At 69.7% G+C, this 111,490-nt stretch carries 109 protein-coding genes, 1 tRNA gene and 8 pseudogenes (2 of these 118 only partly in view); 63 read left to right on the top strand and 55 right to left on the bottom strand.

Translation table 11 applies throughout. The features are described 5' to 3' along the window. The 5 genes and pseudogenes from OG905_RS23930 to OG905_RS23910 form a co-directional block, all read left to right on the top strand. On the top strand, positions 1-240 hold the 3' portion of the coding sequence (locus OG905_RS23930; protein ID WP_328676925.1) for a winged helix-turn-helix transcriptional regulator. Its footprint begins 141 nt before the window's first position; only the last 240 of its 381 coding nucleotides appear in the window; its start codon lies beyond the left edge, outside the window; its stop codon occupies positions 238-240. A gap of 137 nt (positions 241-377) precedes the next feature. Continuing rightward, on the top strand, positions 378-635 hold the full coding sequence (locus OG905_RS23925) for a hypothetical protein (RefSeq protein ID WP_328676923.1): 258 nt from the start codon (positions 378-380) through the stop codon (positions 633-635). Between the two features lie 268 nt (positions 636-903). Then, positions 904-2,549 (top strand): annotated as a pseudogene (locus OG905_RS23920) (penicillin-binding transpeptidase domain-containing protein). 92 nt (positions 2,550-2,641) lie between these two features. Beyond that, positions 2,642-3,130, top strand: coding sequence for a YbaK/EbsC family protein (locus OG905_RS23915; RefSeq protein WP_328676921.1), 489 nt, complete (start codon positions 2,642-2,644; stop codon positions 3,128-3,130). Continuing rightward, a complete protein-coding gene (locus tag OG905_RS23910; RefSeq protein WP_328676920.1) occupies positions 3,127-3,978 on the top strand; it encodes a DMT family transporter in 852 nt (283 codons plus the stop codon). Before OG905_RS23915 ends, OG905_RS23910 begins: the two co-directional genes overlap by 4 nt. Positions 3,979-4,212: 234 nt before the next feature. On the opposite strand, the gene OG905_RS23905 is transcribed toward OG905_RS23910, so the two are convergent. Further along, positions 4,213-4,635 carry a hypothetical protein gene (locus OG905_RS23905; RefSeq protein WP_328676919.1) on the bottom strand — a complete coding sequence of 141 codons (423 nt, stop codon included), beginning with the start codon at positions 4,633-4,635 and terminating at the stop codon, positions 4,213-4,215. 465 nt (positions 4,636-5,100) lie between these two features. Here OG905_RS23905 and OG905_RS23900 point away from each other — a divergent pair. The 3 genes and pseudogenes from OG905_RS23900 to OG905_RS23890 all read left to right on the top strand — a co-directional run. After that, positions 5,101-5,229: pseudogene (locus tag OG905_RS23900) on the top strand (EamA family transporter); the annotation flags it as partial. A gap of 43 nt (positions 5,230-5,272) precedes the next feature. Further along, positions 5,273-6,049, top strand: a complete 777-nt coding sequence (locus tag OG905_RS23895) for a DUF817 domain-containing protein (protein ID WP_328676918.1) — start codon at positions 5,273-5,275, stop codon at positions 6,047-6,049. A gap of 47 nt (positions 6,050-6,096) precedes the next feature. After that, positions 6,097-6,531 carry a VOC family protein gene (locus tag OG905_RS23890; protein ID WP_328676917.1) on the top strand — a complete coding sequence of 145 codons (435 nt, stop codon included), beginning with the start codon at positions 6,097-6,099 and terminating at the stop codon, positions 6,529-6,531. Positions 6,532-6,612: 81 nt separating this feature from the next. On the opposite strand, the gene OG905_RS23885 is transcribed toward OG905_RS23890, so the two are convergent. From OG905_RS23885 to OG905_RS23865, 5 genes are all read right to left on the bottom strand, one after another. Further along, entirely contained in the window at positions 6,613-7,392 is a 780-nt protein-coding gene (locus OG905_RS23885; RefSeq protein ID WP_328676916.1) for an SDR family NAD(P)-dependent oxidoreductase, read from the bottom strand. Continuing rightward, the gene (locus OG905_RS23880; protein WP_328682556.1) at positions 7,389-8,555 is read right to left on the bottom strand and encodes a serine hydrolase domain-containing protein; all 1,167 of its coding nucleotides are present in this window, start codon (positions 8,553-8,555) and stop codon (positions 7,389-7,391) included. Before OG905_RS23880 ends, OG905_RS23885 begins: the two co-directional genes overlap by 4 nt. Before the next feature lie 115 nt (positions 8,556-8,670). Continuing rightward, complete coding sequence (locus OG905_RS23875; protein ID WP_328676914.1) at positions 8,671-9,417, bottom strand: energy-coupling factor ABC transporter ATP-binding protein; 747 nt, start codon at positions 9,415-9,417, stop codon at positions 8,671-8,673. Continuing rightward, a complete protein-coding gene (gene cbiQ / locus OG905_RS23870; protein WP_328676911.1) occupies positions 9,414-10,175 on the bottom strand; it encodes a cobalt ECF transporter T component CbiQ in 762 nt (253 codons plus the stop codon). Before cbiQ ends, OG905_RS23875 begins: the two co-directional genes overlap by 4 nt. A gap of 1 nt (position 10,176) precedes the next feature. Then, the gene (locus OG905_RS23865) at positions 10,177-11,259 is read right to left on the bottom strand and encodes an energy-coupling factor ABC transporter permease (RefSeq protein WP_328676909.1); all 1,083 of its coding nucleotides are present in this window, start codon (positions 11,257-11,259) and stop codon (positions 10,177-10,179) included. Between the two features lie 156 nt (positions 11,260-11,415). On the opposite strand from OG905_RS23865, the gene OG905_RS23860 reads away from it, so the two are divergent. After that, a complete protein-coding gene (locus OG905_RS23860) occupies positions 11,416-11,763 on the top strand; it encodes an SsgA family sporulation/cell division regulator (protein ID WP_266475655.1) in 348 nt (115 codons plus the stop codon). 280 nt (positions 11,764-12,043) lie between these two features. Here the strand turns inward: OG905_RS23860 and OG905_RS23855 are convergent, their stop codons facing one another. After that, complete coding sequence (locus OG905_RS23855) at positions 12,044-14,209, bottom strand: MMPL family transporter (RefSeq protein ID WP_328676906.1); 2,166 nt, start codon at positions 14,207-14,209, stop codon at positions 12,044-12,046. 106 nt (positions 14,210-14,315) lie between these two features. Continuing rightward, a complete protein-coding gene (locus OG905_RS23850; RefSeq protein WP_328676905.1) occupies positions 14,316-14,891 on the bottom strand; it encodes a TetR/AcrR family transcriptional regulator in 576 nt (191 codons plus the stop codon). Between the two features lie 190 nt (positions 14,892-15,081). On the opposite strand from OG905_RS23850, the gene OG905_RS23845 reads away from it, so the two are divergent. Continuing rightward, entirely contained in the window at positions 15,082-18,375 is a 3,294-nt protein-coding gene (locus OG905_RS23845; RefSeq protein WP_328676904.1) for a S41 family peptidase, read from the top strand. A gap of 42 nt (positions 18,376-18,417) precedes the next feature. Here the strand turns inward: OG905_RS23845 and OG905_RS23840 are convergent, their stop codons facing one another. Beyond that, positions 18,418-19,032: a MerR family transcriptional regulator gene (locus OG905_RS23840; protein WP_328682554.1), complete on the bottom strand. Its 615-nt coding sequence runs from the start codon at positions 19,030-19,032 to the stop codon at positions 18,418-18,420. Between the two features lie 156 nt (positions 19,033-19,188). On the opposite strand from OG905_RS23840, the gene OG905_RS23835 reads away from it, so the two are divergent. The 4 genes from OG905_RS23835 (at position 19,189) to OG905_RS23820 (ending at position 22,893) form a co-directional block, all read left to right on the top strand. Then, a complete protein-coding gene (locus OG905_RS23835) occupies positions 19,189-20,703 on the top strand; it encodes a flavin-containing monooxygenase (protein ID WP_328676903.1) in 1,515 nt (504 codons plus the stop codon). Next, positions 20,700-21,584 (top strand): alpha/beta fold hydrolase, encoded by an 885-nt coding sequence (locus OG905_RS23830; RefSeq protein ID WP_328676902.1) that lies wholly within the window; start codon positions 20,700-20,702, stop codon positions 21,582-21,584. Before OG905_RS23835 ends, OG905_RS23830 begins: the two co-directional genes overlap by 4 nt. Beyond that, a complete protein-coding gene (locus OG905_RS23825) occupies positions 21,581-22,462 on the top strand; it encodes an SDR family oxidoreductase (protein WP_328676901.1) in 882 nt (293 codons plus the stop codon). Before OG905_RS23830 ends, OG905_RS23825 begins: the two co-directional genes overlap by 4 nt. A gap of 236 nt (positions 22,463-22,698) precedes the next feature. After that, on the top strand, positions 22,699-22,893 hold the full coding sequence (locus OG905_RS23820) for a hypothetical protein (protein WP_328676900.1): 195 nt from the start codon (positions 22,699-22,701) through the stop codon (positions 22,891-22,893). 74 nt (positions 22,894-22,967) lie between these two features. Here OG905_RS23820 and OG905_RS23815 read toward each other — a convergent pair whose 3' ends face one another. Further along, positions 22,968-23,759: an exodeoxyribonuclease III gene (locus tag OG905_RS23815; RefSeq protein WP_328676899.1), complete on the bottom strand. Its 792-nt coding sequence runs from the start codon at positions 23,757-23,759 to the stop codon at positions 22,968-22,970. A gap of 65 nt (positions 23,760-23,824) precedes the next feature. Here OG905_RS23815 and OG905_RS23810 point away from each other — a divergent pair, with 65 nt between their 5' ends. Both OG905_RS23810 and OG905_RS23805 read left to right on the top strand, forming a co-directional pair. Then, positions 23,825-24,313, top strand: a complete 489-nt coding sequence (locus OG905_RS23810; RefSeq protein WP_328676898.1) for a GNAT family N-acetyltransferase — start codon at positions 23,825-23,827, stop codon at positions 24,311-24,313. A gap of 116 nt (positions 24,314-24,429) precedes the next feature. Next, a complete protein-coding gene (locus OG905_RS23805; RefSeq protein ID WP_328676897.1) occupies positions 24,430-25,398 on the top strand; it encodes a trypsin-like serine peptidase in 969 nt (322 codons plus the stop codon). A 23-nt stretch (positions 25,399-25,421) separates the two neighbouring features. Here OG905_RS23805 and OG905_RS23800 read toward each other — a convergent pair whose 3' ends face one another. The 8 genes from OG905_RS23800 to galU all read right to left on the bottom strand — a co-directional run bounded on the left by OG905_RS23800 (position 25,422) and on the right by galU (position 33,170). After that, positions 25,422-27,710 (bottom strand): MMPL family transporter, encoded by a 2,289-nt coding sequence (locus OG905_RS23800; protein ID WP_443043975.1) that lies wholly within the window; start codon positions 27,708-27,710, stop codon positions 25,422-25,424. A gap of 131 nt (positions 27,711-27,841) precedes the next feature. Then, a tRNA-Ala gene (locus tag OG905_RS23795) sits at positions 27,842-27,915 on the bottom strand. Between the two features lie 80 nt (positions 27,916-27,995). Beyond that, entirely contained in the window at positions 27,996-29,090 is a 1,095-nt protein-coding gene (sepX, locus tag OG905_RS23790) for a divisome protein SepX/GlpR (protein ID WP_328676894.1), read from the bottom strand. 136 nt (positions 29,091-29,226) lie between these two features. Further along, positions 29,227-29,838, bottom strand: a complete 612-nt coding sequence (locus tag OG905_RS23785) for a GNAT family N-acetyltransferase (RefSeq protein ID WP_328676892.1) — start codon at positions 29,836-29,838, stop codon at positions 29,227-29,229. A gap of 17 nt (positions 29,839-29,855) precedes the next feature. Continuing rightward, positions 29,856-30,413: a MogA/MoaB family molybdenum cofactor biosynthesis protein gene (locus tag OG905_RS23780; protein WP_328676891.1), complete on the bottom strand. Its 558-nt coding sequence runs from the start codon at positions 30,411-30,413 to the stop codon at positions 29,856-29,858. Further along, positions 30,410-30,889, bottom strand: a complete 480-nt coding sequence (moaC, locus tag OG905_RS23775; RefSeq protein WP_328676889.1) for a cyclic pyranopterin monophosphate synthase MoaC — start codon at positions 30,887-30,889, stop codon at positions 30,410-30,412. Before moaC ends, OG905_RS23780 begins: the two co-directional genes overlap by 4 nt. Positions 30,890-30,961: 72 nt before the next feature. Next, positions 30,962-32,263 (bottom strand): molybdotransferase-like divisome protein Glp, encoded by a 1,302-nt coding sequence (gene glp / locus OG905_RS23770; protein WP_328676887.1) that lies wholly within the window; start codon positions 32,261-32,263, stop codon positions 30,962-30,964. 4 nt (positions 32,264-32,267) lie between these two features. Then, positions 32,268-33,170 carry a UTP--glucose-1-phosphate uridylyltransferase GalU gene (galU, locus tag OG905_RS23765; RefSeq protein ID WP_328676885.1) on the bottom strand — a complete coding sequence of 301 codons (903 nt, stop codon included), beginning with the start codon at positions 33,168-33,170 and terminating at the stop codon, positions 32,268-32,270. Positions 33,171-33,264: 94 nt separating this feature from the next. On the opposite strand from galU, the gene OG905_RS23760 reads away from it, so the two are divergent. Continuing rightward, positions 33,265-33,882, top strand: a complete 618-nt coding sequence (locus OG905_RS23760) for a 5-formyltetrahydrofolate cyclo-ligase (protein WP_328676883.1) — start codon at positions 33,265-33,267, stop codon at positions 33,880-33,882. Positions 33,883-33,885: 3 nt separating this feature from the next. On the opposite strand, the gene OG905_RS23755 is transcribed toward OG905_RS23760, so the two are convergent. Next, positions 33,886-36,615 carry a penicillin acylase family protein gene (locus OG905_RS23755; protein ID WP_328676881.1) on the bottom strand — a complete coding sequence of 910 codons (2,730 nt, stop codon included), beginning with the start codon at positions 36,613-36,615 and terminating at the stop codon, positions 33,886-33,888. Positions 36,616-36,828: 213 nt separating this feature from the next. Here OG905_RS23755 and OG905_RS23750 point away from each other — a divergent pair, with 213 nt between their 5' ends. The 6 genes from OG905_RS23750 to mscL all read left to right on the top strand — a co-directional run bounded on the left by OG905_RS23750 (position 36,829) and on the right by mscL (position 42,546). After that, positions 36,829-38,340, top strand: coding sequence for a potassium/proton antiporter (locus OG905_RS23750; RefSeq protein WP_328682551.1), 1,512 nt, complete (start codon positions 36,829-36,831; stop codon positions 38,338-38,340). A 262-nt stretch (positions 38,341-38,602) separates the two neighbouring features. Then, positions 38,603-39,901: an MFS transporter gene (locus tag OG905_RS23745; protein WP_328676880.1), complete on the top strand. Its 1,299-nt coding sequence runs from the start codon at positions 38,603-38,605 to the stop codon at positions 39,899-39,901. Between the two features lie 69 nt (positions 39,902-39,970). Continuing rightward, positions 39,971-40,312, top strand: coding sequence for an FmdB family zinc ribbon protein (locus tag OG905_RS23740; protein WP_328676878.1), 342 nt, complete (start codon positions 39,971-39,973; stop codon positions 40,310-40,312). A 110-nt stretch (positions 40,313-40,422) separates the two neighbouring features. Next, the gene (locus OG905_RS23735; RefSeq protein ID WP_328676877.1) at positions 40,423-41,286 is read left to right on the top strand and encodes an S-methyl-5'-thioadenosine phosphorylase; all 864 of its coding nucleotides are present in this window, start codon (positions 40,423-40,425) and stop codon (positions 41,284-41,286) included. Positions 41,287-41,523: 237 nt separating this feature from the next. Then, on the top strand, positions 41,524-42,012 hold the full coding sequence (locus OG905_RS23730; protein WP_443043974.1) for a hypothetical protein: 489 nt from the start codon (positions 41,524-41,526) through the stop codon (positions 42,010-42,012). An 84-nt stretch (positions 42,013-42,096) separates the two neighbouring features. After that, positions 42,097-42,546 (top strand): large conductance mechanosensitive channel protein MscL, encoded by a 450-nt coding sequence (gene mscL, locus OG905_RS23725; RefSeq protein WP_328676873.1) that lies wholly within the window; start codon positions 42,097-42,099, stop codon positions 42,544-42,546. A gap of 226 nt (positions 42,547-42,772) precedes the next feature. On the opposite strand, the gene OG905_RS23720 is transcribed toward mscL, so the two are convergent. Further along, positions 42,773-42,979, bottom strand: coding sequence for a hypothetical protein (locus OG905_RS23720; protein WP_328676870.1), 207 nt, complete (start codon positions 42,977-42,979; stop codon positions 42,773-42,775). A 162-nt stretch (positions 42,980-43,141) separates the two neighbouring features. Between OG905_RS23720 and OG905_RS23715 the strand changes: the two genes are divergently transcribed. The 3 genes from OG905_RS23715 (at position 43,142) to OG905_RS23705 (ending at position 46,413) form a co-directional block, all read left to right on the top strand. Then, entirely contained in the window at positions 43,142-44,347 is a 1,206-nt protein-coding gene (locus OG905_RS23715) for a low temperature requirement protein A (RefSeq protein ID WP_328676868.1), read from the top strand. Between the two features lie 68 nt (positions 44,348-44,415). Then, positions 44,416-45,495, top strand: a complete 1,080-nt coding sequence (locus OG905_RS23710; RefSeq protein WP_328676866.1) for a P1 family peptidase — start codon at positions 44,416-44,418, stop codon at positions 45,493-45,495. Between the two features lie 144 nt (positions 45,496-45,639). Further along, positions 45,640-46,413, top strand: a complete 774-nt coding sequence (locus OG905_RS23705; RefSeq protein ID WP_328676864.1) for a DUF6227 family protein — start codon at positions 45,640-45,642, stop codon at positions 46,411-46,413. Between the two features lie 46 nt (positions 46,414-46,459). On the opposite strand, the pseudogene OG905_RS23700 reads toward OG905_RS23705, so the two are convergent. Beyond that, positions 46,460-46,564 (bottom strand): annotated as a pseudogene (locus OG905_RS23700) (D-beta-D-heptose 1-phosphate adenosyltransferase); the annotation flags it as partial. 124 nt (positions 46,565-46,688) lie between these two features. After that, entirely contained in the window at positions 46,689-48,197 is a 1,509-nt protein-coding gene (locus OG905_RS23695; protein WP_328676863.1) for an MFS transporter, read from the bottom strand. A 62-nt stretch (positions 48,198-48,259) separates the two neighbouring features. Here OG905_RS23695 and OG905_RS23690 point away from each other — a divergent pair, with 62 nt between their 5' ends. Beyond that, a complete protein-coding gene (locus OG905_RS23690; protein WP_328676862.1) occupies positions 48,260-49,222 on the top strand; it encodes a helix-turn-helix transcriptional regulator in 963 nt (320 codons plus the stop codon). 81 nt (positions 49,223-49,303) lie between these two features. Here OG905_RS23690 and OG905_RS23685 read toward each other — a convergent pair whose 3' ends face one another. Next, a complete protein-coding gene (locus OG905_RS23685) occupies positions 49,304-50,302 on the bottom strand; it encodes a sigma-70 family RNA polymerase sigma factor (RefSeq protein WP_328676861.1) in 999 nt (332 codons plus the stop codon). A 147-nt stretch (positions 50,303-50,449) separates the two neighbouring features. Here OG905_RS23685 and OG905_RS23680 point away from each other — a divergent pair, with 147 nt between their 5' ends. Further along, positions 50,450-50,977 (top strand): GNAT family N-acetyltransferase, encoded by a 528-nt coding sequence (locus OG905_RS23680; protein WP_328676860.1) that lies wholly within the window; start codon positions 50,450-50,452, stop codon positions 50,975-50,977. Between the two features lie 39 nt (positions 50,978-51,016). On the opposite strand, the gene OG905_RS23675 is transcribed toward OG905_RS23680, so the two are convergent. Continuing rightward, positions 51,017-51,799: a dioxygenase family protein gene (locus OG905_RS23675; RefSeq protein WP_328676859.1), complete on the bottom strand. Its 783-nt coding sequence runs from the start codon at positions 51,797-51,799 to the stop codon at positions 51,017-51,019. Between the two features lie 106 nt (positions 51,800-51,905). Here OG905_RS23675 and OG905_RS23670 point away from each other — a divergent pair, with 106 nt between their 5' ends. Continuing rightward, positions 51,906-52,430 carry a MarR family winged helix-turn-helix transcriptional regulator gene (locus OG905_RS23670; RefSeq protein WP_443043973.1) on the top strand — a complete coding sequence of 175 codons (525 nt, stop codon included), beginning with the start codon at positions 51,906-51,908 and terminating at the stop codon, positions 52,428-52,430. 172 nt (positions 52,431-52,602) lie between these two features. On the opposite strand, the gene OG905_RS23665 is transcribed toward OG905_RS23670, so the two are convergent. Both OG905_RS23665 and OG905_RS23660 read right to left on the bottom strand, forming a co-directional pair. Continuing rightward, entirely contained in the window at positions 52,603-54,129 is a 1,527-nt protein-coding gene (locus OG905_RS23665) for an MFS transporter (RefSeq protein ID WP_328676855.1), read from the bottom strand. A gap of 95 nt (positions 54,130-54,224) precedes the next feature. Continuing rightward, the gene (locus OG905_RS23660) at positions 54,225-54,872 is read right to left on the bottom strand and encodes a TetR/AcrR family transcriptional regulator (protein WP_328676851.1); all 648 of its coding nucleotides are present in this window, start codon (positions 54,870-54,872) and stop codon (positions 54,225-54,227) included. A gap of 260 nt (positions 54,873-55,132) precedes the next feature. Here OG905_RS23660 and OG905_RS23655 point away from each other — a divergent pair, with 260 nt between their 5' ends. Continuing rightward, a complete protein-coding gene (locus OG905_RS23655; protein WP_328676850.1) occupies positions 55,133-56,476 on the top strand; it encodes a M6 family metalloprotease domain-containing protein in 1,344 nt (447 codons plus the stop codon). A gap of 172 nt (positions 56,477-56,648) precedes the next feature. Here OG905_RS23655 and OG905_RS23650 read toward each other — a convergent pair whose 3' ends face one another. Together OG905_RS23650 and OG905_RS23645 are read right to left on the bottom strand one after the other, a co-directional pair. Next, positions 56,649-58,313 carry a class I adenylate-forming enzyme family protein gene (locus OG905_RS23650; protein ID WP_328676847.1) on the bottom strand — a complete coding sequence of 555 codons (1,665 nt, stop codon included), beginning with the start codon at positions 58,311-58,313 and terminating at the stop codon, positions 56,649-56,651. Between the two features lie 126 nt (positions 58,314-58,439). Next, complete coding sequence (locus tag OG905_RS23645; RefSeq protein WP_328676844.1) at positions 58,440-58,934, bottom strand: MarR family winged helix-turn-helix transcriptional regulator; 495 nt, start codon at positions 58,932-58,934, stop codon at positions 58,440-58,442. A 189-nt stretch (positions 58,935-59,123) separates the two neighbouring features. Between OG905_RS23645 and OG905_RS23640 the strand changes: the two genes are divergently transcribed. Continuing rightward, a complete protein-coding gene (locus tag OG905_RS23640) occupies positions 59,124-60,092 on the top strand; it encodes an alpha/beta hydrolase (RefSeq protein ID WP_328676842.1) in 969 nt (322 codons plus the stop codon). Between the two features lie 42 nt (positions 60,093-60,134). Further along, a complete protein-coding gene (locus OG905_RS23635; RefSeq protein WP_328676841.1) occupies positions 60,135-60,995 on the top strand; it encodes an alpha/beta fold hydrolase in 861 nt (286 codons plus the stop codon). Between the two features lie 79 nt (positions 60,996-61,074). Here OG905_RS23635 and OG905_RS23630 read toward each other — a convergent pair whose 3' ends face one another. From OG905_RS23630 to OG905_RS23615, 4 genes are all read right to left on the bottom strand, one after another. Next, on the bottom strand, positions 61,075-61,494 hold the full coding sequence (locus OG905_RS23630; RefSeq protein WP_328676839.1) for an SRPBCC family protein: 420 nt from the start codon (positions 61,492-61,494) through the stop codon (positions 61,075-61,077). Further along, positions 61,491-62,870, bottom strand: coding sequence for a carotenoid oxygenase family protein (locus tag OG905_RS23625; protein ID WP_328676837.1), 1,380 nt, complete (start codon positions 62,868-62,870; stop codon positions 61,491-61,493). The genes OG905_RS23630 and OG905_RS23625 overlap by 4 nt, the downstream gene beginning before the upstream one ends. Further along, the gene (locus OG905_RS23620; protein WP_328676835.1) at positions 62,867-64,183 is read right to left on the bottom strand and encodes an MFS transporter; all 1,317 of its coding nucleotides are present in this window, start codon (positions 64,181-64,183) and stop codon (positions 62,867-62,869) included. Before OG905_RS23620 ends, OG905_RS23625 begins: the two co-directional genes overlap by 4 nt. Before the next feature lie 83 nt (positions 64,184-64,266). Continuing rightward, positions 64,267-64,833: a TetR/AcrR family transcriptional regulator gene (locus OG905_RS23615; RefSeq protein WP_328676833.1), complete on the bottom strand. Its 567-nt coding sequence runs from the start codon at positions 64,831-64,833 to the stop codon at positions 64,267-64,269. A 417-nt stretch (positions 64,834-65,250) separates the two neighbouring features. On the opposite strand from OG905_RS23615, the pseudogene OG905_RS39195 reads away from it, so the two are divergent. From OG905_RS39195 to OG905_RS23595, 5 genes and pseudogenes are all read left to right on the top strand, one after another. Next, positions 65,251-65,629 (top strand): annotated as a pseudogene (locus OG905_RS39195) (transposase); the annotation flags it as partial. Positions 65,630-65,665: 36 nt separating this feature from the next. Next, positions 65,666-65,824: a hypothetical protein gene (locus tag OG905_RS23610; RefSeq protein WP_328676831.1), complete on the top strand. Its 159-nt coding sequence runs from the start codon at positions 65,666-65,668 to the stop codon at positions 65,822-65,824. Positions 65,825-66,070: 246 nt separating this feature from the next. Next, positions 66,071-66,742 carry a DedA family protein gene (locus OG905_RS23605; RefSeq protein WP_328676829.1) on the top strand — a complete coding sequence of 224 codons (672 nt, stop codon included), beginning with the start codon at positions 66,071-66,073 and terminating at the stop codon, positions 66,740-66,742. Next, positions 66,739-67,344 carry a phosphatase PAP2 family protein gene (locus OG905_RS23600; protein WP_328676827.1) on the top strand — a complete coding sequence of 202 codons (606 nt, stop codon included), beginning with the start codon at positions 66,739-66,741 and terminating at the stop codon, positions 67,342-67,344. The genes OG905_RS23605 and OG905_RS23600 overlap by 4 nt, the downstream gene beginning before the upstream one ends. Further along, positions 67,341-67,997: a phosphatase PAP2 family protein gene (locus tag OG905_RS23595; protein ID WP_328676825.1), complete on the top strand. Its 657-nt coding sequence runs from the start codon at positions 67,341-67,343 to the stop codon at positions 67,995-67,997. Before OG905_RS23600 ends, OG905_RS23595 begins: the two co-directional genes overlap by 4 nt. A gap of 59 nt (positions 67,998-68,056) precedes the next feature. Here the strand turns inward: OG905_RS23595 and OG905_RS23590 are convergent. Continuing rightward, positions 68,057-68,580, bottom strand: a pseudogene (locus OG905_RS23590) (hypothetical protein); the annotation flags it as partial. Positions 68,581-68,821: 241 nt separating this feature from the next. Beyond that, a complete protein-coding gene (locus OG905_RS23585) occupies positions 68,822-69,895 on the bottom strand; it encodes a COG4705 family protein (protein ID WP_328676823.1) in 1,074 nt (357 codons plus the stop codon). Here OG905_RS23585 and OG905_RS39190 point away from each other — a divergent pair. Then, positions 69,865-70,373, top strand: a pseudogene (locus OG905_RS39190) (ATP-binding protein). The gene OG905_RS23585 and the pseudogene OG905_RS39190 sit on opposite strands and share 31 nt — an antisense overlap. 137 nt (positions 70,374-70,510) lie before the next feature. Here the strand turns inward: OG905_RS39190 and OG905_RS23580 are convergent. From OG905_RS23580 to OG905_RS23565, 4 genes and pseudogenes are all read right to left on the bottom strand, one after another. Continuing rightward, the gene (locus tag OG905_RS23580; protein ID WP_328676822.1) at positions 70,511-70,735 is read right to left on the bottom strand and encodes a hypothetical protein; all 225 of its coding nucleotides are present in this window, start codon (positions 70,733-70,735) and stop codon (positions 70,511-70,513) included. Between the two features lie 75 nt (positions 70,736-70,810). Further along, positions 70,811-71,743 carry a M48 family metalloprotease gene (locus OG905_RS23575; RefSeq protein ID WP_328676820.1) on the bottom strand — a complete coding sequence of 311 codons (933 nt, stop codon included), beginning with the start codon at positions 71,741-71,743 and terminating at the stop codon, positions 70,811-70,813. Beyond that, positions 71,740-72,111 carry a BlaI/MecI/CopY family transcriptional regulator gene (locus tag OG905_RS23570; RefSeq protein ID WP_328676818.1) on the bottom strand — a complete coding sequence of 124 codons (372 nt, stop codon included), beginning with the start codon at positions 72,109-72,111 and terminating at the stop codon, positions 71,740-71,742. Before OG905_RS23570 ends, OG905_RS23575 begins: the two co-directional genes overlap by 4 nt. Positions 72,112-72,295: 184 nt before the next feature. After that, positions 72,296-72,376, bottom strand: a pseudogene (locus OG905_RS23565) (short-chain fatty acyl-CoA regulator family protein); the annotation flags it as partial. Between the two features lie 171 nt (positions 72,377-72,547). Between OG905_RS23565 and OG905_RS23560 the strand changes: the two are divergent. Both OG905_RS23560 and OG905_RS23555 read left to right on the top strand, forming a co-directional pair. Next, positions 72,548-73,227 (top strand): annotated as a pseudogene (locus OG905_RS23560) (DUF6445 family protein). Between the two features lie 82 nt (positions 73,228-73,309). Continuing rightward, on the top strand, positions 73,310-73,765 hold the full coding sequence (locus OG905_RS23555) for a hypothetical protein (RefSeq protein WP_328676816.1): 456 nt from the start codon (positions 73,310-73,312) through the stop codon (positions 73,763-73,765). A gap of 905 nt (positions 73,766-74,670) precedes the next feature. Here the strand turns inward: OG905_RS23555 and OG905_RS23550 are convergent. After that, positions 74,671-74,907 carry a hypothetical protein gene (locus tag OG905_RS23550; protein WP_328676814.1) on the bottom strand — a complete coding sequence of 79 codons (237 nt, stop codon included), beginning with the start codon at positions 74,905-74,907 and terminating at the stop codon, positions 74,671-74,673. Between the two features lie 525 nt (positions 74,908-75,432). On the opposite strand from OG905_RS23550, the gene OG905_RS23545 reads away from it, so the two are divergent. From OG905_RS23545 to OG905_RS23520, 6 genes are all read left to right on the top strand, one after another. Beyond that, positions 75,433-76,374: a metal ABC transporter solute-binding protein, Zn/Mn family gene (locus OG905_RS23545; protein WP_328676812.1), complete on the top strand. Its 942-nt coding sequence runs from the start codon at positions 75,433-75,435 to the stop codon at positions 76,372-76,374. Positions 76,375-76,460: 86 nt separating this feature from the next. Continuing rightward, positions 76,461-77,276 (top strand): metal ABC transporter ATP-binding protein, encoded by an 816-nt coding sequence (locus tag OG905_RS23540; protein ID WP_328682550.1) that lies wholly within the window; start codon positions 76,461-76,463, stop codon positions 77,274-77,276. Continuing rightward, positions 77,273-78,154, top strand: a complete 882-nt coding sequence (locus OG905_RS23535; protein ID WP_328676810.1) for a metal ABC transporter permease — start codon at positions 77,273-77,275, stop codon at positions 78,152-78,154. The genes OG905_RS23540 and OG905_RS23535 overlap by 4 nt, the downstream gene beginning before the upstream one ends. 7 nt (positions 78,155-78,161) lie before the next feature. After that, the gene (locus OG905_RS23530) at positions 78,162-78,806 is read left to right on the top strand and encodes a GTP-binding protein (protein WP_328676809.1); all 645 of its coding nucleotides are present in this window, start codon (positions 78,162-78,164) and stop codon (positions 78,804-78,806) included. Next, positions 78,736-80,382 (top strand): YibE/F family protein, encoded by a 1,647-nt coding sequence (locus OG905_RS23525; RefSeq protein ID WP_328676808.1) that lies wholly within the window; start codon positions 78,736-78,738, stop codon positions 80,380-80,382. The genes OG905_RS23530 and OG905_RS23525 overlap by 71 nt, the downstream gene beginning before the upstream one ends. A 564-nt stretch (positions 80,383-80,946) precedes the next feature. Beyond that, a complete protein-coding gene (locus OG905_RS23520; protein WP_328676807.1) occupies positions 80,947-82,521 on the top strand; it encodes a S8 family peptidase in 1,575 nt (524 codons plus the stop codon). A gap of 3 nt (positions 82,522-82,524) precedes the next feature. Here the strand turns inward: OG905_RS23520 and OG905_RS23515 are convergent, their stop codons facing one another. Next, positions 82,525-82,722 (bottom strand): hypothetical protein, encoded by a 198-nt coding sequence (locus tag OG905_RS23515; protein ID WP_328676805.1) that lies wholly within the window; start codon positions 82,720-82,722, stop codon positions 82,525-82,527. 250 nt (positions 82,723-82,972) lie between these two features. Here OG905_RS23515 and OG905_RS23510 point away from each other — a divergent pair, with 250 nt between their 5' ends. The 3 genes from OG905_RS23510 to OG905_RS23500 all read left to right on the top strand — a co-directional run bounded on the left by OG905_RS23510 (position 82,973) and on the right by OG905_RS23500 (position 85,580). Next, positions 82,973-83,644, top strand: coding sequence for a DUF6445 family protein (locus tag OG905_RS23510; RefSeq protein ID WP_328676803.1), 672 nt, complete (start codon positions 82,973-82,975; stop codon positions 83,642-83,644). Positions 83,645-83,838: 194 nt separating this feature from the next. Continuing rightward, a complete protein-coding gene (locus OG905_RS23505; RefSeq protein WP_328676802.1) occupies positions 83,839-84,849 on the top strand; it encodes a permease in 1,011 nt (336 codons plus the stop codon). Further along, the gene (locus tag OG905_RS23500; protein WP_328676800.1) at positions 84,846-85,580 is read left to right on the top strand and encodes a TIGR03943 family putative permease subunit; all 735 of its coding nucleotides are present in this window, start codon (positions 84,846-84,848) and stop codon (positions 85,578-85,580) included. Before OG905_RS23505 ends, OG905_RS23500 begins: the two co-directional genes overlap by 4 nt. 5 nt (positions 85,581-85,585) lie before the next feature. Here OG905_RS23500 and OG905_RS23495 read toward each other — a convergent pair whose 3' ends face one another. Genes OG905_RS23495 through OG905_RS23450 form a run of 10 tightly spaced genes read right to left on the bottom strand, consistent with a single transcriptional unit; the run spans position 85,586 to position 96,814 of the window. Next, complete coding sequence (locus OG905_RS23495) at positions 85,586-87,127, bottom strand: ABC transporter ATP-binding protein (protein WP_328676798.1); 1,542 nt, start codon at positions 87,125-87,127, stop codon at positions 85,586-85,588. Then, positions 87,124-87,909: an ABC transporter permease gene (locus OG905_RS23490; protein ID WP_328676796.1), complete on the bottom strand. Its 786-nt coding sequence runs from the start codon at positions 87,907-87,909 to the stop codon at positions 87,124-87,126. The genes OG905_RS23495 and OG905_RS23490 overlap by 4 nt, the downstream gene beginning before the upstream one ends. Further along, positions 87,906-88,859 carry an ABC transporter permease gene (locus OG905_RS23485; protein ID WP_328676793.1) on the bottom strand — a complete coding sequence of 318 codons (954 nt, stop codon included), beginning with the start codon at positions 88,857-88,859 and terminating at the stop codon, positions 87,906-87,908. Before OG905_RS23485 ends, OG905_RS23490 begins: the two co-directional genes overlap by 4 nt. After that, positions 88,856-90,448, bottom strand: a complete 1,593-nt coding sequence (locus tag OG905_RS23480) for an ABC transporter substrate-binding protein (RefSeq protein WP_328676791.1) — start codon at positions 90,446-90,448, stop codon at positions 88,856-88,858. The genes OG905_RS23485 and OG905_RS23480 overlap by 4 nt, the downstream gene beginning before the upstream one ends. A gap of 57 nt (positions 90,449-90,505) precedes the next feature. Beyond that, positions 90,506-91,297 (bottom strand): class I SAM-dependent DNA methyltransferase, encoded by a 792-nt coding sequence (locus tag OG905_RS23475; protein WP_328676788.1) that lies wholly within the window; start codon positions 91,295-91,297, stop codon positions 90,506-90,508. A gap of 10 nt (positions 91,298-91,307) precedes the next feature. Further along, a complete protein-coding gene (locus OG905_RS23470) occupies positions 91,308-92,567 on the bottom strand; it encodes an MFS transporter (RefSeq protein ID WP_328676787.1) in 1,260 nt (419 codons plus the stop codon). Next, the gene (locus OG905_RS23465) at positions 92,564-93,625 is read right to left on the bottom strand and encodes a dipeptide epimerase (RefSeq protein WP_328676785.1); all 1,062 of its coding nucleotides are present in this window, start codon (positions 93,623-93,625) and stop codon (positions 92,564-92,566) included. Before OG905_RS23465 ends, OG905_RS23470 begins: the two co-directional genes overlap by 4 nt. Continuing rightward, on the bottom strand, positions 93,622-94,713 hold the full coding sequence (locus OG905_RS23460) for a PLP-dependent cysteine synthase family protein (RefSeq protein WP_328676784.1): 1,092 nt from the start codon (positions 94,711-94,713) through the stop codon (positions 93,622-93,624). Before OG905_RS23460 ends, OG905_RS23465 begins: the two co-directional genes overlap by 4 nt. Continuing rightward, complete coding sequence (locus tag OG905_RS23455) at positions 94,710-95,561, bottom strand: Rossmann-like domain-containing protein (protein ID WP_328676782.1); 852 nt, start codon at positions 95,559-95,561, stop codon at positions 94,710-94,712. The genes OG905_RS23460 and OG905_RS23455 overlap by 4 nt, the downstream gene beginning before the upstream one ends. Further along, positions 95,558-96,814 (bottom strand): ATP-grasp domain-containing protein, encoded by a 1,257-nt coding sequence (locus OG905_RS23450; RefSeq protein ID WP_328676780.1) that lies wholly within the window; start codon positions 96,812-96,814, stop codon positions 95,558-95,560. Before OG905_RS23450 ends, OG905_RS23455 begins: the two co-directional genes overlap by 4 nt. Positions 96,815-96,958: 144 nt before the next feature. Between OG905_RS23450 and OG905_RS23445 the strand changes: the two genes are divergently transcribed. From OG905_RS23445 to OG905_RS23415, 7 genes are all read left to right on the top strand, one after another. Continuing rightward, positions 96,959-98,467, top strand: coding sequence for an alpha/beta hydrolase (locus tag OG905_RS23445; protein ID WP_328676778.1), 1,509 nt, complete (start codon positions 96,959-96,961; stop codon positions 98,465-98,467). Positions 98,468-98,492: 25 nt separating this feature from the next. After that, positions 98,493-99,149: a GNAT family N-acetyltransferase gene (locus tag OG905_RS23440; RefSeq protein WP_328676776.1), complete on the top strand. Its 657-nt coding sequence runs from the start codon at positions 98,493-98,495 to the stop codon at positions 99,147-99,149. A 48-nt stretch (positions 99,150-99,197) separates the two neighbouring features. Further along, on the top strand, positions 99,198-99,878 hold the full coding sequence (locus tag OG905_RS23435) for a DUF6445 family protein (RefSeq protein ID WP_328676773.1): 681 nt from the start codon (positions 99,198-99,200) through the stop codon (positions 99,876-99,878). A gap of 140 nt (positions 99,879-100,018) precedes the next feature. Beyond that, the gene (gene rpmF / locus OG905_RS23430) at positions 100,019-100,189 is read left to right on the top strand and encodes a 50S ribosomal protein L32 (RefSeq protein ID WP_328676772.1); all 171 of its coding nucleotides are present in this window, start codon (positions 100,019-100,021) and stop codon (positions 100,187-100,189) included. Between the two features lie 5 nt (positions 100,190-100,194). After that, entirely contained in the window at positions 100,195-101,364 is a 1,170-nt protein-coding gene (locus OG905_RS23425; RefSeq protein ID WP_328676769.1) for a GTP-binding protein, read from the top strand. A gap of 200 nt (positions 101,365-101,564) precedes the next feature. Then, positions 101,565-102,608: a permease gene (locus tag OG905_RS23420; protein ID WP_328676768.1), complete on the top strand. Its 1,044-nt coding sequence runs from the start codon at positions 101,565-101,567 to the stop codon at positions 102,606-102,608. Beyond that, positions 102,605-103,363 carry a TIGR03943 family putative permease subunit gene (locus tag OG905_RS23415; RefSeq protein WP_328676767.1) on the top strand — a complete coding sequence of 253 codons (759 nt, stop codon included), beginning with the start codon at positions 102,605-102,607 and terminating at the stop codon, positions 103,361-103,363. Before OG905_RS23420 ends, OG905_RS23415 begins: the two co-directional genes overlap by 4 nt. Positions 103,364-103,390: 27 nt before the next feature. Here the strand turns inward: OG905_RS23415 and OG905_RS23410 are convergent, their stop codons facing one another. The 4 genes from OG905_RS23410 to rpmB all read right to left on the bottom strand — a co-directional run bounded on the left by OG905_RS23410 (position 103,391) and on the right by rpmB (position 105,244). Then, positions 103,391-104,098 (bottom strand): cation transporter, encoded by a 708-nt coding sequence (locus OG905_RS23410; RefSeq protein WP_328676766.1) that lies wholly within the window; start codon positions 104,096-104,098, stop codon positions 103,391-103,393. Then, positions 104,098-104,433: an ArsR/SmtB family transcription factor gene (locus OG905_RS23405; RefSeq protein ID WP_328676765.1), complete on the bottom strand. Its 336-nt coding sequence runs from the start codon at positions 104,431-104,433 to the stop codon at positions 104,098-104,100. The genes OG905_RS23410 and OG905_RS23405 overlap by 1 nt, the downstream gene beginning before the upstream one ends. 269 nt (positions 104,434-104,702) lie before the next feature. Beyond that, complete coding sequence (rpsN, locus tag OG905_RS23400) at positions 104,703-105,008, bottom strand: 30S ribosomal protein S14 (RefSeq protein ID WP_328676764.1); 306 nt, start codon at positions 105,006-105,008, stop codon at positions 104,703-104,705. Continuing rightward, the gene (rpmB, locus tag OG905_RS23395) at positions 105,008-105,244 is read right to left on the bottom strand and encodes a 50S ribosomal protein L28 (RefSeq protein ID WP_328676762.1); all 237 of its coding nucleotides are present in this window, start codon (positions 105,242-105,244) and stop codon (positions 105,008-105,010) included. Before rpmB ends, rpsN begins: the two co-directional genes overlap by 1 nt. A gap of 69 nt (positions 105,245-105,313) precedes the next feature. Here rpmB and rpmG point away from each other — a divergent pair, with 69 nt between their 5' ends. From rpmG to rpsR, 4 genes are read left to right on the top strand one after another with little or no spacing between them, the layout of a single operon-like run. Further along, entirely contained in the window at positions 105,314-105,478 is a 165-nt protein-coding gene (rpmG, locus tag OG905_RS23390; RefSeq protein ID WP_266992509.1) for a 50S ribosomal protein L33, read from the top strand. Positions 105,479-105,507: 29 nt separating this feature from the next. Continuing rightward, positions 105,508-105,762: a type B 50S ribosomal protein L31 gene (locus OG905_RS23385; RefSeq protein WP_328676754.1), complete on the top strand. Its 255-nt coding sequence runs from the start codon at positions 105,508-105,510 to the stop codon at positions 105,760-105,762. Further along, positions 105,762-106,916 (top strand): CobW family GTP-binding protein, encoded by a 1,155-nt coding sequence (locus tag OG905_RS23380; protein ID WP_328676752.1) that lies wholly within the window; start codon positions 105,762-105,764, stop codon positions 106,914-106,916. Before OG905_RS23385 ends, OG905_RS23380 begins: the two co-directional genes overlap by 1 nt. Positions 106,917-106,964: 48 nt before the next feature. Beyond that, entirely contained in the window at positions 106,965-107,213 is a 249-nt protein-coding gene (gene rpsR, locus OG905_RS23375; protein WP_328676750.1) for a 30S ribosomal protein S18, read from the top strand. 979 nt (positions 107,214-108,192) lie between these two features. Here rpsR and OG905_RS23370 read toward each other — a convergent pair. Then, positions 108,193-108,516: a helix-turn-helix domain-containing protein gene (locus OG905_RS23370; RefSeq protein WP_328676748.1), complete on the bottom strand. Its 324-nt coding sequence runs from the start codon at positions 108,514-108,516 to the stop codon at positions 108,193-108,195. 518 nt (positions 108,517-109,034) lie between these two features. Here OG905_RS23370 and OG905_RS23365 point away from each other — a divergent pair. The 3 genes from OG905_RS23365 to OG905_RS23355 form a co-directional block, all read left to right on the top strand. Next, positions 109,035-109,604, top strand: a complete 570-nt coding sequence (locus OG905_RS23365) for a hypothetical protein (RefSeq protein ID WP_328676745.1) — start codon at positions 109,035-109,037, stop codon at positions 109,602-109,604. 265 nt (positions 109,605-109,869) lie between these two features. Next, complete coding sequence (locus tag OG905_RS23360; RefSeq protein ID WP_328676743.1) at positions 109,870-110,556, top strand: hypothetical protein; 687 nt, start codon at positions 109,870-109,872, stop codon at positions 110,554-110,556. Positions 110,557-110,758: 202 nt separating this feature from the next. Next, positions 110,759-111,490 carry the 5' portion of a hypothetical protein gene (locus OG905_RS23355; protein ID WP_328676741.1) on the top strand. Its footprint extends 207 nt past the window's final position, so 732 of the gene's 939 nt are visible here — the first part of the coding sequence; it begins with the start codon at positions 110,759-110,761; the stop codon falls past the right edge of the window.

The following is a 111,490-nucleotide window of genomic DNA, read 5'->3' as shown; positions in this document are numbered from 1 at the left end:
TTCAGCGAGTTGCGAAACGAGATCGAGGGCGTCAGCCACAAGATGCTCACCCAGAACCTGCGCATGCTGGAGCGCAACGGTCTGATCGAGCGGACGGTGCACCCGGTCGTGCCGCCGCGGGTCGAGTACACCCTCACCGAGCCGGGCCAGGCCCTGCGGGTGACGATCAACGGACTGTGCGACTGGACTCACCAGTACCTCGGCCACATCGAGGCCTCCCGCCACCGCTTCGACGCCTGACGGCTCAGCTGCGTCACCTCGCCGCATGGTCGGCACAAGCAACCCTTCCGGGTGTGCGGCGGTCCTACCAGGCGTCGCGCTCAGAGGGCAACCTCTGCCGATTCGTACTGGTAAGCCGACCGGAAAGGGCGCACTCCATGGAGCTCGATCCCACCTTCTGCCTGGACGTTCCCGAGGGTTTCGACGACTCGGACGCCGAGACCGGGGTGCATCCCATTGCCAGGAAGCTGTTCCCCGCCACAACTGCCGCGGAAGCCTTCAAGAAGGCCCATGAGTGGGTGCGGGAACAGAACATCCGCCTGTCAGACGTGTCGTGGGATTTCTTCCACGACGAGGACGAGCCCTACTGCCTGAGCATCTATTTCGTCTTCGAGCTGGATCCCGAAGACACCTGACGGCATCGCCTTCGGCAACCCGCTCGGGCCGGACACGGGCTGGTGGGACACCCTCCGTCGGCTCCACGATGCCGTACTGGCCGCCTACCGGGCGTGCGGCTACCGCAAGGTCGGCGAGGCCAGGCCGGGGAAGGCGCGGACCTCCACGACGCGATGCTGCTCGAACTGCCGACCGCCCGGACCTGAGCGTCGCGGTCCGATAACGGCCAACCCTGCTGTCACTCCTGTCCCGTAGAGTGCATGGACTCCTGGGGAGGGGACTGCAGCTATGCGCAGTGGAGCGAAAGTCGCCGTCGTCGGCGGCGCATTCCTGGTGGTCGCCAGTGGCGTGGGCTATGGCGGCTACAACCTGTACAACGGGCTGACCGGCCACGGCGGTGGCGGGACCGACACCAAGTCCGCTGTCTCGCCCAAGAAGAGCGGGCCGCTCAGCGCCGAGGAGATCGACAAGGCCGCGAAGGACTTCCTCGCAGCCTGGGCCGGCGGGAACGCGCCGGAGGCCGCGCAGCTCACCAACAATGCTGCCGAGGCCCAGCCGTTGATCGCCGGGTATCGCGATCAAGCCCATGTCTCCGCGGCCGTGATCACGCCCGGCGCGGCGGTCGGCGCGAAGGTGCCGTTCACGGTCAAGGCGACGGTGACGTACGAGGGGCAGAGCAAGCCCTGGTCGTACGCCTCCGAGCTGACCGTCGTGCGCGGGCTGACCACCGGGCGGGCGCTGGTCGACTGGGTGCCTGCCATCGTGCATCCCAAGCTGACGAAGGACACCTCGCTCAAGACGGACAAGGCCGCAGCCCCGCCGATCAAGGCCGTGGACCACAAGGGGCGGGAGCTGACGAAGGAGAAGTACGCCTCGCTCGGGCCCGTCCTGGACTCGCTGCGCAAGAAGTACGGCGAGAAAGCGGGCGGGACGGCCGGTGTCGAGCTGGTCATCTCGTCCAGCAACGAGTCCGCGCCCGACCAGACCCTGCTGACCTCACCAAGGGCAAGGAGGGCACGCTGACGACCACTCTGGACGCGGATGTGCAGGCCGCCGCGGAGAAGGCCGTGAAGCAGTACGGGCACGCGTCGGTCGTGGCGGTCAAGCCCAGTACGGGCGAGATCCGCGCCGTCGCCAACAGCCCCGCCGACGGCTACAACACGGCGATGATGGGCGCCCAGGCGCCCGGCTCCACGATGAAGATCGTGTCCGCGACGATGATGATGGACAACGGTGTCGTCGACGGACCGGGTACGAAGGTGGAGTGTCCGCCGACCGTCACGTGGGAGGGCGTCACCTTCCACAACCTCGACGACTTCAAGATTCCGGGCGGCACGTTCAAGGACAGCTTCCGCCGGTCCTGCAACACCGCCTTCATCAAGGCCGTCAAGCCGCTGAACAAGAGCGGCACCGCCGGCCGCGCACTGGGCGAGACCGCCCGCAAGTACTTCGGTATCGGCCTCGACTGGCAGACGGGCGTCGTCTCCGTCGACGGCAGCGTGCCGGAGTCCTCCGGCGCGGAGACCGCCGCCTCGTACATCGGGCAGGGCAAGGTCGCCATGAACGCGCTCAACATGGCCTCCATCACCGCCACCGCCAAGAGCGGCGCGTTCCACCAGCCGGTGATCGTCCCGCAGTCCCTCGACGACCGCGAACTGGCCACGGCCCAGCCGCTTCCGGGCTCCATCGCGCAGGCGCTGCGCGAGATGATGCGCGCCACCGCGCAGTACGGCACAGGCGCGCCCGCCATGTCCGGCGTCGGCGGCGACAAGGGCGCGAAGACCGGCTCGGCGGAAGTCGACGGCCAGGGCAAGTCCAACAGCTGGTTCACCGGGTACGCCGACGATCTCGCGGCCGCGGCGGTCGTGCAGTCGGGCGGCCACGGCGGCGATGCGGCGGGCCCGGTGGTCGCGCAGGTGCTGCGGGCCCGCTGAGGCGCGCGCGGCGCGGTGCTCGGCGCCTGAGGTAGGGCCCCCGGCGGAAAGCCGCTCGCGTGGCCCTTACAACGACCGCTAGCGTGCGGGCCATGAGCACTCACGACACCGACGCCCATCCCCGTTTCGCCGAGGCGCTGCGCGAACTGGGGCTCAAGGTCCCGGTCCGCCGCTTCCCCGACGCCACCCGTACCGCCGCCGAGGCCGCGGCCGCGATCGGCTGCGACGTCAGCGAGATCGTCAAGTCGCTGATCTTCGAGGCGGACGGCGTGCCGGTGCTGGTGCTGATGGACGGCTCGTCGCGGGTCGACGTCGAGCGCGTACGGCAGGAGCTGGGCGCCGAGTCCGTCAAGCGCGCGAACGCCGATCTGGTCCGGGAGACGACCGGTTACGCGATCGGTGGCGTCCCGCCCTTCGGGCATGCCACCAGGACCCGGGTGCTGGCCGACAGGGGACTGCTGGACCACGACGTGGTGTGGGCGGCGGCCGGGACCCCGCACACGGTCTTCCCGCTCGACCCCAAGACACTGATCGCGCACGCGGGCGGCACGCCGGTCGACGTCCGCGAGCGTACGGCGTGACTCTTCTCGTCGCCGTCGCGGTCCTCATAGCCGCCGTCACGCACGCCAGTTGGAACGCCATCGCGCACACCATCAAGGACCAGATGGTCGCGTTCACGCTGATCGCCGGCGGCGGCACGGTGATCGGGGCCGCGCTCGCCTGCTTCTCGCCGCCGCCCGACGCCGCCGCCTGGCCGTATCTCATCGCCTCCGCGCTGCTCCACGTCGGTTATCAGGCGCTGCTGATGCGCTCGTTCAGCCTCGGCGACTTCGGCCAGATGTATCCGATCGCACGCGGTACGGCGCCGCTGGTGGTGACCGTGCTCGCGGCGCTGTTCGTGGGCGAGAGCCTCAACGCCTGGCAACTGGCGGGCGTCGTCATCGCATCGGCGGGCCTGGTGGGGGTCGCCCTGTGGGGCATCAAGGGCTCCGGTGCCCATCCGCACTGGCCGGCGCTGCTGGCCGCGCTGGCGACCGGTCTGTCCATCGCCGCGTACACCGTTGTGGACGGTGTCGGCGTACGCGCCTCGGGGACGCCGCTCGGCTATATCGCCTGGCTGATGATCCTGGAGGGGACGCTGATCCCCGCGTACACGTTCTACGTCCACCGGGGCGCGCTACTCGCCCAGCTGCGCCCGTACGCGGCCCGCGGGCTGCTCGGCGCGGCGCTGTCGATCTCGGCGTACGGGCTGGTCCTGTGGGCCCAGACGAAGGCGCCGCTGGCGCCGGTCGCCGCGCTGCGCGAGTCGTCGATCATCGTGGGCGCGGCGATCGGAGCGGTGTTCTTCAAGGAGAGGTTCGGCGGTCCGAGGATTGCGGCGGCGGGGCTGATGGTGGTGGGCATCGGTCTGATGCTGCGGGCGAGTTGACGATCATCTCCCGGCATGGGGATGATCTCGCACCGGGCACATCAGCTGCTCCGCTTCGGCTGGCTGCATGCCCGCTGCTGCGCCTTCGCGGTCGCCCTCGTCGGCGGCATCGCGGTGCCCGAGTCGCGGGAAGCCTACGGGCCCCCGGTCTCTCCCCGCATGGCAGCTCCGGCCCAAAGCCTCTCCACCCCGCTCCGGCCGGTGGCCTGCCGGAAGTCCGGCAACCGGCATGCCTCATCGCCACGCTTCGTCGCAGCGTTCGTTCAAATGCTTCACGACCTTGTCCACCGGCGACTCGACGTCGCTGCACAGCCCGAAGACGCCCTTGAAGATCACCAGCCGACGAGTGAGCAGGATTGCAGCGGGGAATTCATACATGCCTCCCGTCGGCAGGGTCTCGAACTCCACCACCTCATCCCAGGAGACAAACTGAGACCGCCACACGCAGTGGCTGCGAACGCCCTCAGGCGTCACGCAAAGACGCCTGGCCAGGGTGCGCCACGTCAGCAACAGCCACACGCAAGCCAAGAGCGGATACAGCCACGGGTGAAGGAACGACGGCGAATCCTGGACAGCCTCAACCGCGGGGAACGCGAACATCTGGATGACGAGTACGTACAACGCCCACGTCCACCAGATCCTGATGGTCTGTCGCACGACGCCCCCTCCCCTGCCGTGAGCGTACCCACAACCGGCTTGCTCCAGGCCGCCAGCCACTCAGCACCTGCCCACCGCGTGCCCGTTCCGAGGGCCCGGCACGGGAAGCGCGGGAAACCACGGGAAGCCGCCCGGGCTGCCCGATCAGCCCCGTCGACCTGACCGTCTACGCCATCTGCGCCAAGGTGAAGAACGGCTGACGCTGCTCCGACCGATCCACGTCGGTGCGGACGGAGGAGCAACCGGAACGCGGGCAGGTCTCCGCCGTGTTCCGGTTGTCCGCCTCTACGGCACCGTTTCCGGCGGACAACAACAGCACCGAAGGACCACCAGCAACATCGTTGCCCATCGTGCGAGTTGGCCAGTCAAGGTCCTCAGCACGTTGTGCGGTCGTGGCGCACGCATGGGATCACTCGCGATGCACGACAGCCATGCCGGCGGCCGGAGTAATTACTGCTTCAGCAACGCTTGACCTCGATCATCGTGGGCGCGGCGATCGGAGCGCTGTTCTTCAAGGAACGTTTCGGCGGGCCGAGGATCGCGGCGGCCGGGCTGATGGTGGTGGGCATCGGGCTGATGCTGCGGGCGAGCTGACGGTGACCGAACCGCGCGGGGCGTTCGAGGCGTCCTTTTCGGCATGGGGATGAACTCGCACTGGGCCGGTCAGCTGCTCCGCTTCGGCTGGCTGCATGCCCGCAGCTGCGCCTTCGCGGTCGCGCTCGTCGGCGGCATAGGGCTCTCGGGCCTGCTGCCCGACGACCTGCCGATCGCCCGCTACGACCTGGTGCTGGTGTACGGGGTCCTGCTCGCGGTGCTGGCCAGGAAGGTCGGGTGGGACAGTGCCCGCGACACCGCGGTCATCGCCGGATGCCATCTGATCGGGCTGCTCTTCGAGCTGGTCAAGGTACGGATGGGCTCATGGAGTTACCCGGAGGAGGCCCTGACGAAGGTCGCGGGCGTGCCGCTGTACGGCGGGTTTCTGTACGCGGCCGTGGGCAGTTACGTCTGCCGTGCCTGGCACCTGTTCGACCTGCGCCTGGACGGCTACCGGCCCCGGATCATGGCCGTCCTCGCCGGTGCGGTCTATCTGAACTTCTTCAGCCACCACTGGCTCCCCGATCTCCGCTGGGCGCTGGCCGCGCTGCTGCTGTGCGCCACCGCCGGGACATCGGTGCGCTACCGCGTGGGGGCACACAGCTATCGCATGCCGCTCGCTCTGTCGTTCGTGCTCATCGGGTTCTTCCTCTGGGTCGCGGAGAACATCTCGACGTACGCGGGCGCATGGAGCTATCCGGACCAGCTCGGCGGCTGGCAGCCGGTGTCGGTGGCGAAGTTCGGGGCGTGGGCGCTGCTGATCACCGTCACGTTCGTCCTGGCGGCCGGGCAGCGCCGCCGGACGCCTCAACCGGCGTAGGCGGACTGTCGGAGCCTGCTGTCAGAGGCGGGGCGTACGGTCGATCCATGGCAGCCAGAATCGATTTGACGCTCGACTGCACGGACGCCCAGCTGCTCGCAGAGTTCTGGAAGCAAGCGCTGGGGTACGTCGACGAGCCCCCGCCCGCTCCCTTCAAGACCCGTGAGGAGTGGCTCGCGCAGTTCGACCTGCCCGAGGACGACTCCGAGGACGACGGGGCGTGGCTCTGCGATCCCGACGGCGTGGGCCCCCGGCTCTCCATGCTCAAGGTCCCCGAGCCGAAGTCCGCGAAGAACCGGCTCCATATCGACATCAGGGTGCCGGGGCATGGCAGCCCCGAGGAGCGGTGGGCCAGAATCCGGGCGGAGTCCGAGCGGCTGGTGAAGGCAGGCGGGATGGTCCTGGAGGAGATCGACGGGCATCACATCGTGATGGCCGATCCCGAGGGCAATGAGTTCTGCGTAGCCGCAGGCCCTGCCTAGGGCCTGTCGTTCGGATCTTGCCGGGTTCGCGTGCCCTGGCACGCACACTGATCCGGCCTGATCCAAACGACAGGCCCTAGGTCACCCGCCCTCCACGACCCCGGCGAACCCCGTGTTCACCGCCAGCAGCCCCCCGTCGACCCGCAGCGTCGTCCCGGTGATCCAGCCCGCGTCCCGCGAAGCCAGAAACGCCACCGCCGCCGCGATGTCGTCCGGCTCGCCCACCCGGCCCAGCGGGTAGACGCGGCTCAGCGCGTCGAGCTGAGCCTCGCGACCGGACCATGACGGCGTACGGATCGTGCCGGGGTTGACCTGGTTGACCCGGACGCCGCGGGGTGCCGCGTCGCCCGCCAGGGTGCGGGTCAGGGAGGCGAGGCCCGCCTTGGCGGCGCTGTAGGCGTGGTTGCCGAAGTCCTGCTCGGCGTTGACCGAGCCGATGTTGACGATCGCGCCGCGGCCGGATGCCGCCAGATGCGGCAGCGCCGCGCGGGCGCACCGGAAGGCGCCGGTCAGGGTGATGTCCAGGTCCCGCTGCCAGACGTCGTCCGGCTCGTCCTCGAAGAGCGGGGCGTCCACCCCGCAGGAGAACGCGTTGTTGACGAGCACGTCCAGCGTGCCGAAGCGCTCGACGGCGTACGCGACGGCCGCTTCGACTGCCGTACGGTCCCCCACGTCGCAGCCGCAGAACTCGGCCCCCGCGATGTCGTCCGCGGTCTTCGCGGCGCGTTCCGCGTCGACGTCGGTGACAAGGACGCGGGCCCCTTCGGCGGCGAGCCGTCGCGCGGTCGCCTCGCCGATGCCGCGTCCCGCGCCCGTGATCAGTACCCCGTACCCCTCGAAACGTCTCGTCACGCTGCTCATAGCGCCGAACGTACCGCCCTGATCAGCGCCTGGGCGCGCGGATCGGCCGTAACCCCCTTGCGCAGACCGTTGGTTACGTAGCCGAGCGCGACGCCCGACTCGGGGTCGGCGAAGCCGAGCGAGCCGCCGCGGCCGGGGTGGCCGAAGGAGCCGGGGCCGAGCAGCGGGCAGGCGGGGCCGTGGAGCATGAAGCCGAGGCCGAGGCGGGTGGGGACGATCAGGACACGGTCGGGGCCCGCCGATTCCTCGGTGCGGGCGAGGGTGAGGGTGGCCGGGGCGAAGAGCCGGGGAACGCCGCCTTCGACCTCGCCGATCGTGGCGGCGTAGAAGCGGGCGAGGGCGCGGGCGGTGGATATGCCGTTGGAGGCGGGGAGTTCGGCGGCGCGGTAGGCGGGGTCGTTCTCCTCGGGCAGCGGGTCGATCGCCCCGAAGGCCCGCCGGGTGAGGGATTCGGGGTTGCGGTAGGCCTCGGAGACGGCGGGCTTGGCGCGCAGTCTGAGCCCACCGCCGTCCGCCGCGGCCGGCTCGTCGACCGGGCCGATCCGGCCCACCCGGTGTGCCTCGTCCTGCGGCAGGCCGATCCAGAAGTCCAGGCCGAGCGGGCGGGCGATCTCCTCGGCGACCCAGCGGCCGATGGTGCGGCCGGTGACGCGGCGGACGAGTTCGCCGAGCAGCCAGCTGTAGGTCTGGGCGTGGTAGCCGTGGTCGGTGCCGGGCTCCCAGGCGGGGCGCTGCGCGGCGAGCGCGGCCGGTCCGCTCACACCGTCGGCTGCCTCGACAGGGGTGAGCGGACGGTCGAGGGCGGGCAGCCCGGCGCGGTGCGAGAGCAACTGGCGTACCACGACGCGCTCCTTGCCCGCCGCCTTGAACTCGGGCCAGTACGTGCCGACCGGGGCGTCCAGATCGATCTGCCCGCGCTGATGGAGCAGGAGGACGACGGCCGCGGCGACGCCCTTGGTCGCGGAACGGACGATCTGAACGGTGTCCAGGGCCCAGGGTTCGCGGCCGTCCACATCCCGGGTCCCGGCCCACAGGTCGACGACCTTGCGCCCGCCCCGGTAGACGGCGACGGCCGCGCCGCGCTCGCCGCGCTGCTCGAAGTTGCGCACGAAGGCGTCCCTGACCGGCTCGAAGCCTTCCGTCACCGTGCCCCGGACGTCCACCGCGCCTGTTCTGCCGCTCCCGCTCATGCCCCCATGGTGCAACGTGGTCCCCACGAGGTGACTGGCGGGTCAGCTCAACGGAATCGACCCCGCGCCGAGCAGTACCGGAGTGGCGTCAGAGGGACACAGACTGCGGGTTGAAGCCGAACGGCAGCTCCAGGCGGTGCGCGCGCATCAGCTCCTCGTCGCTCAGCAGCTCCTGCGTGGGCCCGTCCGCCGCGATCACGCCCTCGCTGAGGATCACCGCGCGCGGGCACAGCTCCAGCGCGTACGGAAGGTCGTGCGTGACCATCAGCACCGTGACGTCCAACGACCGCAGGATGTCGGCCAGTTCGCGCCTGGACGCCGGGTCGAGGTTGGACGAGGGCTCGTCCAGTACGAGGATCTCCGGCTCCATCGCGAGCACCGTGGCGACCGCCACCCGGCGCCGCTGCCCGAAGGAGAGATGGTGCGGAGGCCGGTCCGCGAACTCCGCCATGCCGACCCGGTTCAGCGCCGAGACGACCCGTGCCTCCAGCTCCGGTCCGCGCATGCCCGCCGCAGCGGGGCCGAAGGCCACGTCCTCGCGGACCGTCGGCATGAACAGCTGGTCGTCCGGGTCCTGGAAGACGATGCCGACCCGGCGGCGGATCTCCGCGAGGTTCGCCCTGGCGACCGGCAGGCCCGCGACCGTCACCGAGCCGACGCCGCCGGTCAGGATGCCGTTGAGGTGCAGGACGAGCGTGGTCTTGCCCGCGCCGTTGGGCCCGAGCAGGGCGACCCGCTCGCCGCGGTCCACGGTCAGGTCCACCCCGAACAGGGCCTGGTGGCCGTCGGGGTAGGCGTAGGCGAGGCCGCTGACCTCAAGAGATGCGGTGGTCATAGGGTCCAGCCAAGCAGACAGACCCCGAGGGCGGTCAACGGGAGTGCGGCGGCGTAGGTCCACTGCGCGCGGCTCGCGGTCACCTCGTCGATGACCGGCATCGTGCCGGTGTAACCCCGGCTCACCATCGCCAGATGCACGCGCTCGCCGCGCTCGTAGGAGCGGATGAACAGGGCACCCGCGGACTTGCCGAGGACGCCCCAGTGACGGATGCCCCGCGCCTCGAAGCCGCGCGACCTGCGGGCGATCGACATGCGGCGCATCTCGTCGGTGATGACATCCCCGTAACGGATCATGAAGGACGCGATCTGGACGAGCATCGGCGGCAGTTTGAGCCGTTGCAGACCGAGCAGCAGGGAGCGCAGCTCGGTCGTCGAGGCGAGGATCACGGAGGCGGCGACCCCGAGCGTGCCCTTGGCCAGGACGTTCCAGGCGCCCCAGAGTCCGGGCACGCTCACCGACAGGCCGAGCACCTGCACCTGCTCGCCCGGGACGACGAAGGGCATGAGGACCGCGAAGGCCACGAACGGGATCTCGATCAGCAGGCGCCGCAGCAGAAAGCCGGCGGGGATACGGGCCAGGGCCGCGACCGCTGCGAGCAGCACCGCGTACAGGGCGAAGGCCCAGACCGCCTCGCGCGGCGTGGAGACCACGACCAGGACGAAGCCGAAGACGGCGGCGAGCTTGCAGTGCGGGGGCAGCGCGTGGACCGGTGAGTGGCCGTGCCGGTAGAGCTTGTGGGTGTGGCCCGCGCCCATGTCAGACGGCTTCCGGTACGCGGGTGGGCTCGGCGTCCGGCGTACGGCGGCGGCGCAGCGACCAGAAGATACCGGTGCCCGCGACGACGGTGACGCCGACGCCGATCACGCCTGCCAGGCCGCCGGAGAGCCGGGCGTCGGCGATGTCCTTGACGCCGTAGTCGGCGAGCGGGGAGTCCTTGGCCGCGTGCTCCTCGACGTTTCTGTCGATGCCCTTGTCGGCGGCGACCTTCTCCAGGCCGTCGGGGCTGGCGGAGGCGTAGAAGGAGACGAAGCCCGCGAGGACGAGGGCGCCGACCAGGCCGGTGGCCCACACCGCGCGGGGGTGGGGGTACCTCCCACGCCGAAGGCTGTGGGGGAGGGCGGCGACGGGTACGGGCCGGGCGGCGGCCGGGGCGTCGACCAGTTCGCCGCCGACGCGCAGCTTGAGGGGGGCGGCCAGGCCCCGGGCCCCGTGGACGAGATCGGGCCGGACGGCGACGACCGCGCCGACGGTCAGCATGGTGATCACGGCCTCGCCGATGCCGATCAGGGTATGGACGCCGACCATCGCGGTCAGCACCTTGCCGACGGGGACGTCGGTGGTCCCCCCGACGGCGTAGATGGCGGTGAAGACGGCGGCCGCGGCCGGTACGGAGAGCAGTGCGGAGACGAAGGACGCGACGGCGATCGCGCGGCGCCCGCGGGGCAGCACCTTGAGCAGGCCGCGGAAGAGGGCGTACGCGACGACGACGGTGACCACACCCATGACCGTGATGTTCACGCCGAGCGCGGTGAGACCGCCGTCCGCGAAGAGGATGCCCTGCATCAGGAGCACGACGGAGATGCAGAGCACGCCGGTACAGGGACCGACGAGGATCGCTGCGAGTGCCCCGCCCAGCAGATGTCCGCTGGTGCCGGCGGCGACGGGGAAGTTCAGCATCTGCACGGCAAAGATGAACGCGGCGACCAGACCGGCCAGCGGCGCGGTGCGTTCGTCCAGCTCACGGCGGGCGCCGCGCAGGCTGACGGCGACCGCACCGGCGGCAACGACTCCGGCCCCCACCGAGACCGGGGCGTTGATGAATCCGTCGGGGACATGCATGTCGGGCTCCGCTTCGGACAGATGAATAACTGTTCAATGATAGAGCCTTGTTGCAAACGACTTGCAAGAGCGGGTCTGTCACAAATGGAGGTCGAGTTTCAGGCCAGAAATATGGGACATTAGATGACAAAGAGGACGAGCGTGAGGAGCCGGCCGATGTCCGCAGTCGTCGAAGATCACGCATTGGCCCGGATCGTCACTGACGCTCCGCAGAATCGCTCCGTCGACGTCGTGCTGGGCTACGACCCCGACGAGGACCCGCAGGCAGTGTGCTTCGCGTTCCCCAGCGGCCGCGCCTGGAGCTTCCCGCGCGAGCTGCTGGAAACGGGGCTTCGGGCCCCCACGCGCAAGGGCGACATCGAAGTCTGGCCGTGCGGCCGTGTCCAGACGGTGGTGGAGTTCCATACCCCGGATGGCGTAGCGGTGGTGCAGTTCGATTCGAAGGTGCTCATCCGCTTCCTGCGGCACACATACGCGATGGCCGCACCCGCCACCCAAGGGTGATGAGTACGGCCACCGAGTGCCGCGACGGACCCCGTCCCCACGGTGCCGTCGCGCCGCCGGGGACGCGCGCGCCGCTCGAAGCGCTGCCCCCGGAGCCCTGCAGCTAGGGCGTGTTTTAGAAGTCCCGCCTGCCCCGCGACGCCTGGCACGCACACTCGCGGTGTTGTCGGAGTCGCCCAAGTACGTCCAGTACGAGGGCGATCCTCCGCCTTGCGATTGCACGCACCAGACGCCGCGGGGCCCGCCCTGCGGGCGGACGGCGCTACTTCTAAAACACGCCCTAGACGCGTACCAGCTTGCGCTCCTCGTCCGGGTCCTCGGGACTGCCGGCGAGTTCCTTGTGCAGCTTCTCGCCCTCGACGTCCACATTCGGCAGCGCCCGGTCGAGCCAGCGCGGCAGCCACCACGCCTTGTGGCCGAGCAGCGCGAGCACGGCGGGCACGATCGCCATCCGGACCACGAAGGCGTCGAAGAAGACCGCGATCGCGAGGCCGAAGCCGATCATCTTGATCATCTGGTCGCTGGAGCCGATGAAGCCGGAGAAGACCGCGATCATGATGACGGCCGCCGCCGTGACCACACGCGCCCCGTGCTTGAAGCCGGTGACGATCGCCTCGCCGGGCCGCTCGCCGTGGACGTACGCCTCCCGCATGCGCGTGACCAGGAAGACCTCGTAGTCCATGGCGAGACCGAAGACGACGCCCACCATGAAGATCGGCATCATCGACATGATCGGGCCGGTCTGCTCCACGCCGAACAGCGAGCCGAGCCAGCCCCACTGGAAGACGGCGACGACCGCGCCGAGCGCCGCGACGACCGAGAGCAGGAAGCCGAGGGCCGCCTTCAGCGGGACCAGGACCGAGCGGAAGACCACCATCAGCAGCAGGAAGGCGAGTCCGACGACGAGCGCCAGATAGGGCAGCAGTGCGTCGTTCATCCTCTGCGAGAAGTCGATGTTCATCGCCGTGGCGCCGGTGACCAGCACGTCGTCGCCACTCTCGGCCCGGATGGAGTGGACGAGGTCCTCGGTCTCGAGCGAGGACGGCCTGTCCTTCGGTACGACCGTGATCATCGCGGTGTCGCCGGACTTGTTGAGGGTCGGCGGGGTGACGGCCACGACGCCGTCGAGGCCCTTGATGTCCTTGACCGTGCGGTCGGCCGCGCTCTTGTCGCCGTCGACGACGACCAGCAGCGGGCCGTTGACGCCGGGGCCGAAGCCGTCGGACAGCAGGTCGTACGCCTTGCGCTGCGTGGTGCTGACCGGCTGCGAGCCGTCGTCGGGCAGGCCCAGCTCCAGCGAGGACGCCGGTATGGCCATCGCGCCCAGGCCCACCACACCGGCGAGCAGCACGGTGACCGGGCGGCGCAGGACGAAGCGGGACCAGCGGGTGCCCATGTTCGGCTTGTCGCTCGTCTCCTTGCCCTTGCGGACCTTGCGGCCGAGCACCCGCTTGCCGGCGAAGCCGAGCAGCGCGGGTATCAGGGTGAGCGCGATCAGGACCGCGATCACGACGGTGCCGGCGGCCGCGAAGCCCATCTTGGTGAGCATCGGGATGTTGACGACGGCGAGGCCGACCAGCGCGATGACCACGGTCAGGCCCGCGAAGACGACCGCGGAACCCGCGGTGCCGACGGCCCGTCCCGCCGCGTCCTCACGTTCGCGGCCCTCGGCGAGCTCCGCGCGGTAGCGGGAGACGATGAAGAGCGCGTAATCGATGCCGACCGCGAGGCCGATCATCGTCGCGAGCGTCGAGGTGGTGGAGCCCAGGTCGAGGACGTTCGCCAGCGCGGTGATCGTGGAGATCCCGATGCCGACGCCGATGATCGCGGTGAGCAGCGGAAGTCCGGCGGCGACCAGCGAGCCGAAGGTGATGACGAGGACGACCGCGGCGATGGAGACACCGATGATCTCGCCCGACCCGGTCTCCGGGGCGGCCTGCAGCGCGTCGCCGCCGATCTCCACGGTCAGCCCGCTCTCACGCGCCTGAGTGCCGGTCTCCTTCAGCGCCTCGCGCGTCTTGTCGCTCAGCTCCATCCCGCTGACCTTGTACGTGACCGATATGTACGCCGTGCCGCCGTCCTTGGAGACGGCCTTCGCGGTGAACGGGTCGGTGACGGAGGAGACTTGGTCGGAACCGGCCTTCAGCGCGGAGACCGCCTTGTTCACCACGGCCTTGTTGGCCGGTTCGGTCATCTTGCGGCCGTCGGGCGCCTTGAAGACGACCCGCGCGGTCGCGCCGTCGGGGGTGGCTCCCGGGAAGCGCTCCTCCAGCAGGTCGAAGGCCTTCTGTGCCTCCGTTCCCGGCATCGAGAAGGACGACGAGGCGGCGGTGGACGCGGAGGCCGCGCCGACCCCGGCGAGCGCCAGCAGCGCCACCCACAGCAGTGCGACGAGGCGGCGGCGCCGGAAGGCGGACCGCCCGAGTTTGTAGAGGAACGTGGCCACGAGGGCGTACTCCCGTGTGTGAGGTGAACAGGGCATGGGGAGCCGGCCCGACGACGAGAGCGGCGCGCGTCAGGGTGCTGCTGGGTGGTGCGGGGAGGTCTGTGCGTCAGACGCCGAGGGCGGGGAGGACCACGGCGTCGATGTATTGCTTGATGAAGGCCGGGTCGGGAGTCCGGTCCTCGATGAGCTGCCGGGCGACGAAGGCGCCGACCAGCATGTGCGGGACGAAGCCGAGCGCGCGGTTGTCCACGCTGACCTCGCCCCTTTCCACGGCCCGCCGCAGCAGCGTGTCGAGTCCGGTGATCTCGGGCTCGATCAGCAGCTCGCGCAGAGCGCGGTGGAGATCGGGATTGCCATGAATGGCCTGGGCCAGACCCCGCATCAGCGCGGAGTCCTTCTCCATCTGACAGTCGTCGGTGCGCTCCACCATGGCGTGGAAGTCGCCGCGCAGAGTGCCGGTGTCGATGTCGGCGACGCTCACCGGCTTGTTGTGCCGCAGCGACGTGACGACCAGTTCCGGCTTGCTCCGCCACTGGCGGTAGAGCGTGGCTTTGCTGGACCGGGTACGGGCGGCGACGGCGTCCATCGTCAGGGCGTCGTAGCCGACCTCCCGCAGCAGGTCGAGCACGGCTTCGTACAGCTCTGCCTCGCGCTCGGGCGTGAGCCGGCTGCGCGGTGTCATGGTCGACCTCCTTTCACGTCCGAGCTGTCACATCCGAACCGCCTCATCCGAACGAAACGGTTTCGTACACCACGACCGTAACCCAGACCGTCCGCGAAACGAAACCGTTTCGCTTGTGTCCTGGGTCACCTCGCGAATTCACCCCGCCCCACAAGTTGCCCCACCCCCATGGCGCGGAAAGCATTGGGGGGTGAGTGACGACGTCGCGTATCTCCGTTTCCCGCATCTGCACGACGACTTGCTGTGCTTCGCCGCCGAGGACGATCTCTGGATCGCCCCCCTGGTACCGGCCGGGCACCGGCCCGGACGCGGCTGGCGCCTCACCGTCGACCGCACGCGGGTCGGCCATCCACGCTTCTCCCCCGACGGCAGCCAGATCGCGTACACGACCTGGCGCAGCCTCGATCCGGAGATCCATCTGGCGCCGGTCTCCGGCGGGCCCGCGCGGCGGCTGAGCTACTGGGGCTCGACCGACACCCGGGTCTGCGGCTGGGACCCGGACGGCAACATCCTCGCCGTCTCCTCCCACGGCCAGCCCTTCTCGTACTTCTCCTGGGGCTACAAGGTGGCCACCGACGGCTCCCCCGGCAAGCGGCTGCCCTGGGGCCCGGCCTCCGACATCCAGGTCGCCGACATCGACGGAGAACACCGCACGCTGCTGCTCACCGGCAAACCGCCGCACGAACCGGCCGCGTGGAAGCGCTACCGGGGCGGGGCCACCGGACGGCTCTGGCTGCACGGGGAGCGACTGCTCGCCGACATGCAGGGGCATCTGGACTGCCCGATGTTCGTCGCGGGACGTATCGCGTTCCTCTCCGACCACGAGGGCGTGGGCAATCTCTACTCCTGTCTGCCCGACGGGACCGATCTCCAACGGCACAGCGACCATGACGCCTTCTATGCCAGGCACGCCTCGAGCGACGGTCGCAGGGTGGTCTACCAGTGCGCGGGCGACCTGTGGATCGTCGACGATCTGACCGTGCCGGACGCCCGGCCGCGCAAGCTGGAGGTACGGCTCGGCGGACCGCGGGCCGGACGGCGGACCTATCAGGTCCCGGCCGCCAGCCACGTGGACTCGATCTCGGTGGACACGACGGGACGGGCGAGCGCGGTCACGGTGCGCGGCAGTCTGTACTGGCTCACGCACCGCGACGGGCCCGCGCGGGCGATCGCGGACACCGCGGGCGTACGGGTCCGGATGCCGGAGATGCTCGGCACCGGCGGCCAGGTCGCGTATGTCACGGACGCGGAGGGCGAGGACGCCGTCGAGATCGCGTACCTGCCGAGGGCGAGCGGCGACCGGGAGCCGCGGCGGCTGGCCGCAGGGGAACTGGGCCGCGTCCAGGAGCTGGTGTCGGACCCGGACGGGGAGCGGCTCGCGATCGCCTCGCACGACGGGCGCCTCCTGCTGATCGACGCGGCCGAGGAGGCTGGGGGCACCTCCCAGGCCGAAGGCTCTGGGGGAGGGGAAGTGACCGAACTGATCCGCTCCACCAACGGGCCGGTCCGCGATCTCGCCTTCTCGCCCGACGGGCACTGGCTGACCTGGTCCCAGCCGGGCATCGGCCGCTCGCTGCGGCAGATCAAGATGGCCCGGATCAAGGACCGCACGATCGTCGATGTCACCAACGGCCGCTTCGAGGACGAGAATCCGGTCTTCACGCGGGACGGCCGCTATCTCGCCTTCCTCTCCTGGCGGGGCTTCGACCCGGTGTACGACGTGCACACCGGCGACCTGTCCTTCCCGCTGGGCTGCCGCCCCTATCTCGTACCGCTGTCGTCGGCGACTCCCTCGCCGTTCGCGCTGCTGCCGGACGGGCGGCCCGCGGCGGGCGGGCTCGATCCGCTGGACGAGCCGGGGGAAGGGGCCGCGGAAGGGACGGTGACGGTCGAGGTGGAGGGTCTTGAGAGCCGGGTGACACCCTTCCCGGTGGCTGCCTCCAAGTACTCGGCTCTGCACCCCGTCAGCGGGGGCGGCCTCGTCTGGCTGCGCTGGCCGATCTCCGGGGCGCTCGGCGAGACCTTCGCCAACCCGGCGGACCCCTCACACCGCCCCACGCTGGAGCACTTCGACATCACCAAGGCCCGCAAGACCGAACTGGTCGGCCATCTCGACTGGTTCGCGGTCAGCGGCGACGGCAGCCGGCTGGTGGTCATGGACGACGGGGAGCTGCGCGCGGTACCGGCGACCGAGTCCGGCGACAGCGACTCGACGGTCTATCTGGACCTGCGCCGGATCATGCACGAGGTGGATCCGGCGTCCCAGTGGCGCCAGGCGTACGCGGAGGCGGGCCGCATCGTCCGCGCGTTCTTCTGGGAGCCGGGGATGTGCGGCATCGACTGGGACGCGGTGCTCGACCAGTACCGCCCGCTGGTCGAACGGGTCGCGTCACCGGACGAGTTCGCGGACCTGCTGCGCGAGGTGATGGGCGAGCTGGGCACCTCGCACGCGTACGTGACGGCCGCGCGGCGCAACGAAGGGCCGCCGCACTACCAGCGGGCGATGGGGCTGCTGGGCGCGAACCTGGTCTGCCGGGACGGCAGTTGGGTGGTCAAACGGATCCTCCCCGGCGACTCCTCGGACTCCAAGGCCCGCTCACCCCTGGCCGGTACGGGCATCCGCGAAGGCGCGGTCCTCACCCATGTCGACGGCCGCCCGGTCGATCCGGTGAAGGGCCCCTACCCGATGCTCTCGGCGGCGGGCGGCACAACGGTCGAGCTGACCTTCCGGCCCCCCGAGGGCGACGGTCCCGCGCGGCGGGTGGCGATCGTCCCGCTGGTGGACGAGCGGCCGCTGCGCTACCAGGACTGGGTGGCCAAACGCCGCGAGGTGGTCCTGGAGTTGAGCGGCGGAAAATGCGGCTACCTCCACATCCCGGACATGGGCGGCTCGGGCTGGGCGCAGTTCAACCGCGATCTGCGCAGGGAGATGTCACGCCCGGCGCTGATCGTCGACGTACGGGGCAACGCGGGCGGCCACATCAGCGAGCTGGTGGTGGAGAGCCTGACCCGGAAGATCATCGGCTGGGACCTGACACGGAACGCCCAGCCCGTCTCGTACGCCTCGAACGCGCCACGCGGTCCGGTGGTCGCGCTGGCGGACGAGGCGACGTCGTCGGACGGCGACATGATCACGGCGGCGTTCAAACTGCTGGGCCTGGGCCCGGTGGTGGGCAGCCGGACCTGGGGCGGGGTGGTGGGCATGACCGGCCGCCACCGCCTCGGCGACGGGACGGTGATCACGGTCCCGATGAACGCGGCCTGGTTCGACGCGTACGGCTGGGGAATCGAGAACCACGGCGTCGACCCGGACCTGGACGCCCTGCGCACCCCTCTGGACTGGGCGGAGGGCCGCCACGTCCAGCTGGACGACGCGATCCAACTGGCCCTGGACCTGCTGAAGACCCACCCGGCGGCGATGCCCCCGGACTACTCCGACGCCCCGGACCTGCGCAGGCCGAAGCTGCCGCCGCGGAGGGCTTGAGGGGCGCGGACTTGGGGGCGCGGGCTTGAGGGGGCACCCGGCTCACCTACGCAGTCGCCGGTCCAGCGCCATCGACAGTTCCGCCTCGACCACGCTCTTCGCCAGCGGGCGCAGTCTCTCCACCTCGCCCTCCGGCGTGTGGGCGCTCAGCACCTCGGCGAACAGGTCCGCCAGCGCGTCCGCATGGGAGCGGACCCGGCGGGCCGCGTCCAGGACCACCGAGAGCGGAACTCCCTCGCGCACCAGCGCGGCCGAGACGTCCAGCAGACGGCGGCTGATGTGGACGATCTCGTCGCCGTCGGTCGCCAGATAGCCGAGGTCCAGCGCGGCGGCCAGATTCTCGGGCGTGACCTCGCCCTCGAAGTAGTCGGCCAGTTCCTCCGGGCTGAGCCGCACCGGGGTCTCCTCGGTCGGCTCGCCGAGGCCGAGCACCTCGCCGACGTCCCGGCCGCTCTCGAACGCCGTGGCCAGGTCCGCGATGCCGTTCAGCGTGTGGCCGCGCTCCAGCAGGGCCGCGATCGTACGGAGCCTGGCGAGGTGGTGCTCGTCGTACCAGGCGATGCGGCCCTCGCGGCGGGGCGGCTGTATCAGCCCGCGTTCGCGGTAGAAGCGCAACGTGCGCACCGTGATGCCGGCCTCCTTGGCCAGCTCCTCCATGCGGTACTCGCGTACGTCAGCCACAGGGGAAGCCTATGTTGTACCGCCGGTAACTTGTCGCGTCCTACCCCTACCGCGAGATATGCCGCTGCCTTACCCTCCCAACTGTGCCAGTGATTGCTGGCATGGTGGTGACCTTCAGCGGAAGGCGGCGGCATGGGCCAGCGCGAGCACGTACGGGTGGCGGTGATCGGATCCGGATTCGGTGGCCTGGGGGCCGCGGTCCGGCTGCGCCGCGAAGGGATCACCGACTTCGTCGTCCTGGAACGGGCGAGCTCGGTCGGCGGGACCTGGCGGGACAACAGCTATCCCGGGTGCGCCTGCGACGTGCCCTCGCACCTCTATTCCTTCTCCTTCGCGCCCAACCCCGACTGGCCGCGCACCTTCTCCGGGCAGGAACACATCCGCGCGTACCTGGAGCATGTCGCCGACACCTTCCGGCTGCGCTCCCACATCCGCCTCGACCATGAGGTGCTGATGATGCGCTGGGACGGCGACGAGCTGCGCTGGGAGATCGAGACCTCCAGGGGGACGATGACCGCCGACGTGGTCGTCTCGGCGACCGGGCCGCTCTCCGATCCGAAGACTCCCGAGATTCCGGGTCTGGCCGACTTCCCCGGCAAGGTCTTCCACTCCTCCCGCTGGGACCACGACTACGACCTGCGCGGCAAGCGCGTCGCGATGATCGGGACCGGGGCGTCCGCGATCCAGATCGTGCCCGCGATCCAGCCGCAGGCCGCGAAGCTGACGCTGTTCCAGCGGACGCCGCCGTGGGTGCTGCCGCGGATGGACCGAAAGATCACCGGGGTCGAGCGCTGGCTGCACCGGCAGCTGCCCTTCACCGGGACCGCGCGCCGCGGGCTGCTGTGGGGAATCAGGGAGCTGCAGGTCAGCGCCTTCACCAAGCGGCCGAACGAGCTCGGCCTCATCGAGTCGCTCGCCAAGGCCAATATCGCCAAGTCCATCAAGGACCCCGCGCTGCGGGTCCGGTTGACGCCCTCGTACCGCATCGGCTGCAAGCGGATCCTGCTGTCGAGCGACTACTACCCGGCGCTCGCGCAGCCCAATGTGGACATCGTCGCCTCGGGGCTGAGCGAGGTACGCGGATCGACGGTCGTCGCGGCCGACGGTACGGAGACAGAGGTCGACGCGATCATCTTCGGTACCGGATTCCATGTGACCGACCTGCCGATCGCCGAGCGCGTGGTCGGCGCCGACGGGATCACGCTGGCGGAGTCCTGGAAGGACGGCATGCAGTCGCTGCGCGGCGCCACCGCCGCCGGTTTCCCCAACTGGATGACGATCATCGGCGCCAACACGGGCCTCGGGAACTCCTCGATGATCCTGATGATCGAATCGCAGCTGAACTACATGGCCGACTACCTGCGCCAGCTCACGGTGCTCGGCGGACGCGCGGCGCTGACGGTCCGGCCGTCCGCGGTGGGCGCGTGGAACCGGCGGGTGCAGGAGCGGATGGAGCGGACGGTGTGGAAGTCCGGCGGCTGCAACAGCTGGTACCTGGACGCGAACGGACGCAACACCACGCTGTGGCCGGGGACGACGGGCGAGTTCCGGCGCGAGACGCGGCGGGTGGATCTGGCGGAGTACGAGGTCGTACGGGTGCTCGCAAAGTCCGCTGCGGCTGCCGAATCCGTGGACGTCGCGTCATGAGCGGGACCGTCATGAGCCGGACCCTGACCGCCGTCTCCGCAGACGGATCGCCGGTCCATGTCGAGGTGCACGGCCCCGAAGATGCGCCCGCCGTGGTGCTGGCGCACGGCTGGACCTGCTCGACGGAGTTCTGGGCCGCCCAGATACGGGAGTTGGCCACCGATCACCGTGTCGTCGTCTACGACCAGCGCGGTCACGGGCGCACCGCGGCCGCCGGCGTCGGTACCGACCTACTCGCCGACGACCTGGAGGCGGTGCTCGGGGCGGTACTGGCTCCGGGCGAGAAGGCCGTGCTCGCCGGGCACTCCATGGGCGGGATGACACTGATGGCCGCCTCCGGGCGGGCCGCCTTCGCCGAGCACGCGGCCGCGGTACTGCTGTGCAGCACGGGCAGTTCGCGGCTGATCGACGAGTCGCTGGTGCTGCCGATGCGCGCCGGACGGCTGCGGAGCCGGATCACCCGTGCGGTGCTGGGGTCACGGGCGCCGCTCGGGCCGGTGACGCCCCTCTCCAAGCGGATCCTCAAGTACGCGACGATGGGCCCCGGTTCGGCGCGGGAACGGGTCGCGGAGTGCGCCCGCATCGTGCACGCCTGCCCGAGGGCGTCCCGGGTGGCCTGGGCAGGTGTGCTCGCGGAACTCGATCTCGACGCGGGTGTACGGGAGTTGAGCGTGCCCACGGTCGTGGTGGCGGGCACGGCCGACCGGCTCACCCCCCTGGTGCACGCCCGGCGAATCGCCGATGCCCTGCCCCGGTGCCTGGAGTTGGTGGAGCTCGCCGGGATGGGCCATATGACGCCGGTGGAGGCCCCCGAGGCCGTCACCGCGAAGATCCGCGAACTGGTGGACACGTATCTGAACGCGAAGGAGGAGGCCGCATGAGCAGGACCAGCCTGGAGGGACAGGTCGCGGTCGTCACCGGCGCGGCGCGGGGCGTGGGCGAGCTGCTGGCCCGCAAACTGTCGGCGCGCGGCGCGAAGGTGGCGCTCGTGGGCCTGGAGCCGGACGAGCTGAAGCAGGTCTCGGAGCGGCTGCACACCGAGAGCGATCACTGGTACGCGGACGTCACCGACCACGAGGCGATGACGCGGGTCGCGCAGGAGGTCAAGGAGCGCTTCGGCAAGGTCGACATCGTCGTGGCGAACGCGGGCGTGGCATCGGGCGGTCCGTTCATGGACTCGGATCCGGTGTCGTGGCGCCGGGTGTTCGAGGTCAACCTGATCGGCAGCGCGGTGACCGGGCGGGCGTTCCTGCCGGTCCTGGTGGAGAGCCGGGGGTACTTCCTGCAGATCGCGTCGCTGGCTGCGATCACCCCGGCGCCGATGATGACGGCGTACTGCGCGTCCAAGTCGGGCGTCGAGGCCTTCGCGCACAGCCTGCGGGCGGAGGTCGGCTACCGGGGCGTGGGGGTCGGTGTCGGCTATCTGTCCTGGACGGACACGGATCTGGTGCGGGGCGCGGACCAGGACGACGTGATGCGGGAGCTGCGGCAGCGGCTGCCCTGGCCGTCGAACAAGACGTATCCCCTCGGCCCGGCGGTGGACCGCCTGGTGGCCGGGATCGAACGGCGGTCCTCGCATGTGTACGGACAGTGGTGGCTGCGCGGGATGCAGTCGGTGCGGGGGTATCTGCCGTCGCTCATCGGGATCGTGGGACAGCGGGAGATGCGGCGCTTCGCGCCGCGACTTGAGGGGGTCCCGAAGGGGCTTGTGGGGGCGGGCGGCGCGGCGGACGAGGCGGCGCGCACGGAGCGTAATTGATCAAAATGCGCGGCATGTCGGCGCATGCCAGTCTGGTCGAGGCCCAGGGGGCGTCTTTTGGATCAGGCCGGATCAGGGAGCGGGGTCTGGTGCGTGCAGATGCAAGGCGGAGGAAGGAGCCCACGCGGAGCGTCGGCGACTGACGACAACGCGGCAGATGTGCGTGCCAGGGCACGCGAGCCCGGCAAGATCCGAAAGACACCCCCTATCCCCACACCCCGCTAGGAGTGAACGACATGGGCATCAGGGACCAGTTCGAGGTCAAGGCTCAGCAGCTCAAGGAGCGGGCGCAGCAGGCCGCCGGCGGCGCGCGGGACGAGGCGCCGGAGCGGGCTTCGAAGGCGCGGAAGCCGGGCCGGGAGCAGAACAAGTCCGACGACGAAGCCATGCAGGAAGCGCAGGACAGGTTCAATCTGGACTACGACGCCTGACGCTGCGCTGTGCGAGGGCGTGAACGAGGCGCACCCGGGACGCCGGGTGCGCCTTTCGCGCGTGGGGCCCTCAGTTACAGGTCGTAGACCGCCGTCACCGGCGCATGGTCGCTCCACCGCTCCCCGTGCGTCGCGGCCCGCTCCACCCACGCCTTCACCGCGCGCCGCGCCAGACCCGGGGTCGCGACCTGGTAGTCGATGCGCCATCCGCTGTCATTGTCGAAAGCCCGCCCGCGGTACGACCACCACGAGTACGGCCCCTCCGCCTCCGGGTGCAGCGCCCGCACCACATCCACGTACTCCTCGAAGACCTGGCCGAGCCACTCCCGCTCCTCCGGCAGGAAGCCGGAGTTCTTCCTGTTGCCCTTCCAGTTCTTGAGGTCCGCCTCGCGGTGCGCGATGTTCCAGTCGCCGCACACCACCACCTCGCGCCCGTCCGCCGCGGACTTCGCCTTGAGCTCGCGCAGGTATGGCAGGAACTCGCCCATGAACCGCATCTTCTCGTCCTGCTTGTCCGTGCCCACGTCGCCCGACGGCAGATACAGGCTCGCGACCGTGACACCGGGCAGGTCCGCCTCGACGTACCGCCCGCTCGCGTCGAACTCGCTCGACCCGAAGCCGATCCGCACCCTGTCGGGTTCGCGCCGCGTGTAGAGGGAGACGCCCGCGCGGCCCTTCGCCAGGGCGGGGGCGTGCACCGTGTGCCAGCCTTCGGGATCGCGGACCTCGTCCGGGAGCTGGTGCGCCTCGGCCCGTACCTCCTGGAGGCAGATGACGTCGGCGGCGGTGCCGGCCAGCCACGCAACGAAGCCCTTCTTGGCGGCGGCGCGCAGCCCGTTCACATTCACGCTAGTCACGGTGAGCATCCCGGCACCCTATCCAGGGGCACCACCACGGCATCCCGGTGTGGCCTACACGTACGCTCGTGGGCATGGATGTGAGACCCATGCCTTTCGACCACCCCGATGCCGTCAAGCTCAATGACCAGGTGCAGCTCGAATACGCCGAGCGCTACAGCGACGACGGCGATGTCACGCCGCTCGACGCGTCGATGTTCGAGCCGCCGAACGGTCTCTACCTCCTCGTGTACGACGACGACGGTCACCCCGTCGCCTCCGGCGGCTGGCGTTCGCACGAGGAGAACGACGAGGGCTACAGCGACGGAGACGCCGAGCTCAAGCGCATGTACGTGATTCGCGAGGCGCGCGGCCAGGGTCTCGCCCGGCGCATCCTCGCGGCCCTGGAGGACGACGCCCGCGCCGCCGGCCGGACCCGGATGGCTCTGGAGACCGGCATGAAGCAGCCCGAAGCGATCGCCCTCTATCTGTCCAGCGGCTATGAGCTCTGTGTGCAGAAATTCGGCCACTACCGCGAGTTCGAGGACAGCCGCTGCTTCGCCAAGCTCTTGTCGCGCCCCTGACATAACCAAGATTCCCGTGGCACTCTGCCTCACGCACGTGCAAGCCGATCCGCACCGCCTCATCCCCCACCCTGCCCGCTCGACACCACGCGCGGGCACGGCAGAAGGAGACATGCGTGAGACGCCATCGCACCGCCGCAGGAATCCTGTTGGCCGTCGGCACCCTGCTCGGCGGCGCACTGTCGGCCACCGCCGCAAGCGCCGCCCCCGCCCCTTCCCCCACCCCGACGGTCTTCAAGCAGCAGCAGACGAAGGGCTTCTGGACCGCCGAACGGATGCGCAGCGCCACCCCGCTCGATGTGCTCCGGGTTGTCCCCGGCTCCGTCAAGGCACCGAAGCCGGGCGGCAAGGAGACCGTCATCGTCCCGACCGCCGCATCCTCAACTGCCGTAGGACCGATGGCCTTTCCGCAGGCGGGCGGCCCCTGGACGGGCAGCGGCGCGGTGGTCAAAACATCCGGCCGGGTGTTCTTCACCTTCCAGGGACGTACGGCCTCCTGCTCCGGCGACTCGGTCACCAGCCAGAACGGCAGCACCGTGATCACCGCGGGCCACTGCGTGAAGTACCAGGGCAGCTGGCACACCAACTGGGTCTTCGTGCCCGGCTACAACAACGGCCAGGCCCCGTACGGCCAGTGGGCCGCCACCAAGACCCTCTCGACCGCCCAGTGGGTGGCGAGTGAGGACATCAACTACGACGTCGGCGCCGCGGTCGTCGCCCCGCTGGGCGGCAAGACCCTCGCCGCGACGGTCGGCGGGCAGGGCCTGAGCTTCAACGGCGGCTACAACAAGCCGATGTACGCTTTCGGTTTCCCCGCGGCCTCTCCGTACGACGGCACCAAGCTCATCTACTGCAGCGGGAACTCCTCCAAGGACTTCCTCTTCTCGCAGGACCACAGCCTGGGCTGCAACATGACGGGCGGCTCCAGCGGCGGCCCCTGGTTCACCTCGTTCAGCGAGACCACCGGCACCGGTCTGCAGGCTTCGGTGAACAGCTTCGGCTACGTCTTCCTGCCGAACCGGATGTTCGGCCCCTACTTCGGCAATGACGCCAAGTCGGTGTACGACAAGGCGCAGGTGTCCTGAGCCCGGACGGCCGGCGGGGGCGCTCAGCTCCCGCCGGTCCCGACGCCCGCCCCGGCCGCCTCCTCCTCGTGTTCGCCCTCCGCGTCCACATGCGGCAGGATCCGGTCCAGCCACCGCGGCATCCACCACGCCGCCGGCCCGAGCAGCGTCATCACCGCCGGGACCAGGAGCAGCCGCACCACGGTCGCGTCGATCAGCACACTCACCGCGAGGCCCAGTCCCAGCATCTTCACCACGATGTTGTCGCTGATGAGGAAGGCGGCGAAGACGCTGACCATGATCAGCGCGGCGCAGGTGATGACCCGCGCGGTGATCTCCAGCGCGTGCGCGACGCTGGCCTTGGAGTCGCCCGTGCGCAGCCACGCCTCACGGACGCGGGAGAGCAGGAAGATCTCGTAGTCCATGCTCAGGCCGAAGACGATCGCGAACATCATCATCGGCACATAGCTCTCGATCGGCACGTCCCCCGACACTCCCAGCGACGGGCCTCCCCAGCCCCACTGGAAGACGGCGACCACGACTCCGTACGAGGCCGCGATGGAAAGGACGTTGAGCACGGCCGCCTTGACCGCGACCAGCACGCCGCGGAAGACGATCAGGATGATGATGAAGGCGAGGCCGACCACGACCAGGATGATCAGGGGCAGCCGCTCGGAGACGATGTCGAGGAAGTCGACCTGCGCGGCCGTCGTGCCCGTGACATAGCCCTTCGCGGCGGTGCCCGATACGGCGTCCGGCAGGGTGGTGTCCACCAGCCGGTTCACCAGCTGCGTGGTGTCCTCGTCCTGCGGCGCCTGCTTCGAGTACGCGGTCGCGACCAGGACATCGCCGTCCTGGGTCGGCTTCAGGGGAGTGATCACGGCGGCCCCGGGCACATTGGTGAGCGCCTTCTGGGCCTGCGAGGAGAGCGCCGCCCGGTCGGCCGACGGCACCGAGGTCTGGTCGATGACAAGGGTCAACGGGCCATTGGATCCGGGCCCGAACGCGCTGGACATCAGATCGAAGGCACGCCGGTCCGTGAAGGACTTCGGGTCCGCACCGTCCCCGATATGGCCGAGCTGGATGGAGAAGAGTGGAATGGCAAGCACGGCCAGGACCACCACCCCGCCGGTCAGGAACCACCACGGGCGGCGCTCCACACGCATCGCGTACCGGTGCCAGGTTCCGTGCGCCTCGGCGCCGGGCGCCGCGTCCGTCTCCGCGATCGGCTTTCGCACGTGGTACTTGTCGATGTGCCTGCCGACCAGCCCCAGCATCGCGGGCACCAGCGTGAGCGCGCCAATGACCGCCGTGACCACGGTGACGGCGGCGGCCACTCCGAGTTTGCCGATGAAACTGATCCCGGAGACCCAGAGGCCGCACAGGGCGATGATGACCGTGCAGCCGGAGACGAGCACCGCCCGGCCGCTGGTGGCCACCGCCCGGCCCGCCCCGCTCACCGGGTCGGCGCGGTCGATGAGGTTCTGCCGGTGCCGCGTGATCAGGAACAGCGCGTAGTCGATGCCCACGCCGAGGCCGATCATGGTGGCCAGTGTCGGCGAGACCGTGGCGAAGGTGAAGGCGGCGGCGATCAGCCCGAGGACGGCGAGCCCGCAGATCACGCTGATCAGCGCGGTCAGCAGCGGCAATCCGGCCGCGATCACACTGCCGAAGCCGATCAGCAGCACCACGATCGCCACCGCGAAACCGATCAGCTCGCTGACCCGGTCGTCCGCCTCGGGACGGGCCAGCTCACCCAGCGAACCGCCGTACTCCACATCCACTCCGGCGGACCGCAGCGGCTGGACGGCCGTGTCCACTCCGTCGAGATACGAGTCCCCCAAGAGGGAGGGCTGCTTGTCGAAACTGATGGTGATGTACGCGGTCATGCCGTCCGAGGAGAGCGGACCGACGTTCTGTCCGGACGGCTGCGCCGGTGGAGTGGATCCGGGGGGAGGCAGCGGATTCTGCACCGAGATCACATCCGGCAGCTTCTGCAGATTCGCGACCACCGTGGACACCTGCGAGCTGAGGTCGGTGAGCGGCTTGGCGGTGTCGTTCAGCACGATCTGGCTGCTGTAGCCGCCCGCGGAAGGCTGGTGCTCCTTCAGTACGTCAAGACCCTCGGTCGACTGCACGTCGGACAGCGAGAAGTTGTCGGAGTACTCGCCGCCATATGTGCGATGCAGCACCTGAAGACCGGCAACGGCGACCAGCCAGAGAACGATGACGATCACGCAGTGGCGGGCGCACCATTCACCGAGCCTGCGCAGCAGCCCTTTGCGGGGCACGGGTTCGGACGCACGGGAGGCCTGCGGGGGTGGCTCGACCATCGACATGCGTCCTCCCGACAGGAACTGGACTCGGACATTCAGCATTAAAAGCCCGGCCGGTCGGAACGGCATGCGCAAACGACGAAGTCCCACCCGGTCGTGATGACCGGACGGGACTTCGTCAGTTGTTGTGGACCTGTGGGGATTTGAACCCCAGACCCCCTCGATGCGAACGAGGTGCGCTACCAGACTGCGCCACAGGCCCTTGCAACGAGTGAAACTCTAGCATCCCCGTCGGGGTGCTTGGAAATCCGTTCCCGCGCTGGAAAAGCGCCGGTCACAGGCTCACTCGTTGGCGGCGCGGGGCCGGTCCTCGTCCGCGTACTGGTCGAACAGCGGGGTGCGGCCGCGCTCTCGCGCACGCCGGGGCTGCGGTGTACGCCGACCGGGCGACGGCTCGGCCGCCTCCGCGGGCGCCGCCGGGGTGGGCTCGGCCGTCGAGGAGCGGGCCGCGCTCCAGGTCTCCGGATCGCTGACGTCGACGCCGCTCGTGGCCCGCGGGGCCACCGGAGCGGTGACATACGTCGGCAGGGGGACCGGGACCGGCTCCCAGCTGTCGCCGCGGGCCGGACCGCGCTCGCGCTGCTGGTCGACCCACTCCGCGTGGTCCGTCTGCTCGACGAGCGCACGCCGGCCCGCCTCCTGCGGGGAGAGCGCGGCGGCGGACGCGGGCTCGGGGCCGGCCTCGGGCTCCTCGTCCGGCTCGGCGGCGGAGGCCGCCGCGGCCTGGTGCCGGCGCGGACGGTTCTCGCGCAGCCGCTGCGCCGCGGCTTCTGCCCGGCGCCGGTCCATGGTGAACACGAAGCGGCGCCGCTCCTGGTTGCGCAGATGCACGATGTATGCGCTCAGGAGGACGGCCGGGGCTGCCGGGGCCCACAGGAAGCCGAGCCCGCCGACCGCCGCGACGATCGTGCCGAGCGTGAAGGCGAGGAAGAGGACGACGGTCGTCCGTCTGCGGCGGGCCAGGACCCTGGTGCGGCGGGCGCGCTCGGCCGCGGAACCGTTCGGGCGCGGACGCCGCGGGGCGGGGGCCGGGACCTTGGCCGCCTGCTCGGGCGCCTTGCGGGACGCCGGGACGTCCATCCGGGCTTCGGTACGGGCCGGGGGCGCGGCGAAGGCCCGGACGTCCACGGAACTCAAACGGTCCGTGGGCGCGTCCGGGTCCACGTCGGGAACGGCCTGCTCCGCGTCGCGCTCCCGCAGCTCCTTGGCGTATCGGCGCTCCATCGCACCGCGTCCGGACAGCAGCCGGATGGCGGTGGAGAAGCGTTCCGTCGGACGGGCTTCATTGAGCTCGTCCTGCCTGCGGAGCCACATCGGCACCAAGTAGGCGGCCCAGGCCCCGACGATGACTGCGTAGATGAGGCCGCTGCTGCTCACGCATCACACCGTAGAGGGGTTTACGCAAGGGCATCCGCCAATTGGCCCGGTGTGTCGCACGATCTGGCTGATATCACGGACTTTTTTTGCGATTGTTCAGATCACATCATGGTCGGCAGCGATCAATTTCGAACGTTTATTTTATTTCCCGTGGCCTTCCGGGCCGTGCCTGGTGCCAGCGGCGGAGCAGTCCTTCGGGCACCTCGTCGGCCGTCAGCGCGAACACCAGATGGTCCCGCCACGCACCGTCGATGTGGAGATAACGCGGGCGCAGCCCCTCTTCGCGGAATCCGAGTTTCTCCACCACCCGCCGGCTGGGGCCGTTCTCGGGCCGAATGCAGACTTCCATGCGGTGCAGTCCCACCGAACGGAAACAGTGGTCGACGGCGAGCGCGACAGCGGTCGGCATCACCCCGCGGCCGGCCACGTCCCGGTCCACCCAGTAGCCGACATGGCCCGAGCACATCGAGCCCCAGGTGATCCCGGCGACCGTCAACTGGCCCACCAGACGCCCCTGGTACTCGATGACGAAGGGCAGCATCCGCCCCGCGTTGGCCTCGGTGCGCAGATGACGGACCATCTGCCGGTAGGTGGGGCGCCGGCCGTGCGGGGCGCCGGGGGCGGGCGGCGGAATCGTCGCCTCCCAGGGCCTGAGCCAGTCGCGGTTGCGCCGGTTGACCTCGCGCCAGCTCCGCTGGTCACGCAGCTTTATGGGACGGAGGACCACATCGCCGTCCGCCAGGATCACGGGCCAGGAGAGAGCGTTCAGCTTGAGCTCCCGGCAGGTCTGGGGTGGTCCGCGCCGCGGATCTGGTCGACGGCGTGGATCAGCAGCGGCTCCAGTACGGCCATACCGTCACGTACCCCGCCGGTGGACCCCGGCAGGTTGACGATCAGGGTGTGGCCGGCGACCCCGGCGAGCCCTCGGGACAGCGCCGCGGTGGGCACCTTCTCGCGTCCGTACGCGCGGATCGCCTCGGGGATGCCGGGGATCTCGTGGTCGAGGACGCGGCGGGTGACCTCGGGGGTCCGGTCGGTCGGCGAGATGCCGGTGCCGCCGGTGGTGAGGATCACGTCGTACGCGGCGGCCACCCCATCCCGCAGGGCCTGCTCCACGGGGTCACCGTCGGGGACGACCCGGGGGCCGTCGACCGTGAAACCCAGGTTCGTCAGCCCCTCGGCGAGGACCGGGCCGCCCTTGTCCTCGTACACACCGGCCGCGGCGCGGTTGGATGCGGTGACGACCAGGGCCCGCCGGACCGCACCCGCCCCCGATTCCGGGCCGTGGCCGTGGCTGTAGACCTCTCCGGCGCGCGGGCTCATGACCGGCTCCAGTCGCCGGACTTGCCGCCCGTCTTCTCCTCGACCCGGACATCGGTGATCACCGCGCCCTTGTCGACGGCCTTGACCATGTCGACGACGGTCAGCGCGGCGACCGAGACCGCCGTCAGCGCCTCCATCTCGACACCCGTACGGTCGGTCGTCTTCACCGTGGCGGTGATCTCCACCGCGTCGTCGGCGACCGACAGATCCAGCTTGACGCCGGAGACGGCCAGCGGATGGCACAGCGGGATCAGATCGGGGGTGCGCTTGGCGCCCATGATGCCCGCGATACGGGCCGTGGCCAGGGCATCTCCCTTGGGGACACCCTCACCACGCAGCAACTCCACCACCTGCGGTGAGACCAGAACCCGGCCACTGGCGCGGGCGGTGCGTGCGGTGACGTCCTTTCCGGAGACGTCGACCATACGGGCCGCCCCCGCCTCGTCGATGTGCGTCAGCCTGCCTTGCGTACTCATCTGGTGCGGCGCTCCCGGTCAGGGCCCTGCGGGGCCTGTGTGGGCAGACACGGTACCGCCACCGTAAGCAGGTCAGCCGATGAGGACCACTTCCACATCCGCGCCGGGCTCCACCGAAGTGTCCGCTTCCGGAACGACGATCAGGCAGTCGGCATGGGCGAGGGCCGCGATCAGATGGGAGCCGGAACCGCCGACCGGCGAGACCGTGCCCAATTCGGCGTCGTACCTGCCACGCAGGAACTGCCGCCTGCCGTCGGGCGAGGTGAGCGCCTTGTCGGCCTTCAGTACGGCACGCACCTTCGGGCGCTGCACGTCCTTCAGGCCCATCAGCGCCCGGATCGCGGGTCGTACGAACAGCTCGAAGGAGACGTACGAGGAGACGGGATTGCCCGGCAGCGCGAGCAGCGGGGTGTGCTCGGGGCCGATCGAGCCGAAGCCCTGCGGCTTGCCGGGCTGCATGGCGAGCTTGCGGAAGTCGACGCCGCTGCCCGGCACGTCCTCGTCGCCCACCGAGGAGAGTGCTTCCTTCACCACGTCGTACGCACCGACGCTCACGCCACCCGTGGTGACCAGCAGATCGGCGCGGATCAGCTGGTCCTCGATGGTGGCGCGCAGCGTCTCCGCGTCGTCGGTGACCGCGCCGACCCGGTAGGAGAGGGCGCCCGCGTCGCGAGCGGCGGCGCACAGGGCGAAGCTGTTCGAGTCGTAGATCTGGCCCTCGCCCAACTTCTCGCCCGGCTGGACCAGTTCGCTGCCGGTGGAGAGCACGACCACGCGCGGGCGGGGCCGCACCCGCACGGTGCCGCGGCCGATCGCGGCGAGCAGGCCGATCTGCGGCGGCCCCAGGACGGTGCCCGCCTCCAGGGCCAGATCACCCGCCTGGACGTCGCTGCCGCGCGAGCGGACATGGGCACCGGCCTCGGCCGGACGGTGGACGCGGACCTCACCGCTCGCGCCCTCGGGGGCATCGCCCGCCGGGCGCATCGTGGTGGCCGCTCCCCCGCCCGTACCGCCGTCGGTCCACTCGACGGGGACGACCGTCTCGGCGCCGGGCGGCAGCGGGGCACCTGTCATGATCCGGGCGGCCTCGCCGGGCCCGACGATGGGCAGTGGGCCGCTTCCGGCCGCCACATCGCCGATCACCGTGAGGACCGCGGGGAACTCCTCGCTCGCGCCCGCGACATCGGCGGTGCGGACCGCATAGCCGTCCATGGAGCTGTTGTCGAAGGGCGGCAGCGCGACCGGCACGGTGACGTCCTCCACCAGGACGCAGCCCTGGGCGTCCGGCAGCTGCAGCTCGATCGGGTCGAGCGGCCGGATCGCGGCGAGGATGTCCTCCAGGTGGTCGTCCACCGACCAGATCGTGCTGCTCACGGTGTTACATCTCCTCGGTCACATAACTGCGAAGCCAGGTCCGGAACTCCGGGCCCAGGTCCTCACGTTCGCACGCGAGTCGGACAATCGCCCGCAGATAGTCACCGCGATCGCCGGTGTCGTAGCGGCGGCCCTTGAAGATCACGCCGTGCACCGGGCCGCCGACCTTCTCGTCCTCGACGAGCTTCTCCAGGGCGTCGGTGAGCTGGATCTCGTTGCCGCGGCCGGGCTCGGTCTCCCGGAGTATGCCGAAGACGGCGGGGTCGAGGACATAGCGGCCGATGATGGCGAGATTGCTCGGCGCCTCGGACAGGGCGGGCTTCTCGACCAGCTCGGTGACCTTGACGACGTCACCCTCGGCGGTCGGCTCGACGGCCGCGCAGCCGTACTGGTGGATCATCGCGGGGTCGACCTCCATCAGCGCGATGACGCTGCCGCCCTCACGCTCCTGGATCTCGACCATGCGGGCGAGCAGCGGATCGCGCGGGTCGATCAGGTCGTCGCCGAGGAGGACCGCGAAGGGCTGGTCGCCGACGTGCGGTTCGGCGCACAGGACGGCGTGGCCGAGGCCGCGCGGATCGCCCTGGCGGACATAGTGCATGGTGGCGAGGTCGCTCGACTCCTGGACCTTGGCGAGCCGGCCGGCGTCGCCCTTGCTCTTGAGCGCCTCCTCCAGCTCGTAATTACGGTCGAAGTGGTCCTCGAGCGGGCGCTTGTTGCGACCCGTGATCATGAGCACGTCGGAGAGGCCGGCCGAGACCGCCTCCTCGACGACGTACTGGATCGCGGGCTTGTCGACGACAGGCAGCATCTCTTTGGGAGTGGCTTTCGTGGCAGGCAGGAACCGGGTGCCGAGGCCTGCGGCTGGGATGACAGCCTTGCTGATCCTGGGGTGCGACTGAGTCATGAGGATCACCCTATCCGGTGACTATGGGCTGAAGATGAGCCTCCGGTTAACTTCCTTCTCATAAAGGCGCATACGAGAGGTTTGTGAAGTACCGATGAGCGGTGACATGTCCGGAAAGAGTGCGGTACGGCGTGAACTCCTGGACGCCCGGGGCCTTCTGTCCGGTGAGGACGTCGAGCGGGCCGCCGCGGTTCTCGCGCGACTGGCCCTGGATCTCCCCGAATTGACCGAAGCACACACCGTCGCCGCATATGTCTCCGTCGGGCGCGAGCCCGGCACGCGCACGTTGCTCGACGCGCTGCGCGCGCGGGGCGTACGCGTCCTGCTCCCGGTCCTCAGGGCGGACAACGATCTGGACTGGGGAGTGTACGAGGGCGCGGACCATCTGGTGCGCGCGGGGCGCGGACTGCTGGAGCCGGACGGGGAGCGGCTCGGCGTGGGCGCCGTGCTCGACGCGGATGCCGTGCTCCTTCCCGGGCTCGCGGTGGACGCCCGCGGTATGCGGCTCGGCCGCGGTGGCGGCTCGTACGATCGGGTCCTCGCCCGCCTCTCGGCGGCCGGCGCCGACCCGGCCCTGGTGGTGCTGCTGTACGCGAACGAGGTGGTCGCACGGGTCCCGGAGGAGCCGCACGACCACCCCGTGCACGCGGTGGTCACACCCGAAGCCGTCATCCGATTCAACGACCGTGACGTCAAGCGCCCCGGTCAGTGAGCGTCAGGGAGTGAGCTTGAGCGTGTCGACGGTCTTGGCCTGGACCGCCTGCTGGCCGTAGGCCCAGTCGAGGAGCTCGCCGTCGGCCCATTTGTCGGTCTGGTCGGTGTAGTGCGCGCTGTACGCGTGCCCTGACGCGCCGGTCAGATTGATCCAGCGGGACTTGTCCCAGTCGCCGACGTTGACGACCATCCGCATCGAGGGCGCCCAGATCACGCTGTAGTCGCCCGCCGCGTTCCAGCCGGTGGCGTTGACCGCCGCCTCGCCGCCGCCCAGGTTCCACGGGCCGCGGTTGAGCACGAACTGCAGGAAGCCGGGCCCCTCGGTGCCGAGCGTCTGGTTCTTCAGCGTCAGCTGGTGCAGCCTGCCCCAGCTCCAGCTGGTGGCGTCCTTGCCGAGCTTGGCCGTCAGCTCCCAGCGGGCGTCCTCCATGGCCCGGGCCAGCAGCTGGTCACGGGTGACGGTGGCGGCGTCCGTGCGGCTGGCCGGGGAATGCCACCACTCGTTCTTCTCGTCCTTGAGGATCCTGCGTACGACCTCGAACCAGCGGTCGCCGCCGTCCGGCTGCGCCGAATCGGTGTCGCGCTGGCCGCACTCGCGCACCCGCTTGGTGAGCTCGTCGTCCGGGGCCGTGCTGTCGGCCGGGCGGACATTGAGGCACTCGTCCTCGACCCGCAGCTCCTTGGGCAGCTTGTTGCCGAAGGCGAGCTTGAGGACATTGCGCCAGACCACGTTGAAGTACGCGGCGGCACCGGAGTCCGGCTCCTGGGTGTAGCGCCAGCCCTCCAGCAGCTTCTGCGCCTCACGGACGTACGGGTCCGAGATATCGATCTTCAGCAGATACGGGGTCAGCAGCTTGGCGATCTCGCTGCTGTTGTCCATCTGCATGGTGCGCATGTCTTCGGTCGAGATCTTCCCGCCGCCCTGGATCTTCAACTCGATGAGGTCGTTGATCCGCTGGCTGCGGGTGCCGTAGCCGTAGTCCTTGGTGATCAGATACGGATACTTCTTGGCGTCGGTCACGGCCTGGTTGGCGGTGACGATGTAGCCGCGCTCCGGGTCCAGTTCGTACGGCAGCTCGTCGAAGGGGATGTAGCCCTTCCACTTGTACTTGGGGTTCCAGCCGGGCGCGGGCGTCGTGCCGTCACCCTGAGCGCGGACCGGGATCCTGCCGGGCGCCTGGTAGCCGATATGGCCCTTGGCGTCGGCGTAGACGAGGTTCTGCGAGGGGACCTCGAAGTTCTTGGCCGCCGCGCGGAAGGTGGCAAAGTCCTTGGCGCGGTCGAGCGCGAGGACGGCATCCATGGACCTGCCGGCCTGCAGGGCGGTCCACTGCAGCGCCACCCCGTAGCCGGCACCGCGGTCCGGGGCGGAGTTGGAGACGGGGGCCTTCTGGCCGACCTTCTCCAGCTCGTCGCTGCGGTCGGAGACCAGCGGGCCGTGCTCGGTGGAGCGGACCGTGATCTTCCTGTCGGAGCCGCCCGCGACCTTGATGACCTCGTCGCGGGTGGTCAACCGCCTCTCCTCGCTGCCCACCTGGTAGCGGTCGCCGGTCAGCTTCTCCAGGTAGAGGTCGGTGACGTCCGCGCCGAGGTTGGTGAAGCCCCAGGCGATGTCCTGGTTGTGACCGATGATCACACCCGGCATGCCGGAGAAGGTGTAGCCGGCGACGTCGTACTGACAGGAGGCCGAGACGCTGCGGCAGTGCAGGCCCATCTGGTACCAGAGGGAGGGCAGCTGCGGCGCGAGGTGCGGGTCGTTGGCCAGCATCGGCTTGTTGGTCGTCGAGTACCGGCCGGAGACGACCCAGGAGTTGGAGCCGATGCCGTTGCCGCTGGGACCCAGCAGGGCCGGGATCGTGTCCAGGGTCTCGGAGAGCGCGGCCAGCTGGGAGTTGAGGCCCTGCGCGGCGCCCCGCGCGCTGTTGCCGCCGCCGTTGCCGGAAATGTCCGACGGCTTGGCGTCCGGGTCGAACTTGCCGGTGGCGGGATTGACCCCGCCCTCGTCGACGATCGGCTTGTTCCGGTCGTACGGATAGGCCGGATACAGATCCTTGATCTGCTTCTCGCTCAGCCTGCTGGTCAGCAGCGAGCGGTCGATCTCCTCCTGCATGTTGCCGCGCAGGTCCCAGGCCATCGCCTTGAGCCAGGCCACCGAGTCGACGGGCGTCCACTTCTCGGGCTTGTAGTCGTTCTCGAACTCGAGCGCGGCGTACTCGACGGAAAGGTCCCTGCCCTCGCGACCCTTGAGATAGGCGTTGACGCCGTCCGCGTACGCCTGGAGGGCCTTCTTGGTGGCCGGCGAGAGCTTGGTGTCGTACTCCTGCTGTGCCACCCGGCGCCAGCCGAGCGTGCGCAGAAAGGAATCGGTCTCGACCTGACCGGAACCGAACATCTCGGAGAGCCGGCCGGCCGTCATATGACGGCGTACGTCCATCTCCCAGAACCGGTCCTGCGCCTGGACGAACCCCTGGGCGCGGAACAGGTCTTCGTCGCTGTCCGCGTAGATCTGCGGGATTCCGTAGTCGTCGCGCTTGACCTCGACCTGGCCCTTGAGGCCTTCGAGCTTGACGGCCCCGGTGGTCTGCGGGAACGAGGCGCGCACCGTGCTGATGCTCCACCACGTGCCGTATCCGACACCCGCGACAAGCGCCAGCACCAGGACGATCACGAGCAGGCGGGCGCGTCGCCCCTTCTTCTTCTTGGGGGAAGAGGCGGTTGTGTTGGCGGGCATCGCTGTCCTTCGAGGCGCAGGCTGGTCCTGGAGTGCTGGAGCAACCATAGGCGCAGCGTCCGACGGGCCCGGACGCGGTATCCGAAAGGCAGCACCCGGCCCCGAACAAACGATCTCTCAAGTAAAGGAAACGTTAAAGATTAGGTAAGGTAACGAAGTGTCGCCAGCCGGTGAAACGATCCGGCATATACGCGCGAGGGGAAGGATCGGCCACTGACTGTCCACCAGCTCAACGAACTCCTGCTCATCTGCTCGCTCGTCCTGCTCATCGCCGTGGCGGCGGTCCGCATCTCCTCCCGCAGCGGGCTCCCCAGCCTGCTCCTGTATCTCGGGATCGGGATCGCCATCGGGCAGGACGGCATCTTCGACGTCAAGTTCGACGACGCCCGACTGACGCAGGTGATCGGCTATGCCGCGCTTGTGGTGATCCTGGCCGAGGGTGGCCTGGGCACCAAGTGGAAGGAGATCAAACCCGCGTTGCCCGCGGCGGTCGTGCTGTCGACCGTCGGCGTCGCGGTGAGTGTGGGCGTCACGGCCGCGGGAGCGCACTATCTGGTCGGGCTCGACTGGCGGCAGGCGCTGATCATCGGTGCGGTCGTGTCATCGACGGATGCCGCGGCGGTCTTCTCCGTACTGCGCAAGGTGCCGCTGCCGTCCCGGGTGACCGGTGTGCTGGAGGCCGAGTCGGGCTTCAACGACGCCCCTGTGGTGATCCTGGTCGTGGCCTTCTCCACGGCCGGACCGGTCGACGACTGGTACGTCCTGGTCGGCAAGATCGCGCTGGAGCTGGCGATCGGCGCGACCATCGGACTCGCGGCAGGCTGGCTGGGCGCCTTCGGGCTGCGGCATGTGGCGCTGCCCGCATCGGGTCTCTACCCGATCGCCGTGATGGCGATCGCGGTGGTGGCGTACGCCGCGGGCGCCATGGCACACGGCAGTGGCTTCCTCGCCGTCTATCTCGCCGCCGTGGTGCTCGGGAACTCCCGGCTGCCTCACGCGCCCGCGAACCGCGGCTTCGCGGAGGGCCTCGGCTGGATCGCCCAGATCGGCATGTTCGTCCTGCTCGGCCTGCTGGTGACCCCGCACGAGCTGACCGAGGACTTCTGGACCGCCGTGGTCGTGGGCCTCGTGCTGACCATGGTCGCGCGGCCGCTGGAGGTCTTCGTCAGCCTGCTGCCCTTCCGTATTCCATGGCGCGAACAGGTGCTGATGTCCTGGGCGGGGCTGCGCGGAGCCGTGCCGATTATCCTCGCGACGATCCCGACGGTGGCCGGCATCGAGGGCAGCGACCGGATCTTCAACATCGTCTTCGTCCTGGTCGTCGTCTACACCCTGGTCCAGGGACCGACGCTGCCATGGCTGGCGCAGGCGCTGGGCCTCGGCCGCTCGGACGATGCCTCCGACCTGGGCATCGAGTCCGCGCCCCTGGAGCGGCTGCGCGGGCATCTGCTGTCGGTGGCGATCCCGGAGGAGTCGCGCATGCACGGCGTGGAGGTCGCGGAACTGCGGCTGCCCGCCGGGGCGGCGGTCACACTTGTCGTACGTGACGGGAAGAGCTTCGTGCCGCTGCCGTCCACCGTGTTGCGGTGGGGCGACGAGCTGCTGGTGGTGGCGACCGATCCGGTACGGGACGCGGCCGAGCGGCGGCTGCGGGCGGTCGGACAGGGCGGAAAGCTGGCCGACTGGCTGGGGACGGGCGGAAACGCCGAGAGAAGACCCGGTTAATCACAGGCGGATCTCCGAGAATGTGAGCCATTTCCCAGGGACGATCCCGAGATCCCCTGTACGATGAAGGCACACTGATCGACCAACTCTGCCTGACGCAGAGCTGGCGCGACCGTATGGCGGCCGCGGAGCCCTCGCAGCGGCCCCGGTATCTACCGCAGTTCAGCGCAAGAGGACAGCTCTCGGCGGCTCGGGTGCGTCTCGTACCACAAGTACGACGCGCACTTCAGGAGCGCTACCAGGCGGCAGAAAGGCACGGACCGTGGCATCCACGGTCAAGAACCGTCCTGGATACGGGCAGCTTCTGCGCACCCCCGACGCCTGGACATTCCTGCTCCCCGGCTTTCTGGCACGCCAGCCCTTCGCGATGCTGACCATCGGCATCGTCCTGCTGGTGCAGCACACCACCGGCTCGTACGGCAGCGCCGGCGCGGTGGCCGCCTTCACCGGCGTCTCCATGGCGCTGTTCGCACCGCAGAGCGGCAAGCTCGCGGACCGCTTCGGGCAGCGGGCGGTCCTGCTGCCCGGCGTCCTGCTGCACACCGCGTCCGTCTCCGCGCTCACCGCGCTCGCGCTGTCGGGCGCTCCCCTGTGGGCCCTGTTCGCGGCAGCTGTTCCGACGGGTGCCTCCGTACCTCAGATCGGCCCGATGGTGCGGGCCCGCTGGGCCGCCAAGCTTGGTGGGGGTACCTCCCAGGCCGAAGGTTCTGGGGGAGGCTCGCCGCTGATGACGACCGCGGCCGCCTTCGAGTCCGTGACGGACGAGTTCACCTTCGTCGTCGGACCGGTGCTGGCGACAGCGCTCAGCACGGGTGTGCACCCGGCCGGCGGACTGATCGCGGAAGGGATGCTGACGCTCGCCGGTGGTCTGCTCTTCGCGGCCCAGAGCCGTACGCAGCCCCAGCCGAGCCGTGCCGCGGGGCACGCGCGCGTGGAGCACGCGTCCGCCCTGTCCATCCCCGGCGTACGCGTCCTGGCCGTGGCCTTCCTCGGCATCGGCTCGGTCTTCGGCGGAATGCAGGTCTCACTGACCGCCTTCGCCGAGGAGATCGGCAACCCCGGGGCCAACGGTCTGCTCTACGGAATCTTCGCGGCCGGCAACATGCTCGCGGGCATCGCGTGCGGCGCGATCGCCTGGAAGAGCGGGCCGCGACGCCGGATGGTGCTCGGTTACGCCGGGCTGACCCTGGCCGCATCCGCGCTGTGGGCCGTGCACTCCGTGGCACTGCTGGCCGGGCTCGGGCTGCTGGTCGGCCTCTGCATCGCTCCGGCCCTGATCGGCGGCTACACCCTGGTCGAGTCGCTGGTACCCGCATCGGCCCGTACGGAGGCCTTCACCTGGCTGACGGGCGCCGTCGCGCTCGGTCAGGCGGCAGCCGTGACGGTGGCCGGACGGCTGGCCGACGAGCAGGGTGCGAGCGCCGGATTCGTGGTCCCGCTGGTGGGCACCGCACTGGCCCTGGTCACCCTCCTGGCCCTTCGCTCGCGGCTCTCACAGAGGGCCCCCGGGCGGATCGCGGCGCGTGGGATGGGTCACCGAGTGCCGGTGACGGTGGACTGATCCAGCGGAATACGTCACTATGGACCGTCGTTAGCACTCATTGAGTGAGAGTGCCAGGAGGAAGACACAGTGCCGACCTACCAGTACCAGTGCACCGAATGCGGCGAGGGCCTCGAGGCGGTGCAGAAGTTCACCGATGATGCCCTGACCGTATGCCCCAACTGCGAGGGACGCCTGAAGAAGGTGTTCTCGGCAGTCGGCATTGTCTTCAAGGGATCCGGCTTCTACCGCAACGACAGCCGTGGCTCGTCGTCGAGCAGCTCGCCCGCGTCGTCGGGCGCGTCGACGCCTTCCACGGGTGCGAAGTCGTCCGACTCGAAGCCCGCGGCTTCCCCCTCGACGAACGGCTCCGGCTCGTCCTCGGGCTCCGCCTCCTCCTCGTCGAGCACCAGCGGCAGCTCCGCCGCCTGACGTCCGCTTTCCCAGGACCCTGCCGTTGTGTACGGCGGGGTCCTCGGTGTGTACGGCCGCGTCCACGGGCGGCGTCCGCTGCGTTTTCGCGTACGGATAATGTGGCGGCCATGGCGACCAACGCGAGCGAACTCTCCGGCACCCCTTCCGCGGAGATCGGTGTCATTGGCGGCTCGGGGTTCTACTCCTTCCTGGAGGACGTGACGGAGGTCCAGGTGGACACTCCGTACGGCAGCCCGAGCGACTCCTTGTTCTTCGGCGAGATCGCCGGGCGGAAGGTCGTCTTCCTTCCCCGGCACGGACGCGGCCACCATCTGCCGCCGAACCGCATCAACTACCGCGCAAACCTGTGGGCGCTGCGCTCGGTCGGCGTACGACAGGTGCTCGGGCCGTGCGCGGTCGGCGGGCTGCGGCCGGAGTACGGGCCGGGGACGCTGCTCGTACCGGACCAGTTCGTGGACCGTACGCAGGCGCGCGTGCAGACCTTCTACGACGGCTATCCGCTGCCGGACGGGTCCATGCCCAATGTGGTGCATGTGTCGACGGCCGACCCGTACTGCCCCGAGGGGCGCAAGGCCGCGCTGGCCGCGGCGCGCGGACAGGACTGGGAGCCGGTGGACGGCGGGGCGCTGGTGGTGGTCGAGGGGCCGCGCTTCTCCACCCGGGCCGAATCGCTGTGGTACCGGTCGATGGGCTGGTCGGTGGTCGGCATGACCGGGCACCCGGAGGCGGTGCTCGCCCGTGAACTGGCGCTCTGCTACACGTCGATGACCCTGGTGACGGACCTGGACGCGGGGGCCGAGTCGGGCGAGGGCGTCTCCCACGGGGATGTGCTGAAGGTCTTCGCCGCCAATGTGGAGCGGCTGCGGACGGTGCTGTTCGACGCGGTGGCGGGGCTTCCGGTGGACGGGGAGCGGAACTGTCTGTGCATTCGGGCGCTGGACGGCCTCGATCCGGGGATACAGCTGCCGTAGACCCACGCGCGGGTGAGGGAGTTGTCCACAGCGCCGTGGTCGTCCACAGGCGTCTGCGGGATGCGGGCGGACGGTGGATCGTGAGGAGCGGTCGGTCCAACTCCCTTCTCACTGCAGGCGGTGTACGTCATGTCGTTCCTTCCTCCCGCGTCCGTTCCTCCCTCGTCCCTTCCCCTTTCTTCGGGTCTCCCGCCTTCCTCGGATCTCCCGCCTTCCTCGGCTCCGGAGCCTGTCGGTGTGCCGCCGTTCGCGCCGCTGCGGGTGCGCGGTGGGGCCCACCGGCTGCGGCGGGCGATGCGGCGGCGACGGCGTGCGCTGGCGGCCGGGCTCGCCATGACGGCGGCCGCACTCGCCGCTTCGGGCGCGCGTGGTGCGGACGCTCTGGGGCCGGACAGTCCGGGGGCCGGTGCGCCGGCGGCCGCTCATCATGAACCTCGGCCCGCCGCCGAGATGGTGTCGGCTCCGGTGCGTATCGCCGATGCCGCGACCGTGCGGCTGCTGCGCCCGGGAGACCGGGTCGATGTGATCGCCGCCGCCAACTCCCCAGCGGGGGAAGCATCTGAGGCGCGGGTGGTGGCATCGGGGGCCCGGGTGACCGACGTTCCGCGGGCTACGGAGGCTGTCGGGGACGGCGGCGCGCTGGTGGTACTGACCGTTCCGCGCGCCACCGCGGCTGCGCTGGCGGGCGCGAGCACGACATCGAGGCTGGCGGTGACGGTGTGCTGACCCATTGGACAGCGCGGTCACGTGGTGCCGTAGGTTGCGGAACGTTTGGCTCCATGACCTGCACGTGCGAAGAGAGGCTCAGCGGTGAGCGAGAAGAAGGTAAGCGTCCTGGAGGGCTTCAAAGCCTTCCTGATGCGCGGCAATGTGATCGACCTGGCCGTCGCCGTCGTCATCGGCGCGGCGTTCACCCAGATCGTGAACTCTGTGGTGAAGGGCGTGATCGCCCCGGTGGTCGGAGCGTTCGGCACGCAGGAGCTGGATGCCTACAGCTCCTGTCTGAAGGGCACCTGCGAGGTGGTGAACGGCGAGGTCGACGGCATCAAGATCCTGTGGGGCTCGGTGCTCAGCGCCACGCTGACGTTCGTGATCACAGCAGCCGTCGTCTACTTCCTGATGGTGCTGCCCATGTCGAAGTACCTGGCCAGGCGGGCCGCCCGGGACGCGGCCAAGGAAGGCGCGAAGGAAGTGGTCGAGCTGACCGAGCTCGAGGTCCTGAAGGAGATCCGGGACGCCGTGGTGGCCCAGCGGGGCTAGGGAGTGTCTTCAAAGTAGCGTCGTCTGCCCGAAGGGCGGGCCTGGCGGCGTCTGGTGCGTGCGATCGCAAGGCGGAGGAAGGAGCCCACGCGGAGCGTAGGCGACTGACGACAACGCGGCGAGCGTGCGTGCCAGACGCCGCCAGGTGGGGGTACCTCCCAGGCGAAGCTCTGGGGGAGGGACTTTGAAGACACGACCTAGGGGCACGACCAGCAGTAGCGAAGGCTCAGACGTGGTGGGGCGGCTTCTCGTCGAGAAAGCGCGCCAGATCGCCCGCACTGTCGCCGCCGGCGAGAGGCCGCTCGCCCCACCCCCGGTCCGTATCGTCCGAGGATTGCTGGTCCAGCGGATCGTCGAAGATCAGTTGCGGTCGTGGGGACTGCTGCCGCGGCTGCTCCGCATCACGCGGTCCGGGGGCGGGGGCGGTGCTCATGCGTCCAGGGTACGGCGGCGGGCGGGGTACGTCACCGCGGGCGAGGCGCTCCGGCGGTCCCGCCCGAGCGTGGGCGAAGCGTCCCGGCGGTCCCGCCCGGGCCGTCCCGGTTCTTCGCGCGTCTCCGGGGTCCGCTCGCTCACCCTCTGCTGTGCTTGGCGCATGACTCACACGCCCGGCGCCGACCGGCCACCGACGTCGTCGAACCCGTCGAGCCCCCTGCGGCCGCTCGTCGCCCGGCGGCGTGACGAGGAACACCGGGCCGCCACGCCTCTTGAGCTGTTCTTCGACCTCTGTTTCGTCGTCGCGATCGCCCAGGCCGGTGTGCAGCTGGTGCATGCCCTCGCCGAGGACCACGTGGGGGACGGCGTTCTCAGTTACGTGATGGTGTTCTTCGCCGTCTGGTGGGCCTGGATGAACTTCACCTGGTTCTCGTCGGCATACGACAACGACGACGCCCTCTACCGCGTGGTCACCCTCGTCCAGATCGCCGGAGTCCTGATCCTCGCCGCCGGAGTCACGCGCGCCTTCGAGGACCACGACTTCCTGGTCGTCTGGCTGGGCTACATCGTGATGCGCATCGCGCTGACCTCGCAGTGGCTGAGGGCCGCGCGGTCCGCTTCAGGCGCCGAGCGGACCATGGCCCTGCGGTACGCGGGCGGCGTGATCCTCTGCCAGATCGGCTGGAGCGCCCTGCTGTTCGCGCCCGAGTCGGCCAGGGGCTGGATCTTCCTGGTGATGGCGATCGCCGAGATGTGCGTACCGGCGTACGCGGAGAAGGACTTCCACACCAACTGGCACCCGCACCACATCGCCGAGCGCTACGGCCTGTTCACCATCATCGTGCTCGGCGAGACGATCGCCGCGGCCACCATCGCGGTGAAGTCCGGCGTCGACGAGAACGAGGCGCTGGGCGATCTGCTGCCGATCGCCGGGGGCGGACTCCTCATCGTCTTCGCCGCCTGGTGGATCTACTTCGTCGTTCCGGCCCATGACCGTCTCACTTCCAGCAAGGAGGGATTCCTGTGGGGTTACGGCCACTACGGGATCTTCGCGTCAGCCGCGGCGATCGGCGCGGGCATCGAGGTGGCGGTCGAGCAGGCCGTGGGCACGGCGCATATCTCCACCACCGCCGCGTCGGCTGCCGTCACCGTCCCGTCCGCCGTGTTCATGCTGCTGGTGTGGGCCCTGCACGCGCGTTACTTCAAGGTGGGCACCGCCCAGCAGCTGATCCTTCCCGTCACCGCGGCGGCGATCCTCGCCTGTACGTTCGCGGGCGACTGGGCGGTCCTGGCCGCCGGTCTCGTCGCGGCGGCAGCGGTCGCGGCCGGCGTCACGCTCACCGCCCGGACGGCGGCCGCGGCGTGACCGACGCCACGGGCGGGACCGTCCCACCCCCGGGCGTTACGCCAAGTCCCGTGGTACGCATGGGCCTCATGGCAGCACATGACACACCGACAGACGGTCCTGCGGACGGGCCGACGAGCGGCCCGGCGGGTGGGCTGACGGACGTGGCCGGGCTCCGCGTCGGCCACGCGCGCGTGCCCGGCGAGCGCGCGCTCAGCGGCACGACCGTCGTCCTTGCCCCCGCGGGCGGCGCGATCGCCGCCGTGGATGTACGGGGCGGCGGCCCCGGCACCCGCGAGACCGACGCCCTCGACCCGCGCAATCTCGTCCAGCGCGTCGAAGCGGTCGTGCTGACCGGCGGCAGCGCGTACGGCCTCGAATCCGCCGCCGGTGTGATGGCGTGGCTGGAGGAGCAGGGCCGCGGCGTCCGCGTCGGCCCCGACCCCTCGCAGGTGGTGCCGGTCGTCCCCGCGGCCTGCGTGTTCGACCTGGGCCGCGGCGGCGACTGGCGGGCCAGACCGGACGCCGCGACGGGACGGGCCGCTGTCGAGGCGGCAGCCCGTACGGACGAGGGCACGCCGGTCGAGGAGGGTGGCGTCGGGGCGGGCACCGGTGCCGTGGTCGGGCAGTTCAAGGGCGGGGTCGGCACGGCGAGCGCGGTCCTGGACTCCGGGATCACCGTTGCCGCGCTGGTCGTGGCCAACGCCGCGGGCTCGGCGGTGGATCCGCTGACGGGTGCGCTGTACGGGTCGTACTTCGCGGGCCGCGTCGCCTACCCGTCCCCCGACGTGCACGCGGCGGCCCAGCTCCGCCTCACCGAGGCACGCGAGAAGAACGCCCCTCCCCCGCTCAACACCACCCTCGCCGTGGTCGCCACCGACGCCGTTCTCACCCGCGCGCAGGCGCAGAAGCTCGCGGGCACGGCACACGACGGCATCGCGCGCGCCGTACGCCCGGTCCATCTCCTCAACGACGGGGACACGGTCTTCGCCCTGGCCACGGGCGCCGTACCGCTCGACGAGGCCAGTCCGCTCGCCCTCAACGAGGTACTGGCGGCGGGCGCGGACGTGGTGACCCGGGCGATCGTCCGGGCGGTCCTCTCGGCCCGTGGCGTCGAGGGTCCGGGCGGGGTCTTCCCTTCGTACCGGGACCTGTACGACATCGACTGACGTACGGGACAACGCAGTTACCCAAAAGCACGGGAACTTCGCCCGGACTCCCTTCGTTTTCCTGAACCCCGGACGCGTTGTCAGACCCAGGGGCTACGTTTAGCAATCACCAAGTGACTTGCGGCGACGGCCTGGAGACCCATCTTGAACGATCCGTACGAGACTACCGAGACGCACCTCGAGCGACTCCTGGGGCGGGCGCTCAACTCGTTCGACCTGCCCGACTCGACGGTCGAACGGCTCGATTCGGCGCTGGCGCATGCCAGTTCGCTGCACTCCTCGCACCACAGCGCCGCGCTGCACCGCGCGACATACCGGCACGCCTATCTCCTCAGTGACGGCAGCTCCCTCGTCCTGTGGGAGCTGGTGCACAACACCGGACGGGACGGCTGTGAGCAGCACGAGCTGTACACCGAGGAGTCGGAGGCCCGTCTCGCCGCCTCGCGGCTGCCCGCCGGTTTCCCGGGCTTCGCCGGGCACGGAGGCGACGATGCGGGCTGCGCGGACGCGGGGCTCGACATGGATCTGGACGCGGACTGGGAGCTCCTGTCCAGCCTGATGGCGCCGCCCGCGACCCCGCTCCCGAGGATGTACGTCCCGGAGGACTCCGCGGACCACGCGCGCCGCGTGCTGCGCCGCGCGGAGAACGCCGACCGGCCGGGCGAGGAGACCGCGAGCCTGCTGCGGGCCGCGTTCGCCCACCACATCACGCAGGTCTTCGGCCGTCAGTGCCAGGTGGCGGGCAAGGACGCGGGCTTCACGCTCTACGAGCACGCGTTCCTGCTGCTCGACGGCACCGAGACGAGCCTGTGGGAGGTGGAGCACACGGCGACGCCGGACGGCCGCCACATGTGCGAGGTCTACGACGCGGAGCGCACCGCGCGCGACGCGATGGAGCTGCGCGCGCGGGTGCGCTGACCTCTCCGTGGTCCGGCGCCGGGTTCTCCGTGGTCCGGCGGCAGGTTCAGGCGCGTACGACGTCCGTACCCGCGGCCTCGACCGCCCCGGCGTCCTCGGGGCTGAGCCCGCTGTCGGTGACGAGCATGTCGACGTCGGTGAGGTCGCCGAAGCAGAGTACGTCCGTTCCGCGGCGTCAACAGATACGGCAGGGAACAACAACGAGGCCCGGCCCGGGACGCATCCACGCGTCCCGGGCCGGGCCCGTATCCGAGTACCCGAGTCCTTCGACCGCCTCATAGAGCGAGCGCAGGCTCCGCCTCCCGCTCGTCCGGAAGCTCCGCCTCGGCTCCCTCCACATGCTGCTTCGGCCGCGCCGGCAGCGCGAACATCACCACGAAGATCACGGCCAGCACCGCCACGACCCACCACAGCGAGTTCTGGAACGCGTCCCCGAACGCCTTCCCGACCGCACTCGGCGCCATCCGGTCGTCGATCGACCCGAAGAAGACGACCGACACCAGACCGAGCCCGAGCGCGTTGCCCATCTGCATCGTCGTGTTGATCAGCCCGGACGCCGAGCCCGAGTGCTCGCGCGGTACGTCCGAGAGGACCGCGTCCGTCAGCGGCGCCACGATCAGCCCCATCCCGGCGCCCATGACCGCCAGCGGCAGCACCATCTGCCAGGAGTGGATCGCCGTGCCGTACCGCCCGGCCTCCCAGATGTAGAGGACCAGACCCGTGGCCATCGTCAGCGCGCCCGCCTGGAGGACCTTGCGGCCGAAGCGCGGCACCAGCTTCTGGACGGACAGCCCCGCCGCCGTGGACACGGCGATGGAGAACGGCACCCCGGTCAGCCCGGCCCGCAGCGGCGACCAGCCGAGACCTATCTGCATGTAGAGCGTCCAGACCAGGAAGAAGATGCCGCAGGCGATGCCGAACGTGAGCTGCACGGCGATGCCCGCGGCGAAGCTCTTCACCTTGAACAGCGACAGCTCGACCAGCGGCGAACCGTCCTTGCGGGTCTTCCTCTTCTCGTACGCCACGAAGACGGCGCCGACGACCAGGCTGCCGGCCATGCACAGATGACCCCACAGCGGCCAGCCCAGCTCACGGCCGCGCGTCAGCGGGTAGATCAGCATCAGCAGTCCGGTGGTGACCAGCGCGACGCCGACGAGGTCGAGCCGGAGCGCCTTCGGGGCGCGGGACTCCGTGATGAACTTCCGGCCCAGGATGACCCCGGCGATGCCGACGGGCAGGTTGATCAGGAAGATCGGCCGCCACTCGAGACCGAAGAGGTTCCACTGGGTCAGCAGCGCTCCCAGCAGCGGCCCGGACACCGCGCCCAGCCCGATGACCGCGCCGAACATGCCGAAGACCTTGCCGCGTTCGTGCGCGGGGAAGGTTGCATGGATGATCGCGAGCACCTGCGGCACCATCATCGCGGCGGTCGCGCCCTGGAGCAGTCGGGAGGCGACCAGCATCTCCTCGTTCGCCGCGAAACCGCAGAGCGCGGAGGCGAGCGTGAAGCCGGTGATGCCGATCAGGAAGAGCCGCTTGCGGCCGTAGATGTCGCCGAGCCGACCGCCCGTGATCAGACCGGCGGCGAAGGCGAGCGCGTATCCGGCGGTGATCCACTGGATGGCGCCGAAGGACGCCCCCAGGTCCCGCTCCATGCTCGGGATCGCGATATTGACGATGGTGACGTCGACCAGATCCATGAAGGCCGCGGTCATGACGATGGCGAGAGCGATCCAGCGACGACGGTCTGAAGCCGTATCCGGTACGGCGGGCTGTGAACTCATAGGAAGAAAGTAGAGTAGATATAGGTCGGGTCATGTCCTAGATGACGGGCATCCTGGAAAACATGACGGACACTCCGGCACGACTCCTCAATCTGCTCTCCCTCCTCCAGACTCCGCGCGAGTGGCCGGGCAGCGAGCTGGCCGAGCGCCTCGACGTGAGCCCGCGCACCATCCGGCGCGACATCGACCGGCTGCGCGACCTCGGCTATCCGGTCGAGGCGACCAAGGGGGCGATCGGCGGCTACCGCCTGGTCGCGGGCGCCGCGATGCCGCCGCTGCTCCTCGACGACGAGGAGGCCGTCGCGATCGCGGTCGGCCTGCGGGCGGGCGCGGGCCATGCCATCGAAGGCATCGAGGAGGCCTCCGTACGGGCCCTCGCCAAACTGGAACAGGTGCTGCCGTCCCGGCTGCGGCACCGGGTCACCACCCTCCAGGCGGCGACGATCGCGCTGACCCGCGGCGACGGCGCGACGATCGACCCGCACACGCTGACGGTCATCGCGGGCGCGGCGACGGGGCGGGAACGCCTGCGCTTCGGCTACCGCGCGGGCGACGGGACGGAGACGAAACGGCAGGCCGAGCCGTATCGCCTCGTGTCGACGGGCCGCCGGTGGTATCTCGTCGCGTACGACATCGGGCGCGAGGACTGGCGTACGTTCCGTGTCGACCGGGTCTCGGAGCCCTTCGCCACGGGGGCGCGCTTCGTGCCGCGGGAGCTGCCGACGGGCAGCGCCGCGGAACTGCTGGGGCACACGATGTCCCGGCACCCGGAGCTCGACATCGACGTGAGCTTCGAGGCCCCCGCGTCGTTCGTCGCCGCGCGCCTGCCGGACGCCCTGGGCGTACCGGTGGCGACGGGCGAGGAGACCTGCCGCCTGCGCACGAGGGCGGCGGACTCGCTGGAGTGGCTGGCGCTCCGACTGGCGCTGGTGGACTGCGAGTTCACGGTCCACGCCCCGAGGAGCCTGGCGGAATACATGACGGACCTGGGTGCGCGCCTGACCCGCGCCACGACGGCCCGCTGACAGTCGGTCCGGACAGGGAAGGACCCCAGCACCGGGGGGGAGGGTACTGGGGTCCGCTTCAGGGGGCCCTTCGCGGGGCGCTTACGCCGCCGCGTCGAAGCCCGTGTCCCGCGCCATCCGCTTCAGCTCCAGCAGCGCGTGCTTCTCGATCTGCCGGATCCGCTCACGCGTCAGGCCGTGCTGCTTGCCGACCTCGGTCAGCGTGCGCTCCCGGCCGTCCTCGATGCCGTACCGCATGCGGATGATCGAGGCCGTGCGGTGATCGAGCTTGCCGATCAGGTCCTCCAGCCCCTCGCTGCGCAGCAGCGACAGCACCGACTGCTCCGGCGAGATAGCCGACGTGTCCTCGAGCAGATCGCCGAACTGCGTCTCGCCCGCGTCGTCCACCGACATGTTCAGACTGACGGGGTCGCGCGCCCAGTCGAGCACGTCGATGACGCGCTCGGGCGTCGAGCCGAGCTCCTTGGCGACCTCGGCCGGCTCCGGCTCGCGGCCTTTTTCCCTGTTGAACTCGCGCTGGACACGACGGATGCGTCCGAGCTCCTCCACCAGGTGCACAGGGAGCCGGATGGTCCGGGACTGGTCGGCTATGGAGCGGGTGATCGCCTGGCGGATCCACCACGTGGCGTACGTGGAGAACTTGAAGCCCTTGGCGTAGTCGAACTTCTCGACCGCGCGCACCAGGCCGGCATTGCCCTCCTGGATCAGGTCGAGGAGGGGCAGCCCGCTGCGTGGATAGCGCCGCGCCACGGCCACCACGAGCCGGAGGTTGGAGCGGATGAAGACGTCCTTGGCGCGCTCGCCCTCGGTGACCAGCGCCTCGAGCTCTTCGCGCGTGGCACCGCCCGCATCGCTCTCCACCTCTTCGTCGAGGATCTGCCGGGCGTACACACCCGCCTCGATGGTCTGGGACAGTTCGACTTCCTTGGCGGCATCGAGCAGCGGCGTACGCGCGATCTCATCGAGGTACATGCCGACCAGGTCGCGGTCGGCGATCTCCCCGCCCACGGCGCGAACGCTGCTTGCCCGGCCGGTCCCACTGGAGTCGGACTGACGGCGGGCAACGGCACGGGTTGCCATGCGAGCTCCCTTGCTGAGTAGGTCGCGACACCCTTCCGGGTGCCCTGCATCCGATGGAAACAACGACTGGAATCCGGACAGAATTCCCACGCCGTGGATCGATTTTCGTGATCTTGCAGTACCCTGTCGCGCCACGAGGGAGGAAGCGTGCCGCAGGATCACTCAGAGGTGCAGGTCAGGGCGGGCACGGAGGCGGATCTCGAAGCCCTCACGGAGCTCTACAACCACTACGTGCGTGAGACGTCCGTCACATTCGACACGTCCGCCTTCACGGCCGGTCAGCGCCGCCCCTGGCTGCACTCCCACCCTGAAGACGGCCCCCACCGCCTTTTGGTTGCTCGGGATGTCCGTTCTGCCCTACTTCTTGGATACGCGACGAGCAGCCCCTTCCGCCCCAAGCCCGCGTACTCCACTTCCGTCGAGGTCAGCGTCTACTGCGCCCCCGAGGCCGCGGGCCGGGGCATCGGCACCCTTCTCTACAAGGCGCTGTTCGAGGCGCTGGAGGGTGAGGACATCCACCGCGCGTACGCCGGGATCGCCCAGCCGAACGAGGCGTCGGCCCGGCTGCACGCACGCTTCGGATTCCGGCACATCGGCACGTACGAAGAGGTCGGCAGGAAGTTCGGCCGGTACTGGGACGTGGCCTGGTACGAGAAGAGACTGGGCGAGGGCTGAGCGGAGCCGATCACAAGAGCTGAGCCGAGCCGACCGCCCTCAGCCGAACTGGACCGACCGCTTGGCCAGGCCCATCCAGAAGCCGTCGATCACGCTCCGCCCGCTCTTGAGCTCACCCTCGGACGCCCCGAGGGTGACGAACAGCGGCGCGAAGTGCTCCGTCCGCGGGTGGGCCAGCCGCCCGGCCGGTGACTTGTTCTCGAAGTCCAGCAGCGCGTCCACGTCCGCCGCCGCGAGCGCCCGCTGCCCCCAGTCGTCGAACTCCACCGACCAGCCGGGAATTCCGCTCTGGCGCAGGGCCGCCAGATTGTGGGTGAAGAATCCGCTGCCGACGATCAGCACGCCCTCGTCACGCAGCGGCGCGAGCCTGCGGCCGATCTCCATCAGCTTCCGCGGGTCGAGTGTGGGCATGGAGATCTGCAGTACGGGAATGTCGGCGTCCGGGAACATCTCCACCAGCGGGACGTACGCGCCGTGGTCGAGCCCGCGGTCCGGGATGTCCTGCACCGGCGTACCGGCGCCGCGCAGCAACTTCCGTACCGAATCCGCGAGTTCGGGCGCGCCGGGCGCGGCATAACGCACCCGGTAGTAGTGCTCGGGGAAGCCCCAGAAGTCGTACACCAGCGGTACGGTCTCGACCGCGCCGAGCGCGAGCGGGGCCTCCTCCCAGTGGGCGGAGACCATCAGGATCGCCCTGGGCCGCGGCAACGACGCGGACCAGGCGGCGAGCTGACCGGGCCAGAGGGCGTCGTCGGCGAGCGGCGGGGCGCCGTGGGAGAGATAGAGGGCGGGCATGCGCTCCGCGACTGGGGTGGCACTCATGACAGCGGCTCCCGGATAGCTTCCGGCCTCGTGCGGCCTACTTTAACTTTCAAGCTAAACCCACCATAACTCCAGTTAGTTCAACTTTCAAGAATGTGGTCGTAGAGTGGGATGTATGAAGACGGCATCCACTGGCGGGGGCGGCCTCGAACCGCGTTGGCTCACCGAGGACGAACAGCGCGTCTGGCGCGCCTACCTGCATGCCACCACCCTCTTCGAAGACCACCTCGACCGCCAGCTGCAGCGCGACGCGGGCATGCCGCACATCTACTACGGCCTGCTCGTCCAGCTCTCCCAGGCCCCACGCCGCCGCATGCGGATGACGGAACTGGCCATCGACGCCAAGATCACCCGCTCCCGGCTCTCGCACGCGATCGCGCGCCTGGAGAAGAACGGCTGGGTCCGCCGCGAGGACTGCCCCTCCGACAAGCGCGGGCAGAACGCGGTCCTGACGGACGAGGGCTTCAAGATCCTGCAGAAGACCGCGCCCGGACATGTCGAGGCCGTACGGCAGGCCATGTTCGACCGGCTCACACCCGAGCAGGTGGAGCAGCTGGGCGAGATCATGCGGATCCTGGCCGAAGGGCTCCAGCCGCAGGACTCGGGCGCGGACCTGCCCTGGCTGCGCTGACCCGCACCCGCACGCGCACCCCACACTCACACCCGCACCCGCACCCGCACCCGCACAACGCCTGCCCCGCGCGTACAACCGCCGCATGTACAACCGCTGATGGCACGCGAAGGGCCCCGCCCGGGTTCACCCCGGGCGGGGCCCTGTCCGCTCAATGACCTCGTCGCACGCCTCAGTGCGCGACGACGGGAACCTTGATCTCGTCCTCGACACCGTCACCCGAGGCCGCGGTGACCGAACCGGCCCCCGGGCGCCCGGTGTTGATCAGCGTGAAGGCGATCGCGGCGGCGGCCGCGAGGATGCCGACCGCCCACCAGATGGCGTTCGAGTAGCCGTGCACCATGGCCTGCGCCTGCAGCAGCTTCTGGTTGGTGGCACCCGCCGCGTGAGAGGCGACGTACGCGGTCGTGGCCGAGGCCGCGATCGTGTTCAGCAGCGCCGTACCGATGGCACCGCCGACCTGCTGCGAGGTGTTCACCATCGCGGAGGCGACACCGGCGTCCTCCGGGCGCACCCCGTGCGTGGCCAGGGACATGGCGGGCATGAAGGCCGTACCCATGCCCAGACCCAGCAGCAGCTGCGCCGGCAGGATCAGACCGGCGTACGAGGAGCCGACCTCCAGCTGTGTCAGCATCAGCATGCCGGCACCGGCGACCAGGAAGCCCGGGCCCATCAGCAGCCGCGGCGCCACCCGGGTCATCAGCCGGGCGCCGATCTGCGTGGAGCCGGTGATCATGCCCGCGATCATCGGGAGGAAGGCGAAGCCGGTCATGACCGGCGAGTAGTCCTTCACGATCTGCAGGTAGAAGGTCAGGAAGAGGAAGAGCCCGAACATCGCGATGATCGCGAGGCCCAGCGAGAGGTAGACACCGCCGCGGTTGCGCTCGGTGATGACGCGCAGCGGCAGGAGCGGCGCCTTGACCTTGGACTCGGTGAAGACGAACCCGGCGAGCAGCACGGCCGATGCGACGAACATGCTCACGGTCAGGCCGTCGGACCAGCCGGCGGACTCGGCGCGCGTGAAGCCGTAGACGAGGGTGACCAGGCCCAGGGTGGACAGGACGACACCGGGGATGTCGAGGGTGGAGCGGTTGCGGGTGCCGGCCGGCTCACGGATGACGAAGTACGCGCCCGCGGCGGCGATGACCGCGAACGGGATGTTGACGAAGAACGTCCAGCGCCAGTTGAGGTACTCGGTCAGCACACCACCGAGGATCAGACCGACGGCGCCGCCGCCACCGGCGATCGCACCGTAGATACCGAAGGCCTTGGCGCGCTCCTTGGCGTCGGTGAACATCACCGCGAGCAGGGAGAGCGCGGCCGGAGCGAGCAGCGCGCCGAAGGCGCCCTGCAGTGCACGGGAGCCGAACATCATCGCCTCGCCGGTGGCCGCGCCACCGAGCGCGGATGCCGCCGCGAAGCCGAGCAGCCCGACCACGAAGGTCCGCTTACGGCCCCAGAGGTCGGCGATGCGCCCGCCGAAGAGCAGCAGTCCACCGAAGGCCAGGGCGTAGGCCGTGATGACCCACTGCTTGTTGCCGTCCGAGATACCGAGGTCCAACTGGGCGTGCGGGAGTGCGATGTTCACGATCGTCGCGTCCAGCACCACCATCAGCTGGGCCAGGGCGATGAACACCAGGGCTTTCCAGCGACTGGGGTCCGGAAGCGATATATCGGGGATACCGGCTGTTTTTGACATGGCTGTAGTCACCTAAGGGTGCGGAGAGGTCAAAACGGACGTGGTCAGAGAGACGTGATCAAGAGTTGTAGGTAGGACCCGCGAAGCCAACTGAATTAATCGGCACGCAGGTCCTCCAAGGTCGCGGCGGTGCCCGGCAGTTCGGAGCGCGCCGGCGCTTCGAGTCCGTCGAGGAACAGCGCCAGATGACGATGGACGAACCGGTCGATGTTCAGGCACGGGGTGCCCGGCAGCGGCCGGGTGAGCTGGGAGAGAGCGACGAGCAGATCTCCGACGGCGACATCGGCGCGCAGACGGCCCTGCTCATGGGCGCGGTCGAAGAGAGACTCGACGACCTCTTCGAGGCGCGCGCTCTCACGGGTCAGATCGGGATGGGACTTGTCGAAGGCACCCGAGAGCAGCGGGCACAGCGCCCCGATCCGTTCGTCGGCGGCCGCGTGGGTGAAGCGCCGCAGCGCCTCGAACGCGTCCGTCTCCTCGGCGGCGGCCTCCTGCGCCTGCTGCGTCGTGCGGGCGAGGACAAACAGGACCACCTCGTGGATGAGGGAGTCCCGGTCCGGGAAGTGGCGGTAGAGCGTAGCGTTGCCGACGCCGGCGCGGCGGGCGATCTCGTCGAGCGGGACGTCCGGTCCGAACTCCACGAAGGTCTCGCGCGCCGCCGTCACGATCCGCTCCCGGTTCCGCAGGGCGTCGGCCCGCGGCCGGGTGACGCGGCGCGCTTCGGTGTCGGCGGCGGGGCTCACGGGCTCCACTCCCTTTCGTGTCTGCCTCGTATCTCTACGTAAGCGGGGATCGTTTCCCCGTTTCGCGGGGACACGAGGTCAAACGGGGAAACCATCCCCGGTTATTTCCCGCATTCGATGTGACCTGCGTCACACACCCCTCGCGGCAAATACCCACGATCGGACCAGCCCCGCGCGCATCCCGCCACCGCCCGTCACAGGCTGATCGCACAAGCGCAGCCAGGGTCCGGCCTGCTGCCGCGGAGCCGAAGGGCGTTTGCATGAAGCCGACGCGCCACCGGATACGCAGAACCAGCAGAACCGGCAGAAGCAGTACTCGCAGGACACGCAGCACAGACGGAAGAGGTGGACGCGGCAGATCCCGCCGTCTCGGCACCCTCGGCGCACTCGCCTCCCTCGCGCTCGCCGCCCTCACCACGGCGAGCGCCACACTCCCGGCCCCCACCCGCGCCTCCGCGGGCCCGGTGGCCACCGCCGACGAGTCGGCGCTCGGGCCGTGCCGCATCGGCTCCACGCTGGGCGTCCAGATGTCGGAGGGCATGCCGACCCCGGCCGGCTACTCCCGCTCGACAGGCGAGGTCCAGGCCCTCAACCTGATGGTCGACTTCCCGGACGCGCAGGGTCCCGGGCGGGCACTGGACAGGCTCGCGGAGTTCTTCCCGCAGACCACGGACTGGTTCCGGACCAGTTCGTACGGACGCCTCACCTACCGTCCGCACACCCCGATCACCGACTGGCTGCGGATGCCGATGCCGTTCGCCGCGTACGGGATAGAGCGCGGCTCCCCCTATGAGCCGGGCTACCGCCAGCTGGTCCAGGACATCGCGGCCGAGGCCGACCGGGAGGTGGACTTCAGCGCGTACGACCTGATCAACATACTGGTCACGCCGAATGCCGGGCCCTCGGCGCTGGACACGGTGCTGTCCGTGACCTTCTCCGGCAACGACGAGGCACCCATGGCGGACGGCGTGCCGCTGGCCAACACGTCTTTCGTCTACAGCCGCCAGGATGACGGCTCCGGGTCGTACGCCGAGACGGGCTATCGCGTCCTGCCCCACGAGAACGGCCATGTCTTCGGACTGCCCGACCTCTACACCGCCGAGGGCGGGGGCGCCGTCGGCCACTGGGACATCATGTCCGAGGACTGGGGGGCGAACAACGACCTGCTCGGCTGGCACAAGTGGAAGCTGGGCTGGCTGGACGCCGACCAGATCGGCTGCGCGTCCGCGCCCGGCACGACGGAGTACGAGCTGACGCCGCTGGCCACCTCGGGCGGCTCGAAGATGGCGATCATCCCGCTGAGCGAGGACTCGGGGTACGCGGTGGAGGTGCGCACCCGGGCGGGCAACGACGAGGCCGTGTGCGAGCCGGGCGTACTGATCTACAGCGTGAAGTCCGACATAGACACCGGGCAGGGACCGGTGACGGTCGCGGACAGCAGACAGAACAGCGGCGGCTGTACGCGCCGCCCCAATGTGCACGCGGAACTGTCGGACGCGCCGTACCAGCCGGGCCAGACCTTCGCCGACCGGAAGCACGGCGTCCGCATCGCCGTGCTCGGGGAGAAGGACGGCACCTACCGGGTGCGCGTCACCCGTTCCTAGGGAGTGTCCGCAAAGTATCGCCGTCCGCCCGAAGGGCGGGGCCCGCGGCGTCCGGTGCGTGCGATCGCAAGGCGCCGGTGCGCCCTCGTAGCGGAGCTACTTGGGCGTATCGGCAACGCAGCGAGCGTGCGTGCAGGACGCCGCGGGCCAGGCGAGACTTTGCGGACACGACCTAGACCCTCTGCTCGCCCAAGAAGCCGCGCAGCTCCCGCTTGAGGATCTTCCCGGTCGGATTCCGGGGCATCGGCTCGTCCCGTACGAAGACATGCGCCGGCACCTTGAAGGCGGCGAGCGTACGGCCGACATGCGCCCGCAGCCCGTCCACGGTGACCGCGGCCCCGGGACGCAGCTGAACGACAGCCGCGACCTCCTCGCCGAGCTCGGGGTGCGGAACGCCGAGCACGGCCGCGTCGGCGACCTCCGGGTGATCGTGCAGGACCGCCTCGACCTCGACGCAGTACACGTTCTCGCCGCCGCGGATGACCATGTCCTTGAGCCGGTCGACGATGCTGACCCGCCCGTCGCGCACGGTCGCCAGGTCGCCGGTTCTGAACCAGCCGTCCTGGAAGGCGGCGGCGGTCGCGGCCGGATCGTTCCAGTACCCGCGCACCAACGCCTGCCCGCGCAGCCACAGTTCACCGACCTCGCCCTCGGGCAGCGGCTGCCCGCCCCCTCCGGCGACGCGCACTTCGGTCGCGGGTGTCGGCCGCCCCACGCTGCCCGGGTTCTCGCGGTATCCGGCACCGAAGTTGGCGAGTACGCCGCCGCTGGTCTCGGTGAGTCCGTAGCCGTTGCGCGGCTCGATCCGCTGCCCGTAGCGGGCCGCCAGCCGGGCCACGAGACGGGGCGGGGCCGCGGCACCGCCGGTGTTGAGATGCGTGAGCGTCTCCAGCTCCGACCCGGTCCGCTCGGCCGCGTCCAGCAGTTGAAGCGCGGTGGTCGGCACCCCGGAATAGTGCGTGACCCGGTGCCGCTCGATGAGCGCGAGGGCCTGCTCGGCGTCCCACTTCCTCATCAGTACGAGGGTCCCGCCGACCGCCATCGTCGAATACAGCGTGGTGAACGCCGCCACATGGAAGAACGGGAACGTCATCAGCGCCACGGGCGCGCGCCCCTGCCCGGGCATCACCCCGCGCGCGAGGGACGCGGCGGCGGCGTAGTACCGCGGATTGAGCGCGGCCCCGGCGTGTGCGAGCTGGGTGGCGACGGCGCCCTTGGGCCGCCCGGTCGTCCCGGACGTATAGATGATCGTGGCGTCGTCCTCGGCCCGCACCTCGACCTCGGGCGGCGCGAGAGTGGGGTCGTCCACCGGCGCGTACGCCTCGAAGCCTTCTTCCGCCGCACCGTGGAAGACGACCCCGGGCACCTGGTGCCGCAGCGCCCAGGCCCGCACGCGCACCAGCCGCTCGCCGTCCACGAGGAGCACCGTGGGCGTGCAGTCGTCGAGCGCGTACGTGAACTCGTCCTCGGTCCACCAGGCATTGAGCGGCACGGCCACGAGCCCCGCCAACTGGGCGGCCCAGAAGGCGACTTGCCACTCGGGGTGATTCCGCATGGCGACGACGGCCCGGTCGCCGGGGCGCAGCCCGTACACGTCGACGAGTCGCCGGGCGAGCGCGCATGCCTCGGCGAAGAACTCCCCGTAGGTCAGACTCCGGCTCTCCGCCAGGAGAAAGGGACGGTCGCCGTACGCCCAGGTCGCCTCGACGAACTCCCGCAGGGTGCGCGGCCCGTCGGCGTAGAGCAGCCCGCCGTCCTCACCCCGTACGACGGCGAAGGGCGCGCCGGGGGCGGTGAGTATCGCTTCGGGGCATACGGGGGAATCGGAGTGCGGCACGGGCGAGACGCTATGCCGCAGTGCGGGCGGCGTCAAGGTCGGTGTATCGGCCATCGAGCTGGGCATTGACCGACGAGCGGGGCATCGAGCAACGAGCCGGGCGGGGCGCGAGGGCGGCGAGCCCGGTCAGCCCGTGCCGGTCACATTGGCCGTCAGACGGCGCAGCAGACGCATCGCTTCCTGCGTCTCGTCGGGCGCCAGCCCCATCGCGTCCCCGATGGCGGCGGGGACCGCTCTGGCCCGCTCGCGCAGCGCCAGCCCTTCGTCGGTCGGGCTGACCACGACCACCCGCTCGTCGTCCGCGCGACGCTCGCGCTTGAGCAGTCCGTTCGCCTCCAGGCGCTTGAGCAGCGGAGTCAGAGTCCCGTAGTCCAGGTGCAGCGAGGCGCCCAGCTCCTTGACGGGCACTCCGTCCCGCTCCGAGCTGTGTTCCCACAGGACGAGCATCACCAAGTACTGGGGATAGGTAAGCCCGAGCGCCTCCAGCAGCGGGCGGTACCGGCCGGTGACCGCGCGCGAAGCCGCGTACAGGGCGAAACACAGCTGGTCGTCCAGGAGCAGGGAGACATCACCGCCACGCTCGGCGGACGGGGCGGCCTGGGCCGGCCGGGCGGCGCTCATCCGGGCCTCCTGCTTCCTTCGCTTCCTGGCTTCTTGCTGGCTTGTTGCCGGCTTCTTGCTGCTTCTTCCTGACGTGCAACACCTCAGCCTACCTTCTCCTCTCACCAAAGTTACTTGTGGACGTTTAGCTTGTGCACAAGGAAATCGTGCGCTAGCTTTTCGGTCACACACCACCACGAGGAGTGCGACATGAGCGCGAACACCGTCCGTCCCGTCCTCGAACCGGCCGCCGCCGCGTTCGCCGAAGCCACCGCCAACCCGCCGTTCCTCTTCGAACTCGCCCCCGGCGAGGGGCGCAAGGCGGTGGACGAGGTGCAGTCGGCCGAGACCGCGAAGCCGGACGTGGACGAGGAGTGGGTGACCGTCCAGGGCGGGCCCACCGGCACGGTCCGCGCCCGCATCGTCCGGCCCGCGGATGCCACGGGCACCCTGCCGGTGATCCTCTACATCCACGGCGCCGGCTGGGTCTTCGGCAACGCCCACACCCATGACCGGCTCGTACGCGAACTCGCCGTAGGCGCCCGCGCGGCCGTGGTCTTCCCGGAGTACGACCTCTCCCCCGAAGCCCGCTACCCCGTCGCGATCGAGCAGAACTACGCCGTGGCCCGCTGGGTCGTGACCGAGGGGGCGGCGAAGGGCGTGGACGCCGGGCGGATGGCCGTGGCCGGCGACTCGGTGGGGGGCAACATGGCCGCCGCGCTGACCCTGATGGCCAAGGAACGGGGCGATGTCCCGCTGGTTCAGCAGGTGCTCTTCTACCCGGTCACCGACGCCGCCTTCGACACGCGCTCGTACCGCCAGTTCGCCGAGGGCTACTTCCTGCGGCGCGACGCCATGCAGTGGTTCTGGGACCAGTACACGACCGACCCCGCCCAGCGCGCCGAGATCACCGCCTCGCCGTTGCGCGCCACCACGGAGCAACTCCGTGATCTGCCCCCGGCCCTGGTCATCACCGCCGAGGCCGATGTCCTGCGCGACGAGGGCGAGGCGTACGCGAACAGGCTGCGCACCGCCGGTGTCCCCGTGGTGGCCACCCGCTACCAGGGCATCATCCACGACTTCGTCATGCTCAACGCGCTGCGCGAGACCAATGCCGCCGGTGCCGCGATCGCCCAGGCCGTCTCCACACTGCACACCGTGCTGCACACCGCCCACTGACAGCCGCGACAACCACCGCAACTCACAGGAGGAATCACCGCCATGCCCCACATTTCCTCGCCCCGGTCCCGTCGCGGTCTGCTCGCCGCCGGCGGCGCACTCCTGGCCGGCGTCACCGTGCTGGCCACCCAGGCTGCCGGATCCGTCTCGGCCGCTCCGTCCCACCAGTCCGGCCACCACGGCTCCGAGCCGAAGCCGACCGTGGTGCTCGTGCACGGTGCGTTCGCGGACGCGTCCAGCTGGAACGGTGTGATCAAGCGACTGAAGCGGGAGGGCTATCCGGTCATCGCCCCGGCGAATCCGCTGCGCGGCCTCGGCAGCGACGCCGACTATCTGGCCAGTGCGCTCAAGACCGTCAAGGGCCCGATCGTCCTGGCCGGCCACTCCTACGGCGGCAGCGTGATCAGCGAGGCCGCGGTGGGGAACCCGAACGTCAAGGCGCTCGTCTACGTGGCCGCCTTCATACCCGAGAAGGGCGAGAGCGCCCTGGAACTGACGAACAAGTTCCCCGGCTCGACCCTGCCGCCCACCACCAGCCCGTCCGAGTACCCGCTGCCCGGCGGAGGGACAGGCACCGAACTCACCATCAAGCAGGACAAGTTCCGCGGGCAGTTCGCCGGGGACGTCCCGGCGCAGACCGCCGAGCTCATGGCCGTGACCCAGCGGCCGGTCGCCGTCACCGCGCTGGAGGAGAAGACGACCGGGACCGCCTGGAAGGACATCCCCTCGTACGCCCTCGTCACCACCGAGGACAAGAACATTCCCGCGGCCGCTCTCCGCTTCATGGCCGGGCGGGCCCACGCCAGGACTGTCGAGACGAGGGCCTCGCACGCCGTGACGGTCTCCCGGCCGGAGACCGTGAGCGCCCTCATCACCAGGGCTGCGAAGGCCACTTCACGCTGACCCAAGCCCATCGGCCGGCACCGGTCTCCCCGGTGCCGGCCGCCACGCGTCGAACCCGGCAAGATCCGAACGACAGGCCCTAGCTCTCCAGCTCCGCAGTGCGCTTGAGCTCGTCCAGCCAGGCGACCAGGGACTGTTCGAGGGCGGCGAGCATCCCGGCCGGGTCCGCGTCGACCGGCGCCCCAGCCCAGGACTCCTCGGTGACGACCCGCGTCCCGCCGTCGCCGGTCCGCTCGAAGGTCCAGCGGTGGATCCCGTCGATGCCCGCGGCGGGTCCGCCCCAGGCGATGGACCGGCCCGGTTCCATCTCCGTGACCGTCGAGGTGATGTCCAGGCCGTGGGTGAGCCAGCGGAAGCTCGTGCCCACCTTCAGCTCACCGTCGAGCGCGGCAAGGTCGATGCCGGAGTTCCAGGTCGGCCAGGTGGCGACGTCGGTGTGCAGCTGCCAGACGGTCTCGACGGGGGCCGCGATCGTGATCTCGTGACGCGTGGTGATCATGCCGCACCATCCTCGGTGTTGTTGTCGATCTCGACGTCGGCGTCGGCGATCCAGGAGCCGTGGATCCCGGACGGCACCCGGCGCGGCAGTTCGACCGTAGCAACGGGCTGCCCGGTGGGCGCGGAAGCGTCGAGGATCAGCAGCTGCGAGGCGTCCCGGTCCAGATCGCTGACGACGGTGAGCAGATAGCCGTCGTCCTCGCGGGTGCCGCCTTCGGCCGGTACGAACACGGCCTCGCCGGGCATCCGGCCGCGGCCCATGGGCACCAGCTCCCGTGCGCCGGTGGTGTGGTCGTGCTTGGCGATGGCGTACTCGCTCAGGTCCGGCCCGGGGAAGGCGACGGAGTAGCTGAAGCGGTTCGGCAGGCCGGTCAGGTCCTCGTTGATGGTGGGGAATTCGGTCACCAGGTCGTCCACCGCCTCCTCGCTCGCGGTGCCGGTCGCCGGGTCGAGGATCCAGCGGTGGCCGGTCGCGCCGACCATCGGCTGGGGCGCGTAACCGGGCGCGCCGATCCACCACTTCCACGTCTGCTCCCAGGCGCCGCGGTCGTAGCGCGGCCCGCTCAGCACGATCCGGCCGCGCTCGTCCTCGTACGCGTTGGCCACATGCAGCAGCGCGCCGGGCTCGACCTCGAACCACCGCACCTTGGCGGGCCCGGTGCGCGGCATGACGCCGATGCGCGGGGTGTAGGTGTCGCTCCAGCGGTACGGGATTCCTGACTGCTCGGCCGGGTTGAAGACGACCGGCAGGTCGAGCCAGATCACATGCCGGGCCGTGATGCCGAAGTCGTGCATCAGGGACGGGCCCGCGCCGTCGACGACCTCCGAGCGCACGATGTCGCCCTTGGCGTCGGCGACGTAGTACGTGAGATACGGCGGGAAGGGCCCGTAGCCGAAGAAGTGCAGTTCGCCGGTGACCGGGTCGGTCTTGGGGTGCGCGGTCATCGCAGTGTTCAGCCTGCCGCCGAAGTCGTACGCGCCGACGGTGTCCAGCTCGGGCGTCATCTCGTAGGGCAGGTTCACCTCCTGGAGCGCCAGGATCCGGCCCGCGTGCTCGATGACATGCGTGGCGGCGTCGCTGGCCTTGAGATTGGGTATCCCGTCGGCACCCATATAGGGGACACCGTCGAGCGCGGGGGTGTGGACCCAGCGGTTGCGGTACCACTCGGCGCGGCCGCCGCGCAGCCGCAGCCCGTGGATCATGCCGCTGCCCTTGAACCAGTGGGTGGGCGTGTGGCCGGGCTTGGGGTTGTGGCCGTTGCGGAAGTAGCGGCCGCTCAGTTCGGGCGGGATGGTCCCGTGGACGATCAGCTCGTGCGCGGTGATCTCGTCGACGACGGGCGTGTAGTGCCCGGAGACGTACGGCTTGGTGGTCATGACTGCTTCCTCCTGGTGAGCGTCGTGAGAGTGGTGAGCGCGGCGAGGACCGCCGCGGTGGCGAATGCGGCACTGTGGCCGGCCGCTGTCGGGGCGATGGCCGTCATCAGGGCGAGGCCGAGTGCTCCGCCGAGCTGGCGCGTGGTGTTGATCAGGCCCCCGGCCAGACCGGAGTCGGCGGGTGGCACGTCTTGGGTGGACAGGGCGGTGAGCCGTACGAACGCGGCTCCCAGTCCCGCGCCGATGAGGAGCGAGGGGCCGAGCAGATCGACGGCGAACCCTGCGTCGTCGGGCGCGCGGGACAGCCAGAGGAGTCCGAGGGTGAGTGCAGCGAGGGCCGCGGGCGTCCCGGCACGGGCGGGCAGCCGGGGTGCGAGCACGGACGCGGCGACGACGCTCAGCGCCAGCGGGAGTTGGGTGAGTCCTGCCGCCAACGGCCCGTATCCGAGGACCTGTTGCTGGTAGAGCGGCAGGAAGTAGAACAGCCCGACCCAGACCGCGCCGAGCAGCGTCATGGCGGCATTGGCGACGGTGACCTTGCCCGTACGCAGAAGCCGCGGCGGTACGAGGGGAGTCCTGGCCCGCTTCTGCCGTACGGCGAAGACGGCAAGGAGGACCAGGCCCGCGGCTCCCGCGAGGGGGTTCTTGGCGGTGAGGGCGTACACGAGCGCGGTCAGCCCGGCGGTCGACGTGAGCGCGCCCAGGATGTCGACCTCGCCGCCTGCGGGCTCGTCGGCGGGGACGAGGACGAGCGTGGCGGCGAGGGAAACGGCGGCGACGGGCACGGAGACGAGAAAGACCGCGGGCCAGCCGTACAGCTCGGTGAGCACCCCGCTGAGCAGCACCCCGGCCGCCCCTCCCGCCCCGGAGACCGCGCCCCACACACCGAGCGCCCTGCCCCGGCCGGCTCCGGGCGGGAAGACGCCCAGCACCAGCGCGAGCGCGGCGGGCGCGAGGAGAGCCGCGCCCGCGCCCTGGACGGCGCGGGCCGCGATGAGGACGGGGGCGGACGGGGCGAGACCGGCGGCGAGCGAGGCGAGCGCGAAAACGGCCATGCCCACGGCGAACACCCGGCGCCGGCCGAGCAGATCGGCGAGCCGTCCGCCGAGAAGGAGGAGTGCGCCGAAGGCGAGGACGTAGGCGTTGACGACCCAGGACAGGGCGGCGGGAGACATGGTCAGCCCGTCCGCGAGGGCGGGGAGCGCGACATTCACGATCGAGGTGCTCAGCACGACGAGGAACTGCGCGGTCGCGAGAGCGGCGAGGGCGGGACCCTGCCGTATGTCCGGTGGCGCTTCCGTCACGGTTGCCATGTCCCCTCCGAAGGAAAGAGTGATCAATCACTCACTAATTGACTGAAAGAAGAAGCCGCGGAGTGTGTGCGGCCCTGCCCTGCTCAGTAGTGCCGGACACCCGCGAGCAGGGTCCTGACCCAGGGCGCATCGACGTCCGTCGCACCGATGGACACCACGACATTGCACAGGAACCCGGCGGCGAAGAACCCTTGGATCAACTCGTCGGGCGCACCCGAAGCCGACCGCACGTACTCGACGAGCCGTGCGTACACCCCTTGCACGGCCGCCTTGATCGCGGGCTCGCTCGCCGCGCAGTTCGCATGCATCAACACCCTGAGCAGGTCATCCCGGTCCGCGATGAGATGCGCGTACGCATCCCTCATCGCATCCAGCACATCCGCCGGCGCGACACTCCCCACCTCGACGACCGCCCCGGCGAGCCGCTCCCGGACCAGCCGCCCGCAGTCCTCGACGACGGCGACGAACAGCGCCTCCTTGTCGGGGAAGAGCCGGCAGAGATACGACTGCGAGATCCCGGCACCGTTGGCCACCTCGGTGGTGGAGGTGCCGTAGTAGCCCCGCGCCGCGAAGGCCCCGGCAGCGGTGGCCAGAACCTCCGCGCGCCGGGCGTCGGCGGTGGAGAGCTGTCGCGTCCCTGTCGAACTCATGTGAGTAATACACCACTCACACCTTCCCCGTGTCAACCCCCCAGAGACCCCACACTCCGGCAGGGCCCGTCCCCGTCGGCCGGTCCGTATCCGCTACCCTGTCCTGGGCTGCTTTCAGCGGCAGCTCAAACCCGCCTCCGTGGGGCTTGCGGCAAACCTCAAAAGCCCAGGTCAGAGCCGTCCTGCGGATGCAGCCGAAAACGCTCCGCCCCCTTTTTCGGAACGCTCAACGCATCATTGCAGCTCAGAGCTTTGCCGACGGCGAGGTCGGCTTCCCCTCCCGCGTGCGACCGTAATGTCAGCCGCGCGTCCCGTGTGCAACCCCGATCCCTCCGAAGCCGAGCACATCAAAGCTGCGGTCCGACCGAGTCCCTTATCGCTGCCGGTTTCACCGCCCTCCCGATCAAGCTGCTGACGCTCGAACGGTTCCGCTCTCCGGCCCAGTTGAGGAATGTCCGACGCCGCAGGCTGGTCAGCCTGATACGGGCCAAGGCCCCGCGGATGGCCGAGCGTCAGGCCGACGACGTCTTCACCGCGCTGAACGAGCAAGACGTCGTCGTCCCCGGCACGGGCGCGGCGGTCCACAGCCTCTCCGGGCTGATGAAGACTGTCCTTGACCAGCGCAAACTCCTCGCCACGAGGATCGAGGAACCCCTGGAGGGCCAATCTCTTTCGAAGCTTCTGATCTCGATGCCCGGAATAGGGTCAGGACCGGAGCCCGCACACTCATCGGGCCGGCGACGGCGGCACCTTCCCGACCGCCGGACACCTGGCCTCCTACGCAGTTCTGGCTCCACAGGTAGGGCTTGTATGTGTTCGGCCCAAACGGCACATGTCTGCAGGGACGCGGCTGCCAGCAGGAGCGGCGCGGCTGTCGTGTTCCGCATTGCTCCAGGTCGTCGGCCGTGTGCGAGTCAGCGCCAGGCTCCGGCTGCCATCCCTGGCCCAGACACTGGGCGTCGAGGTCTACCGGCTGTTCAACAACGGCTGACGGGAACGCACGGCCGCCGGCCAGGCGCCTCCTGACTGCTGTCTGCGGCCTCTTCGCGGCCTACAGGGCACCGAGCACGCTCGCCTCCAGTTCGCCGGCCGGTCTGCGGTCGGCTGATGACCCGGCCATTGACCTCGTCCTTACTTCACGATCGTCTACAGTTCAGTAGACCGTCTACGAGGCTGTAGTCGCCCGGGTGCTCCGCCCGGCTGCCCTCTTCCGATTCCTTTGAGAGGCCCCACTGGCATGGCCGCTACCGTGCACGCCGCAACCGACCTCGCGGTCAACCTGCTCGACGCCCATTCCCTTCTGGCGACGTTCGGCGTGCTGGGCATAGCGGTGGTGATGTTCGCGGAGACCGGGCTGCTGGTCGGGTTCTTCCTGCCCGGGGACTCGCTCCTGTTCACCGCGGGCCTGCTGTGCGCCGGAACTGCGGACAAGGGTGCGACGCTCTCACTGCCGGTGGTCCTGGCCGTTTCCGTGGCCGGCGCGCTGGCCGGCGCGCAGGTGGGATACCTGATCGGGCGCCGCGCGGGTGGGGCCCTGGTGGCCCGCAGCCAGTCCAAGCGGCTCCGCGAGGGTGCCGAGCGTGCCCGGGAGCTGCTGGCTAGGTACGGGCACGCCAAGGCCATCGTGTTCGCGCGCTTCGTGCCCGTGGTGCGTACGGTTCTCAACCCGCTCGCCGGCGCGCTCAACGTCCCGGCACGCACCTTCACGCTCTGGCAGGTCATCGGCGGTCTGGTCTGGACGGTAGGACTGGTGCTGGCGGGATACGCGCTCGGCTCCTCCATTCCCAACGTTGACCGGTACCTGCTGCCGATCGTCGGCCTCATCGTCGCCGTGTCCCTGCTGCCCCTGGCGATCGAGCTGCTCCGCTCCCGTCGGACCGGCAAGCAGCAGAACGGATCCGTTGGATGACCCCCGCATACGACGGCTGGCACATCGACGGCTCTGCCTATACCGAGGTGATCGACCTCGCCCGCACTGCTCCGGGCTGGCTGGACACCTTGATCTCCGTCTGGTCGACCTACGGACTGGCCCTGTTCGCCCTGCTGATGGTGGCGGGGTGGTGGCGGGCCCGGCGCGCGGGCACCCCCGAGGTGGTCACTGCCCTCGCGGTCCCGCTGATCACCCTCCTCGCCTTCGGCGGGGACGCTCTGCTCAAGCTCGCTGTGCGCGAGGACCGGCCGTGCCAGATCCTCAAGGTGCCCACGCTGGAGGCGTGCCCCGCGCACGGTGACTGGTCCTTCCCCAGCAACCACTCCGCCCTCGCCGCCGCGGCCGCCGTCGCTCTGCTCTTCGTATCGCGCCGCCTCGGCATCCTCGCCTTGGTCGCGGCGGTCTTGATGACCGCCTCCCGGGTCTGGGTAGGCGTGCACTACCCGCACGACGTGCTCGCCGGGTTCCTCGTCGGCGCATCCGTGGCCTTCGTCTCGGCCTGGGGCGTCCGGCGGAATCAAAGGGCCCTGGCCGAGCGGCTGAAGAGCGGCCCGCTGCGTCCGCTTGTGGCCGGCACATGACTCGCGCCCGGATCACCCGGCTGGCCGGGTGGCTGGCCCTGACCGCGGCGGCGCTCTTCGCGCTGCTGACGATGTGTGTCGTGCGCGCCCCGCACCATCTGCTGCCCGCCGACACAAGCCTGCACCGCTGGTCCGTGGAGCACCGTCCGGTCGCAGCTTCCGCAGTGGCCCGCGCCCTCACCCACACCGGCACCGGAGTCATCCCGTACGCCCTGCTCCTGCTGGCGGGCATGTTCGCGGGCCGCACCACACGGCAGCGGGCCCTCACCAACGCCGCACTGCTCGCGTGCCTCGGAGCGGGGCAAGCCCTGCGCTACGCGGCGATGGCGCTGATCGCCCGCCCGCGTCCCGCGATCGGCGACTGGGCCACGCACGCCTCGGGCTGGTCCTTTCCTTCCGGGCACACCACCACCGCCGCGATGACCGCCGGGCTCCTGATCGCCGCCCTGTACCTGCGCGGCCTCCGGGTGCCCCGGACCGCGGTCCTTCTGATCGGGCTCTGGGGCGCGGCCGTCGGACTCACCCGCGTCTACCTGGGGGTTCACTGGTTCACCGATGTCATCGGGAGCTGGCTCTTCGCCACTGCCTGGCTGTCTCTCCTGGCCTCTGCGTACCTGTGGCGCGCGGGCGACCAGCGCCCGGCCGCCGTCTGACATGCGACAGCGCATCCTCGTCGTCGAGGACGATCACGCACTCAGGGACGTACTGCTGCGAAGCCCAACGACATCCGCTCCGCCACCAGGTCGCCGGCCGCCGTGCCCAGCGCGAAGGTGAACAGCACCGCCACCCAGTAGAACCCCTCGCGGCGCACCGAGTCGACGCGGTAGATGGACAGCGTCCCCTCCGCCTTGAACCAGCAGGCGAAGGTGGCCGCCAGCGCCACCGCGAACACGGCGGTCGTGACCTCCAGCGGCACACCCAGATTGTCCGTGAGGTTGTCGCTGACCAGCGTGCCGACGACACTGACCAGCACCACGACCAGCCAGTAGACGCCGGGCCGGTAGGCCGCCGTGCGGAACTGCGCGAGCAGGGCGAACGCCAAGAGGGCCGTCATCACCGCGGAGGGCCCGTGAGGCCCAAGCCCAGCTGCGCGTTCAGGAAGTCCGCCGCGGTCTCGCCCACGGTGGTGCACAACACCTTGATCACCCAGAAGAACACGGTGATCTCGGGGACCTTGTTGCGGCGTGCCGCGGCGGGCGCGTCGGAGTCGGTGGCCTGATGCGTCTCGTATGTCATGCCGCGGACGCTGCCAGCCCTAGCCTGAACACATCCTGAACACGTCGGCCCCGCCGTCGTGGAAACCCCGGCCTGTGACGGCGCTGCACATACGTAGGCCGGCGCGGGGTGCCCCGATCATCAGGAGTGAGCGGTATCCCTGTCCTGCCTGCCGTGCAGGTAAATGCATTGGTCCCGCTCGGCGGTTGAAAGGGCATTCGCAGAGCGGAGGGAGCAGCAAAGCCCGCTTGTCGCTTTGCCCTCAGGACTTCTGAGGAAGGAGCTCGTTTCGCGGGACGGTTTTCTTCCGCTCTTGCATATGAGCGAAACCCATGAGGCCGATGAGGATCGCAAGGAGCACGGCCGACGAGCCCGCCGTGCCAAGGTCGAGGCCGCCCTTGGCGATGGGCTTGGTCAGGAAGTCACCGGCGGTGGCCCCGAGGGGGCGGGTGAGCACGAAGGCGATCCAGAACAGCAGGACGTTCGGCACGACAGGTACGCGCATGAGGGCGAGGAGCACGGAAAGCAGCCCGGCGACGAGAAGCGCGCCACCCGCGTATCCGAGACCGGAGCTGTCGGACAGGAAATCACCCATGGAAGTCCCGAGCGTGTTCGACACGAGAATCGCCGACCAGAAGAGGGCCTCTCCGCGGAAGGTGGTGATGTCGCGGATGGAGAACGTCAGCCCGCTGAACTTCCAGACGATGAAGATGGCGATCAGGATCGAGGTCAGGATCGTGGCGCCGGCGGGGTATCCCCATCCAAGACCCTGCGGCCCCCAGCCCAGCGATGTGGCCCCGTCGGAGAGGTAATCGGCGCTGGCGTCGCGGTTCATGAAGTCGGACATCGTGGTGCCGGCCGTGCTGGTGGACAGAATGACGGTCCAGTAGAAGAAGGGGTTGTAGCGCTTGGACCTGAGCTGAATGACCAGCGTGACGATGAAGATCAGAAAAAGTGCGATTGTGGTGAGAAAGTAGCCGACTTTGAGGGTCTGGGCGAAGAGGTCACCAGCCGTCTCGCCGAGGGTCGTCGCGGCAATCTTCATGATCCAGAAGGCCAGGGTGACCTCCGGAAGTTTCTTCATCACATACGTGTCGGCGCTGGCGACGTTCAATTCGGTAACGGGCTCCGACTTTTCCAACTTCAATCTCCTTTGCCGGTCAAAAATCGGCGCCTCACCGTCCTGAAGTGAAGGAGCAGCCTTGCGAGTTGCTGATGGGCGGACCTCAACGTGCTGCGGCGCGCGAGATCCCCGTAGGCGGTGATGCTGCGTGTCCGCCGGCGTTCTTGCTTCTCGTAATACGGATGCCGAACGCACGCCGTTCAGTGCCCTCATGGCGCGGTTGTGGTGTGCGCGTTCAGCGTCGCGGATGCCTGGTCACGGATTACATCAGAAGGAGCCACGAGGTGCCTGCAACCCTGAACCATTGGAGTTGCGCGCCCTTTTGGCTACGCCCATCGGGCATCGCCTCACGGCACGTGCGCACCAGGATCGCCGTACGTCTGTTCCCCTTCGGGGAGGAGAACGGGTGCACGTACGGGAACGCCGGCGGAGTTGAGGTGGGCCCTGCGGCCGAGCTGGTCGTGGCCGACGACGGTCCGGGGGTCGTCGCCGCCCACCGCGAGCAGGTCTTCGACCGATTCTTCCGAGTCCAGTCCGCCCGCGACCGGAACTCCGGCGGTGTGGGGTTGGGCTTTCGATCGTCCGCGACGTGGTCACTACTCACGGCGGCCACGTGTGGATCGCCGATTCTCCGACTGGCGCCGAGTTCCATGTGCGGCTGCCCATGATTCGTCCAGGGTCATTGCCGTGACTCACCGCCGACGACCGTGCGGGCGTCGGCGGGGCCTGTAGACGGGGCAGGAGCTGTGCCGCCCGCTGCTGCGCCGTGCTCATGGGCAGGGGCGGCTCCCGTTCCCGCGATGATGCACCCCCAGGTGCCGGTGGCGATCATGCAGCCCGCGGTGCGACGGCGACCGCGTACATCAGGAGCAGGGAGGCGGCTTCGTCCTGCACGGCCCCACCGCGGTCCACCTCGCGTCGGCGGACCGCTGGATCCGCCTCGACGCCCGCGGCAACAAGAAGGGCGTCGACGCCCGCTTCTCCCTGGACGGCGAACACCTGGCCTGGCCGGTGGACCCGTCGCAGGGCGAGATCGACTACCCGCTGGTCCACGCGTCCCCGCACCCCACCGTCGTGTCAGCCCTGCCCACCGTCCGCCCGCCCGGGCGTCGCGGGCTACGGCCCGACTCAGTCGGCGGGGTGCTCGCCCTGGGCGATCTCGACGCCACGGTGCAGCCAGACGGCCCCGGCCAGGGAGGAAGCGCCGGCTGAGGCGCACAGCAGGACCATGGCCAGCAGTGCTGGAACGAGGCGCCGGGCGGGCGCCTGGGCGAGCAGGGCCCTCACCCGGGCGGGTACAGGTCCGGTGACGGCGCCGGCCGCGAGGACGGACCGCTCTCGGCCGCGGGTGGCAGCCAGCGCCGCGCGGCCCACGGCCTGCGCGGTAAGCATCCGGCCGCCGGCGGCGTGGGCAGCAGCCTCATCCGCAGCCCGTTCGGCGGCGAACGAGACGTGAGGGAGGACGGCGCCCAGCGCCGGATGGCACCACCCGGCGAGCTGCGCGGCGGCGAGGAAGAGGTGGTGGCGCGCGGCGAGGTGGGCGCGCTCGTGGGCCAGGAGGGCCTCGCGCTCGCGCGGATCCAGACAGCGCAGCATGCCGGTGGTTACGACGATCCGACCCGGGCTGCGCAGGCCGCCGGGTAGGGCGTAGGCATCCGGGCGGGGGTCGTCCAGAACGCACAGCCCTCCGGCGTCCGGGAGATGAGCAATATCGACCTGGGCGGTGCGCAGGCGCTTCGCCTCCGACACTCCGCGCCGGACCATGGTCACGCCAGTGATCGTGAGGAACCCGGCGGCGAGCGCGGAAACGCCCAGGACCAGCAGCTTCGGGCCAGCTTGGAGCGGCTGGATCAGGTCCGATACGGCGGCCAGCTGCGGGATCGCAAGAGCGAGGGGCAACAGCAGAGCCCCCAGGCACGCCACGACCCCCACGGCCAGCGCGACGGTGGCGGCGGTGATCGTCCACAGTGCGATCTCGGGCCGCACCCGACCCACCGTCCGGCGGGCGAGCGGCGGCAGGATCCAGGGCAGGGCGAGGGGGATCAGCAGCAGGACGATCATTGACTGCCTCCCTCCAGCAGCCTCCTGAGCTCTGCCTCATCGGCGGGGCTGAGACCTTGGACGAACCGGGCCAGCACGATGCTGCGCTCGCCGTCCTGGTCCAGCTCGCGGTGCATCCGGCGGGCGGTCAGGCCGTGCGAGTCATCCACGGGAAAGTACACGAACCCGCGCCCGCCGGGACTGCGGCCGACCGCCCCCTTCTCATGGAGGCGGGCCAGCAGCGTCGCCACCGTGGTACGGGCCAGCGGCTGCGGTAGCGCCGCTCTGACCTCCGCCGCCGACTGGGGCTTGCCCGCCGCCCACAGCGCAGCCAGAACACTGGACTCCAGCTCGCCCGCAGGCCTGCGCTCACCGTACGCGTCCGCCATGGAACGGCCTCCCCAAAAGATCGTCTACAGTCGCAGACCGACTACTACCCTGTAGACCAGGATAGGCGGCCCGTTGCCCTGCCATCGGTATCTGACAGGTTCCGGTCGGCCGACGTCGGTACCCATCAGTCCATTGTCGACGGAGACCATCTGCCCCAGAGGCGTGGCACTTCACGGCGGTGGCGGTGCTGCTGTTCTGGTCGATCCGCAGCGGGCGGCCGAGCAGTGGCACTGCACGTTGCGGGCAGTCGAGGCGTTCGCAGACGCTAGCCACTGCCAGATCTGCACGCGGGCGATCTCGGCGGTGGCGGCGAGGGGAGCGCGACGAGACCGGGAGGCCTGTGATGATCCCCGCATCTGTAGGAGCGTTGAGTTGACGGAAGATTGACCGATTCACGGGGGAGCGATGGCGCCTGCGCGCTCTAGGGTCCCCGACATGCCTCCACACCCCCCGAGGACCCCGGCGCTCCCAGTACTCCCCTACCGCAAACCCACACCCGGCCGGGACTATTGGGTGCTGGACGATGTGCTGCCCGATGCCGACGCCGTCCGCGCCCGCTGCCTCGCCAAGGACGACTGGGTCGAGGGCCACCCGTACAAGCCCGAGAGCTGGCCAGGCCTCCGCACCATGCCGGGGCTCGAACCGGAGGAACTCTCCCGCGTCGACAGGCTGGTCAAGAAAGCCACCGGCGCGCGCCGGTTATGGCAGGAGACTGCCCCCGGCGGCGGCACCCTCAATCACAACTGCATCCAGGTCGTCGGCAGGGACGAATGCGAGCCCCGCCCGCACACCGACTCCCGCGCACTGTGCCGCTACGCAGCCGTGCTCTACCTCAACCCCCAAGTGCCCAAGGACTGCGGAACCAGCTTCTACCGGCAGAGCCTGCCCGACGGCAGACTCGGCGGAAACCTGGTGACGGCCCCCCACAACAACCTGGTCGACGCCCTGGGCACACGTTTCGTCCCGCCCGACTCCTTCACCGAGGACGCACGCGTACCGCACAGGTACAACCGGTGCTCCTCTACACCGCCAACATGATCCACAGCGCCACCGGCTACTGGGGCAGCGCCCTGGAAGACAAGCGCATGACGGCGGTCTTCTTCTGGATGGCGTGACCCCGCAGCGCCGGACCGGAAGGCGACGCCCGTGCGCCCCGTTCAGATGGCGTGAAGCAGCACCTTCACCACTCGACGGGTGATGGCTTCCGCCACGATGGAGGCGACGCAACGAACAGCGACGCCCGCTGTAGGTCATGTCGAGGTCCGCGACGAAGTGGTGGCCGATCTCTCCGCTGCGCCCGTCGGCGGGGGCCAGCGCGGCTGCTGCGGCATGCCGGGTGGGGCGGGTGTTGAAGGAGGCAGCCGGTCCAATGGCTACTGGACCCGCGTCATCCTCTCCTTCGCCTACGTCGCCGGCGGCGAGTACGAGGACGAAGCAGCAGTGGCCGTGCGCCAGTTCACCATGCTCAAGGATGTCCTGCCGGATTGTATGGGCATCGTCTACGTCGGCGCCTTGCGCGGTATCCACCGCGACGCCCTGGCTCGCCGGGGAATACCGGCCATCACACCGCACCGCAAGCGCGTCCCCACCAGGGCTGAGGCGGCCCGCCTCGGCGCAGGTCAGCGGCTCGATCCCACTCCCGAGCAGTCGTAGCGCCTTATGGGGGCGCACCCGCGCAACACGATCCGCTAGGCTGTCGGCGGTCAGTGGGCTACCAGGTCGCCCGCTCGGAAAAGTGTCCGTGTGGATTCCGCCCCAGCGGCGTCTGCGCGTCGGCTGACCAGGAGGTTTGCCGCACCGGCCGAAGATCCCACACCGGGGTTTTCAGCAGGGTTATACGCAAGCCCCGCCTCCGTGGGGCTTGCGGGAAACCCTAAAGCCGCAGGTCAGAGGCCTCTCCGCGAAGGCCCCCGAAACGCCTGCCAATCATTCCTGGAACGTTCAGCCCATCGCTGCAGGTCAGCGGCCCCTAAGGCACTCCACGGTGGGATCTGTCGAAAACTCTCGAAGCCCAGGTCGGAGACTCGGCCCCCTGAGAGTGAAAACGGCCTCCCTAGATTCCAAAACGCGGCCAACACACACGCACCTACCGCCCGGCACGCCATACCTCTGAATGGCGAGCTCCAAGGGGTGCGAACTGGGGCGGGCTTCACCCCGCCAGCCCATCCTCCTTCGCTAGCCCGCCACTCGACTTTGACGGCGTGGTCATGGCCGACGTCTACGTACCGTGGCCCCGGTTCGACCGTCGGGCGTTCTTGCTTCTCCTGGATGAGCAGCAGCGGCTGCTGCTGTGTGGGGCGTGCTGCCGGGGGTGGACGGTGCCCCAGGTACGGCTGTATGCGGGTGCCGACTATCTCGGGCAGGCCGCCCGCTTCCTGCGGCCAGCGATTCCGTCTGCGGAGCCCACAGTTCTCCGCCCTCTACGCATGTCCAGCGGCCACACCCTATGGACGGTGCACCAGTTACGCCGACGGCGCCGGGAGGTCTTCCCTGAAGGAGTCGTTCTACTCACCGCCGGCTTCACCGAAGGCTGGTTACCGGACGGCCCTGTCGAGCTGTCATGACCCGGATCTGAACTGCAGGAACGTGGATGCCCCGCCATCGGCAGTCTCATGGTCTTCCGGGTGCCCCTTCTCCGTGTAGAGGTCGGCGACGACCGCTCCGTGCAACTGCGTGACGAGCTCGCCGTAAACATGCCTGTTCCGCGAGATCTGCTTACTGACCTCCATCAGCTGCCCCGAGTCGAGCTCGTGACGTGACACCCCCGCCTGACCACCCACGCCCATCTCGCGCATCTGCTGTCCTGCCCCAGCGACCACCCCCCGACCAGCACCGAGCGGCTGCCGGCCTGGCGTTCGACCCGGCAGCGGAGCGCCGTGCTGCGCGCACTCCACAGCTCCCCCGACTTCGCCTCCGAGCGGGAGCTGCACGAGGCACGCGCGGCCGGAGGAACCGCGGTCTGACTCACCACGGTGTACCGGACCTTGCGGATGCTGGAGCGGGACGGGCACGTGGACGTCGTACGGGACAAGGCCGGGGAGCGGCCCTACGCCCGCGCCGGCCGACGGGCATCGCCACTTTCTCGTCTGCCGTCGGTGCGCCCTGAGCCAGGTCGTGGAGGCGGAGGCCGTCGAGCGCTGGGCCGACGGCGTGGCCGCAGCGACCGTGGGTTCGCCGAGGTCGAGCACACCGGGATCTGCGAGCACTGCCAGAGAAGTCAACACTTGGCAACGATTTTCATATCGATCGGGCTGGAATCTGGTCTTGACATTCATTTCCATCTAGCGTGGCGGTGACATCGCCCCATCTGTGGAGGATCCATGCCCACGTTCCCGTCCCGTCGCCTGGTGGCCCTGATATCAGGCGCCTCCCTCGCCCTGCTGGCAGGCTGCGGCAGTTCGTCGGACTCCGGAAGCGACGGGAGCACCTCGGCGAGCCCGGCCTCCGCGTCCGCGATCCCGGTGGTCGCCTCCACGAACGTCTACGGCGACATCGTCCGGCAGATCGGCGGCGACAAGGTCTCCGTCACCTCGGTCATCAGCGACCCCGACCAGGACCCGCACTCCTACGAGGCCAACACCCAGAACCAGCTGGCCATCTCGAAGGCGAAGGTCGTCATCGAGAACGGCGGCGGCTACGACGACTTCGTAGACCGCATGCTCAAGAGCGGCGACAACTCCTCCACCGAGGTGATCAACGCGGTCAAGGTGTCCGGCAAGACCGCCCCGAAGGGCGGTGAGCTCAACGAGCACGTCTGGTACGACTTCCCCACCGTCGCCAAGATCGCCGACCGAATAGCCACCGCCCTCGGCAAGGCCGACCCGGCGAACGCGGCGACCTTCACCAAGAACGCCGAGACATTCAAGGCGAAGCTGACGCTGCTGGAGACCAAGGAAGCCGGCATCAAGAAGAAGCACGGCGGCGAGGCCATCGGCATCACCGAACCCGTGCCGCTCTACATGACCGAGGTGAGCGGTCTGGTGAACAAGACGCCCGAGGGGTTCAGCGAGGCGATCGAGGAAGGCGACGACGTCTCCCCGAAGATCCTGCAGGAGACCCTGGCTCTGTACAGCGGCAAGCAGGTCAAGGCGCTGGTCTACAACGCCCAGACCTCCGGACCGCAGAGCGAGAAGGTCGAGAACGCGGCGAAGACGGCCGCTATCCCCGTCGTCGCCGTCACCGAGACACTGCCCAAAGACAAGGACTACCTCGGCTGGATGACCTCCAACGTCGACGCGCTCGCGAGCGCCCTGGACAAGTGAGGCGGCCGGTCGTGGCCTCCGTACCGCAGGCCCGCCAGGGCAGCACCAGGACCGAGACGGGCGGTGCCGACGCCGGCACCGCCCCGGTGATCAGCCTGCGCGACGCCGCCCTGTCATACGGCGAACGTGCGGTGTGGCGCGGCCTTGAACTCGACGTACGACCCGGGGAGTTCCTCGCCGTACTCGGCCCCAACGGATCGGGCAAGACCAGCCTCGTGAAGGCCCTGCTCGGCCGCCAGCAACTGTCCGCGGGCACGCTGACCGTCCTGGGCCGGGCACCGCGCGACGCCGCCCGGCACATCGGTTACGTCCCCCAGCAGGCCACGCTCTCCGCGCAGGCGATGCTGCGCGCCCGCGACCTGGTGCGCTTCGGCATCGACGGCCACCGCTTCGGACTGCGGCCGAGCACCCGCGCCGTCCGCAGCCGGGTGGACGAGATCCTCGCGTCGGTCGGGGCAGCGGCCTACGCCGACGTCCCCGTCGGCCTGCTGTCCGGAGGCGAACGCCAGCGCGTACGTATCGGACAGGCCCTGGCCACTGATCCGCGCATCCTGCTGTGCGACGAGCCGCTGCTCTCCCTCGATCTCAAGCACCAACGAGCCGTCACCGAGCTGATCGACACCCGGCGCCGCTCGCACGACACGGCAGTCGTCTTCGTCACGCACGAGATCAACCCCGTGCTGGACCTGGTGGACCGAGTGTTGTATTTGGCACCGGGCGGCCACCGGGTCGGCACCCCGGAGGAGGTCCTGACCTCCGAGTCGCTGTCGAGGCTGTACGGCACCCAGGTCGACGTCGTCCGCGTCCACGGCCGAGTCGTGGTCGTCGGAGCCCCCGACGAGCCGGCCGTCCAGCCTCACCACACACAGGAACTCCACGGGAGCGACGGAGTCCGCCCATGACACTCGCCGACGGGATCTGGCAGCAGGTCTTCGCTTACGACAACTATGGCGAGCTTCTCGCCCTGGTCCGCAACTCCCTCATCGCGGGAGCCGCCCTCGGCCTGATCGGCGGCCTGGCCGGGGTGTTCGTCATCATGCGCGACCTGCCCTTCGCGGTGCACGGCATCAGTGAGCTGTCCTTCGCTGGCGCGTCGGCGGCACTGCTGCTGGAGGCGAACGTCGTGGCGGGCTCGATCGTCGGCTCGCTCGTCGCGGCCGGCACCATCGGCGTCCTGGGGGCACGCGCCCGGGACCGCAACTCGGCGATCGGCATCCTCATGCCGTTCGGCCTCGGCCTCGGCGTGCTCTTCCTCGCCCTGTACAAGGGCCGGGCCGCGAACAAGTTCGGCCTGCTCACCGGCCAGATCGTCGCCGTGGACACCCCGCAGATGGCCTGGCTGCTCGGCACCTCCGCCGTGGTCCTTCTCGCCCTGGCGGTGATGTGGCGACCGCTGACCTTCGCCAGCGCCGACCCCGATGTCGCCGAGGCCCGCGGGGTGCCGGTGCGCGGGCTGTCGTTCGCCTTCATGCTCGTGCTCGGGCTCGCGGTAGCCCTGTCGGTGCAGGTCGTCGGCGCGCTGCTGGTCCTCACCCTGGTCGTCACGCCGGCCGCGGCCGCCGCCCGCGTCACCGCCTCGCCGGTGCTGCTGCCCCTGCTCAGTGTGGTCTTCGCGGTGGTGTCGATCGAGGGCGGCATCCTGCTCGCCCTCGGCAGCAGCATCCCCATCAGCCCCTACGTCACGACGATCTCCTTCACCATCTACGCCGTCTGCCGACTCGCCGGCGCCTACCGCACCCGCAGGTGGGGGGCCAGGAGGTCCACCCCGCAACCCGCATGAACCAGGGATGGGCCAATCGATCGGCGGGGGCACGTCGCGAACACGCCTACTGCCCCTTCTCGCGAATCTCGGCACCTCAGCTGCCATTCCCCGGCTGACTGTGGACGTTCGTGACCAAGGAGCTCGACAGCAGCGCGACGGGCAGATCATGCGTTTCAAGGGGTTCTTCACACTCGCCGACCGCACATGCGTGACGGGATGGTGGTCACAGTCCGGCGCCGTCACACGCGTCGAGCTCTCCAGCGCGCGCGACACCGACAGCCCCAACGGCCAGGAACTGGTCTTTATCGGCACGCACCTGCACGCCGACGCACGGCGTGCCGCGCTGAACGACTGCCTTCATGGCGACTACGAAGCTCTGCCGCCCATGGCCCATTACTCGCTGGGACAGGCACGGCGTCGACGACGCCTGCAAGCGCGAGTATCCCTGACTGGTGGCGGGCGCCTGCCCCCAGAGAGTCCCCGAAGTTCTCGCGGTGATCGGGCTGAGTCCACGACACAGCCGTTCCCGTACCCTTCCTCAGAGCCGCCGCGCAGGCCCGGCTCCGGAGGGGGGCACGGACAATCGCGAGGGAGAGGGCATGGGAGCCGCAGACCGGCAGAGTGCCGAAGACTGGAACGGCGTCGGCAACCGGCCCCGATCCACAGGTGACCGCACAAGCGAGTACGGCCACGACCACGCGTACGGGCATCCTCCTCCTGAGCCTGTGTCTCCCCCCGGCTACGGCCCCGATGCCGGCGTGGGCCGTAGCCCCTCTCCGGCCATAGGCCACGGGCACAGCGCCGTGATCGGCGACGGGCACGCCAGAGTCACTGGCACCGGACATGGGCACGGTCCCGGCGGCGGGCACGACCACGATCATGGCGGCGACCATGGACACGGTCTCGATCCCGGCTCTGGTTCTGGTGGCGGGCACGGTCACTCGCACAGCCATGGTCCGGCGGCCCCGGTCTCCAAGCATCTGCGCAAGGTCATCGCGGCGATCCTTATACCGTTCACAGCGGCCGTGGTGGTCGGGCTCGTGGTGCTGTGGCCCGGCGGTGCCCCGCCGCACGCGCGCACCGGCGTGGGATTCGACCGGCAGACCCAGCAGGCGACGGTCACCAACGTCGTCGAGGTCAGCTGCAAGTCGGTGAACGCCTCGGGAGACACCCCGACCGGCGACACCTCCACCGCCGAGGGCTCGGCAGTCCAGGAAGCGAACGGCACCTGCAAGAAGGCGACGATCCGGGTCGACACCGGCAACGACCAGGGCCGTACGTTCACCGAGATCGTGCAGCCCGACCAGTCGCGGCAGCTGCACGAGGGCGAGAAGGTCGTGGCCGCCTACGAGCCCTCCGCGCCGAAGGACCTTCAGTACTCGGTCACCGACGTCAACCGGAAGTTCCCGATGCTGCTGCTCGCCGGCATCTTTGCTATCGCCGTCGTGGTGGTGGGCCGGATGCGTGGCGTGATGGCCCTGGTCGCGCTGGCCGTCAGTTTCATGGTGCTGACCTTCTTCATCCTGCCCGCGATCGTGCAGGGCTCGAACCCGCTGCTGGTGGCCGTCGTCGGGGCCAGCGCCATCATGCTGATCGCCCTCTACATGTGCCATGGCCTCTCGGCCCGCACGTCGGTCGCGGTGCTCGGCACACTGCTCTCGCTGGTGCTGATCGGCCTGCTCGGCTCCGGGTTCATCGACTGGGCAGCGCTGACCGGCAACACCGACGACAGCACCGGCCTCATCCACGGCCTGTATCCGTCGATCGACCTGAGCGGTCTGCTGCTCGCGGGCGTCATCATCGGTTCACTCGGTGTCCTCGACGACGTGACGGTCACGCAGACGTCGGCGGTCTGGGAGCTGCACGAGGCCAACCCGTCGATGGGCTGGCGCGGGCTGTACCGAGCGGGCATCCGCATCGGCCGCGACCACATCGCATCCGTCGTCAACACCCTCGTCCTCGCCTACGCCGGCGCCGCGCTGCCGCTGCTGCTGCTCTTCTCCATCGCGCAGAGCAGTGTGGGGACGGTCGCCAACAGCGAGCTGGTGGCCGAGGAGATCGTGCGCACGCTGGTGGGCTCGATCGGCCTGGTCGCCTCGGTGCCGGTCACCACGGCGCTAGCTGCCCTGGTGGTCTCGGCCGACCGATCCGGTCCGCAGGTGGCAACGGCGACAGCGGGCGCGGAGGCGGCGGCCGGCGGACCGGCTGCGGGCCGGAGTGGGAGAGGGCGTCGGCGGAAGCGGTAGCAGTGATCTTTCCAAGGTGGGCCCGGCCCGCGTGGCCCCTTGCCTGGTCCACCGCGGCATGGGAAAGCTGCCGATAACGGCCCAGGCCACTTCATATGGCGGAAGAGCGTGGGTTCACCTTGTGGGGGTGGACTCGGGCGAGACCGCGCCCGCGCTCGAAGTCATCCTGTCTCATCCGACGGCTTGGTGCTCATGATGGTCGGCCTTGCCGAAGGCTGCACACAGCGTCCAGGTGAGCCGTTGACGTGATACGGCAGTTGCGTCGCCCGCTACAAAGAGGCCGCGTTGATCGCATTTATCAACGGGTAGCTCTGACCGGCACTTTCCCAGCAGGACACCCGACGGCACGTCATGTCAGCTGTGTGGCACGTCTGTTACGTCTATGCAGGACCCTTGTGCAATTCCTTTAGAAGGCTCAATCTTTCGGCTGACACACAGGAGATGCACAGGACGTATCCGGGAGAGGTTCACCCAGCCTTGGCATGCTCACGCCACTTCCGGAGGCCTCTTCGTGTGTGCACCACCCCCCCACCAGCGCACCACCGATTGAGGAGGATCCCTCAGATGGCAGTGATGCGTCATTCCCGCCGAAGACTGGCCGCGATCAGCGCCACGGCCACCGCGGTGCTCGCCGCGGGCCTCGTCTCCGCCCTCCCCGCCGGCGCCGCTCCGGCCGCTCCCGAAGGCCGCATCCAGTACGAGGGGGCGGCGAACTCCGTCGCCGGCAGCTACATCGTGACCCTGAAGTCGAACGCGGCGAAGGCCGGCTCCGCCGAGGGCCGGGCCCTGGCCAAGCACTACGGCGCCACGATCGAGCGCACGTACCGCAAGGCCCTGAACGGCTATGCGATCGAGGCGTCCGAGGCGGAGGCAAAGCGATTCGCCGCCGACCCGGCCGTCGCGTCCGTCGTCCAGAACCGCACCTTCCACATTGACGCGACCCAGACCAACCCGCCCTCTTGGGGCCTGGACCGCATCGACCAGAAGAACCTCCCGCTGGACAGTAAGTACACCTACCCGGACTCCGCCGGGCAGGGCGTGACGGCGTACATCGTCGACACCGGTGTCCGCATCACGCACACCGACTTCGGCGGTCGCGCCTCCTACGGCTACGACGCTGTCGACAACGACAACACAGCCCAGGACGGCAACGGCCACGGCACACACGTCGCCGGCACCGTCGCCGGGAACGCCTACGGCGTCGCCAAGAAGGCGAAGATCGTCGCCGTCCGCGTGCTCAACAACTCAGGCTCCGGCACCACCGCCCAAGTTGTCGCCGGCATCGACTGGGTCGCCCAGAACCACTCCGGCCCGTCCGTCGCCAACATGTCTCTCGGCGGCGGCGCCGACAGCGCCCTCGACACCGCCGTACGCAACGCCATCGCCTCCGGAGTCACCTTCGCCGTCGCTGCCGGCAATGACAGCTCCAACGCCTCCAACTACTCGCCCGCGCGCGTGAGCGAGGCCATTACGGTCGGCTCGACCACATCCAGCGACGCCCGCTCCAGTTTCTCCAACTACGGCTCCATCCTGGACATCTTCGCACCGGGCTCGTCCATCACCTCGTCCTGGAACTCCAGCGACACCGCGACGAACACGATCTCTGGCACGTCGATGGCGACGCCGCACGTGACAGGCGCGGCAGCGGTCTATTTGGCGGACCATCCCGGCTCCACGCCCGCGCAGGTCGCCTCCGGCCTCGTCGCCGCCGCCTCCACCGGCGTCGTCGGCAACCCGGGCACCGGCTCGCCCAACCGCCTCCTGAACGTCGGCGGCGGAACGACCACGCCTCCCGGCCCGCGCTTCGAGAACGCCGCCGACTACGCGATCAACGACAACTCCACGGTCGAGTCGCCCGTCACCGTCAGCGGCGTCTCGGGCAACGCGCCCTCGGCCCTGGCCGTCGAGGTCCACATCGTCCACACCTACATCGGCGACCTCCAGGTCCAGCTGATCGCCCCCGACGGCACCGCGTACACGCTCAAGTCGTACGGCACCGGCGGCAGTTCGGACAACATCAACACCACGTACTCCGTCAACGCCTCCTCCGAGATCGCGAACGGCACATGGAAACTGAGGGCCAGCGACAACGCCGACCTGGACACCGGGAAGATCGACTCCTGGGCGCTCCAGTTCTGACGCTCACCGGCTGACGGCCCTCGTCCTCGCGTCGTACGGCACCGGGTCCGTGACCCAGCCCGGCGCGAGGACGAGGCGCGTGCCCCGGTAGAGGGCGAGGAAGCCGAAGTGACAGTCGAACATGGCCCGGTCGACGGCGATCTCGTAATGGTGCCGGGTAGGACCGCTGCCTGCGGTGCCACACCGCGGCAACACGCTCACCCGGACCTTGCAGCCACGGGGTGGGCCTACCCGGCCGGCGACTTCCCGTGGGGACCCGAACGCTCGAGTTCGCCGCATGTACCCTGCCCGGGGCGATCGGCGTCGGGGTCTGAGCCGAGGGCCTTTCCAACCGGAGTGCAGTAAGCCTCCGCGGCGGGGGAACAGGGGCATCTCGCATGGTGAACTCTTGGCGGAAGGTTGACCGCTTCGGTGGAGAGCCGAGGGGGTGAGGACCGTTACGGTCCCTCCTATGCCTTTGCGACCTCCAACTCTCCCGGTGCTCCCGTACCGCAAGCCGACGCGCGGGCGAGACTACTGGGTGCTGGACGACGTGCTGCCGGACCCGATCGCCGTACGGGACCGCTGCCTGGCCAGGGACGACTGGACAGAGGGCTATCCGCACAAACCCGAGCCCTGGCCGGGGCTGCGCACCATGCCAGGGCTTGAGCCCGATGAACTGGCCCAGGTGGAGCGGCTGGTGAGGAAGGCGACCGGCGCCCGGAGGATCTGGGCCGAACAGCCGTCGGGCGGCGGCACGTTCAACCACAACTGCGTTCAGGTCGTCGGCGAGGGCGAATGCGAGCCACGGCCCCACACCGATTCGCGGACACTGTGCCGCTACGCGGCGGTTCTCTATCTCAACCCGCGGGTTCCCAAGGACTGCGGGACCAGCTTCTACCGCCAGAGCCTGCCCGGCGGATCCCTGGGCGGCAATCACGTAGCCGCCCCGCACAACAACCTCGTCGACGCGCTGGGCACACGTTTCGTCTCACCGGACTCTTTCGTCGAGGATGTGAGGGTCCCCCATCGCGCCAACCGGCTGCTGCTGTACTCCGCCAACCTGATCCACACTGCCACCGGCTACTGGGGTCAGACCCTGGAGGAAAAGCGCATGACAGCCGTCTTCTTCTGGAAGGCCTGAACCACGGGAGCCGGAGCGAGTGCCAGGGGTGTGCACACAGCCCTGGCCGAGCATCCAGCGAGCCCCCGCCGGCCTGTGCCGTCGTCACGCACCAAACGCGCAGCGGAAGAATGAGCAGCTGTGCCGGAACCGGCGTACTGAAGGTGGACGGGAACCGACCCACGAAGCCTGTCCGTACCGGAGGTACCTCGCCCGTGACCACCACCAAAGCGGCCCCGACTCGGGTTGACGACCACGAGGCAGACCATCCGCAGGGTTGGCAGTTCAACTCCTCCCTCGTCCTGACCATGCTTCTGCTCCTGGTGATTGTGCTGCAGGGGCCGATCCGCCGGGCGCTGTCCGCGCCCGTGATGCAGAGCTGGATGACCGTGTTCGTCGCGGTGTTCGTCCAGGCCCTGCCCTTCCTCGTCCTCGGCGTACTGCTGTCGGCGATCATCGCGGTGTTCGTCCCACCATCGTTCTTCGCCCGCGCGTTGCCGGAAAAGCCAGCCCTGGCGGTGCCGGTCGCCGGGCTGGCCGGGGCTGTCCTGCCCGGATGCGAGTGCGCCTCCGTGCCGGTGGCCGGGGCGCTGGTGCGCCGGGGTGTCACCCCCGCGGCGGCGTTGGCGTTCCTGCTGTCCGCCCCGGCGATCAACCCGATCGTGCTGACCGCCACCGCCGTCGCGTTTCCCCGCAACCCCGAGATGGTCCTCGCCCGGTTCACGGCGAGTCTGCTCGTGGCATGCGCGATGGGCTGGTTGTGGCAACGGCTGGGCCGCACCGACTGGCTGCGCCCGCCGGACCACCCGTCGTTCGACGGCCTCAGCAAGGGAGCGGCGTTCTGGGGATCCGTACGGCACGACGTGATGCACGCCGGCGGCTTCCTCGTCGTCGGCGCGATGGCCGCGGCCACCCTCAAAGCCGTGGTGCCGGCAAGCTGGCTGCACACCGCAGCCAACAACCCCGTGGTCTCGGTCTTCGCTCTGGCTGTCCTCGCGGTCCTGTTGTCGATCTGCTCCGAGGCCGACGCGTTCGTGGCCGCGTCCCTGTCCCAGTTCTCGCTGACCGCCCGGCTGGCATTCCTCGTCGTCGGACCGATGATCGACCTGAAACTGTTCGCCATGCAGGCCGCCACGTTCGGCCGCGGGTTCGCGCTGCGGTTCGCCCCCGCCACCTTCACCCTGGCCGTCCTCATGTCGGCCCTGGTCGGGGCGGTCCTGCTGTGAACCGCCAGGCGCAGGCAGCCGTACTGTTTCTCGTCGGCGGGGCGGTGCTGCACGCCGGCTTCACCGACCTCTACCTGCGCTACGTCAAGGCCGGGTTGCGCCCGTTGCTGCTCGTGGCCGGCATCGTCCTGATCGTCGCCGCCATCGCCACCGTCTGGTACGAATGGCGACGGCCGCGCGCGACCGAGGAGAACCAGCCCGGGCGTGAGCACCACGACCGTCGCGGCCACGCCCACCGCGAACCACGCATATCCTGGCTCCTGGTCCTGCCCCTGTTCGCTCTGATCCTGGTGGCGCCACCCGCACTGGGCTCCTACAGCGCGATGCGTACCGGCACGGCCCTGCAAAAACCCTGGGGCTTCTCCGCCCTCCCCGCCGGTGACCCCCTCCCGCTCGGCGTCGTCGACTACGCCGGCCGAGCGGTTTACGACCACGGACGCGCACTCGCCGATCGGCAGATCAAGATCACTGGCTTCATCACCCTCGACCGCAACGGCGCGCCCTACCTGACCCGCATGGTCCTCAACTGCTGTGCTGCCGACGCCCAGCCCGTAAAAATCGGCCTGACCGGACAGATTCCCCCCGTCCTGGCACCCGATACCTGGCTCGAAGTCACCGGCACCTACACCGCCAAACAGGCAAAGGATCCTGTCAACGACGGCGCCATCCCGTTCATCAACGTCAGCCAGGCCAGACCGGTCCCTGCTCCACACAACGAGTACGAAGACTGAAGTAGTCAGGGACGCATATCCGCTGCCAGGCGCGCCGAGCCTTCCACGAGTGAAGCGGTGAACCGGTGCCGCGGCGCTGTGAGCACTTGCTGCGCCGGTCCCTGCTCGATGAGCTCACCGGCGTCCAGTACGGCGATCCGGGCGGCAGTCGCTGCGGTGTCGAGGTCGTGGGTGATCAGGACCAGGGCCAGTTCGGGTCGGTCTCGCAGCAGGCCGGCGAGCGTGTCCAGGAGGCCGCGTCGGGTGACTGTGTCGAGGCCGGAGGTGATCTCGTCGCAGATCAGCACTCGCGGCCGGGCGAGCAGGGCCCGGGCGAGCGCGGTCCGTTGGAGTTCGCCGCCGGACAGCCGGCCGGGCCTGCGCCGCACCAGCTCCTCCGTGAGGCCGAGGCCGGTCAGGGTGTTCAGGGCATCGGCGAGAGCCTCTCGCGGGTGTGCTCCTCGCAGCCGCACCGCTGTGCGTGCCACCTGGTCCAGGACCGGTCGGTGTTCGTCGAACGCGGCGTTGGCGTCCTGGAAGACGTACTGGACCGCGGCCAGTTGTTCACGGGTCCGGGCGCGCAGGCTGCGCGGGAGCGGGGTGCCGTCGAGCTGGACATCGCCTGCGTAGTCCCGGTGGAGTCCGGCCAGGCAGCGGGCGAGCGTGGTCTTGCCGCTGCCGGAGCGTCCGACGACGGCCAGGCACTCGCCCGAGCGGAGGGTGAGTTCGGGGATGCGCACCACTTCCTTGGTACTGCGGGCGCCATTGCGGTGCCGCGCGGTGAGGCCACGTACCTGGAGTGCCGCGTGTTCGTCACGGGCGGGAGGGCTGTGGCCCTTCTTCCCTTCCGCTGCTAGGAGTTCGGCGGTCCAGGGATGCTGCGGTGCGAGCCACAGGTGCTCCGCGGGAGCCGCCTCCACAATTCGGCCGCCGCGCATGACCAGAACCTCGTCGGCCAGGGCTCGGACGACGTCCAGGTCGTGGCTCAGCAGGACCACAGCGACGCCCTGCCGGGCGACCGCCGCCAGCTGGTCGACGATGCGCCGCTTCGTCAGCACGTCCTGCCCCGTGGTCGGCTCGTCCGCGACCACCACACTGGCGCCGAGCAGCAGTGCCTGTGCCAGGACGGCGCGTTGCTGCTGGCCACCCGAGAGCTGGTGCGGATAGCGCCGAAGCAGGGACTCGCCCTCCGAAAGCTGTGCGGCCGAGAGGGAGTGCAGGATGCGCGTTCGGGCGGCGGCCCGGCGCTCGGGCCTGGGCAGGCTCCGCACCTGGTCGCGGGCGATGTCCCGCAGCAGTGCGCCGACCCGGCGTGCGGGGTTGAGGACGGCGCCGGGGTGCTGGGGTACGTATCCGACGAGGCCGTTGGATACGCGTACGTCGCCGGTCACCCGGGCACCCGCCGGGTACTCGCCGAGCAGCGCGAGGCCCGTGGTCGTCTTGCCGCTGCCGGACGCGCCGACGAGTGCCGTGACCTTCCCCGGCCGGACCTGAAAGCTGACGCCGTCGACGATCGCGCGGCCGTCGATCTCGACGCGTAGGTCCTTGATCTCAGCGACCGCGGTCACGTGCGTTTCCTCTTTTCCAGTACGGCGTCGAAGAGCAGGTTGCCGCCCATGGTCAGGGCGACGATGAGCAGGGCCGGGACGACCACGGCCCAGGGCTGGACGAACAGGCCCGTACGGTTGCGGTCCACCATCACCGCCCAGTCGGCGGCGTCCGGCGCGACTCCCACGCCGAGGAAGGCCGCCGTGGCCACCAGGTAGAGCGCGCCTGTGAGCCGTACGCCCGCGTCTGCGGCGAGTGTGCGCGCGATCGACCTGCCGACATAGCCGACGGCCATGCGCCACCAGGTCTCGCCCTGCATGCGCAGTGCTTCGACGGCCGGGCGTGAGGCCGCCTCGGCCGCGGCCGCGCGGACGATCCGCGCGGCGTCCGGGAAGTTGACCAGGGCCACCAGCAGTGAGAGGCCCATCGCTCCCGGCGAGAAGGCGGCGGCCACCAGCAGGATCAGCAGCAGCGACGGCACGGCGAGCAGCACGTCCACGGGCCGCATCAGCAGCTCTTCGAGCCAAGTCCGATGGGTGAGCGCGCTGATGAGTCCGAGCGGCAGGGCCACCAGGTAGGCCAGGGCAGTCGCGGTCAGGGCCACGAGGACCACTGACCGTCCGCCGAGCAGCACTTGCCGCCAGACGTCCCGTCCGACGAAGTCGGTGCCGAGCCAGTGTTCGCCGCCGAGGGTGAAGGAGGCGGCCCGTGGGCCAGGGGCTCCGGCGAAGAGCGGTCCGAGCAGGGCGAGGGCGAGCGGTACGCCGACGATCAGCGCACCGAGCATGGCGCGGTGCCTCATGCGGCCACCCCCGCCCGCGGCGCGAAGCGGTGGACGACCAGGTCGGCCCCGAGGTTGAGGACGACGGCGGTCAGCCCGAAGATCACCGCGAGGCCCTGCACCACGGGAACGTCCCGTTCCGCGACCGCGTTCATCAGCACCGTTCCCAGCCCGGGGATCACGTACAGCGCCTCCACGACGATCACCCCGCACAGCAACCAGTCGACCGTGCGGGCGAGTTGCTGGGCGGCGGGCGCGATGGCGTTGGGCAGCGCGTGCGCGTAACGGATGCGGACGCCGGAGATTCCGTAGCGGCGGGCCTGGGCGACGTACGGCGAGGCCAGTGCGTCGATCATGCCTGCCCGTACCAGACGGGCCAGTGAACACACCGGCCGCGACAGCAGGACAAGGACGGGAAGGACCAGCGCCGCGGGGTGGGCGAGCAGATCGGTGCCGTATCCGACGGCGGTCGGTGGCAGCCAGCCAAGATGCAGGGCGAACACGGTGACCAGCAGCACGCCGAAGGCGAACTCCGGGACCGCGTAGACGCCCAGCGTCACCGAACTGACGAGCCGGTCCACGAGCCGCCCCTCGTGGCGGGCAGCCAGCACACCGAGGCCGACCCCGGCCGGCACCAGCAGCACCATCGTGAGCGCGGCGAGCAGCACGGTCGGCCCGAAGCCGTCCGCGATGTACGTGCTGACGGGGCGCCCCGAGGCCAGTGAGGTGCCGAAGTCGCCGTGCAGCAGCCCGGCCGCCCAGTCCGCCAGGCGTTCGTACGCAGGTCGGTCCAGATGCATCGCCTCGCGGATGGCCGCGATCCGCTCCGGGTCGGGCTGGTCGCCGGCGAGCGACACGGCGGCGTCGCCCGGCAGCGCCTCGGTGAGAGCGAAGACGAGCAGCACGATGGCTGCCGTCTGCGCCACGCCGAGCAGCAGCCGCCGGGCGACCCAGGACCGCAGTCCGATCACGCCAGCCAGACCTTGTCGAAGCGCGCCCAGTCGAGGGAGTTGGCGGGCGCCTTCTGCTCGATGCCCCGGACACTGCGGGCGGTGCCGAGGATCCAGTCGGCGAAGCCCCAGATCAGGAAGCCGCCCTCGGTGTGGAGACGGCGCTGCATGCGCTCGTAGACGGCGGCGCGCTCCTTCTTGTCCTTGGTGGACTGTGCCTGCTGGTACAGGGCGTCGAAGTCCTTGTGCCGCCAATGCGTTGCGTTGGTGGTCGACCCGGTGAGCAAACGCTGGGAGATGTGGGACTCGATGGGCATGGCGCCGGAGCGGTAGGAGGCCAGGGTCCCGGAGTCGAGGATGTCCTTCCAGTAGCTGTCCTTGCTGCCGGTCTTGATCTCGATGGTCACTCCGGCCTTGGCCGCCTGGTCGCGGAAGATCGCCGCGGCCTCGGTGAATCCGGCAGCAACGGGTGAGGTGTCGAGGGTGACCTTGAGCTTCTCGGCGCCGGCCTCCTTCAGGAGCTTGCGTGCCCGGTCGAGGTCCTGTTCGCGCTGCGGCAGGCTACCTGCGTAGTACTCATAGCCCTTGCCGAACAGGTCGTTGCCGATCTCGCCCGCGCCGGACAGGGCGCCATCGACCAGCTCCTTGCGGTCGGCGATCAGGAAGAACGCCTCGCGGACCCGCTTGTCGTCGAACGGAGGCCGGTCGGTCTTCATGACGAAGCCCTGCATGGCGCTGTTGCGGAGCCGGACGATCTGGATCTGCCCCTTGTTCTCGTGGGCGCGGGCGGTGGCGGGGTTGAGCTCGTGGGCGTACTCGACCTGCCCGCCGAGCAGGGCGTTGGCGCGCGCCGATTCCTCGTTGGCGACGACGAACTCCAGCCCGTCGAGATAGGGCGCACCGTCCCAGTACGCGTCGTTGCGCTTGAAGACGGCGGACTTGCCTGGCGCGAAGGACACAAAGCGGAACGGGCCGCTGCCGACCGGCTTCTTGTCGAAGTCCTTGAGCCCGTCGGGGACGATGTACGCGCCGAACGCCGCGAGGACGTTGGGGAATTCGGCGGTCGGGCGCTTGAGGACGAACTCAATGGTCCGCTCGTCCAGAGCGCGGCTGGCCTTCAGGTCGATGGGCTCCAGCGACGCCTTGGCCCGGAACGCCTTCGCCGGGTCGACGATGCGGCGGTAGCTGTAGAGGACATCCTGGGCGGTCACCGGCTTGCCGTCGTGGAAGGCGGCCTTGCGCAGGGTGACCTTCCAGCGGTCCAGGCCCGCGTTCGGCTCCCAGGCCGAGGCGAGCCGGGGCTGCGCGGAGAGGTCGGGGCCGTAGTCGGCGAGCTTGTCGAAGAGAGCCTTGGCACGGGCGGCATCGGCGAACAGGTTGGCCAGGTGCGGGTCGAGGGTCTCGCTCGCACCACCCCCGGCGAAGGCGGCGCGCAGCCGTCCGCCGCGCTTGGGCTTGCCGTCGCCCTTGGCGGGGTCGGCGGCGGTTCCGGAGCCGGCGCAGCCGGCGAGTGCGAGCGCGCCGAGTCCGGCCGCACCTGAGGCTGCGGCGAGGAAGCCCCGGCGGCGCAGGCCGGGGAAGCGGGAGTCGTTGACGGGGACGTCGTCCATGTGGGTGTCCTTGCTGTGCGAGCGGATATCGGCGTGGGGGGCGACGGCATGTGGGGTTCAGCTGGCGCGGGTGAGGCGGGCGACAAGATGGAGCCGGTCGGCTTCGGCCGTAATGGCCGGCAGGGCGCCCTCCCACCACGGCGGCTCCGTACGAGGACCGGGCCCGTCGTACAGGGCGAGCACCTCGAAGCCGTGAACGGCGAGGACGTGGCGCAGTTCCTGGGGGAAGAGCAGCCGCCACGCGGAGCGCTGTTCGACGGGTGGCGATCCGTCGTCGGCGGTCCATACACGGGTGCGGCGCAGCAGTTGCGCGGCCCGGTCCACGCGCAGGGTGGTGGTGGACCGGTAGGCGGTGCCCTGCCAGGTGAAGCCGTTGACGGACGGGCGGTCGAGGAGTTCGGTACGGCCGAGGAAGAAGGCCCCGTTGCGCATCTCCGCGACAAGCAGCCCGCCGGGTGCCAGCGCGGTGCGGCAGGAGCCCAGGAAGCCGTCGAGCTCCTCATTGGTGTGGCAGTACAGCAAGGCACTGTCCAGGCACACCACGGCGTCGAAGGACCGTTCGGCGAGGTCGAATCCGCGCAGGTCTGCCCGGACGTACTCCGGACCGGGGTAGTGCACGCGCGCGTGCTCCAGCATCGCCTCGGAGAGATCCGCGCCGACGACCCTGCGACCGGCCGCGTGCAGATACGCGGCGTCACGGCCGGTACCGCAGCCGATGTCCAGGACCCGGGGACCGGCACCGTGCCGCCGCAGGCAGTCCTCGACCCAGCGCCCCGCCAGGCGCGCCTCGTCGGGGAAACGGGCTTCGTACAGGACCGGGTTGTCGGTCAGCAGGTTTGAGCTGCTCATGCGTGTCTCCTCATGCCGGCACCGGAACGGGCGCCACTTGGGCGGGAAGCACTCGCCGGCGGTGCAGCCAGGCGACGCCGGCGGCGGAGGCGAGTCCGAGGGCCAGGCAGCACGCCCAGGGCAGCCACTGCGCCCCCGCGCGTTCACCGGCGTCCATGGACCAGCCGACAACCGTGTTGCCCACGGCCGCGGCGATGCCCGAGACCACGTAGAACAGCCCGAAGTAGGTGCCGGTGAGCTCCGGGCGGCCGAAGCGGGGGATCAGCTCCATCACGAAGGGCTGGGCGATCATGACGCCCAGGTAGAGCAGCAGCGCACCGGCCAGGACAGGCAGTGCGCCGAGCACCGCATCGCCGACGCCGCCGTGCGCCGTCCCGGCCCCCGCCACCGTCATCGGCGGTATGAAGGCCACCCCCATCAGCGTGAGCCCCGCGCTGATCCATCCCGCCCGGCTGCCCCGGCTCTTCAGCGCCCGTGTAATCCGCAGTTGCAGCCAGAGGTTGGTGAGGGTGCCGACGAGGAAGACGATGCCGGCCGCGCCGTCCCAGCCGGTGGCCCGGCGCGCGCCGTCCGGCAGCAGCAGATACAGCTGATTCTCCATGGTGAACATGCCGACCATGACAACGGCGAACGCCACGAAGCCGCGGTTGCCGATCACCTCTCGCCAGTCCCCGAGGACGCTGTTCGCGGACCGTGTGACCTCGCGTACCGGAAGCACAACGGCCTGGGCGACCGTGAGCACCGCGAAGATCCCGGCCGCAGTGAGCGCGGAGGCACGGAAGTCGACCAGCAGCAGGGCGCTGCCAAGCAGCGGCCCTATCAGGGCGCCAGTGGTCGCGAAGACGTTGAACAGGGCGAACGCCTCGGCCTTACGCTCCCCTGCCTCCAGGGCGAGATACGCGCGTACGGCCGGGTTGAACAGCGCCCCGGCCAGCCCGCTGATCACGGAGGCGGCCAGCAGCACCGTCAGCCCGTCGCCGAGGGCGAAGAGCCCGAAGCCGACGGTGCGCAGCGCGCATCCGGCGATGATGACCCCGCGCGCTCCCAGCCGGTCCGACGCCGATCCGCCGATGAGGAACAGGCCCTGCTGGGAGAGGTTGCGTACGCCGAGAACGATGCCGACAACAGCGGCCGACAGCCCGAGATCCTCGCTCAGATGCACGGCGAGGTACGGGATGAGCAGGTAGAAGCCTGTGTTGACGCCGAGCTGATTGACCAGGAGGAGCCGTATCGCCAGGGGGAAGCCGCGTATCTCGTGCCACGTCCTCACGCGCGTTCACTCTCCGCCTCGGTGCGCGGGCGCACACCGAGGCCGGGGTGGCGGCTCGTCCGCACGGTGCCGTCGGCGCCGCCGATACCGGTCCACGGGTCATGGGCGAGCAGCAGATGCCCGTCGAGGTCGATCCACCGGGCGCGATCGGCGAGATGCACGGCGGGGGCGATGCCAAGCGTGCTGGCGGTCAGGCAGCCGAGCATCAGCTCGGTGCCGGTGCCGGCGATCAGTTCGGCGATCCGCAGTGCCGCTGTGACGCCGCCGCACTTGGCCAGCTTCACGTTGATTCCCTGCACCCGCCCGGCGAGACGGCGAGCGTCCTCGTAACCGACCGCGTCCTCGTCGGCGATGACCGGCAGCGGCGAGCGTTCGGCGAGTTGTGCCAGCGCCTCGGGGTCGCCGGGTGCGATCGGCTGCTCCACGGCCTCGATTCCCAGCTCCGCGAGGCGGGGCAGGAGTCGCTCCGTCGTGGCAACGGTCCAGGCTCCATTCGGGTCCAGGAGCAGCCGAGCGTGGGGAGCCGCGGCCCGCACGGCCCGTACGCGCTTCAGGTCGTCCTCGGGGTCCGGAGCCCCGGCCTTGATCTTGAGGACCGAGAAACCGTCCCGTACCAGGCGGGCGGCCTCGGCTTCGGCCTGCCTCGGCGAGGTGATGCCGATGGTGCGGGCGGTCGCTGCCGAGGGCGGGGCGGTGGTGCCGAGTAGTTCGTGGACCGGGACTTCTGCGCGCTTTCCGGCCAGGTCGAGCAGCGCCGACTCGACCGCCGCGGTCACGGCGGGGGGCATGCCGTTCGCCGGCAGCGCGCCGGTACGCAGGGCACCCAGGGCTGTCTCCGGATCTCCGAACCGGGCCAGATCCCTGGCCACTTCATTCAGCAGCCGCACGATGGTGCGTGCGTCGAGGCCGTAGTACACGCTGGAGACGGCCTCTCCGCGGCCGAGCCGGCCTTCGTATTCGATGAACAGCCAGACGGCGTCGCGGGCCGCCATCGTCGAGCGGGATATGCGCAGCGGCTCGGTGAGTTCGAGGCGCACGGTGCGCTGACTGACTTTCACGGGCTTTCTTCCAGACGTGTGGTTCGGCTGTGCAGCGGGTCGGTGACGACGCGGCAGCGGGCCCAGCCGGTGGCCTCCACGGCCCGCGGATGCGGGATCTCGACGGGGCGCCTGGCCGGGGTCGCCAGGTCGAGCCCATGGGCGGCGGCGAAGTCGTCGTCGTAAACGGTGCCGAGATAGCGATGCGGTCCGTCGGGGAAGACAGAGGCGACGACGGACCCCGGGTGGACGCGAGCGGCCCAGGCGGCCACCAGCGCCACCGCTCCGGTGCTCCATCCGCCGCTGACGAAGTTGCCGACAGCGAGCTGCCGGCAGGCGCCCGCGGCCTCGGCCGGGCCGACCCAATGGACCTCGTCGAACGCGTCGTAGGCGACGTTGCGCGGATGGATGCTGCTGCCCAGGCCGCGCATCAGACGCGGTCTGGCGGGCTGGCCGAAGATCGTCGAGCCGGTGGCGTCCACGCCGATCAGCCGGAGCCCGGGCCAGTGCCGCCGCAGCGGTCCGACCACACCGGCGCTGTGGCCGCCGGTACCGACGCTGCACACCAGTACGTCGAGGTGGTCCAACTGAGTGGTGAGCTCGGCGGCGAGGGAGGCGTAACCGAGGATGTTGTCGGGGTTGTTGTACTGGTCGGGCCAGTAGGCGTGCGACAGCGTCGAGAGCAGTTCGCGCAACCGAGCCAGCCGGGCGGCCTGCCATCCGCCCTCGGCCGCCGGGCGGTCGACCAGCTCCAGCCGGGCTCCGTATGCACGCAGCAGTTGTCGCATCGAGGGCTCCAGCTCCGTGTCGCCGACCAGCACGATCGGATGCCCCAGAGCCTGACCGGCGAAGGCCAGCCCGATGCCGAGCGTTCCGGAGGTGGACTCCACCACCGGGGCTCCGGGCCGCAGTTCGCCGCGCTCCTTGGCCCCGAGCAGCATGGAGACGGCCGCTCGCGCCTTCATGCCGCCGACGCCGAGACCTTCCAGCTTCGCCCAGAAGCCGGGCTGCGGGCAGGGCAGGTCGACGGTGATGCGGGCGAGCGGGGTACGGCCGAGCAGGGCGAGCAGTTCGCGGTTGCCCGCGGGGCTGAGGACGGCCGTGGTCACAGGGCGGCTCCGGAGCGCTCACCGGCGCCGTAACGGTGGATGGTCCCAGGACCGCCGTCGAGCCAGAAGAAGGGGTACGGCTCCGCGCACACCGCGCTGACTCCGGCGCCGATGAGGCGCGGAAGCACCGCGCTGCCTGTCTGGGCGAACATGACCAGCGGCTTGCCGTGCCGCAGTGCGTGCTTCCGTAGCGGCTCGAAGCTTCCGTTGCCGAGCGTCATGCCGGAGGCGAGGACCGCGTCACAGCGCTCCAGTTTCGACAACGCGTCGGTCCGTACCGGCTCGCCCCACTCCGTCGTGCCGCCCTTGAGGTCGCAGGGTATGTACGCAAGCCCACGCTCCCGCAACGCCTCCAGCAGCGAGTTGACCACGCCGACGACGAGCACGGTGTGCCCCGGGGGGACGTCGAGCAGGCCGGTGACGGCCTTGGCCCTCGCCCGGGACTTCTGCAGCGAGCTCCCGGCGGGCAAGGGGAAGGGGAGTGCGCCGCTCGCGGGACCATGCGGGAGAACGTGCATCAAGTAGGCGTCCAGCGCAGCCACCCGTACCGGCAGCAGTTCATGCGCCATGAGCCGGGCGACGTCCGCGCCGACACAGTCGTCGACGGCACTGTCAGGGAGCCCACCGGGTTCCACTGCGCAGGAGCCCACGGCTTCGGCCAGGCGCAGGCTCAGCACTTCGTTGCGGTAGCCGCCGCTGCGCCCGTCATGCCGTACGGCCTGGCGCGTGGTGAACGCCACGGCGATCCGCTGAGTCCTCGGGTCGGGTCCGAAGCCACCACGGAGCACACGGTCGACGAGTTCGTCGTACGAGGCCGCGGTGATGTTCGTGTGGGTGATGGCGGTCATCGGCCGACCACCTTCGGACAGAGCGCCGAGAGCAGCGTCTCGACCCGGTCGCGGGCCCCGAGGCCCTCGGCGTCACCGGCCATGACGTGGCCCAGGTACTCGTTGTTGCTGCCCGCTGCCTTGACGACCTTGCCGGGCTCGACGAGCTGGATCTCCAACAGGTCCGCTGCCACGCGCACGTCGTCGGCGCCGTCGATGGACTCCAGCACTCCCTCGCTGTCCGGCACCAGGAACACGATGGCGGCGCTGCGCAGACCGGTGGCTCGTCGGCGCAGGTCCGGCTCGCGGCCGAGGGCCACGTCGACACATGCGGCGGCGAGATCGATCCCCGTCACATGACGGACCAGTTCGGTGATGCGGTTACCGGCGGGGCGGGGGTTGACCTCGACCACACGTGGCCCGTCGGCCGTCAGCTTGATCTCGGTGTGCGCCACGACCTCGTCCAGGCCGAGGGCTTTCAGCGCCTGCAGTGCCGTCTGGGCAGCCGCCTCGATGTCGGCGGCAGCGAGTGCCGCCGGGAACATGTGACCGGTCTCGATGAAGGCCGGTGCCCCGCCGACGCTCTTGTCGGTCACCCCGACCACCTGCCCGGACCCCGCGAACGACACGGTCTCGACGCTGACTTCCGGTCCCCGGAGCAGTTCTTCGAGCAGGACCACGGGCTCGCGGCGCTGTCCTCGCGCGTTGACGGGGAAGTCCGCGAGCGCCCTGTAGGCGTGGGTCAGTTCCGACTCGTCGTCGACGCGTCGTACGAACATCCCGGCGCACAGGTCCACGGGCTTGAGCACGAGCGGGTAGCCGATCTCCCGCGCCGCATCGGCGGCCTCGGCCCAGTCGGCGCAGACCGCGAAGCGGGGACCCGGCACTGCGGCATCGGCCAGGACACGGCGGGTCGCGTCCTTACGGCAGGCGTTCTCGACCGCTGAGGAGGAGGGGCCCGGCAGCCCCAGGCGGCCGGCGATCCGCGCGGCAGTCGGGAGGTAGTAGTCGCAGGAGGTGACCACCCCGTCGAAGCCCAGCGCACGGTGGGCGCGCTCCACGAGGGGCAGCAACGTCTCGATGTCGTTGGTGTCGGCGGTCAGCACATTGTGCGCCGAGAGCAGTGGGTGCGCGGTGCCCTCAGGTGCGGAGCGCACGTAGTGGTGCAGATCCCGGGTGAGGAAGGTGAACTCGTGCCCGCCCTCGCGGATCGCTCTTGGCAACAGCCTGCTCATCGATCCGACCCAGCTCTCGACCATCAGCAGATGGGCCACGGCTTCCTCTTCTCAGAACGCGGGTTGAACGCATGACGCCTCGGCGGCGCCCGTCCGGACGGTCCGCCTTGACGAAGCGACACGTTATCGACAATCGTTTTCATTGTCATCTGATCCAGCGTCGATTCTCTGAATGCGAGACCCGTGACTCCCGCCGTTCGCCACCTGGGCGTGCTCTGCGCCCTCGTGGCCACCGCCGCCGCCCTGGTCCCTGCCGCCCCGGTCCACGCCACCACTGCCCCCGATCCATCTCTGCGTTTCGGTCCCTGCCCGGAGTTCATGCCGGTCCCGGACGCCCCTGAGCGGGTGGAGTGCGGATTGCTGAGCGTCCCGCTCGATCGGGAACACCCGGACGGCGAGCACATCCGCATCGCCGTCTCGCGCGTACGCGCGTCGGGACCACCCGAGGAGCGGCGCGGCATTCTGCTGGTGAACCCGGGCGGACCCGGCGGGCCGGGATTGGCTTACGCCGTCACCAAGCGGACCAAGCTGCCCGAGAGCGTCCGCCGCACGTACGACGTCATCGGCTTCGACCCACGCGGTACGGGACAGAGCGCGCCCGCCGACTGCGGCCCGATGGGCGGTCTCTTCGACAGCCCCGGACCCGAGCCCGTACCGGCCGGCCATCCCGCGGAAACGGCGCACCTCGACTCGTTGAGGCGTATGGCGGACGACTGCGCCGCCGACGCCGGCGACACGCTGGCGCATCTGTCGACCACTCAGACCGCCCGGGACATGGACGCCATACGCTCCGCACTCGGCGAACGGCAGATCGGCTTCCTGGGCGTCTCTTACGGCAGCTACCTCGGCGCCGCCTATGCCGCACTGTTCCCGCAGCACGTCGGTCGCATGGTGCTCGACAGCGTCGTCGGCCCCGGGGAGTGGTACGACTTCGACCTGCGGCAGAGCCGGGCATTGCTGCGCCAGCGCGACGTGTTCTTCACCTGGGTCGCCCGGTACGAAGAACGCTTCGGTCTCGGCGGCAGCGCCGGTGAAGTCCGTTCCGCCTACAGGCGGGCGCGTCAGGAACTCGCAGCCCGCCCCGTGGACGGCATCGGTCCCGCCGAGTTCGACCGTGCCGTGTACCGAGCGCTTGGCCGCACGGAACGCTGGGAGGGCCTCGCGGCAGGCATCCGTGCGTACCTGCACGACGGCAGCACCGAACTCCTGCGCCCTGCCGCCCCCTTCGACGGTGCCGCGTCACGTACCTATGAGTCCGCGAACCGCGTCGTGAAGTGCGCGGACGGGCCCGGCCCGACGCCGGGTCGGGTCACGGCCGACATCCGGCGCCTGCGGCGTCTCGACCCGCACCCGATCGTCACAGGAGTCGAAGCCTCGGCTTGCGCCTACTGGCACCACATACCCGCCCACGGCACCCGGCTCGGCAGCCCCGAGGTGCCCCCGGTGCTGCTGATCGCCTCCGAACACGACCCCGTCACACCCATCGAGGGAGCCTGGCAGCTACGGCAGCGGCTGCCCGGCTCGCGCCTGGTCACACTCCACGACGACTACTCGCACGGCGTGTTCGCCAGCCGGGGCAACAAGTGCGTGGACAGTGCCGCCGCCGCGTATCTGGTCGACGGGAACGTCCCGGTGACGGATGTGCATTGCGACGGGACCGGCCTGCCGACACCTCGGGTCCCCAACGAATGAGTTCTCAGCGAAAAGGAGTTACACGATGACTCACGCCCCGCAGAACGCCCCGAACACCGCGTACATCGTGCGCCCCGCAACGGTCGCCGACGTGGAAGGAGCGCGCCGCGTGATGCTAGACACCTTCTACCGGGATTTCGGGTACGGCTACGTACCCGAATGGCACCGCGACGTCGTCGACATCGTGGGCACCTACCTGGACGATCCCCGGCATCTGCTGCTGGTGACGGTGCACGGCGGCGAGGTGGTGGCCACGACCGGCGTGCGATCGATCGGTCCGGCCCATCCGCCGCACCCACGCTGGCTCGCCGAGCGCTACCCGCCGGGAACGACCGCGCAGGTCGTCCGTGTCTACGTCAAAGCCGAGCACCGGCGGCACGGTCTGGCGCGGACCCTGGTGCGCAGGGCATGCGAATTTGCCGCCACCACCCCGGGCTACGACAGCATCTATCTGCACACCAATGTCCATGTGGAGGGCGCCGAAGCCTTCTGGCGGAGCATGGCCAAGGAGGTCTTCGACGCCCGGACGACCGGTGAGCACGGTCCCGGTGTCGGCACGGTGCACTTCGAAATCCCGATGCCTCATTTGACGCCCGCCCCGCTGGCGGCGCGCAGGTGGCACGTGCCTGATCTCGGTCGTCAGCAAGCAACTGACGACTGCGTTGAGTTGACGGAAGATTGACCAATTCACGGGGGCGCGGTGACACCTGCGCACCTCTACTGTCTCCGCATGCCTCCACACCCCCCGAGAACCCCGGCACTCCCGGTCCTGCCCTACCGCAAACCCACTCCCAACCGGGACTATTGGGTGCTGGACCATGTGCTGCCCGATGTGGACGCCGTCCGGGCCCGCTGCCTCGCCAAGGACGACTGGGTCGAGGGCCACCCATTCAAGCCCGAGAGCTGGCCCGGCCTCCGCACGATGCCGGGGCTCGAACCGGAGGAACTCTCCCGCGTCGAAAGACTGGTCACGAAGGCCACCGGCGCGCGCCGGTTGTGGAAGGAGACCGCTCCCGGCGGTGGCACCCTCAATCACAACTGCATCCAGGTCGTCGGCAAGGACGAATGCGAGCCCCGTCCACACACCGATTCCCGTGCGCTGTGCCGCTACGCAGCGGTGCTCTATCTCAATCCGAACGTGCCCAAGGACTGCGGAACCAGCTTCTACCGGCAGAGTCTGCCCGGCGGCAGACTCGGCGGGAACCTGGTGACGGCGCCGCACAACAACCTGGTCGACGCCCTGGGCACACGTTTCGTCCCGCCCGACTCGTTCACCGAGGACGTACGCGTGCCGCACCGGTACAACCGGCTGCTCCTCTACACCGCCAACATGATGCACAGCGCTACCGGCTACTGGGGCAGCACCTTGGAGGACAAGCGGATGACGGCGGTCTTCTTCTGGATGGCGTGACACATCGCTGCCGGGCCGGCTGGAGGTGCCCCCGCGAGCCACCGGGTCCGGCTTCCCGGTGACGCAGCAACCTCTCAATTGGAAATGGAACCCATTTCCATATAGCCTTTGGGTCGCGCCACCCAGAGAGGACCCGCACCATGGCTGTACCCAAGCGGAAGATGTCCCGCAGCAACACCCGCCACCGCCGCGCCCAGTGGAAGGCCACTACGCCGCAACTCGTGCCGGTCACGGTCGACGGCGTCGCCTACCTGGTGCCGCAGCGGCTCGCCAAGGCGTACGAGCGCGGCCTGCTGCGCCCCGAGGGCTGACAGGCATGGCCGAACGACTGCCCGTCACCGTCCTGTCCGGCTTCCTCGGCGCGGGCAAGACCACGCTGCTCAACCATGTGCTGAGCAACCGCGAGGGCCTGCGCGTCGCGGTCATCGTCAACGACATGAGCGAGATCAACATCGACGCCGCACTTGTGCGCGGCGGCGAGGCCGCCCTGTCGCGGACCGAGGAACGCCTGGTCGAGATGACCAACGGGTGCATCTGCTGCACCCTGCGCGACGACCTGCTCGAGGAGGTCGACCGTCTCGCCCGCGAGGACCGCTTCGACTACCTCCTCATCGAGTCCAGCGGCATCTCCGAACCGATGCCCGTCGCAGCGACCTTTGCCTTCCCTCGCGACGACGGCGCCGCCCTCGGCGACCTGGCTCGCCTCGACACCATGGTCACGGTCGTCGACGCCGCCAACTTCCTGCCGGAACTGGAAGGCGGGGACGGGCTCGCCGAGCGCGGACTCGACCAGTACGAGGACGACGAACGCACCGTCAGCGACCTGCTGATGGACCAGATCGAGTTCGCCGACGTCATCGTCGTCAACAAGCTTGACCTCGTCGATGCGCAGAGCGCCGACCGGCTGCGCGCAGCCCTCACTCGTCTCAACCCGGCGGCCCGGATCGTGGCGGCCACCCGCGGGCGCGTGGACCTCGGCGATGTTCTCGGTACCGGGCTGTTCGACCTGGAGCGTGCACAGCAGGCCCCGGGCTGGGTCATGGAACTCAACGGCGATCAGCTGCCGGAGACCGAGGAGTACGGCATCTCCAGCACGGTCTTCCGCTCCCGGGTGCCGTTCCACCCGGGCCGCCTGTGGACGTTCGTCACCGAGGGACTCGACAGCGGCCGCTTCGGTCAGATCCTGCGCTCCAAGGGCTTCTTCTGGCTGGCCAACCGGCCCAACGTGACCGGCCTGTGGTCACAGGCCGGCTCCGTCGCCCGCTTCGAACCCTCCGGCGCCCGGGACGCGGACAGCGCGCAGGGCCAGGAACTGGTCTTCATCGGTACCGGCCTGCGCACCGAAGCGCTTCAGGCCGCCGTTGCCGACTGCCTCTTGAAAGAGGGCGAAAACCTCCCATCTGTCGATCCGTTCCCCGCGTGGGACACCTACGGCATCGACGACGCCTGCGAGCACGAGCACCCCGAACTCGTACCGCAGACATAAGGACGCCGGGTTGGGCAGTGGTCGCAGCCACGGCACTGCCCAACCCGGTATGCCCGCCATCGCCGGACTCGCGGCACACGAGGCGGTGAACTGCGATGCCGACTCGACCATGAGTCCGACGATGGCGAGCATCAACCAATCTCCGGGATGAGCGGATCCCCCGGTTATCGTGATGCCTCCCGCGGACGACCGGAGCAGACGTGAACGAAGCTGATGGGTTGGTGAAAGACCTGCGGGTCGACACCAGCAGACAGCCCGGGACATGCACCAGCCCGGATCGCCCCGCGCCGACGTCCCTGCTTGCCGCAGGCGCTGCCTCGATACTGGTCATCGGCGGGCTCGCCTGGGTCGCGGGAGCGGCGGATTGGCTGTCTCACCCCGGCTTCCGTGCCTGGCAGACCGTCTGTGTGGCCATCACCGTTCAGGCCCTTCCGTTCCTCATCCTGGGCACGCTGATCTCCGGAGCGGTCAACGCCTTCGTACCGGCGCAGGCGTTCAGCAAGGCGCTCCCCCGCAACCCCGCCCTCGCGGTGCCTGTGGCGAGCGCGGCCGGGATCGTGCTGCCGGGCTGCGAGTGCGCCTCGGTACCCGTCGCCGGGAGCCTGATCCGGCGGGGAGTGACACCGGCAGCCGCCTTCGCCTTCCTCCTGTCCGCGCCGGCCGTCAACCCGATCGTCCTGACCGCAACCGCCGTTGCCTTCCCCGGCAAGCCTGAGATGGTTGCCGCCCGGCTCATCGCCTCACTTGCCACCTCCGCGGCGATGGGCTGGCTGTGGCTGAAGCTCGGCCGTGCGGAGTGGCTGCGCATGCCGGCCCGGCACACCGGCCACCAGCACGGGCACAGCCGATGGGAGGAGTTCCGGCTCGGCTTCCAGCACGACTTCCTGCACGCCGGAGGGTTCCTCGTACTCGGCGCCATGGCCGCGGCCACCTTCAACGTCACCGTGCCACGATCGGTGCTGGACACGTTCTCCGGCTCGCCCTGGATGTCGGTGCTGTTCCTCGCCGGGCTCGCGATCGTCCTCGCCGTCTGCTCGGAGGCCGACGCCTTCGTCGCCGCCTCACTGACCGGCTTCTCGCCCACCGCCCGCCTGACGTTCATGGTGGTCGGTCCCATGGTCGACGTGAAACTGATCGCCCTGCAGGCCGGAACGTTCGGCCGGTCCTTCGCCGTCCGGTTCTCGTCGGCCACCGCGGTGGTCGCCATCGTGTCCAGCGCCCTCGTTGGGTGGTGGCTGCTGTGAGACGCACCTTCCAACCCCTGTTGCTCCTACTGACCGGAGCCGGGATCCTGCGCGCGTCCCTGTTCAGCGACATCGGCCTGCGCTACGTGAAAGAAGGGCTGCAACCCTTCCTCGTCGCCTCCGGCATCGTCCTGTGCGCACTGGGGATGATCGGTACTCGGCGCGACGGGCTGCCCTTCCTCGGACGCCGCCAGGGGCGGGGGCTCCACAGTGACGCCGCCCTGCCGTCGGAGCATGGGCACGACCACACCCACGGGCCTCGCATCGCCTGGCTTCTGCTGCCGCCCGCGCTCGTACTGCTCCTCTTCGCCCCACCGGCCCTGGGCTCCTACACCGCAGCACGCGACAATCCGAAGATCGTCGAGGACTACGAGCGCTTCGAGCCGCTCTCCGCTCACGGCCCCGCTCCGCTCTCTCTGACCGAGTTCATCGCGCGGGCTCAGCAGGACGACAAACAGAGCCTCAAGGGCCGCACCGTCCTCATACAGGGGTTTGTCACGCCCGGCGAGGACGGAACCTGGGATCTGACCCGGCTCCTGGTGGCCTGCTGCGCGGCCGACGCGCAGTCGTTGACCGTCACGATGCATGGTGCGAAAGCACCACCTGCCGACACCTGGGTGAAAGTGACCGGTACCTGGCACCCGCACGGCGCTCTGGGCACCACTTCCGCAGCCCTGGCACTCGACGTGGCAACCATCGAGCGAATCCCGGAGCCGCCCGTCCCGTACATCGACAGGGCCCCAGCCGTCGAGTGAAAACGGACACGGGACCGGCGGCCGGGGTCAGTTGCCGCAAGAGGATCCGGGGGTACATCCCAAGGCGCCCGTCTTCGTCCTGTCGGCTTCTGTGACGGTAGAGGTGGCACAGCACCCGCGGCCGCGCCAGGCGTCGCGGCCTTCCTTGAAGGCGATGGCCGCGATCACCAAGGCGGCGAGTGGGTCGGCCCAGGACCAGCCCAGGGTGGCGTTGGCGAGTAGGCCAGCCAGCAGCACGGCGGACAGGTAGGTGCACAGGAGGGTCTGCTTGGAGTCCGCGACGGCCGAGGCGGAGCCGAGTTCGCGTCCCGCGCGGCGCTGCGTCGTGGACAGCACCGGCATCACCATGAGGGACAGGGCGGCGATCACGATTCCTGGAAGGGAGCGTTCGGCCTCACCGGTGCTGGCCAGGGTGCGGGCGGTGTCGACGGTGATGTACGCGGCGAGCGCGAAGAACGAGACGGCGATGATCCGCAGTGTGGTCTTCTCGCGGGCCTGACGCGCGGCGTGGTCGCGGGGGGAGAACTGCCAGGCGACCGCTGCGGCGGAGGACACTTCAATGAGCGAGTCGAGGCCGAAGCCGATCAGGGCGCTGGAGGAGGCCAACGTGCCCGCGATGATCGCGACACCCGCCTCGATGACGTTGTAGGTGATGGTGGCGAAGACCAGCAGCCGGATGCGACGCGTGAGCGCGTCCCGTCGGGCCGGGGAGGGCCCGAACGCGACGGCGGCCATCAGCAGCAGCCCTTCTCATCGGCGTCCGCGCACGCGCGATCCGTCTCGACCGCGACCACGGCGGTACGAACGTCGTCGAGCGCGTGGGCCAGTCGCGGATCGGCGAGCTCGTAGCGGGTGCGGCGGCCCACCGGAACGGCGACGACCATCCCGCAGTCGCGCAGGCACGCGAGGTGGTTGGAGAGCCGAGTCCGGGAGATTCCAAGAGCCTCGGCGAGATCTGACGGGTGGGCAGGGGCCTCGCTCAGCGCGAGCAGCAGTCGGCAGCGGATCGGGTCGGCGAGCGCGCGGCCGAACCGCGCCAGCACCTCGACCTCGGAAGAGAGTGTCAGCACAGCCACCACGATACAGCGAATCCTGAATTCACAAATACTTGTCGCATTGGCTACTGCTCCCGGATCGGGCCGAGTGACCCCGTCGCGGAGCTCCGTCGTTCTAGCACGTCTGGCAAGGCACCGAAGCCGGCCCAAGGACCGAGCTCGGACTCGGTTCTTAAACCGTGGCCCGGCTCACGCCCTCGTCCACGTGCGGGCTTGCTCGGATGCTGGCCGTGACCCCGCCGAGTCACGGCCAGAGCAGCCAGACCGCCACGAGGGCGGCACGCTCACCAGGACGACTTGGTGACTCCGGGGAGGAATCCGGCGTGTGCCTGCTCGCGCATACGGACACGGGACAGCCCGAACCGTCGCAGGTGCCCCCGCGGTCGGCCGTCCACGCTGTCCCGGTTGCGCACCCGGGTCGCGCTGGCGTCGCGCGGCTGGCGCCGAAGCTCCGCCAGAGCAGCAGCCCGCTCCGACTCCGGGGTGCCCGGGCGGCGGATGATCTCCTTCAACTCGGCTCGACGGACGGCGTACCGCTCGACGATTGCCTTGCGCTTCTCGTTCTTGGCGATCTTGCTCTGCTTGGCCATCAGACCTTCACTCCCCGGGCGCGGATGCGGGCCACGGCCGCCTCGATACCGATGCTGTCGATCGCCTTGATCGCCTTGGTGCTGAGCGTCAGGCGTACATGCCGGCCCTCGCTCGGCAGCCAGTACCGCTTGCGCTGGATGTTGGGGTCGAAGCGGCGCGAGGTGCGCCGGTGCGAGTGGGAGATGTTGTTGCCGAAGCCCGGCTGGGCGCCGGTCAGTTGGCAGTGGGCGGACAAGGTGTTACCTGCCTCTCTTCAGATGGTTTCCTTTTTGGTAATGGAAACCATTGTCATATACTAGCGCCCATGGCTCGCAACGAAGTACGCCCGATCATCAAGCTCCGCTCCACCGCGGGGACCGGCTACACGTACGTCACCCGCAAGAACCGGCGGAACGATCCCGACCGCATGGTCCTGCGCAAGTTCGACCCGATCGCCCGCAGGCACGTCGACTTCCGCGAAGAACGCTGACCTCATCCCCTGCCCTGAAGGACCACGCCATGAAGCCTGGAATCCACCCCCCGTACGGCCCCGTTGTCTTCCGTGACAAGGCCGCCGGCTCCGCCTTCCTCACCCGTTCCACCACCACCAGCGACAAGACGATCGAGTGGGAGGACGGCAACACGTACCCCGTGGTCGACGTCGAGATCTCGAACGTGAGCCACCCCTTCTACACAGGCACCGCCCGCGTCCTGGACACCGCGGGCCGCGTCGAGCGATTCGAGCGCCGCTACGGCCGGCGCGAGGCGAACTGATGCAGAACCAGCCCCGGCTGCCCGTCGTGATCGTCGGAGGGCTCCACTCCGACGCCCGCAAGGAGGTGGTGGACCGTCTCCTGCGAACCGTCCCCGGCAGTGTCGCCCTCCACCATGACCTGGCCTCAGCTGTCGAAGGCACCCTGCGCCGTCTGATCCGCGACTCCTCGGGCCAGCTGTCCTACGGCGATGCCCCGCTCGTCAATGACTGCGCCTGCTGCGCGCTGCGCGAAGACCTGGTCCCGGAGCTGGAGCGCCTGGCCGCCGGCGGTCTGACCCGGCTCGCGATCGTCGAACTGTGGGACTCCGTCGAGCCCAAGGCGATGGCGGAGGTCGTCGTCGCGCACGGTGGCGACGCCCTCGATCTCACCAATGTGATGACCGCCGTCGACCCCGCACTTGTGCTGCCCTACCTGGCCAACGGCGACGACCTGGCCGAGGCCGGTCTCGCCGCTGCCGCCACCGACCAGCGCACGGTCGGCGACACCTGGGCCCGGCAGCTGGAGTACGCACCCGTGCTCGCTCTCGTCGACAGCGAAGAAGCCGACGACGAGGACCGCGCACTCCTCGCCCAGCTCCACCCGACCGCACACCGGGTGCCCGCCGGATCAGGCGAACTCGCCCAACTGGCCTTCGCCGGCTTCGACGTGGAAACGGCAGCCGCCGCACAGCACCCGGCCTGCGCGCGGCTGCCCCAGGAAGCAGACGAAGCCGGGGTCGCCACCCTCGTCTGGCACCGCCGCCGCCCGTTCCACCCCGAACGCCTCTACCAGGCACTGGAAGACCTGTGTTGCGCCGCCGCCCGCAGTCGCGGCCGGTTCTGGCTCGCCGACCGCCCCGACACCCTGCTCGCCTGGGATGCCGCGGGCGGCGCGCTGTGCGTGGAGAACGCCGGTCCCTGGCTGGCCTCCCTGCCGGACGCCGCCTGGGAGATGGTCCCGCCCATACGCCGAGCCGCTGCCGCACTGGACTGGCACCCCGAGCACGGCGACTGTTGCCAGCACCTCGTCTTCACCTCCCCCGGCCTTGACCGCGACGGCCTGGCACAGCTTCTCGAGTCCTGCCTGCTCACCGACGACGAGTACGCCGCCGGCCCCGAGGCGTGGAAGCACCTGCCGCCCGCGTTCGACTCCCTCCTCGACCCCGTCTCGTAACCCCGGCACCAGACACCCATCCGAAATCAGACCGACGAAGGAACACTCATGGCCCGCCGTCACGATCCCCGCAAGCCGCTCAAGTCCCGCCCCAACCCCCTGGAGGCGGCCGGGATCACGTACATCGACTACAAGGACACCAACCTGCTGCGGAAGTTCATCTCCGACCGTGGCAAGATCCGCAGCCGCCGCGTTACCCACGTCAGCGCCCAGCAGCAGCGGCAGATCGCCACAGCGATCAAGAACGCCCGGGAGATGGCGCTCCTGCCCTACGGTGCCCGCGTCGGCGCACAGTAAGCCGGCGATGCTGCGGGGCAGGGTGGTCTTGCCGCAGCCCGAGTGGCCGGGGACGCCGGCCAGGATCTGCAGGGGACGGTGAGGCCCCGCGAGGCCAACCGCGACGAGGCCGGTGGCGAGGGCGACGGACACGGGATGGGCGGCAGTCAGACTCGCCCAAGGCCGCGTCGCGTCCATCAATTCCTTCGGACGAGGTCCTGGCTCAGAGTGTCGATCCCCGAGCCGAGCTGGCCGCGTACCTTCCATTGAAGGGGGCGGCGCCGCACAAGCGTCAGAGGGTCAGGTCGCCCAGGCGATCGTCGATCACAGAGAACCACGGTCACTCATGCCGACATTGTGATCCACACCAGCTTGGCCAAACTCATAGGGGCACGCCCCACACCCCATGGCCCTGCGCGCCCCGTCCCCTCGGGCGCCCGGACTTCGGTGCCCCGCAGCCGCCCCTTCGTGGCTACCGCCTCAACGATCAGGCGGTAGCGAGGCGTCAGCGCCGAAGATCCGAAGTGAGCGTGATCCATCCGTCCGGGATCCAGCCTTCGAGGTAGCCCTCCACAAAATCCCCGAGCTCCGAAGTGCCGAGCGAGGGCAGCCTCCGGACGGCTTGACGCCATGGCACCCACAGCCACGATGCGTAGCAGGAACGTTCAGCGTGCGCCGTGAACAGACGCACCTTTCGATGCGGGGCTGGTCCGTGGGGATAGACATCCAGCCGTGCCACAACCCCACCGAAGCGCAGAGCGGATCCGTCCACGAGGCGGCGCACCGCTTCGCGGTACGACTCCTGTGGTGCGCAGGCGGCTGTCGGAAGACTCAAGGAGTCCCGAGCGTGCCGAACGAGGCCTATCCGCTGGCCGCCATCGAAGCACAGCAGATAGACCTCACGCCGCTCGCTCGGTGCATACATGACCACAAGGAAAAGAATGTGGCACAGCACTCAGGATGCACGCCGGGCAGGCTGAACGGAGTACGAAGCAGCGACTCAGGGCTTCGGCGGGCTCGGCGGCAGAGCCGCCGGCCCGGGCCAGAGCTGAAAGCCGAAGGCCGCCTCGAGGCGGGCCAGCGTGCCCAGGTCCGGCATGACCTTGCCGTTGAGAACCCGGCTGACCGTCGAGTGGGTAAGGCCTGTCGCCTCGGCAAGGCTACGCAACGTATGCCCAGTAGACGCCATGGCTCGCTCCAGATTCCTGGAGAGGGACTGTCCGTAGTAGGCGCTGACCGGCGCATCGGGAGCCAGGGCAGCATGGGGCCAAGTGCCGTCTACGACGTAGTCGCACGGCTGCTTGTCATTGCTGCTCCGGGGCATGCCGAGATCATCCCACGCACCCATGGGCCCGACCCTTCCCCCGCAGGGAATCCCCTCGGAGACTCCAATCGAATGTTGCAAGTACGGAACAGCATAGAGCTTCAGAGCCGACTGCCCGTGTGTTTTAAGGTCATCGCGAGCCGTCAGATGCAGGGATGGCGGCGAAGCCCGACAGAACACCCGAGGAACCATCACGATCACCAGGAGGGCCCACTGGGGTGCCGGTTCGGCTCAGCTGGAGCCGTTGGGCACTGGGCCCCCTCGGAGCGAGCCAGCTTCACTGATATCCCGCGTTGGATGGCCGCACACCCTGCCTAGAACGCTCTAGGGGCGAAGTAGCCTTCGGCTGATACCCCCGGAGGAACGCCTACCAGATCCCTCAACTGGGGTTTGACCATTTTGATTTGACACGTCACCAGGTGCGAGCGAGAAGAAGTGCTTCGAGTGTCGCCATTCCCCTGCGGTGCGAGCTTCGGATCGCTAGCTTGTGCGTGGATCACTCAGGGGGGAGGCGAAGCGTGCACACGAGGGCAAGCAATGCAGAGGACCCCTTCGTCACCCATCTGCGCCAGATCGAGGCCACCGAGCGAGACAAGTGGGTCTCCGCCGACGAGGCTTGCACCAAGGCTGCGTATTACGTGAACGAACTGCGCCAGCGCCTCGTCGAGGCCGAGCGGGAGCTCGCGGCCGCGGAACAGGAGCACACAGTGGCCGCGGAGCGGCTCGCGGTGGTGCGCGAGATCATCGCCGACGCCGAGCGACTTCTCACTCAGCCCGACCGCGACACCACAGGCGGGACTGAAGCAGAACAGCCGGACCAGCCCAAGCCACGGGCCAGCAGTCCGGGCCACTCGACGCATGACGCCGGCCCAGCAGCTGCACCCACCGTGAGGGCACTCGTTCTTGAAGCCCTTGCCGACGGGAAGGCGACCCAGCTCTCCTCGATCAGAGCTCACGTCCAGCGCGGCCGCCCTCAAACACCGCCGAATTCGGTCCGATCGACGATCAGAACGTTGTGCGACCGCGGACAGGTCGCACTCCTCGGCCGCGCGACCTATCGACTGGTGCCATTGGAGGCGCATACGTAGCGGCCGCACTTCATCACGCAGACGAAGAGGCGCCGCCAGGGTCTAGACCACCCCAGCGGCGCCGATGACACGTCAGCTGAGGGCCCACGCATCGCCCCCAGGCTAGGGCATACGTCCATCGCGCATTGGGTCCTCGGCGAATAACGGCACGACATCCTTGATCAAACTGAGGGCCCATCATGACTTTCTGTGCAAGAATGCACCAATCTGCATGGCTTCGAGCATTCGCTCACCACCCTTCTCGCACTCTCCTGCGGGCGGACCGATGAGCGGCGGGACGCCCAACGGACCCGCCCGCGCCAGGATCCTGCCGACCGAGGCGATGGAGCCCCGCCGACAGCTTGAACTGCTGGACGTCACCGCACGCCTGCAGGACAAGGAACGGGACGGGACGCCTGTCGGCGCAGTGAGCGCGGCCATGGGAATCAGCGAGAAGACCATCGCCGGAGCGCACGGCTTTCTGAGGCAGAACGGGCTCCTTGAGCCGGGCGCCCAGATATTCACTCTCACCCCCGCCGGCCAACGGCTGGCGGAGCTGCGGTCTGCGGACTCCGCCCGGGCCCGGCTCCACCTTGGCGAGCTGTGGTCGTCCACGTGGTTCACCACGGACGCCATCCGGCTGCTCGAGCACGGTCCGCAGGAAGCCGCAGTGCTGGCCCAGCACTTGGCCCGTGGATTGAGCAAGCGGATCGAGCGTGGGCTTCATCTGGTGCACTGGCTGGAGTACGCCCTGGTCATCCGCAAGGGCGAAGACGGGCAGATGGAACTGGCGAATGAGGCAGCCCACAGCCGCCCGGCTCCCCCGTTCCTGGGCTCCAGCGAGGCAATCACGGCGCTCCCGCGCGAGCGGTTCCTAGCGGTCATGGACGGCTACCGGACGATCATCGCCGCTCTGGCCTCGACGCCTGAGCCTGCCAACAGCCCTCCCGACAGCCCGCCGCGCACCCAGTAAGCGGGCTACGCCCCGTCGACGGCAGCCTGGACAGGCTTCGCCGCGCCCCGCTCACCCATTCGCACACTCCATGTTGCCGCGGAGATCAACCATGCTCAATGTGTTGCATGTATGGAACACAGCAGATCGTTCGCCTCACCCTGCGCCGGATCGGGGCGGAGTAACCGGTCTGCCCGGTACCGCCCATCGGAGGACGCTCATCGTGGGAACTGACCTCTCCCTCACCCACGGCATCGACCGTGTACTCCAGGTCTGGCAGGACATGGCCGCTCATGACGAAATGTCCGTCCAGACCTTCGACAAGTTCGGCCTGCTGTTCAGGCGACTCGGCCGGTACGCCACCGTGCGAGGCGCGCTGTTGATCAGCGACGTCCGGCCCGGGCTGGTCGAGGACTTCGTCAACGCCAAGGGCCACAGCCGCCACGGTCACGTCTCCGATGCCGCCGTCGCCACGCGGCTGCTGCGGCGCAGCGTCGTACGGGCTGCTTTCCGCACCTTGCGCGAGCTCGGCCTGAGCGACCAGGACCCGACCAGGGACATCGTTCTCCCCGCCCGTAGCCATGAGGGCGTCCGGGCGCTGACCGAGGACGAAATCGTGGACCTTCGCCACCACGCCTCCTTCACCGCCCGCCCCACCCGGCATGCCGCAGCCGCCGCACTGGCCCTCGCCGGCGGGCACAGCGGCGAGATCGGCCACACCGTCGTCGCGGACCTCGACCTGTCCTACAGCAAGGTGTGGATGCACGGCTCCAGCAAGTACGAGCCACGTTGGTGCCGACTCGATGCCTGGGGGCGGCACGTTCTGGCCGAACGCGCCCGTCACGTCAGCGCCCAGCACCCTGAGCCCTCAACGGCGCGCCTCGCAGTCTCGAGCCGTCCCACTTCCGACGCAGCCCTTCAAGCCCGCGCTTGTGTCGCCCTCGGGGACCTCCTG

This window comes from Streptomyces sp. NBC_00322 (assembly GCF_036147535.1).
Taxonomy (GTDB): Bacteria; Actinomycetota; Actinomycetes; order Streptomycetales; family Streptomycetaceae; genus Streptomyces.
Note: the sequence above shows the minus strand (reverse complement) of the source record. Positions and strands in the feature narration are given on the sequence as shown.

Bases quoted from the DNA above. Each gene is read 5' to 3' on its own strand.
- OG905_RS23925 (WP_328676923.1), top strand. From the start codon at position 378: ATGGAGCTCGATCCCACCTTCTGCCTGGACGTTCCCGAGGGTTTCGAC.
- OG905_RS23915 (WP_328676921.1), top strand. From the start codon at position 2,642: ATGAGCACTCACGACACCGACGCCCATCCCCGTTTCGCCGAGGCGCTG.
- OG905_RS23895 (WP_328676918.1), top strand. From the start codon at position 5,273: ATGGGGATGAACTCGCACTGGGCCGGTCAGCTGCTCCGCTTCGGCTGG.
- OG905_RS23890 (WP_328676917.1), top strand. From the start codon at position 6,097: ATGGCAGCCAGAATCGATTTGACGCTCGACTGCACGGACGCCCAGCTG.
- OG905_RS23885 (WP_328676916.1), bottom strand. From the start codon at position 7,392: ATGAGCAGCGTGACGAGACGTTTCGAGGGGTACGGGGTACTGATCACG.
- OG905_RS23875 (WP_328676914.1), bottom strand. From the start codon at position 9,417: ATGACCACCGCATCTCTTGAGGTCAGCGGCCTCGCCTACGCCTACCCC.
- cbiQ (WP_328676911.1), bottom strand. From the start codon at position 10,175: ATGGGCGCGGGCCACACCCACAAGCTCTACCGGCACGGCCACTCACCG.
- OG905_RS23865 (WP_328676909.1), bottom strand. From the start codon at position 11,259: ATGCATGTCCCCGACGGATTCATCAACGCCCCGGTCTCGGTGGGGGCC.
- OG905_RS23860 (WP_266475655.1), top strand. From the start codon at position 11,416: ATGTCCGCAGTCGTCGAAGATCACGCATTGGCCCGGATCGTCACTGAC.
- OG905_RS23850 (WP_328676905.1), bottom strand. From the start codon at position 14,891: ATGACACCGCGCAGCCGGCTCACGCCCGAGCGCGAGGCAGAGCTGTAC.
- OG905_RS23840 (WP_328682554.1), bottom strand. From the start codon at position 19,032: ATGGAGGAGCTGGCCAAGGAGGCCGGCATCACGGTGCGCACGTTGCGC.
- OG905_RS23835 (WP_328676903.1), top strand. From the start codon at position 19,189: ATGGGCCAGCGCGAGCACGTACGGGTGGCGGTGATCGGATCCGGATTC.
- OG905_RS23830 (WP_328676902.1), top strand. From the start codon at position 20,700: ATGAGCGGGACCGTCATGAGCCGGACCCTGACCGCCGTCTCCGCAGAC.
- OG905_RS23825 (WP_328676901.1), top strand. From the start codon at position 21,581: ATGAGCAGGACCAGCCTGGAGGGACAGGTCGCGGTCGTCACCGGCGCG.
- OG905_RS23820 (WP_328676900.1), top strand. From the start codon at position 22,699: ATGGGCATCAGGGACCAGTTCGAGGTCAAGGCTCAGCAGCTCAAGGAG.
- OG905_RS23815 (WP_328676899.1), bottom strand. From the start codon at position 23,759: ATGCTCACCGTGACTAGCGTGAATGTGAACGGGCTGCGCGCCGCCGCC.
- OG905_RS23810 (WP_328676898.1), top strand. From the start codon at position 23,825: ATGGATGTGAGACCCATGCCTTTCGACCACCCCGATGCCGTCAAGCTC.
- OG905_RS23800 (WP_443043975.1), bottom strand. From the start codon at position 27,710: ATGGTCGAGCCACCCCCGCAGGCCTCCCGTGCGTCCGAACCCGTGCCC.
- OG905_RS23780 (WP_328676891.1), bottom strand. From the start codon at position 30,413: ATGAGCCCGCGCGCCGGAGAGGTCTACAGCCACGGCCACGGCCCGGAA.
- moaC (WP_328676889.1), bottom strand. From the start codon at position 30,889: ATGAGTACGCAAGGCAGGCTGACGCACATCGACGAGGCGGGGGCGGCC.
- galU (WP_328676885.1), bottom strand. From the start codon at position 33,170: ATGACTCAGTCGCACCCCAGGATCAGCAAGGCTGTCATCCCAGCCGCA.
- OG905_RS23760 (WP_328676883.1), top strand. From the start codon at position 33,265: ATGAGCGGTGACATGTCCGGAAAGAGTGCGGTACGGCGTGAACTCCTG.
- OG905_RS23755 (WP_328676881.1), bottom strand. From the start codon at position 36,615: ATGCCCGCCAACACAACCGCCTCTTCCCCCAAGAAGAAGAAGGGGCGA.
- OG905_RS23735 (WP_328676877.1), top strand. From the start codon at position 40,423: ATGGCGACCAACGCGAGCGAACTCTCCGGCACCCCTTCCGCGGAGATC.
- OG905_RS23720 (WP_328676870.1), bottom strand. From the start codon at position 42,979: ATGAGCACCGCCCCCGCCCCCGGACCGCGTGATGCGGAGCAGCCGCGG.
- OG905_RS23715 (WP_328676868.1), top strand. From the start codon at position 43,142: ATGACTCACACGCCCGGCGCCGACCGGCCACCGACGTCGTCGAACCCG.
- OG905_RS23710 (WP_328676866.1), top strand. From the start codon at position 44,416: ATGGCAGCACATGACACACCGACAGACGGTCCTGCGGACGGGCCGACG.
- OG905_RS23695 (WP_328676863.1), bottom strand. From the start codon at position 48,197: ATGAGTTCACAGCCCGCCGTACCGGATACGGCTTCAGACCGTCGTCGC.
- OG905_RS23690 (WP_328676862.1), top strand. From the start codon at position 48,260: ATGACGGACACTCCGGCACGACTCCTCAATCTGCTCTCCCTCCTCCAG.
- OG905_RS23685 (WP_328676861.1), bottom strand. From the start codon at position 50,302: ATGGCAACCCGTGCCGTTGCCCGCCGTCAGTCCGACTCCAGTGGGACC.
- OG905_RS23675 (WP_328676859.1), bottom strand. From the start codon at position 51,799: ATGAGTGCCACCCCAGTCGCGGAGCGCATGCCCGCCCTCTATCTCTCC.
- OG905_RS23665 (WP_328676855.1), bottom strand. From the start codon at position 54,129: ATGTCAAAAACAGCCGGTATCCCCGATATATCGCTTCCGGACCCCAGT.
- OG905_RS23655 (WP_328676850.1), top strand. From the start codon at position 55,133: ATGAAGCCGACGCGCCACCGGATACGCAGAACCAGCAGAACCGGCAGA.
- OG905_RS23645 (WP_328676844.1), bottom strand. From the start codon at position 58,934: ATGAGCGCCGCCCGGCCGGCCCAGGCCGCCCCGTCCGCCGAGCGTGGC.
- OG905_RS23640 (WP_328676842.1), top strand. From the start codon at position 59,124: ATGAGCGCGAACACCGTCCGTCCCGTCCTCGAACCGGCCGCCGCCGCG.
- OG905_RS23635 (WP_328676841.1), top strand. From the start codon at position 60,135: ATGCCCCACATTTCCTCGCCCCGGTCCCGTCGCGGTCTGCTCGCCGCC.
- OG905_RS23630 (WP_328676839.1), bottom strand. From the start codon at position 61,494: ATGATCACCACGCGTCACGAGATCACGATCGCGGCCCCCGTCGAGACC.
- OG905_RS23625 (WP_328676837.1), bottom strand. From the start codon at position 62,870: ATGACCACCAAGCCGTACGTCTCCGGGCACTACACGCCCGTCGTCGAC.
- OG905_RS23620 (WP_328676835.1), bottom strand. From the start codon at position 64,183: ATGGCAACCGTGACGGAAGCGCCACCGGACATACGGCAGGGTCCCGCC.
- OG905_RS23615 (WP_328676833.1), bottom strand. From the start codon at position 64,833: ATGAGTTCGACAGGGACGCGACAGCTCTCCACCGCCGACGCCCGGCGC.
- OG905_RS23610 (WP_328676831.1), top strand. From the start codon at position 65,666: ATGTCTGCAGGGACGCGGCTGCCAGCAGGAGCGGCGCGGCTGTCGTGT.
- OG905_RS23605 (WP_328676829.1), top strand. From the start codon at position 66,071: ATGGCCGCTACCGTGCACGCCGCAACCGACCTCGCGGTCAACCTGCTC.
- OG905_RS23600 (WP_328676827.1), top strand. From the start codon at position 66,739: ATGACCCCCGCATACGACGGCTGGCACATCGACGGCTCTGCCTATACC.
- OG905_RS23595 (WP_328676825.1), top strand. From the start codon at position 67,341: ATGACTCGCGCCCGGATCACCCGGCTGGCCGGGTGGCTGGCCCTGACC.
- OG905_RS23585 (WP_328676823.1), bottom strand. From the start codon at position 69,895: ATGAGGGCACTGAACGGCGTGCGTTCGGCATCCGTATTACGAGAAGCA.
- OG905_RS23575 (WP_328676820.1), bottom strand. From the start codon at position 71,743: ATGATCGTCCTGCTGCTGATCCCCCTCGCCCTGCCCTGGATCCTGCCG.
- OG905_RS23570 (WP_328676818.1), bottom strand. From the start codon at position 72,111: ATGGCGGACGCGTACGGTGAGCGCAGGCCTGCGGGCGAGCTGGAGTCC.
- OG905_RS23555 (WP_328676816.1), top strand. From the start codon at position 73,310: ATGGCTTCCGCCACGATGGAGGCGACGCAACGAACAGCGACGCCCGCT.
- OG905_RS23550 (WP_328676814.1), bottom strand. From the start codon at position 74,907: ATGCGCGAGATGGGCGTGGGTGGTCAGGCGGGGGTGTCACGTCACGAG.
- OG905_RS23545 (WP_328676812.1), top strand. From the start codon at position 75,433: ATGCCCACGTTCCCGTCCCGTCGCCTGGTGGCCCTGATATCAGGCGCC.
- OG905_RS23535 (WP_328676810.1), top strand. From the start codon at position 77,273: ATGACACTCGCCGACGGGATCTGGCAGCAGGTCTTCGCTTACGACAAC.
- OG905_RS23530 (WP_328676809.1), top strand. From the start codon at position 78,162: ATGGGCCAATCGATCGGCGGGGGCACGTCGCGAACACGCCTACTGCCC.
- OG905_RS23525 (WP_328676808.1), top strand. From the start codon at position 78,736: ATGGGAGCCGCAGACCGGCAGAGTGCCGAAGACTGGAACGGCGTCGGC.
- OG905_RS23520 (WP_328676807.1), top strand. From the start codon at position 80,947: ATGGCAGTGATGCGTCATTCCCGCCGAAGACTGGCCGCGATCAGCGCC.
- OG905_RS23510 (WP_328676803.1), top strand. From the start codon at position 82,973: ATGCCTTTGCGACCTCCAACTCTCCCGGTGCTCCCGTACCGCAAGCCG.
- OG905_RS23490 (WP_328676796.1), bottom strand. From the start codon at position 87,909: ATGAGGCACCGCGCCATGCTCGGTGCGCTGATCGTCGGCGTACCGCTC.
- OG905_RS23480 (WP_328676791.1), bottom strand. From the start codon at position 90,448: ATGGACGACGTCCCCGTCAACGACTCCCGCTTCCCCGGCCTGCGCCGC.
- OG905_RS23475 (WP_328676788.1), bottom strand. From the start codon at position 91,297: ATGAGCAGCTCAAACCTGCTGACCGACAACCCGGTCCTGTACGAAGCC.
- OG905_RS23455 (WP_328676782.1), bottom strand. From the start codon at position 95,561: ATGACCGCCATCACCCACACGAACATCACCGCGGCCTCGTACGACGAA.
- OG905_RS23440 (WP_328676776.1), top strand. From the start codon at position 98,493: ATGACTCACGCCCCGCAGAACGCCCCGAACACCGCGTACATCGTGCGC.
- OG905_RS23435 (WP_328676773.1), top strand. From the start codon at position 99,198: ATGCCTCCACACCCCCCGAGAACCCCGGCACTCCCGGTCCTGCCCTAC.
- rpmF (WP_328676772.1), top strand. From the start codon at position 100,019: ATGGCTGTACCCAAGCGGAAGATGTCCCGCAGCAACACCCGCCACCGC.
- OG905_RS23425 (WP_328676769.1), top strand. From the start codon at position 100,195: ATGGCCGAACGACTGCCCGTCACCGTCCTGTCCGGCTTCCTCGGCGCG.
- OG905_RS23410 (WP_328676766.1), bottom strand. From the start codon at position 104,098: ATGGCCGCCGTCGCGTTCGGGCCCTCCCCGGCCCGACGGGACGCGCTC.
- rpsN (WP_328676764.1), bottom strand. From the start codon at position 105,008: ATGGCCAAGCAGAGCAAGATCGCCAAGAACGAGAAGCGCAAGGCAATC.
- rpmG (WP_266992509.1), top strand. From the start codon at position 105,314: ATGGCTCGCAACGAAGTACGCCCGATCATCAAGCTCCGCTCCACCGCG.
- OG905_RS23385 (WP_328676754.1), top strand. From the start codon at position 105,508: ATGAAGCCTGGAATCCACCCCCCGTACGGCCCCGTTGTCTTCCGTGAC.
- OG905_RS23380 (WP_328676752.1), top strand. From the start codon at position 105,762: ATGCAGAACCAGCCCCGGCTGCCCGTCGTGATCGTCGGAGGGCTCCAC.
- rpsR (WP_328676750.1), top strand. From the start codon at position 106,965: ATGGCCCGCCGTCACGATCCCCGCAAGCCGCTCAAGTCCCGCCCCAAC.
- OG905_RS23370 (WP_328676748.1), bottom strand. From the start codon at position 108,516: ATGCCCCGGAGCAGCAATGACAAGCAGCCGTGCGACTACGTCGTAGAC.
- OG905_RS23360 (WP_328676743.1), top strand. From the start codon at position 109,870: ATGAGCGGCGGGACGCCCAACGGACCCGCCCGCGCCAGGATCCTGCCG.